We start from the raw sequence: 110,295 nt of genomic DNA on the forward strand, positions 1-110,295 counted from the left end.
AAATGATACAGGCTCTATTTAAAATATATTGAAATGAAACCATCATAAGCTTGCAGCTTACAAATAGCAATCAATAAATCTATGCTTTTACTAAGCTTAGCGCTGAAGCCATTTTCTGGCGTTCACAAATGCTGCAATCCAAGGTGTAACTTCGTCTTGACGGCCATCGGGATAATGAGCCCAGTTCCATTGGAAAATTGAACGTTCAATATGTGGCATCATCACCAGGTGCCTGCCGGTTGCATCACACATCATGGCTGTATTGTAATCAGAACCGTTAGGATTGGCAGGGTAACTCTCGTAACCATATTTCGCCACGATATTATATTTCTCTTCTGCATAAGGCAGTTGGAATTTCCCCTCACCATGTGAAATCCAAACCCCCAAAGTAGTACCTGCAAGGTCAGCAAGCATTACAGAATTGTTCTCCTGGATGGTTAAAGAAGTAAAGCCACTCTCATGTTTCTGACTATCGTTATGCAGCATTTTAGGTTTTTCTTCATGATCCTTATTGATCAGGCCTAACTCTACAAATAACTGGCAGCCATTACAAACACCAACTGAAAGTGTGTCTTCTCGTTCAAAGAAATTCTCTAAGGCGAGCTTCGCTTTTTCATTATAAAGGAAGGCACCAGCCCAGCCTTTTGCAGAACCTAAAACATCAGAATTGGAGAAACCACCAACAGCACCAATGAACTGAATATCTTCCAAAGTTTCCCTGCCGGAGATTAAATCTGTCATGTGCACATCCTTCACATCAAAACCAGCAAGGTACATCGCATTGGCCAGCTCTCTTTCAGAGTTACTGCCTTTTTCGCGAATAACAGCTGCTTTTGGTCTTGGCAGCGCAGCATCAATCACTGGTTTCTTACCATCAAAATCTGCCGGGAAGTTGTAATTTAATACATGGTTTTTATAATTATCAAAACGTTCCTTCGCTTTTACCGCGCCGCTTTGTTTCTGATCGAGCAGGTATGAAGTTTTAAACCATACATCTCTCAAATGATCAATATCAAAACTCCAGTTACCAGTTGCATCCTTAACCGTTAAGGTCCGGTTTTCTGTAACTTCCCCAATTTTGTTAAAGGTAATTCCATTCGCTTTCAGTACAGCTTCAGCCGTCTCTTCGGCCTGGAATACAACACCAATATTTTCGGCAAACAATTTGGAAATGATATCCTGATCACCCAAGGAAGATAAATCAATAGCAGCACCGAGATCCCTGTCCGCAAAGCATAATTCAAGCAAGGTGGTAATTAAACCGCCACTGCCAATATCATGACCAGCCTGAATATTTCCAGCTTTAATTAATTGCTGTAAAGTGTTGAATGTATTTTTAAACTGATCGGCGTTTAAAATATCCGGCGTTTCATCGCCAATCTTATTTAAGATCTGCGCAAATGAAGATCCGCCAAGTTTAAACTGGTCAGCAGACAAATTAATATAATAGATCGAGCCGCCTTTTTTGTTAAGTACAGGCTCTATCACTTTATTGATATCATCACAATGGCCTGCGGCAGATATAATCACCGTTCCGGGAGAGATCACCTCCTCATCTTTATATTTTTGTTTCATTGACAGGGAGTCTTTCCCTGTTGGAATATTAATACCCAAATGAATGGCAAAGTCTGAACAAGCTTTTACAGCTGCATATAAACGAGCATCTTCCCCTTCGTTTTTGCAGGCCCACATCCAGTTGGCAGAAAGAGAAACACTTTCTAATCCATCTTTTAACGGAGCCCATACCAGGTTGGACAATGACTCTGCAATTGCATTTCGACTGCCCGCAGCAGGATCAATCAAAGCCGATATCGGCGCATGGCCAATAGCCGTAGCGATACCATCTTTACCCTGGTAATCTAAAGCCATTACCCCGCAGTTGTTTAATGGTAACTGCAGCGGACCAGCACATTGCTGTTTTGCCACCTTTCCACCCACACAACGGTCAACTTTATTGGTCAGCCAATCTTTACTGGCTACAGCTTCTAATTGAAGAAGTTGCTCCAGGTAAGTATCAATTTTTGAAACATCATAAGTTACTGGTGTATATTTTCTTTCCACCGTACGATCATGCATTACCACCTTCGGAGAACTGCCAAACATGTCTTCCATTTTCATGTCCATCGGTTTAGCACCCGTCGTAGCAGATTCAAAAGTAAACCGGTGGTCGTTGGTAACTTCCCCAACTGTATACATGGGTGCCCGTTCTCTGTCGGCAATTTTTTGAAGTGTCGCCGCATCAGCCGCAGCAATCACCAGTCCCATACGTTCCTGTGATTCGTTACCGATAATTTCTTTCGCAGAAAGTGTAGGATCACCAACAGGAAGCTTGTCAAGATCAATCTTGCCGCCTGTTTCTTCAACCAATTCCGAAAGGCAGTTCAAGTGCCCGCCAGCCCCATGATCATGAATAGAAACGATGGAGTTGTGTTCACTCTCCACCATACCGCGAACGGCATTGGCCACTCTTTTTTGCATTTCAGGATTAGAACGCTGAATGGCATTCAGCTCAATGCCGGTACCCATGGCACCAGTATCAGCAGAAGAAACAGCAGCACCGCCCATCCCTATTCTATAGTTTTCACCGCCAAGTACTACAATTTTATCATTCAGCGCAGGTTTCGCTTTTTTGGCCTGGCTTGCTTTTCCGTAACCAACACCACCCGCCTGCATAATCACCTTATCATAGCCCAGTTTCCTGGACTCTTCTGTATGTTCAAAAGTAAGTACGGAACCGGTGATTAGTGGTTGTCCGAATTTGTTTCCAAAATCAGAAGCACCGTTAGATGCTTTGATTAAGATATCTACTGGCGTTTGGTAAAGCCAGCTTCTTTCGTCCATTGCTTTTTCCCATGGGCGGTCTTCTGCCAGGCGTGAGAATGAAGTCATATAAACTGCTGTTCCGGCAAGAGGCAAAGAGCCCTGACCACCAGCTAGCCTGTCTCTGATCTCCCCACCGGATCCTGTCGCCGCACCATTGAAGGGCTCTACCGTAGTCGGGAAGTTATGTGTCTCCGCTTTCAGCGTAATCACTGAATCGAAGTCTTTAATCTCGTAATAATCAGGCACATCTGCACGTTTAGGAGCAAATTGTTGCACTGTTGGACCTTTAACAAAGGCTACGTTATCTTTATAGGCAGAAACGATACCATTAGGATTTGTTTCTGAAGTTTTACGGATCAGTTTGAACAGTGATGATGGCTGTTCTACCCCGTCAATAACAAATTTGCCATTGAATATTTTGTGGCGGCAATGTTCTGAGTTAACCTGTGAGAAGCCAAACACCTCAGAATCCGTTAACTGCCGGCCTAATCTTTCGGATAGGTCATTTAAATAGGTTACCTCTTCCTCACTAAGCGATAAACCTTCCTGTTGATTAAAAGCCGCTATATCGTCGATAGCTAAAATTGCTTCCGGTTGCAGGCTAATGGTAAACAGTTCCTGATTCAGTTCGGGGTATTTTTGAGACAACATCGGGTCGAAGCCGGTATAATCAGCTTCGGTATTTTTAAATTCCTCGATTCTCACAATACCATGAAAGTCCATGTTTTGGGTAATCTCCACTGCATTTGTACTCCATGGGGTAACCATGGTTGCCCGCGGACCAATAAAGTAGCCTGTTAAGACAATGTCTTGTTTCAATCGGGCACCGCCAAATAGCCAGGTCAATTTAGAAATATCTGATGAAGTGAGCGTTCGTTCTAATTGTACAGCAAAAACAGTATCGCGTTCGTTGGAAAAGAAATAAATCATGGTTCTATTTTATGGCGCAAAGTTAATCAAAAACCTAAGCAGTCCCTAAAAAGGTGTGATAATTAGCGTGTATTCTTCCTTGACTTTAAAGTATGACATTAATTTGCATAAAGCAATTAAATCCTTTAACTTCAATTATTAAATAAAACACCATGAAGAAATTATTTGGCTTATCCATTGCGGTCTTATTAGGGCTGAATGTAAACGCACAACACAAGCTGGTTAAAATCTGGGAAACAGATAGCATCATCAATATGCCCGAATCAGTTTTGCACGACGCTAAGGCCAATGTGCTTTATGTAGCTATCATGGGCAATAGTGCTGATGCTAAAGACAGCATTGGCGGTATTGGCATATTTGAAACAAATGGTAAGGTAAAAAATATGGATTGGGTTACAGGACTTAATTCACCTAAAGGAATGGCCATTGTGGGCGACAAGTTGTACATCGCAGATATTAGTGATATTGTGGTTGTTGACATTCCGAAAGCCAAAGTTGAGCAAAGGATCCCTGTGGAAGGCGCTGTATTTTTAAATGATGTTACGGCATCGGATAAAGGGATCGTGTATGTTTCTGACTCGAGAACCAAACGGATACACCAGCTTGCTGACAATAAAGTAAGTGTTTACCTGGAGAATATTGACGGGGTAAATGGCTTAAAATCAGTTGGTGAGGTATTGTATATTGCGGGCGGTGGCAAAGGTATGCTTAAGGCTGATGCTAAAAAGAATTTAACTAAAATGGCTAACGTGCCTCAGGGTGGCGATGGCATAGAGCCTGTTGGTAACGGGGATTTTATTTATTCCAGCTGGCCTGGCTATGTTTATTATGTATATGCCGATGGGAGAAATGAGCTGTTGTTAGACACCCATCTGGAAAAAATTAACACGGCCGATATTGGTTATGATCCTGTGAAACGTATTGTTTATATCCCAACGTTTTTCAAGAAAAGTGTCATGGCTTACCAGCTTAAATGAGCTCAATAGTGAAACAGAAAACCCCTTATATCAGCGCTGACATAAGGGGTTTTTTAATGCTTTCAGTTTTAATAGCTCATCAAATTGCAATTGGTTTTGGTGAATATGATGGCCCTTTAAATTGTTTCTTTTAACCTGATCAGGGCTTCAATGTAATAATAGTCCGCATAGGAAATGGCAACATCCACTTCCGATTTTGCAGGTAAATGACCTACACTTTGTTTTAAAATAAAACCACCAAAGGTTCCCGGCTTGGCCTTGTATTGATCAGCATTCAAATTAAACAAGATTTCTTTTGCCGTTTGCAGGTATTTTTTTGAGGCTTCCGAGCTTGCATATTTCGCTAGTTCCAGCCATGCAGAAGCCATGATTGTTGCTGCTGATACATCCCTTGATGCATCCGGGATGTTTGGTGCATTAAAATCCCAGTAAGCGATTTTGTCTTCCGGGAAGTTCGGGTGGTTTAAGATATACTCAGAAATTCTATTGGCTTGGTCAAGGTATTTTTGATCCTTAGTTGCACGGTACATTACCGTATAGCCATATAAACCCCATGCCTGTCCCCTCGCCCATGCAGATCCATCAGCAAAACCCTGGGCAGTATGTTTTTTTTGAATAACGCCGGGTTGGTCCTTATGATAGTTGACAACATGATAGGAACTGTTGTCGGACCTGAAATGATGTTTAGTGGTGTTGTCGGCATGCGTCACTGCAATTTTATAATAGCTGGAATCACCGGTTACCTCGGTAGCCCAAAAAAGAAGCTCCAGGTTCATCATATTATCAATAATGACCAGGTAATCAGCAGGATTTTTTGAATTCCACGATTTAATAACACCCAGTTTAGGATCAAAGCGTGTACTCAGCGATTTCGCACTATTCAACAAAATTTGTTTGTACGAATCTTTAGGCTCCATGCGATTTGCATTTCCAAAGCTACAGAACATCATAAAACCCAGGTCATGTGTGTCTTTATTGAACTGCTCTTTCTCCAGCTCCTTCAGCATACGGTCGGCCTCAGTTTTAAGTGCGGGGTCTTTGGTCTGTTCATAGAGATACAATAAAGAACCGGGGTAAAAGCCACTGCACCACCATTCAGAATTACTGGTGGCAAGAGAATCATTTTTCGGAAAATAAGCTTTAGGAAATTCACCGGGTTTAAGCTGGGTCATCAATAACTGGTATTGTTTGGCGCCATCCCTCAATTCCTGGTTTACCATTTTTTTCAGGTCAGCATCCTTTAAAGTCTTTTGCTGTGCACAGGATAACAGGATCACTGGCAAGATGAGTAAAATGAGTTGTAGTTTAGGTTTGAACATCTTGTTGAAATTCTAAAAGGTGAATGATAAAAACCTCCTTTAAAAGTTTTTAAAGGAGGCTATACTATTTAATATGGTAAAACCCCTTAATAACCAGGATTTTGAGCCAGCTCAGCATTTATACCAATATGAAACTGCGGGATTGGATATAAATTATGGTGTTCCTTTACGTTAGGTGTTCCCTTGGCACTTAGAGTTGACACCAGTTTACCGGTACGTACCAGGTCAAACCACCTGCTGCCTTCAAATGCAAGTTCCAGTCGGCGTTCCTGTAAGATAGCCTCACGAAGTTGGTTTTGGTTTAAGTTTTCGAGAAGCGGAAGTCCGGCACGCTGCCTGATGCTGTTTACCGCATTATAGGCAGGGTTACCATTCACTGGCGCATTTACTTCATTATAAGCTTCAGCATAAGTAAGGACAACTTCTGCATAACGCATTAACGGAAAGTTGTTATCACTCTGGTTCTCTGTCGTTGCATCAGCATCGATCCATTTATTTACGTAGTATTTTTTGTCTGTCCCCAAGGTGAAAAACACGGATTTACGTTTATCAGCAGCCGTGTAACTGTCATAAACTTCCGGTGTAGGCTGGAAAGAACCAAAGCCCCTGCCCGCCACGCTATTGTTCTCCTGGGCCATGAAGGCAATCATGTTTCCGCCCTGGCCACCGGGACCACTTACAAACTGTGCATCAAAAATGGCTTCTTTTCCAAATTCGTTCTTAATGTCATACACATCCAGGTAGTTATCCCAGAGTCCATAACCAGCGCCAGCTAAATTCATGACCTCATTTGCTTTATCAGCAGCCAGTTTGTAGTCTTTTAAGGTCAGGTATACACTGGCCAGAAAAGATTTTGCAGCGCCACTGGTAGCCCTGCCACGATCAGCACCGGTATATGCGGGCGGCAAAATAGCTTCCGCATCTTCTAAGTCAGCAATGATTTGAATATAGACTTCGGCCTTAGGGTTACGTTTTGGAAATGTTAACTGATCCAAAGAGCTCACTTCCTCGGTAACAATAGGAAGGTCTCCAAACAACCTCACCAGGTGGAAATAATAAAATGCCCTTAGAAATTTAGCTTCTCCAACCAGCCTGCTTTTTAGTGCCTCATCCATGGTGATGTTAGGGATTTTGTTGATCGCCGTATTCGCTCTGGTGATACCGATATAAAAATTATCCCAGGTTTCGCGCACAATACCATTCAATGGTGTATGCACATACGTATCAAGTTCGATACGTGGGGCACTGTTATTCAATGGAAACATATTATCTGTGGTGATCTCCCCAAGGATGACATAATTTCGTGTAATAAACCCGTTTAAACGAACCGGTGAATAAGTGGCGCTAAGAGCAGCGATGGCATCGGCCCTGGTTTCATAAAAATTTACAGGTGATATGAAGGAATCAGGACTTTCATCAAGCTTTTTACAGGAAGTAACCCATAACAGATTCAGGAGCAATATATATTTTAATATTTTCATCGTTATTTAGTTTGTTTTTAATGGTGATGAAGCTATCATAAGCTTATTCATTGCTGTTTATAAGCTGCAATCTTATGATGGTTTCGTGTTTACAAATTTAAAGACCAATATTAAGACCGACCAGAAACATCTTTGCAGAAGGGTAACTGCCATAATCAGTACCCTGACTCAGGTTATCCTGCGCATAACGGCTAACTTCAGGATCATAACCAGAATAATCAGTCTTCGTTAGCAGATTCTGACCGCTGATATAGATTTTGGCATTCGTTAATTTCACCTTTCTCAAAAGCTCCGGACTAAAGTTATAACCCAGCTGAACATTCTTTAAGCGAATGTAAGATCCGTCTTCCACTTGTCTGCTGGTTACCTGGTAAGGTGCACCTGCAGAACTCGCCCGTGGAATGGTGTTGCTTGGATTAGTTGCACTCCACCTATCGAGTACGGCAGTAGATTGGTTATGGATGCCGGTAAGTGATTCGAGTTCAAATTTATTCAAATTAAGAATGCTGTTCCCTTCAACACCTTGTATAAACACGGCCAGGTCAAATCCTTTAAAGGAGAAATTATTGGTAAAACCAAAAGAATAATCAGGTTGCGCATGACCAAGGATTACACGGTCTGAGGAATTGATCACCCCATCACCGGTGATGTCCTGATACCTCCGTTCGCCCGGTTTAGCCGTTTTCTGAGCCGAAGCAGCAACTTCTGCAGCGTTTTGGAAAATACCATCCGTTACAAGCCCATAAAACACACCGATTGGCTGTCCTACCCGCAGGATACCAGAGTTCACTAACTGTAAGTGACCACTCGCCCCACCAGATGGAATATCACCAGTAACAGCACCTAAATCTAATATCTCGTTTCGGTTATAGGAAATATTAAAGTTGGTATTCCATTGAAAAGCGCCGTTTAAATTCACTGTATTAAGAGAAAATTCAATACCCTCATTTTTAACTTTTCCAATGTTTTGAAGAGAAGTAGAGAAGCCAGAGGTAATTGGCAAGGAAACATTGTATAACAAGTCCTTGGTTTTCTTTTGGTACCAATCAGCTGTGATCGAGATCCGGTTTTTCAATAAGCCCAGATCCAGACCAAGATTTACTTGTGCGGTGGTTTCCCATCTCAGATTAGGATTTGCTATACGGCTTGGTGCATAACCGATATTGATGACATTTCCAAAATTATAGGCTACAGTTGATAAAGCACCTAAGGACTGGTATTGGCCAATCTCCTGGTTACCTGTAACACCATAACTAGCTCTGATCTTTAAATCGCTGATGGATTTCACCTCACTTAAGAACTTTTCATTCGATAAACGCCATGCGAAAGATCCCGATGGAAAGAAGGAGAATTTGTTGTCTTCTCCGAATCGTGAAGAACCATCAAACCTACCAGATAAAGTAAATAAATACTTGTTACTCAAGTCATAATTGATACGACCTAAATAGGAACGTAAACTCCAGTCGTAAGATCCGGATCCACTAGTATTGGTTTGTTGGGCAGCACCTAAATCATTATACGTTAAAATATCACTGGCAAAATTCTGTCCACTGGCACTTACATTTTCATAATCAGCATTTTGAAAAGTATAACCTACCAATACATTGAAACTATGCTTATCTACCACTTTTTTATAATTCAGGGTATTCTCGTTCAACCATTCAAAATACCTTGAAGTAGATACCTCTGCCCGGCCATTATTTGCCATACCGGCATAAACTGTTCTTGGTAAATAGAAATTCAATTTGTTATAGGCCATGTTGGAACCAAACATGGTTTTAAAACTCAAACCTTCAATAATCTGATACTCACCAGATACATTTCCCAGCAAACGTGTCCTCATATCAATATTCGTACGTTCATTGGCCAGGGCCAGTGGGTTGCTGATTAAAATTGCACCCGGACGGTTGTTCATTGTATAGTCACCCTGATCATCATAAACAGGGATTGTTGGAGAAAACATTAGACCTGCATAAACGACACCAGCGCCACTGCCACCATCACCATCGGTAGCAACAGAATTAGCTTTGCTATTGGTGACGGTCAGGCTCGTGCTTAATTTAAACCGCTCAGAGATTTGCTGATCTAAGTTCAGGCGTACGGAACCACGGTTGAAACCGGAATTAGAGATGATACCAGCCTGGTCAAAATAATTCCCTGCTACCGCATACCTGGATTTATCAGTTCCTCCCGAGAAAGTCAACTGGTAGTTTTGAGTAGGTGCATCATTGTAGATTTCATCCTGCCAATCGGTGCCAGTGCCCAGCGCAGTTAGTTGTGCATCAGTATAGGTTAAAGCTCTTGGAAAGCCAGGTCTTCCAATATTGTCCTGATTGACATTGGAAATCCCTTCATTAATCAAGGTGGCTAATTGAGACGCATTTAAAAGATCCAGTTTTTTAAGCAGTGACTGCGTGCCATAATAACTTTCAAACAAGATGTTGTTGGTGCCGGCCTTACCCCTTTTTGTAGTGATGATAATTACACCATTTGCCCCTCTGGAACCATATATAGCCGTAGCAGATGCATCTTTCAGGATCTCCATGGTTTCGATATCATTAGGATTGATGCTGGGTCCATTTTCGTTGTAAAGAGGGTAACCATCAATAACATACAAGGGCTCGTTGCCACCCTGGATGGAATTACCACCACGGATCCTGATGTTCATGCCTCCACCGGGGGCGTTTGAAGATTGTGAAACCCTGACACCCGCAGCCCTTCCCTGTATGGCCTGGGAAAGTGAAGCAGCGGGGGTTGCTTTTATGTCTTTTGAACTGATGGATGAAACAGAACCTGTGACATCACTCTTACGAACAGAACCATAACCAATCACCACAATCTCATTTAATTCGGTATCCTCCGGGTTCAGGGTTACGTTGACGAGCTGGCGGTTGTTCACCGCTTCTTCTTTAGCTGAAAAACCAACACTCTGGAAAATCAAGGTTCCATTAGCAGGAATGGAGATGACGAACGCACCATTTGAAGTGGTGCTGGTACCTGTATTTGTACCCTTTAATTTCACAGATACACCTGGAATTGGTCCACCCTGGTTGTCTCTAACAATACCGTTTACCTGAATATTTTGTCCATATACGGCCATAAAATTCGTCAACAGGATCGCGATTAGTAATGTAATGTTTTTTTTCATACGCTTAAATTTGGTTTTTTCCTTTTCTGGTTAAAAAAGGTTAGTGTTTAGTTTTGAAAAGACACGAGAATGCATTCATATCTATATTGGCATTGTGTGAGGGGGCCCTCATCCAATAAAAGTAACAGGTTTATTATGGTGAATAATATTTGGTTATGCCAATATATTGATATGGATTGAATATTTCTTTAAAACAATATGTTTAATAGCGCAATCGTTTGCGCTAAAATTGTGGAAATAAATACCGCAAAACAATCAAGTCTAGATTCAACGTTTCATACGTAAAAACTTCATAGCGAGCCAGATGGCTTCCTCATGAAATAAATTGCACCAGCCAATCAAACAAAGTCTATCGTTGGGAGGTTTAGATAAGAGATTTATATATTAATTTAACTATCGGATATGCAAGATTGGCTTAGGACATTATTAGCGGGCGCTGCAGCCTGGAAGTGGGGCGGTGGTTGTTTTGGAACGATCTTAGTCTTTGTAATCGTTTACTTTGTTTTAGGACAAACAGGGTGTTAGTGTAGAATGAACAACAGGTTGATTAGGCAGTAGCAGGCTTTGATCAACCTGCACTGTCATAAGCGGTTTTTATCCATTTAAGCACTTCTTCGTCAATATCGTTAAGATCAGCGATTTTAATGATATGGGAACACATGGAATTGCTGGTGTTTACCGCTTCTAGTTTACCCGTTGCAGGCTGCCCTTTAAGGTTAATTCCTATTTCAAATCGGATTTTAGAGGCAGGTTGAAGTATGGCGAACTGCTTTTTCCGTCTCAAACTCACATAAGCATTTTTAGGGGCAATTTCGATATCACCACCAAACTGTTGAATTACAGCTAACAGGTGATCATAAACGGGCTTAAAATGCGCTTTGCCCTTGTACTGTTTTGCAATTAAGTCGTCCTGGTTTTCAGCAGAACCGGCATCAGTTCCTCTGGCCTTGAGTGCTATAAAATTAGCAAAGCCATGAGTCAGTAAATGTTGTTCTTTTAAGAACTTCATGATTTCACCATGTTTGGCAAATTGCTCCTCATTGACAATCGCAATCCATTCCTCCAATGTCTTCCCAGTGTTTTTTTGAAGGTTCTCGATCATAGTTTGTGTAGCCTTATCCATAGTTATAATTATCTAATGATATCCGTGTCAATTGGAATGTAACCTAAATGCCGGCTCATCGGCAAAATCTGGCCTTTATGATGAAATTCATGTGTAATCACATGAGTAAACAATTTAAAAGGTTCAATAGGTTCTTCAAGTCCGTTTATTTCAATAGCGATCTTCTGGAACAATGATTCTTGATATTGTTCCAGAAACTCAAATATATAGGAATTAACCCGATCAAAAAGTAGCTTGATTTCTTCCATAGTATTTATAGAATGGTAAAGAGTATAAGCAATATTCTTGTTCAATATTTTATTGATGATCCAAAACTCGTAGGTATTAGCGATATGAACAAATAGATTTCTAATGCTGCCACCTCTCCCAAAAGAATGATTTTCAAATAATAAGTCAGCAGAAGAAATGGTATTACAATATTCAATAAGCACATTTCTTGAATCCAATACCAAATGATACTGTGCCAACATTATTTGATTGTCCATATGATCAAACCCCTTTATTGTTAAGCTACAACACGAAGGTCGATTTTTATATTTGTAATTCCCTTCCGTATTAAGAGAATGGGGAAGAAAATTCAATTAAATTTGCTGCATGGGAAATGGCGGTTCTTCTGATACAATTTTTGATAAGGTTTTATCTTTTATAGATTATACCAATCAGCATATCTTTCTGACAGGGAAAGCTGGTACGGGGAAAACTACTTTGCTTAAAAGGGTGAAAGAAACCAGTTCAAAGAAAATGGTGGTGGTAGCTCCCACGGGTGTAGCGGCAATGAATGCGAAAGGAACCACTATCAATTCTTTTTTTCAGTTGCCGCCGGGTTCATTCTTTCCCGGAGACATCAGTTTTGAGAACCTGCAATCAGGCATTCTATCCATTCAATCTGTAGTTTCAAATTTAAGCTATAGCAAAGATAAGATAAACCTTTTTAATGAGTTGGAACTTCTTATCATTGACGAGGTATCCATGGTACGCTGCGATTTACTGGATGTGATAGACGCCATCCTTCGATCAGTAAGAAAAAATAATGCAGCATTTGGTGGTGTGCAGTTGTTACTTATAGGAGATCTTTATCAATTGCCCCCTGTAACTAAAAGAGAAGACTGGTCATTTCTAAATAAAGCCTATGCCTCCCCTTACTTCTTTGAAGCCTTTGTGGTCCGTAGAACCCCCGTACTACAGATAGAACTTACCACGGTATTCCGGCAAACGGAACCTGAATTCATTAATATATTAAATGATATCAGGAACAACCAGATCAATGAAGAAGGATTAGCCTTATTAAATCAAAGGTATGACCCCTTGTTCAGTGCATCAGCTGAATGGAATCCGATCATCATCACCTCGCATAATGCCGAAGCAAACACCGTCAATAAAGAAAAACTGGATGAGCTTTCAGGAACTGAATTTACTTTTGAAGCAGAAGTAAGCGGAGAATTCAAGGACCTCAGCATCCAGGCAGAGCAAAGCCTGAAACTGAAGGAAGGTGCCCAGGTGATGTTCATTAAGAACGATACCGGTGAGGACCGAAAATTCTATAACGGCAAAATAGGGATAGTAAAATCGATTGCAGCGGAAGGTATTTATATTTCCTTTCCACAGGAGGACGACTTGCTGCTGGAAAAAACTTCCTGGCAGTCATTTGAATACAAAACAGATCCTGAGCAGGAAATCGTGCAGCAACAGGTGGGTGAATTGTTTCAATATCCAATCAAACTAGCTTGGGCAGTAACCATCCATAAAAGTCAGGGCCTGACCTTTGATAAGGCTATAATTGATGCCGGCAAATCATTTGCCGCAGGGCAGGTGTATGTTGCTTTAAGTCGCGTGAGAACGCTTAATGGGTTAATATTAAAATCTAAAATTGGCACGGATAGTTTAAGGTCAAACCCTGAAGTGATCAACTTCATGAAGCCTGTAAAAGTGGATGAACTGGATGATATCCTGGTCACAGAACAGGAAAAGATGATTCTACGACTCGTGTTAGATAACTTTTCCTTCAGCCAATTCCTCATCGGACTAGAAACGGTCACATCAACACCTGAAGTGGTTAAAGCCGACCTCCCTGAATTTAAAACCTTAGTGGCTCAACTTCATAAATCAATTGACCAACTGATCACTTTGTCAGATCGTTTTCAGCTACAAGTGCAACAACTTCATCAAAAGATCGGGTTTAACGATCAGCAAGCATTACAGAACAGAATAGAATCGGCAGTAGCTTATTTCGGTAGAGAAATCACAGCTCAACTGATCAACCCTGTTAATAAAAACATCAGGGTGAAAGCAAAAAACAAGCTTCAGCAGCAAATCCAGCACTTGCTGCAAAAGTACAGACTGCAGATTGAAAACAGGATCGCCATGATGCATATGGCATCGGGGTTGTTAAAGGAGCCTGTGAAACAAGAAGATTATATCAATTGGATAAATAAACACAAGTCTCAGCTCATCACAAAGCCAGGCACCTCCTCAGGAACCCAACCTGTAGTTACGTTAGAATTATTTTAACCTTATGGTGGCTATCCGCCATCAGAGGTTGCTTTATTTTGTTTTTTGCCATCCATAAACTTTTCCAGTAGATCAGGAATTTTCTCAAATGCGGCACCCAAACCTTTGCTTGAGCCTGTGGGGATAAAGGAAATTTGATCGGCACGGGTAACAAGGAATCCAATAGGTGTTACCCCAAGGCCTCCTGCTCCGCCAATACCACCACCTTCTCCCTTGCCTTTAGGCTGCTCTCCATGGCCTTCGCCACCACCATAGCCCATTCCAATTCCAAATTTTATAACGGGAACACAAGTGAATTCTCCCAATTGAAATTGTTGTCCGATAACGGTTTCTGTTTTTGCTTCTTTTGTTAAAAAATCAGTAAGCTGTTTTACTGTTTCTTCATAATTCATTGCCATAACAATAGATTTTAAAATTAACAAATTTTCACCTGATCAACGCGTATATGATTTTCCATGGTGCATTCCTGACCGTTATGACCAGGTAATTATCATCCTTGAAATTAACGAATAAATGATTTCTAAAAGGTTGAATAAAGCTTAATGGATATAATAGGGCGTTTTTTATAACATCATCGCTGTCTATAGCGATTTGTAATTGTGTAATCCGGAAAGTCTTCAGCAGTTTTAGAAAGCTAATTCTATGAAAGTTCCACTGGGTAGATTTACGCCTGACGTTTGCTTTGGACTTTTTATTTCTTCCTTCAAAAATCATATGCCAAAGTGACCATTTCTTTTTAAAAATGAATACCCTGATCATTAACCACCATTCGCCATCTTCAAACACCACCGACGCTTTTCCAATGCTAATCAAACGGAAAGTAACTGATGGAATTCTTGTGTCAATATTCAGTTCCAGCGTTGAAAATAAAAACCAGGCAGTGATCAGTACAATCAATAAGAAGATAATGATCCATGCCATAGCTTAAATTATATTAAAGAACTAAACAACATTTTTCATAATTAAATGTTTTCGAAAGTATATAATTTGTATTTTAACAAGGATGAAGCTATCCTAACCGTTTGTGAGCTACAAGTTTACGATGTTATCATTGAGTAGGCACCAAAGAATTACCCCCCCAACAATATTAATCAAGTTATAATCATTTAAACAGCATTACCAGTTACAACAGGGCCGCTGCTGAATAAAATTAACCTCAAAATTATGTTTATAGGACATTTTGCATTCGGATTAGCTGCTAAAAAAGCAGCGCCAAGTTTATCGTTGGGCACTCTTTTCCTCTCGGTACAGTTGTTGGATTTATTGTGGCCGACATTTCTTCTTCTAGGAATGGAGAAAGTAGAAATATCCCCTGGAATAACCGCTGCTACACCGCTAAACTTTACCAGCTACCCAATTTCACACAGCCTTATCATGGCGCTGGTTTGGGGCATCCTTGCTGGCGGAATCTATTATCTTGTAAAGAGAAATTTGCAGGTTGCTGTGGTCATTTTCGCCTGTGTGATCAGTCATTGGTTCCTTGATCTTTTAATGCACAGGCCAGATTTACCCCTTGTACCCGGAAGTGCTGTAAAAGTTGGATTGGGCTTATGGAATTCCATTCCGGGAACTTTAATTCTGGAATTAACCCTGTTTTTCACAGGTATCTATCTCTATCTGACCACTACCAAAGCACTAAACAAAGCCGGAAACTACGCTTTCTGGTCATTAATCATCTTCCTGTTTATCATTTACATCAGCAATATATTTGGCCCCCCTCCACCATCTGTTCCGGCCCTGGCCTGGGTAGGCGAATCACAATGGTTGATCATCATCTGGGCTTATTGGGCCGACAAAAACAGATCCCCAATAAATTACGAATTAAAACCATCATAGGTTAATCAATCATATCTACCTGGGTGTAAATCATTTGAGTTGCTACCGGAGCATCTGCTGGGTAAGTGATGTAATTAAGTGATAATTTAGACCCCCTGACATCGAATGTTGCTTTATCGAAAAGCGTATAATTAACGGAGGTTTTCCCCTCCGTTTGTGCGTTTAATTTTTCAACCACTTCTGAAATATTTACAAAAAGACTGTCACCTTTAATAGAAAACTCTCCATTTTGCGTCATAGAATGATTCGAAGAATCAGCATAAGTGAGGATCATGGAAAATTTTTGACCGGGGCCAAACTTTAACCTACTTCCATAACCTTGATTCTGCGTAAGTTCCCATATCCCGTTAAGCGGATCAACATTTTTATCCTTTTTGCAGGATAAAAGTATAACAGACAGCAGCATCAACACTTTACCAAAACTAAAAATTTTCATAGTCATATAACTTGTTTTTAATGGTAATGAAGCGATCATTAGCTTATTCAATGTGGTTTGTAACAGCAAGCTAATGATGGTTTCGTCTTCCTAATATTAATATTTGTTTTTGATGGTATAAACTCCTTGCACAGTCTAAACGCTACAATAATTAAAATTAAGTTTATTTAACGCTATAATTAACCCCTAAACAACGGGTTTTTTAATGAATCCCGTAAAACAAGCTTTGCTAAAAAATGTTTAATTTTAATAGTTAAGTCTTTATACAGGCCCATGATTAGGTTAATCAAGCACATCCCAAACAGAAAAATCAGCCTTAAGAAGTACAGGCTAGAAGATTCAAGATCTAAATTAGCACAAGGAACAACCCGCTCAACATCACAAAATGCAAAACGGAATAAATTAAGGGCATGATTCGACTTATAGTTTTAACCTTTGTTATCGGAATGATATCAGTTGAGCGTTTATACGCTCAACGTGACGCACTAATTACTGGAACCGTTCTTGATTCAGCCAGCAAAAAGCCGCTCGAGTATGCGAGTGTGGTCCTGCTCGCCCAGGCAGATCAAAAACCTGTGGAGGGCATGAAAACTAACGATCAAGGACAATTCAATTTCAAAGCCATAGCTCCCGGTAAATACATATTAAGAATTGGTTACCTGGGTTACCGCACTTATGAACGGCAAAATATAGCGCTTAACAACGGTCAGCAGTTAAAACTCGGCAATATACCACTTCACGTTTCAGGGACAAAATTCTTAAAGGAAGTTGTGGTTACTGCGCCTAGACCCGGTATGGTCATTGGAATCGACCGAAAAGTGTTCAACGTGGAACAAAGCCTGATCAGTCAGGGCAGTTCGGTTACGGATCTACTATCAGACATCCCCTCGCTTTCCGTTGACGCAGATGGAAATGTAAGCTTAAGAGGCTCCAGTAATGTTAGAATCCTGATTGATGGCAAGCCCTCAGCAATGGCCGGAAGTGATGTTACACAGGTATTGTTATCGCTGCCAGCAAACTCGGTCCAACGCATAGAAGTAATTACCAACCCCTCCTCCAAGTATGATGCCGAAGGCCAGTCGGGTATCATTAACATTGTCTTAAAAAAAAACATCCGCACCGGACTTAATGGCCTTGTTTCGGCTTCTGGCGGTTCTTATCATAATTACAATTCCGGCATTTCTCTCAATTACAGGGACAGCACTTTCAATTATTATGGGAATTACGATTTTAGAAGGTTCAGGCGGGTTGGTGACGGGGAGAGTTTAACCAGGTATTTTGAAAACAATGGGCTGGTCAACAATAATACGGAAGGCGACCGGTCAGGCCTTGGTCATTCTGCAAAATTGGGTGTCGATTATTTCATTAACCAAACCACCACAATAGGCATCTCTGGTAATTTCAGTGTCCGGGATAACCAGCGAAATGAAGATATTTTTTACCGCTATCAAAACTTGCCTGAACTAAATGGCACAAGCAGCAGGTTTGCAAGGCAATCGGAAGATGATTTTGGTTATGACTTCAACCTGGACTTTAAAAAAGAATTTAAGCAGGCTGGCGAGGAACTGACTTTTAATGCAGCTTATGGCCGCAACAAGGAGGATGGGCTGCAGGAATTCAACCAAAGCTTCAGCAATACGGCCACTCCTGCCGACAGGAGGATAAATGATACCTATGAAAAAGGCGACAATATCAATATTCAACTCGACTATATCCTGCCTTTTAACGAAGAAAGTAAATTTGAAGCAGGTTACCGAAGTTCAATTGAAAATGAAGATGAGTCACAGCTATCCACCAGGTTTGATCAGCTAAGCAACAGTTTCTTGCCAGATTATAATGTGAGTAACAATTTTGAACTGAAAGAGGAAGTTCATGCCATCTATGCAAATTATCAAAATAAGCTGACAGACAAACTCGGTTTTCAGCTTGGTCTACGTGCAGAACAGTCTTACCTGAATACCACAACCATCGCATTTGACCCTGATATTCCAGCTGCAGAGAGAGAAATTCAAGGGCGGCTTGATTATTTTCGCCTCTACCCAAGCGCTTTTCTGACCCAGCAGTTTGCAGAGGACCAACAACTGCAAATTAGTTATTCGCGCAGGGTAAATCGCCCGAACGGCTGGCAAGTTAACCCCTTTATCAATATTTCTGACCCCCTGAACATCCGCCAAGGAAACCCAAATCTGCGGCCGGAAGATATCCATTCTTTCGAACTGGGTTACAGCAAGACCTGGGGCAAAACATCTTTAACCTCCTCTGTTTATCACCGCAGGGTCAATGATGTCATCCAGATCATTACCCAGCGTGCCGATAGTTCCAGCTCTGCAACCCTTTCACAATGGATGAATATCAGCAGAAACGAAGCAACAGGCTTTGAATTCATCTCTAAAACGGACTTTGGCAAGTCTCTTGACCTTACGGGGAATGTAAATGTGTATTATAACAAGTTTAAAGGCAGCAGTGACTTCAACCTCCCGGAAAGAGATGGTATCAACTGGGATGCTAATTTATCTTCCAACATCCGATTGACGGGAGCCCTTTCCGCGCAGGTTAGGGGGAATTACAATGCACCGAGAATTCTGGCACAGGGTAAATCAATAGGGACATTTGTAATGGATGCAGCATTGCGGCTAAACATTTTAAACAACAAGGGAAGTTTGCTCTTGAATGTTAGGGACGCCTTTAACCAGCGCCGATGGGGAGGATTTACACAAACCGGACAGTTCATCAGGAATTTCGAGGACAGGCGGTCTTTCCGCACTACCATGCTCACTTTTAGCTACCGCTTTGGAAATAATGAAAGACAGGATGATAAGGAAAAAGGAAAGGAGAAAATTGTGGAGGATGATAGTGGTGATAACTAATGGAGTACCGGTTTAAGGGTGCTCTTTAATAAAACCACCCGAACCAATTTATGCCTGGATTATACCCTGCTACCTGCAGTTTTAATCTTCAATATGAATAATTTAAAAAAAAGAATAATACTAAATCAAGTTCGTTTACTTTGTAAATGAAATGACGACAATTACTAATCATGGTAATTGCCAGTCCTATGAATTTGTAAGCTATTAATGGTAATAGACTAGCATAGTTTACAACAATTGTATTAGACATGACTTACGTAAAAACACGCTTGACTAACAACCTGTTTACTTTTCTTATTCTTTGTAGCTTAACCTTGTTTTCAAGTCAGGCTCAGGCACAGGACACTTCCACGGTAATTGACGATGCTAAAAATGCACTGTTAGACTCTACCCGTGTGTGGCCGCCAGATTCTCTTGGCAGACGTACCCCCCATGGCACCGTAGAAGGATATTTAAGGGCTGCAACTTCAGAAGATTACCAGACAGCTGTTTTATATTTTAAAGCTGACACCAAATTAAACAAGGAAACAGACCAGATAAAACTCGCGCAGGCTTTTCGAAAATTAATTGAAGAGCATGGCAGGATTTTACCCTATTCACGGCTCAGCGAAGAAATAGAAGGCCATAGAGATGACAACTTAAGTCCTGAACTGGAGCGGATTGGTGAAGCAACAGTTAACGATAAAACTTTTGATTTAATCCTGGAACATACGCGTGACAAAGATGGTGCACCCATCTGGCTTTTTTCTTCACAAACACTGCAAAATATACCGATAGACACCCTGCAGGCCCAGGAAGCCACATTGGTTGAAAAAGTATCCCCTGACACGCTATTGGAAACAAAATGGGGTGCTGTGCCGGTGGCCCATTGGCTGGCCATTTTGATACTCATCGTCCTGGCTTACTTTATTGCGGGTTTTATAACCAGGGCTATTGTTTATATTATTCCATTAGTGTGGCGTAAAGCCCGGGAAGAAGCTACAGCGGGTATTATCCAGTCATTCGTAAGACCTATACAAATTTATCTTGGTGTATGGTTTTTTGTGGTCGCCAGCCGGCAAATCGGAATATCCCTGCTCATTCGTCAGCGTTTAAGTGATTTAACCATCATTGTTGGCTTTATTGCGGTGTTGCTTTTATTCTGGCAGCTGGTAGATTTTCTTTCCAATTTAAGCGAGAAGCGTTTGCGGTTGAGAGGCAACCACTCGGGGGTTTCAGCTATACTTTTTCTTAAAAGAGCCGCTAAAGTTGCTCTGGTTATCCTCGGTATCCTCATTATATTGGATACTTTTGGTTTCAATGTAACCACCTGGTTAACAGCCCTGGGTATCGGTGGTATTGCGCTGGCATTAGGAACTCAAAAAACAGTTGAAAACCTGGTGGGCAGTGTCACCATTATAGCAGATCGTCCCCTTCGCGTAGGCGACTACTGTAAAGCAGGTGATGTTAGCGGAACAGTGGAGGAAATTGGGATGCGTACTACACAAATCCGCACAGGTGCCCGTACCATCGTGAGCATTCCCAACGGGGAATTATCATCTACGAAAATAGAAAACTTTGCGCCTAGAGATAAGTTCTTGTTTAGCCCCATTTTTGGACTTCGATATGAAACTACACCAGACCAAATCAGGTACCTGCTTGTGGAAATCCGTGAAGTATTGCGCTCACATCCAAAAATGGATCCCCACGTTGCGCGCGTCCGCTTCATCTCACTTGGTACTGATGCACTAAATATAGAAGTGTTCGCTTATATATTGACCAGAGATAATGATGAGTTTCTGGAAATACAGGAAGAGTTATTGTTGAAGATCATGGATGTGGTAGAAGCCAGCGGTACTGGTTTTGCGCTCCGTTCACAGACCGTGTATCTCACCCAGGACCCTGGTTTATCTGAAGAAAAGTCTAAAGCAGCTGGAGAGAAAGTAAAAAGCTGGAGAGATGATGAGCCATGTTAAAACAAGCTATCGGTTAGAAGTGTTTATTTTAAGATAGATGTTTTAATATGAAGATAGCGACCTATAATGTTAATGGTGTAAACGGACGGTTACCGGTTTTGCTTCGCTGGCTTGAGGAGACAACACCGGACATTGTTTGCCTGCAGGAACTTAAAGCACCGCAGGAGAAATTCCCGGAAAAGGCAATTCAGGATGCTGGTTACCAGGCCATATGGCACGGACAAAAGAGTTGGAATGGCGTGGCTATCCTTTCCCGCAACCTGGAAATCAAGGAAACTAAACGTGGACTTCCCGGTGAAGACGAAGATACGCACAGCCGTTATATTGAAGCTTTTGTTGGTGGCATCATCATCGGCTGCCTCTATTTACCTAACGGAAATCCGGCGCCGGGAGAGAAATTTGATTATAAACTCCGCTGGTTTGAACGTCTCCGATCTCATGCACAAGAACTTCTAAAATACGATCTGCCGGTGGTCCTCACTGGAGATTATAATGTGATGCCTACAGACCTGGATGTTTATAAGCCCGAGCGTTGGGTAAATGATGCTCTTTTCAGGCCTGAAGTTCGCCAGGCATTTAAAACCCTGGTAGATCAGGGCTGGACAGATGCCCTTCGAAAGCTTCACCCTGGAGAAAAGATTTACACCTTTTGGGATTACTTCCGCAATGCCTATAGCCGGGATGCAGGGTTAAGGATTGATCATTTCCTTTTGAGTCCGCAGGTTGATGGCAGGCTGCTTGCTGCAGGCGTTGACCGAAACGTTCGCGGCTGGGAAAAAAGCAGTGATCATGCCCCTGTATGGATTGAACTGGCTGATATTACACCTTTATAGCGACAATTACGCTTCCCGGGTGGAACCATTGTATCTTGAATTAAATTTTAGATATATTGTGGGTTTTAACCGCAAACATCGATGAACACCTATATCAATTATCTTCTCCTGCTGCTCACCTGGAGTTCTGCTGTCATGGCACAGCGAGCACCTGCATCTATTGCAATTGAGCCAGGGGTATCCCTCGAATTGGCAAGGCAACGAGGTGCAGCAATCAGTGAAATTCAATATCAGCTTCATTTTAACATTCCATCAGCAATAAACGTTGCTATTGAAGCAAATGAAGAATTGAGTTTCAACCTCAGCACTGTCCCTCCCATCTTACAGCTGGATTTTAAACAAAGTGCCGATCATGTGAAAAAGATCAGGGTCAACGGAACCAGTATAGCGGTGAATTTGCAAAATGAACACCTGTTGATTGATGCAGAATACCTGCGAACCGGGTCAAATCATATCGCCATACAATTTATTGCAGGGAACGAATCTCTCAACCGGAATCCGGATTACCTGTATGCTCTTTTTGTTCCGGCTCATGCGAGGACTGCCTTTCCCTGCTTTGACCAGCCTGATTTGAAGGCCAGTTTCAAGTTAAGTTTAACAGTGCCTGATGATTGGAAAGTACTGGCTAATGGCCAAAAAGTAGATTCACTTGTTAACAATAAGCGAAATACCTATCATTTTTCAAATACAGAAAAACTCCCTACTTATTTGTTTTCTTTCACCGCAGGGAAATTCAAGGAGTTAAAGCGGAGCATGGGCAGGCGGAGTATGGATTTCCTGCATCGTGAAACAGACAGCAACAAAATTAAATTGAGCATAGATTCTATATTTATTGCACACCACGAGGCTAACACGTTCCTTGAAAACTGGACAGGCATCCCCTATCCATTTCAAAAGGTAGGTTTTGTGGCAATTCCCGATTTCCAATTCGGCGGCATGGAACATCCGGGGGTGGTTCATTACAAATCATCCAGTCTTTTTCTGGGTGAAGGTAGCACCAAAGATCAGTTCATTTCCCGGGCTAATCTTATTTATCATGAAACAGCACATATGTGGTTTGGTGACCTGGTGACTATGAAATGGTTCAATGATGTGTGGATGAAGGAGGTTTTCGCAAATTTCATCGCAGATAAGGTGACAGAAGAATTGATGGGCAAACAAACCTTCAACCTGAAGTTTCTGCAAAATCACTATCCGGCAGCTTATGCCATAGACCGTACCCGTGGTGCCAATCCGATCCGTCAGCAGTTAGATAACCTGCAGCATGCAGGTTCCATGTATGGCAATATTATCTATCACAAAGCGCCAATTATGATGCGACAGTTGGAACAGCTAATGGGCACAGTAAACTTTCAAAAGGGCATACAGGAATACCTGCAGCAATACGCCTATAAAAATGCAACATGGCCTGACCTCATTGCGATTTTAAATAAACACAGCGAGGCCAATCTGAATGAATGGAATAAGATATGGGTAAATCAGCCAGGCAGGCCGGTATTCGACTATCAAATAAAATATAAAGGGAATAAAATCCATAAATTTAAAATCAGGCAGCAAGCTGAGATGGGTAACAAACGCATCTGGCCACAAAACTTCAGCATTCAACTTATTTATGCTAACCATACTAAAAACATTTCCGTTCATCTTCAAGAAGAAACATTGAACTTGAAGGGTATGAAGGGCCTTGAAAGACCGAACGCCATTTTGTTTAATGCAGATGGAATGGGTTATGGTCTGTTTCCGGTGGATCAAGCACTGATGAATGAGGTATTCAAACTTCAGGATCCCGTAGCACGTGCCGCTGTTTACATTAACGCCTTTGAAAATGTATTGGCGGGGCAGTCGTTCAAACCCGCAGAATTGCTGCAGTTATTTACACAAGGCTTACAGACGGAGCAAAACGAGATGAACCTGCGACTGCTGACAGATTACCTCACCAATCTTTACTGGACCTTTAGCACAACGGCGGAGCGGCTGGCGTTTAGCCCGGTTTTAGAGAAAGCATTATGGACTGCAATGGAACAGCAAAAACTTCCAAATCATAAAAAAATCCTTTTCAACGCTTATCAAAATAGCTATTTAAGTGAAGACGCAGCAAAAACCATTTACAGGATCTGGGAGAAAAAACAAGCACCTGAAGGTGTTAAATTGAATGAAGATGATTATACCGCGCTTGCCTTATTCATTGCCTTAAAAACAGACAGTGCCACTACTGTTTTGCAACAGGAAGCAGCACGCATCACCAATATCGACCGTAAAAACCGTCTTCTTTTTCTAATTCCTGCACTATCATCAAAGGTTGAGGAAAGAGATTCTTTTTTTAATAGCCTGAAGGATCGTAAAAACCGTGGAAAAGAATCATGGGTAAATGCGGGTTTAGCTTATCTGCATCATCCTTTAAGACAACACAGCTCCATCAACTACCTGCCGGAAAGCCTGGAACTTTTAGAAGAGATTCAAAAAACAGGTGATATCTTCTTTCCACAATCCTGGTTATCGGCGACATTTGGAAATTACCAATCGCAGGAAGCCTACCAGGTGGTTTCTGCTTTTTTAGAGGAACACCCAACTTATAATACTAACCTGAAGGATAAGATTTTGCAGGCCACAGATAATCTCTATAGGAGTCAAACTATATTAAAACAGGAGGTTAATTGATTGGCGATAAAGGTAATTCGTCGAAACTGCCCTTGAACGGCCCGGCCGATTCCATTTTCTTGCTGGCTAAAATAGCAGCAAAAGTGCCCGCCTGCAGTACATCAGCCCCTTTACTCCGCTTGTATAAATAACCTGCCATATAAGTATCCCCACAGCCTGTTGCATCGACAATGACTTTGGGAGGAAAGGCAGGTACCGGATAGAAAACATCCTTATAAAGGATCAATGAGCCATGGCTGCCATTAGTGATGACGACTTCTTTCACCCCCCACTCCGCCACCATCTTTGCAGCTTTTCTCACCTCAGTACAGCCCGTCAAGGCAGCCAATTCCCCTTCATCGGTTTTTAGAATATCCACATATTGCAAAGCTTCAATTTTTTCCGGCCAATCCCGGGGGTACACCTTTTGGTCGATCACCTCTCTGAGGTACCCTTGCACATCCAGGCTTATTTTACCTTTAGCTGCTAACAGCTTAATAAGTCCCACGGAGATATCATCGGGCAGTAAGGGCCCCAGGTGGAAGATTTTCGCTTCTACTGGCAATAAAAATTCCTCTGAAAAAGGATCAGCCAGTTGCAAGACATTCTGTGTCCGGTAATCTTGGTTTTCACTATAGATATTCTCAAAATTCACTGTATGGGCACTCTGTTGTACCACCACAGCGATCCCATGCATACGAAGATCAGTAACATAGTTTATTTCCTCAGCCGCAAGCGCCGTGACTAAAAGATAACTGACATCAAGTTTGGAAAAAGGATAAGAAAAATAATAGGCCGTGCCACCAGCCATGTACATCGTGGAATACGTGGTAACCACTTTATCAGAAGTAATGTGTCCTACACAACAGATATCAACCATTTTTCAAGTAAATTCTGCAAGATAATATTTTAGAATTTAATTATCGGGCAAAATAAGAGTTTTGTCAAGCATACAAAGAAAGAGCACAAGACAACGTAGCCGTAAGCCAGAAAGGTGATAGTCTGCCATTTAGCATTTCAATCGACAAAATTTACAGGTTTCAACTTTAAATACAAAAAAGCACATATCTTTGGCCACAAATTTACAATTATAATTATATGGCAAAGGCATCTGAAATTAAAACGGGAAATATCTTACGTTTTAACGGCGAACTGGTAACAGTTTCAGAAATCGTACATCGTACACCAGGCAAAGGCGGAGCTTTCTATTTAGGGAAATTTCGTAACATTAAAACCGGAAAAATTGTGGATGCTCGTTTAGGGACTGACGAGCAGGTTGAGATTTGCCGTGTTGAAACTAGTGATTACCAATACCTATATGAGGAAGGTGAATATTTTGTGGTAATGGACAATGTTACTTTTGATCAGTTCAATATCCCCAAAGCATTATTCGGTCCTTCGGCGAGATTTCTTAAAGAAGGAATGGATGTGATCGTTTCTTTTGAAAGTGAAGAGCCCATTATGGCACAGGCACCAAACTTCGTAGAACTGGAAATTACCTACAGCGAGCCAGCTGTTAAAGGAGACACCTCATCGGGTGCACAGAAATCTGTGACCACAGAAAATGGTGTAGAACTGAAGGTACCTTTGTTTGTAAACCAAGGTGATAGAGTAAAAGTAGATACCCGTACCGGCGAATATGTTGAACGTGTGAAATAAAGATAATTTGACCGTCATCTCCGGATGGCGGTCATTATTCTATAATTTCGCTTCAACAGGGGCTAAAAGTGAAGCTAAACCCTCACTTTCATCCGGTTCCAGCGCTAAGACTTCATTCAATATACCAAATACATTTCTACGTTCATTAGAGATGAGTAAGCGATCCAGGAACCTGATCAATGTCTTCTTCTGATCTATATTGAGACCACTAAACAACTTAGGCTCTGTTTCATATAAAGCCTTAATTACCGCTATAAGTTCCGGTTTCCTGAGCGTCATTTCCTGCGCTGTTTCATAGTTTGGAAAAATACCATCCTGCTCCAAATCATCCACTAATTTATTTGCGTACTCCTTTAAGAAAGGCTTTCTTTTGCCCTTTAAATATTCTGTTAGTTTGTTAATCAGATAGCGATATTCCGGCGAAGACCGGGCCGGACCGAACATACCTACTTGTCCCTCATTCAGGTTCCTAAAGTCAAGATCCCTAAAAAAAGTACTTTCAATATAAACACTATGAAAATAGTCGTCACTCTTTTTATTAAGCGTCGTAAAATCTTTATATACTTCCTCGCCATCCGTCAGAAAGTAGTACTTAGAAAGTTCTTTATGCAGTCCTTCCTGCCATTGCACATATTTTACCTTAAAGGTTACATCAGTCTCCTCGTATGCTAATTCAAATTCTTCCAGGCACTTTATATTGGAGCTAAAATCCAGGGCGATCCCATTCACTAAAATTTCATAAGCCTTCTGTTTATTCAATTCTATAAACCAACAAAATTCATTAATCAGGAACGGAATAATTGAAAATTCCAGATCCTCCTTAGCTATCTTCAGGTTGGTAAAGGAAACTTTGGTACCCGTGTTCCCCTCTCTGGTCGGTGCCCGGGAAAAATCATGTGTATAGCCGTTTAACTCGCCGGTATTGATGTGGATCTGTCCCTGATGATAGCCTTTATGAGTTTTAAAAGAGGTTGTCCAGGTGGCACTATGAGCGAAGGTGAAAAATGTTAAGCGTCCAACGCCATTCCGCCCGTGCATTTTTGAAGTATGTTTAGGCACGGTGATCTGGTTTGACTTCTCAGATTCAAAAAAGGGATCAAACTTTTGCTTCAGGTGGTCGAAATTAATGCCGTAGCCATTATCCGAAATTTCCAGACTGTCCAAACGTCCCAGTTCATTAAATGAATAGTTGATCTCCACTTTACTGGCCTGGGCATCAAAGCCATTCCAAACGTATTCTGCAACGGCTTGTTTTTCATTAAAGGTCTTTAAAACCTTTTGTATCCCCTTGGAAGTAATATTAACTTTTTCCGACATTTTACTAAAATAATTAGCGAATATAATATTAATCAAGGGTATTAAATAATGTTGTGGAAAGATTAAAGCAAGCGTATATTTATGCTTCTCATCAAAAACTATCATGACATTAACCAAAAAATGCGTTTTGCTCTTTAGCTGCATCATCATTATTTCCTGTAAAGGAGCGCCACTTGAAAAGGTCTCAAACACGGTATCAAACCCAATGATTGGAACCTGGAAACTTTTGATGACTACTACCGTTGAGAATGGTGATTCCACAGTGACCGATTACAACAAAAATGTAAGTTTTATCAAAATCATCAACCAAACTCATTTCGCTTTTTTACAGCATGATCTAAATAAAGGAAAAGACACGACTGCGCTTTTTGTCGCTGGTGGTGGTCGATATCAGTTAACAGGGACTACGTACAAGGAACAATTGGAATATTGCAGTGCCAGAGACTGGGAAGGGCATGATTTCACCTTTAATATCGAGTTAAAGAACGATACCCTGGTTCAAAGTGGTGAAGAAAAAGTCGAAGCTGCAGGTGTAAACAGGGTAACTATTGAAAAGTATGTCCGGCAGTTAGAATAGTGCAAATCTGTATGGTTAAGTATAATGCTCATTTCAGTCCTTAAAGCTACATCTTTAAAGTCTCAGGAATAATTATAGGTTATCAGGGCGTTATCAGGGCGTTGGTAGGGCATTGCTAGGGCCTTGATTGGGCTAATGGCCCTATGAAGGCCCTGGTAACGCCCTGATAACGCCTTATGAAAAGTAGCTAAACATGAAGGTGTCCTATACGAATATGAGTTTACAGTATGTAAAGCAGGCTTACTCCGATTCCGCGATTTCCTTCCTCAACATCCTCCTGATCGTTCTCATTTTGGGGTATAAAGTTTTAACAGGCAAGTATGGATATTTATAAAACAAGAACCCTATAAAACAGCCGATACTTAAGATCAGCAATAAACCATACACTTCCTTAAACGACACCATCAACACCTGATTTTGTAATAACGCAGCTAATTCTGGCGGCGTAATATTGGCGAGCTGATGATTTACCCGGTCAAAGTTTGCCGAGAGCAATTGAAAGTTCTTCGTGGCGATCCCGTTGAACAAGTGATGCAATAGGGCAGCACCAATTGCGCTTCCACAGGCAGCACTAACAAAGGCCTGTACGGATATAGCCTGGAAGAAATGATGGAAAGGCACCTTCAGCAAATTAGTAAGCAGTACAATGGCAATGACCACATATCCAAAGTTTCTAAAGAAAATCGGTGCGATCAGCATTTCTTTCGTTGTCTGGTAATCAATCAGGAAATACATGGTCAGCAAATACATCATAATACCGGAAAACCCGATCAGAAATGTCGATTTGTAAGAGTTCTTCTTCAAGGCGAAATAATAATAGGTAAATACTGCCCCTGCTACTACCCCTAACATACCCATCCAGTTGATATGGATCAGGTGCATCGCGTCATAGTGTAAAATCTTTTCAAAATAAATATGCTCCACCAGGTGTGCAGGCGCGAGAAAAACATCTACGATGATGTACAAGAAAAAAGGGACATATACCGCTTTATACTTAAAAGTATCCAACGAAATAAACGGATGCCGGATGAACGAGGCACGGTAAAGATTTAAGGCCAGCAGCACCACTAAAAATACAGTAGCAATTTTGATCTGATCTGCATAAAACCAGTCATAATGCTCGCCATATACGCAAATGAAATTCACACATAACAGGATCAATCCCCACATCAAAGCCCCTAGCCAATCGATACCAAATAAAGGGAATGGACGCATCATTTGTTTGTTGTTGAAGATCAGCAGTACCACAAGCATCACCATAAATAAGGCACCGATGATTAGCCAGTGCATATACTGCCAACTCGAGAACAGGGCAATATACATATTCGGGATACCGGAAAGCAATATGCTTCCCTGTACCAACAAGTAGATAAAGCAAAAGAAAATACTCAGATCACGTTTCGGCGTTAACCACAATTGTATAGTAGAATTACACTCAAAAGTCGCCCACATCCTGAAGATGCCTGCTATGAAACAGGTGACCACCAAAACGGCCACATGATGAGTATATAAACTAATGATGTTACATAAAATGAGTACGGTAATACAGGTTAAAAAGGAAAACTTCGAGGTAAAGCGCATTTTAAGACGCAGCATCACCGCAAAAACCAAGGCCATGCCAGCCAATGAAGCATAGCCCGCCATCAGGATATCCTCTTGCATCAAGGCAGTGCCCCCTACCATTTGACTGGCTGTTGCCAGGTAAACACCACCCGTAAACTGGAATACGATCACAAAAAGAATGATGATCCAGGGCTTAATTTTTTCCGGTATAAAATTATTGATTGCCGGTATGGCAAAAGGTCCGTTATGGTGCATATAATTAGTATTTTACTGTACTTTCTACATTCATACCTGCTCTTATCTGCTGTAGGTATTTTGCATCAGTGTCTGCGGCAAATTCAATGCGCACAGGAATCCGCTGTTCTACTTTCACGAAGTTTCCAGCAGAATTATCTTGTGGAATAACAGAAAAACTAGCACCTGTAGCAGTAGCCATTGATTTAACCACGCCTTTTAGAACCACATTGGGCAAGGCATCTATTGCTAATTCTACTTCTTGTCCGTCTTTAATGTAATGCGTTTGCGTTTCTTTATAGTTGGCAATCACCCATTTTTCGTTTTGATCTACAATGTCGACAATGGTTTGTCCGGGTTGGATCAACTGGCCTTCCTGCAAGTTCTTTCTGCCGGTAAAGCCATCTGTAGGCGCTACGATGACCGTATAAGTCAGATTCAAATTCGCTAAATCCAGCGCTCCCTTTGCCAGTTGTATGCCAGCATCATTTTGTGTCAAACGAACATTTTGTTCATTTTTCACTAATACAGTCGACTTTTTCTGGCGTTGTAATGCTTCGTATTTCGCTTTCAGGGAAACATATTTAGTGTATACGCCATCATATTCCTGTTGGGTTACAGATTCCTGGGCCAATAAATTCTTATAGCGCTGGTGTTCTTTCGCGGCATGTTGTACCAGGGCGTTCACTTCTGCCAGACCTGCATCAGAAACAGCAATATTATTCTGCGCAGTATTTACAGAGGAATTGGCCACTTGTTTGCCAGCTAAAGCATTTTGATAGTCGGCTTCGGCTTGTGCCAGGCGGAAGCGGAATTCTGCATCTTCTATGATGGCCAGGGTATCCCCTTTTTTCACTGCCTGGTATTCGTCGAAACGGATTTCTTTCACAAAGCCCGATACCCTGGAGTTGACAGGAACGATCAGTTGTTTTACCTGGGCATTGTCGGTATATTCAACGTCACCTAAATGAATGAATTTTGAGCTTACATAGATAATGCCTGCACCAACGATGGCAACTGCTACGATATTATAGATGAGTTTTTTATTCTTGTGTGTCATAATGGATTTAAATATTGGTTAGAGCGTTCCTGCTAATTTTCTTAATTGGTAGTCGTGGTATAAAATGTTGATCTGCGCATTGGCTGCTTTCATCTCTGCATCAATCTTTGAGTTTTCTGCGTCGAGCATTTCTGTAATTAATACAAGACTGTTCACATAGCGATTGCGGATGACATTGTAATTCTCAGTCGCTAATTGCACACCTTTTAATTGAGTTTTGTAAATGTCCTGCGCCTCCTGATAGCGGATCAAAGCGGTCTCAATGTCTGTAGCCAATTGATCCTGCACCATTTCATTGTTTTCCATCGCCCTTTGAGTGGCAATTTTAGACGAGTTGATTTTTGATTTCGATTTATAGAGGGAAGCGATGTTATATTTTACCCCTAGCCCTACGTACCAATAGTTGAAATTCTTATCGATCGCTGGAATTTCAATCGTAATCGGCCCTTCTAATTTATCTCCTGCAAAGGCAAACAACTGTGGTAGCTGATCTGCTTTTGCCAGTTTTTCGCCATGTTTCGCTTGTTGTAAATACAATTCCATTTGCTTCAACACAGGCGCGTTGTTGAGGGCCAATTCCTGCCACTGCACTGAAGCCTGTTGCGTCGCAGATGAAGGGGCAACGGAAGGGCTGATCGCTAATTGGGTGCCTTTAGGTAATTGCAGTGTTTTCACCAGTTCCTTATTGATGATCTTTTCGCCATTCTCTAATTTCAGCAAGGCCAGTTCTAACGATTGCTTTTGTAATTCATAACGGGTAACTGCGTTCTTCAAAGCTGTACCTTCTTTGAATTTATTATTGATTTGCACCAGCAATTTATCGGTTTGATCGATGTTATGCTCCATGATCTGTTTCTGATTCTGAAGTTTTTGCAATTCAAGATAATAGCCTGTAATTAAGAAACGGATGTCTTGTTTGTTTTTTTCCTTATCTAACTGGGCCACCATTAAATCAAGTTTTGCTACTTCAATAGCAGTTTTAATTGCGCCGCCGGCATAAATAGCTTGCGTGGCCTCCAAAGCGAAATTGTTGCCGTAGCCAGGAATAGGTACGCTCATCCCATTGGAGAAATCCCGGTCTGAAATCCAGCCGTCGCCGTTGTAAGAAAAAGAAAGGGTTGCGTCCAGGGAAGGCAGTAATTTGTTTTTCTGTTCCTGAACCTCCTCCGCTGCTAATTGCTCATTGTACGCCGATATTTTCAGTGTACGACTGTTCTCGTCGGCCATTTTAAACAGCTCCTCCAGTGTTACCGGAAGTTTTTGAGACTCTTGTGCAGCTAAAGGTTGAATACTCACAAAAACTGAGAGTGTAAAAAGTAGATAGATCACCTTATGCATAAAAATTTGAGTTATAAAATCAACTGCAAAAGTCCGGCATTTTAGCGAAAACACATTCTTCCAAAAAATTAGTAAATTGGTTAATTATGAAACTATAACACTAATATTGTCCTATATTTGCAGCATTACTCCTTCCATATGAAAGCAGACGCAGCGATAAAGACCGACAAAGAATTGTTCAAAAAAGTGGATGAGCCTATTGAAAATGTAGCCAAAATCAATATCCTACATTTAACGCCGGCACACTTGCACCAGCACCTCGACACCAATATTTACTTACAGTCATCTATGTTTATTTTGGTTCTAAGTGGAACATCACATATCGAGATCAACTTCAGGAAGTATGGAATTTCCAAGGGCGAGATCATCTTGCTTTCCTTTGGGCACTTTTTTAAAATCCAGGAATTCAGCAAAGATTTTCGATGCGTGGTGTTGTACGTGGGGAAAGATTATATAGACGAGATGTTTTCGACCGATATGATTTACAAACGTGTTAAATATGGGGTTAAAATGTATAAAACACCGCTTCTAAAGCTCAGCGAAACCGAAAGCAACTTACTATTGCAGCGTCTGGAATTTGTAAGGAAGATTTTGTTAAATGAGCAACACCGTTATCACCAGGAAATGATCCTGAGCGCCTTGCTGATCTTCTTCCTTGATTTAAGTCATATCATTGAAAAGGAGGTCCACGAGGATGGCGCAGGCAAACAAAGTCGCGATGAACTCTATTTTGAACAGTTTTTAGAATTGCTGGTCCTGAATTATAAATCTGAGCATTATGTAGAGTTCTATGCAGATAAACTACATATCACAACACATTACCTGACCATGATCTTAAAGCGGCTTAGCGGACAAACAGTCTCCGACCTGATCTTTCAATTGCTGTTTAGTGAGGCGAAAGTATTGCTGCAGCAACCAAAACTTACTATTCAGCAAATTGCAGAGGAATTTCATTTTTCGGATCAATCTGCTTTCGGGAAATTCTTTAAGCGAAAAAGCGGACTGTCCCCTAAAGAATTCAGACAGAAAATGAACGCATAACCATGATTATTTTTTAGAGAGGAGCACCATCAGTCCCGCCGTGAACAGTAATAACCCCCCGGCAATGTACTTCCGATGAGCTCTTGGCCTGCCGGGCACCCCCCATCCGCCATATATGGCATTGCCATAATCAACAGGTGTGAAAAGATTGCCGTCCGTTTTATCGATAGCAGGGGCATGGTTGAGGTATTCATGGATCACCTTTCCCGAAATTCTCCTGGTGATGCCGGGAAATAAGGCATAACAGTAACGCAAGAATACGGATGCGCTGCCCACCATGACTTCCGACTTTGGATAGTCGGCCAGCTTCACGATCGCCATCGCGAGCCGGTTAGGATCATAAACTGGTGGAGCGGGCCTAAGCTGTTTGCCTGTATAATTAGCGGCATGCTGAATCCCCGGCGAATCAATAAAAGCCGGATAAGCATCGCAAACATGAATATCTGGGAAACCGACAAGCTCGCCTTTTAATGCGGCAGAAAAACCGCGAATGCCAAACTTACTCGCTGAATAGCCTGTACCATAAGGAACCGGTAAAAATCCGCCGATAGAGATGTTATTGATAAGAATTCCCCGGCCTTGTTTTTTGAAATAGGGCATTACCGCATGAGCCCCATGAATATAACCCATTAAGTTGGTACGGATCACCTGATCAAGGACCTCCATTGGCGTTTCATCGAATGCGCCAACAGCGAGCACGCCAGCATTGTTCACCCAGACATCAATCTGACCTCCAAAATCATCGGCTGCAGCGGCCAGGTTAATCATCGCCCCAGGGTCAGTGACGTCAGTTTGAACTAACCGCACAATTGCCCCGAATGCTTCACATTCGATGGCAACATTTTTAAGTTCTTCAAAGTTCCGGGAGGCCAAAACCAGCTGGTCTTGTTTTTCAGCAAAAGCGAGGGCTATAGCTCGCCCCGCTCCGCTTGATGCTCCTGTAATAACAATCGTTCTAGGCATAAGCTGTATTGAATACTTATAACAGCCGGTAGCAGGATTAGTTTAATAAAGTTATTACTGCGCTTCTGAATGGAATTGTATTCCCGCCCATCCATGCACCATAAACTGCCTGATATTTTGATGATCAGCTGCATCCGGATTCGCCAATACGGCCTGGTAATGTTCTGCAAATAAATAAAGGGTATCTGCCTCACTCAGCTGTTGGCGTTGCGCAAAGGCAAATACCTTTGCACTCCCTTGATTTTGTGTGGCCTCATTGTCTACTTCACCATTTTTAAATGCTGTAGGCTGGTGGTTATATTGACTTTCTATGAATGAGATTACCTCATTAAAGGTAATCGTTTTGGCTTTTAAGCCAGTAATTAAAGTTTTTAACTGATCAATCATTGTACATTGGAAATTGTTAGACCGTAAAATTACACCTATTACCTTAGTTTTTTCTTAAACAAATCAATTGTTCTTCCCCAGGCAAGTTTAGCTGCAGCTTCATTGTAACGGGTTGGTGAGGTATTATTATTAAATGCATGGTTAACACCTTCGTATATAAAAAGCTGATAATCAATCTTATGCTGCTTTAATGCTGACTCATACGCAGGGATTCCTGCATTGATCCTTTCATCCAGGCCAGCATAGTGCAATAGCAATGATGCCTTGATTTTCGGTACCTCAGCAACTTCTGCCGCGGAACCATAATAAGCCACTGCCGCCTGTAATTTTGGATCATTCACGGCTAACAGGTTAGCCATTCGCCCACCCCAGCAGAAGCCAACACAACCAACTTTACCATTTCCATCTTTATGTTTCCGCAGATAGTCTAAACCAAGCAGGAAGTTCTGCAGGTTATCTGCTGGATTTAGCTTTCCGATTTCTTCTCTCGCTTTATCCTCATCGGCTGGCGTACCACCTGTCACTGATAAAGCATCCACTCCTAATGCCAGGAAACCTGCCGCTGCAACTTGCTTTGTCACATCCATGGTATGAGGATTCAGACCTCTGTTTTCGTGGATCACCAATACACTGCCTAAGTTTTTACCGTTTTTAGGTTTTGCCAGCAAACCTTTCATTTCTCCATTAACCCCCTTGTAAGTAATCATTTCTGTGCTCAACTCCTCTTCATTCACTAAAGTTCCAGCGGCTGCATAATTGTTCTCTAACAGGGGCAGAATGGTTAATGCCATGGCGGTGCCCCCAGCTAATACCGATAGTTTTTTAATGAATTCTTTTCTGCTCAGCTGGCTGTGGGTGTACGAATCGTACAGATTGATTATTTTCTGATCCATAATACTATAGTTTAAGGTTGATTTTAAGGATAGCCGTTTATAGGATAACATTGGTACAACAGCTTGGCAGCATTTGTAAATGTTTTATACCTACTAAAATAACATTAAAAATGATTTGTTAAAGAAGCTGATATGATTAAATTCGTTGATGGAGCTTAAAAAACAAATTATAGAATTGGAAGAGTCATTAATAACAGCTATCAAAAAAAGTGACATTGACCGCTTACAACAATTGCTTCATGATCAGCTAACATTTACCAATCATGCAGGTATCTTACTCGACAAGGAATCCGATTTAATCTCCCATCGTAACGGAGATCTTGTGATCTCCGATATTGAAATTAGTGAACAAAGCATCAGGATCTTTGATGATGTTGCCGTCGTAGTAGTTAAAAAACACATCACAGGCACTTATTATACAGAGCCCTTTGAAAGCAGGGTCAGGTTCACAAGAATCTGGAAAAAATTCAATGCCGAATGGAAAGTAATATCAGCTTGCAGCGTTCCGGTTTAATATCAAAAAATCTTTGCTATGAATCATATGAAGACCTTCAGTATTATAGATCTTTCTTCTTAAATCTTCGCAACGAAAGCCAGACTGGCCAAACAACCCAGAAAAACAAGCCTATAAAAGATATCGTGATGCCGGTTGTTGTGCCAAAAAACTCACGAAAAACAGCTCCTGTATATCCCATAAGTGCAGATATATCCATTTGAAGTAATATCTGGACGCGGCCAAGGTCAATTGGGTTCAGGAAACTCATAAATACCATTACCCTTTCCAAGGGGTAATCCTGAAACTGGAACAATAAAAACAAAACCAGCGCATCAAAGATTAACGAGAAGAATAACCACAATAAGATCGACAATCCAATTCCTTTAGCCTTATCACGCGTGCTTCCGGCGGCAAGCATGGCAACACTCACAAATACCAGCGTCAGAAATAGCCCTGTAGCGATCATCATTATTCCTGTGGAATCTGCATGATAAAGCAAGATGGGAATCCCCGCTCCTATAAAAAAAGCCAGAGATAGTGAAGATGATAAACCGGAAAAGATACTCATCCAGATTGTCCTTCTTTTTACCGGCTGACTTACCAGTAATTCGATAAACTCGGAGCTGTTATAAATGTAAATTGTGGAAAAAGTAATGCAAATAAGCGGAACGATGATAAGGATAATATTCAGTAAGCTGAGCAAGCCTTTAGCAGAATTATTTTCAAGGTTAAACAAACTAAGCGATATCACCAGGAGCAAAAAAGTGTAGACCAAGACGATTTTATTCTGAACAATATCGACGATTACATATTTTAAGATTTTATTCATGGTTTTGTAAATTCATTATTGTAGTAATTGCGGCGGATAATTTTCTTTCTCCGGTCTCTTCTTTCAGCGCCGAAAGCGTTTTGTGAAATACCAAAGAACCCTCTTGCATATAGGCAACCTGGGTAACCAGGTCGTCAAGCTCACTTAACACGTGAGAAGTGATGATCACAAGTTTACCGTTTTTCTTTTCTTTTAAAATTTTCTGTTTGAGAATCTCTGATGACAGCGGATCAAGCCCGGCAGTAGGTTCATCTAAAATGAGCACTGCAGGGTTAAACAAAAAGGCCAGACAGGCACTTACTTTTTGGGTAGTACCGCCAGACAGCGTCCTCATTTTTTTATGCAACATGTTATTTAACCCGAATCTTTCAATTAATTCCTGGTCAAGGTGTTTGTTCGGGCTCTTCCGCAAGTCCTTCATCATATTCATCACATTGGCAATGGTCATATTTTCAGGATAGCGACCAATTTGCGGCATATATCCTATTTGTTCACGATATAACCATTTCCCTTCAATGTTTTCTCCATTAAAGTGCAGTGTACCACTATCGGGAACAACCATCCCCAGGATGGATTTAATCAAGGTTGTTTTCCCACTTCCATTTGGCCCAAGTAAGGCGATACATTCTCCCTTTGAAAACCGCAGTGAAACGCCATAAAGCGCCTTTAAACTTCCAAATCTTTTAATAATATCTGTAGCAACAATCATAGTTTTATGGCCCTCATTAAAGGTTTATTGTCTTTTAAATTTTCAGGTGTGATGCCCGGCAAGACTTTTTCACTCTTATCTAACAGCGTCACGATTAAACTTCTAAAAAGCATGAGGGCAGCAGGGTTATTTTCGATGATCATCGAATACATGCTTACCGGATGATAAGGTACATCCCCAGTACGGTCACGATCCAGATCATAGCCTTCATATTTGTCCCAATAATTCCCGTTGAATGTATTTAATACGAGCGACCCATTTGTTCCAATATCAAAGGTGTTGCCAGTAAAATTGTTTTTAGTAAAATCGTTATCATCACAACTTGCCTGGATTTTTACGCCCCAGCCATTATTAGAAAAACTATTCTTATAGAGATTAATGCGGTTGCAACCCTCCATATGTAAAGCGACAGTATTTTCTATAAAGTGGTTTCCTGAAATGTCGCTGTCACTGATGTCTTTCAGTAAAATGCCATAGGCAGCATCGCCCCAGTTGTTAATGAAAACATTATTGTACATTCGGATATGGCTAGTGTACATGACCGCCACCCCTGATTCGTTTTCTTCAAAAACATTAGCGATGTAGGTGTCATGATGCGAAAACATGAAGTGTATGCCATATCTTATGTTGTTTTTGCTGATGTTCCTCCACACCAGGGAATTGGTCACAAACTCAAAATAAATTCCATCGCGATGCCCTTTTATTTTGTTACCAATAACGAGTAAACTATCACTTTTCCAACAGCTGATGCCGTTGCCGCTTTGAACTTCGTTCTTCCCATAAGACGTAATCGTGTTGTCTTTTACTGTACAACTTTTGCTGTTTTGTACATAAATACCGAAATTGGTATCATCTAACACATTATTGAGTGCAGATACCTTATAGCTATCAGTAATGGCAATTCCCGCGATATCGCTCATTTCAGATCTACCGCTATGCTGTATCCGGAATCCTTCAATGGTCGCATGGCTGGCTTTGATAGAAACGATCTCATATTTATTCTCACCATCAAGGACTGGAAAATCGATGCCTTTCAGTGTAATAGATTTATGCATCCTGATCGTTTTTTCTTTATAGATCCCTGGATCTACCAGTACTGTATCACCTGCTTTGGCAGCATTGATTGCACCCTGTATAGTTTTGAACGCTCTTAATTTACCTGCATAAATCGTATCTGCATGGGTGGCTGATGTGCTTAGAATTAAGAGTAAAAAAAGAAAATAGGCTATAACATTTCTCATTTCGTTATCCCTTCCAATGTCACTTGTTCGCCGGATAATTTACCGGAAGCAGCATTAAGCTGATCCTGACTGCTAAAAGCAGCAATATTACCCCCCATTGGAGAACGTAATTGTGTGCTTTTCATCAAGAAAGCCTGACCAGATTCTATAAGATCATGTGGCTCATTAAAGTCCACAAAATAAGTGTTTTTAATCTCTTTGTTGTCTATTGTATTCGCCTTCATGAAACCAGTAAGGCAATGTATATCATCAAATATATAAACTTTACCTTTTTTTGTAACGATCTCTGCGCCAAAGCGATTATCAGCAATACTCATTCTGCAAGAGCTACATACATCTACACCAATCTTAATCTTTTGAGGACCTACCGTACAGGATGTCAGGCTCAGGACTACAATCATAAAAATAGCTGCAATTGTGCTAATTAAGTTTTTCATATTTATTTCTTTTGAATTCCACTATGACGGCAATGACCAGCATTATACCCACGGCGATAAAAATCCATCCTCCAATATCAGGGATTGAATAAGCACCAAAATTCAACAACTGTTTATAGCCGATTAGTGGAGGTTGATAGGCCATGCCGGGAACAATTATCGCGGCATTGGGATCTAAGTTATGTCCATAATTGTATTCCCATCGCCAGAAATCTGCCATAGCAATGATTCCGAAGAGAATAAAGGAGATGAGCAGGACATTAAGCCATTTTCTTGTTTTATGAAGGACAAAGGCAACTAACAGGCTCATCAGCGCAAAAAAAACAACGATATAAGGAAGAATGGTAAATTCAATAAAGTCTTCAGTATGCAGTGTTTTCATTCCTATATAGTGATTAAGGCCATTGATAATGTCAACGTTACCTGCTATCTTATTTGGATACATTTTCAATTGTAGCCCTTCAGGATATTGAGGTGCATCCAACTCTATACGCCACAAGGGAACAAATAAAACAATAATAAGCAACAAGCCGCAAACAAAAGCAGTAACTCTTGTTGATATACTCAGTTTGGAAGAAAGATTTTTTGGTTTCATTAGAGAAGCTTAAAAGTAAACGGACCAGTGACGGTCCGTTTACTTTGTAATTTATCTGGTCAATAGAGAATCCGGAACGTCCGAGTTCTTACCAAGGCTAAAAGATATTGGAACGGATGATCCTTTAGGAGAGACCCTGACATATCCTTGCATTTCCTGGTGTAAGGCACTACAGAAATCTGTACAATAGATAGGGTAAATACCCACTTTTTTCGGAACCCATTTTAAGGTACTTGTTTCCCCTGGCATGATCAATAATTCCGCATTTATAGCACCCTTAACAGCAAAGCCATGTGGAACATCCCAGTCCTGCTCAAGGTTGGTTACGTGGAAGTAAACTTCATCGCCCAATTTCACACCTTCAATATTATCAGGTGAAAAGTGAGAACGCATAGCAGTCATGTAGACATGAACTTTGTTTCCGTCCCTAACTACTTTGGAGTTCTTTTCTCCCATGGTAACATAAGGGTGTTTATTTTCTTCAATTTTGAAAATCTTCACTGAATTTTTGACAATTTTATCAGCGGGAATTGCCTGCGCATAGTGCGGCTCGCCAATCGATGGATAATCCAGCAACAATTTCATTTTATCCCCACTGATATCAAACAATTGGGCCGATTGTGATAGCTCAGGGCCAGTTGGAAGATACCTGTCCTTGGTGATTTTGTTATAGGCAACCATATATTTACCATATGGCTTTCTGGTATCGCCACCTGGAATACTTAGGTGCCCGGGAGAATAATAAGTTGGATGCCTGTCAAGGATTTTAAGGTCCTTAACATTCCACTTCACAATTTCAGAGGAAATAAAGAAAGTGGTATATGCATTTCCTTTTTCATCAAACTCTGTGTGCAATGGACCTAAACCAGGTTTTTTAACCTCGCCATATAAAGCAGCTTCGTATTTAAGCACCGGGATACCGCCATATTTTCCATCATAGTTCTTATCAGCGATTGCTTTTTTAATCTTTGTAAACGAAAATACCGGAATCAATGCTGCAAGTTTTCCACTACCTACTATGTACTCACCAGAAGGGTCAATATCAACACCATGTGGCGATTTAGGGCAAGGAATCATATAAACAATGTCTGGAAAGTCTTTTACATCAATTACAGTTACCTCTGATTTCATTGTGGAGGTTGCGGTATGAGTGGACTCATTGAATACATTATGTGCGTAATTTACCTTTTGCTTTTTACCTTTTCCTTGTTTTACATACTCTTCAGCTTTTTTCCAGTTAACGGCCAGAATATAATCTTTGTCGCGCTTAGATGCATTAACCTCAAGTAAGGTATGTGCCTGCTCAGAATTGTAAGTACTAAAGAAGAACCAACCACTGCTCGGACCTTTACCACTATGGCTTAAATCGAAGTTCATACCCGGAAGCAGGAGCTGGAAAGCAATTTTCATCTCTCCGTTTGTTGGTGCAACACTGACAAAACTAATGGTACCTTTGAAATTTTTCTTATAAGTATCGATGGGCACATCCCCATCTTCGTCATCCATGGGAACGCTGAACCGTGTTCCTGCGACAACATATTCCGAATTTTCGGTAATGAAGGGAGAAGAGTGATTTCCTGCACTATTCGGTATCTCTATGATCTCCGCAGTACGAAAAGTTTTGAGGTCAATACGTGCGATACGCGGTGTATTGTTTGCATTTGCAAATAACCATCGTCCATCGGTTTCACCATTAGTCTGCGACAGATCAAGGTGATGCTGATCATCCCATGGAACTTCTCCATGCGAGGTATTTAGCATTGGTTTTGTTTCCTCGCTATAACCCCAGCCTTTTTCCGGATCAACTGAAAACACCGGTATTACGCGCAACAAACGGCCGGAAGGAATCCCGTAAACGCTTACCTGACCACTGAAACCGCCTGAAACAAAGTTGTAAAGCTCATCATACTTTCCTGGTGCAACATACACTCTGGCAGCAGCATCACCTGTCATGGCATTGGCTGTGTTTTTGGGTTTACAGCCAGAGAAACTCAACAGCAAAAATGCTGCGAAAACCGACAATATAAATATATTTCTTTTCATGACTTAATTATTTAACTCCGTCGTTTTGACGCATAAATTCTAAAATTGCTCTGCTATCCTCATCACTCAGGTTCTGATTTGGCATACGGACCATACAAATCTCCAGCATGGCTTGAACTTTAGGATCCTTATCAATCATCACATCTGTATTCGTCATAAAGTTCATGATCCATTCAGGCGTATTACGCTTGGTAACATCCTTCCATCCTGGGCCAACTAACTTCTCGTCGGTAAGTTTGTGACAAGAAAGACATTTTAAATCGGAAATATTTTGTCCTTTCAATGCTAATGCTTTATCTAGCTGAGCATCTACTTTGACGTCTTTAAACTTTCCTTCTCCCCTATTAGGGTCATAATCTGAAATTGCAGGAGCCGATGCAGATTCTTCAGAAGACTGGTCGCTCGAATTGTCGGATTTAGGCGTATCACCTCCTGCACAAGCAGCCAGGAAGATTGTAACGCAGCATAATACGAGTAGTTTTTTCATAATAGTTGTTGTTAAATTAAATGTAAAATTAGGGGTTAATCTCTGGTTAAAATATGATGCAAGTCATTAATTATAGGTTTATTACCTGATAGAAATCATGATTTAATTAATATATATTGTATTAATTTCGGCTGTTAAATATTTAATTATGGATTCTCAACGTTTTGAACTTTATAAATGGATTAAGTGGGCTTTATTCAATTTACTTGTTGTTGCGATAGTAGGAATTATATTAAGGTACAAGATTAATTTTTCTTTCCCCTTAGTTGATCAAAAATTTCTTTTACATGGACATTCACATTTTGCCTTCACAGGTTGGATTACCCTAGCCTTAATGGCCTTAATGGTCAATTACCTGAACAATAACACTATAGGAGTTAATTTCAAAAAGTACGATAAAATGCTCATAGCAACCAATCTTGTTGCTTATGGTATGCTCTTTACATTTATCTATCAGGGTTATGCCTTTTTATCAATTACATTCTCGACGCTATCCATTTTAGTTTCTTATGTGTTCATTTATTTCTATTGGCGAGACCTGAACAAGATCAAACAAGAGCGTTCTATCACCATATGGTTTAAAGCAGCCCTGGTGTTGTGGTTTTTGTCATCCTTAGGTGTTTTTACACTTGCTTATCTAATGGCAACGGATACCCGTGTTCAAGAGTGGTATTTTGCATCTATTTATTTCTTCCTTCATTTCCAATATAACGGCTGGTTTCTTTTTGCAAGCTTTGGTCTGTTCTTTTCATTATTCATGAAAGACAACAGTGCGCTCAGCTTAAAAACAAATAAAATGCTATTTATCATTCTTGTGGTTACGGTTATACCAACTTATCTTCTATCAGTGCTTTGGTTAAATCTACCAGCTTACTTGCACTGGACTGGCGTGATTTTCGGAATTGTCCAACTGGCTGCTATCTATTATATGGTGAGCGTTTTAAGAATGGCAAAACAGCATTTATCTGTTCAATTATCACAGCAGACCAAATGGTTGTGGATGCTGGTTTGGCTGGCATTTGTACTCAAAATAGGCTTACAAACCCTTTCCATATTTCCTTACCTTGGAGAATTTGCTTTTAGCTTCAGGCCAATAGTGATCGGTTATCTGCATCTCTGTTTTCTTTGTATTCTATCTTTTTTCATTATCGGACTATTTAACTATCTTCTTGAAAAACAAGGCAAGCGGCTCAGCCTCCTGGGCGTTTCCCTTTTTGTATCAGGCGTGTTACTACAGGAATTTGTGTTAATGATTCAGGGACTGACGGCTTTCCAGATTTACCTCTTGCCTGCAGCAGGTATTATTTTATTCGCCATCGCCCTGCTCATTGGATCCAGTCTGGTGATCATCAACCTTCAAATTAGAAAAGATACCTAATCATTAGCATGTAATGTTTAAAAAATCCACTGCAGGGGTAGCAGTGGATCTTAAAAATGGAATTACATCAACCAACTATCTGCAATTCTTTTCTGCTAAAATCGCCTTAGGGAATAAGACATTATTTTCAAGGTGTACATGCCTGTGTAGGTCATCTTCATAGGCCGCAAGCATCTTATAAAGAATAGTGTAAGAAGAACATGCATCCTCAGGCAGTTTGAAGTTATCCGTCAGCAACCTGATTTGCTCCATAGCCTCTCCGGCTTGTTCATGCTCAGCCTCCATCATTTGGATGGGAACTGAAACATCGCCAAATGAACTTTCATGGATAACCCCGCCATTTTTTTGAACATTTGCCAGTTCTTTGATGAAAGGAAAAAGAACACGTTCTTCCTTCAGGATATGAAGCATTAAATCTTCGGCAACTCCCGTAAATATAGCGGCGACTTTTATCACTTCCGGGTGAGTGTCGCCATGTACTTTGGCTACTTTGTTAGCCAGTTCTTTGATGAAAGCCGTGTTGTCCCTGATATACTGATGGTGTGTATTGACAATGAAGTCTGCCAGGAAATCCATATTCCATTTCAAGTAATCATTTTCAGCAGCGGGGATATCACTGCTTATTGCGTTGAGCGCCTGGTTAACTTGTTCAGGGTTGATGCCTTTCGTATCGCAAACTTCTGTAATGGTTTTCTTTCCACCACAGCAGAAGTCAATGCCGAAATTTTTGAAAACCTGTGCCCGCCTATAATCTTTTGTAACCAGTTCACCAATGGTTTCTTCATCCTGGTCGAGCAGATTTTTAGTGATTTTCACCTTCCAAATTTCAGGTCCATTTTCCAGGTATTCCCATCGAAAGGTCTGCCCTCTTTCTGCCAGCATCTGGTAGTATAACGGTTTGGGATCATGGTCGTTATTAATAATGAATGCAGCGCCGGGTATTAAGCCATCAAACTCTTCAAAGATTCTGGGATGTTTTAAGCGAGGTTCTAATGCTGTAACGTTTAAAATATTGATCGTTTCCATATAAATTGTTTTTAAAGTGATTTTTTAAAGAATGTTTGTTTTATAGGTATGAAGCTATTCATCAACCTGGTTTTAATATGATTAATTACGTTTTAATCCCCCCAAAGTGCCTTCCGTCCTGCAGGTGTGATCGATTCAAAGTTCCATTCCGGATCCCAAACCAAGTCTACAGTGACACTATACTGGTCGAATAGACGTTCCAAACAATTAATTACTGCTGACACAATGCTCTCTCCCATTGGGCAAAATCTGGTAGAAAGTGTCATTTCTACGGCAATCAGCAGTTCTTTCTGGCTGACCGTTATGCCGTAGATCAAACCAAGGTCAACGATATTTACATGCAACTCAGGGTCAATAACGGTTCTTAAACCATTTTCGAGGGCGACATCCATGCCGGTTAAACATTCCGGAATATCAAATTCGATCATAATGCTGGGTTTTAGTCTGATGTAAGAGTAAATGAGCAATGTGAAGGCAATAACATAAGGCTGTGATCACCAGACAGCTGGCCCCGATGTATTTCATCATCCCGGATGAAAACACGAATCCGGAAATGAAGGTGATCAGGAAAAGCAGGAAAGCCATGCACTGAATTGCAAGAAGCAAATTACTATTTAAATCAGCAGGCATAGGTGTCTTTACTTTTCCGGTTAAATGTTCATAATGCTTTACCCATACGATGAAGGGAAGGGTTTTGAAAGTTTGCCCTATAATTAAAGCACTGATCCATCCTATAAATATTAAGATTCCATAAAGCACAGATAGATTTGTGGCTAAGGGATTTTGTTTTAAGTGGTAGTGGAATAAAAACGGAAGAACCCCAATGCTCGCTGCAAGCAAGACAAAAGAGAATAACGTTTGAACCATTGCAAGATCAACGTCTTTACGTATACGGGAAACAAAGCACCGGTAAACATAAACTAGATAAGTACAAAGCCCAGCCACTCCGATGAGAAGGATCAGGTTTGTTCTAAAATTGATACCAAAGAAATAACCGTCAATCAAGAACAATAACAAGGCTGCATTGATCAGGTAATAGGCAGCTGACAATAGTGCGGTTTGTTGATATTTAGACACCAGGAACATGGGAATCAGTTTGGCACTTACCCCGATAATCAACATTAAAAACCAACCTGCGATACCCATATGGGCATGCAGTCTTAAAAAAGCCAAGTGATCCTGAGGCAAAAAGGAAAACCTGAAATTAAAAACCAATAGCAGCCCTAAAACTGCTGTCAATGCCAGCCACATACAGGAGGTCACGATAAACTCTTGAAAAATAGTGGTTTGCTGTTTATTTTTTAAAGTAAGCAGGACATTTAAATTAAATAATAGAATGCCCGATAGTACAAGAATGCCTGCTACCTGCATCATCAAGCCTGGGTCAAAAAACCAAAAGGCGCAAATCAACAACATTATCCCCGGCACAAGGAGAAGGAAACTGCCCCAGCAAAGCCGAATACTATACAGTGGTGTTTCCAAAATGACGGGCAGCAGCTGATATAGTGCACCAAAAATGATCAGTGTGCCCCAACCCAAAGCAGCAGTATGTGTTAACGCCAGGATTTTGGGTTGAAAATAGTGCCCGGCGATTTCATTTATTGAAAACATAAACATAATCGTCAAAGCAAGAAAGAAGATAGCCGCAACAAGATAATGACTTACTACTATCCGGTATAAAGCGGGTTGATGTCTGATGGCGCTCATGATTGATAAATTAACATGTCCACCTCATCCGCTGATTTATGGTTCAGCAAAAATGTCATTCCTTTTTTATGAAGTTCAGGCAGTAGAAACACGGGCACTTTTTTATGATGGACAAAAAGAAGATGATCAGCGGGAAGTGTCTCCAAATTCTCCATGATGAGCATCATCGGCTGTGGCATTTGCAGTTCACGAACATCGACATACCTGACTTTAGCCAGGTCGAAACGCTGCAGGACCATGTTGAATAACTCCTGGTCTTTAACTGTCTGTGGAATTGGGGCATTTTCAGCGGTTACATTACCGTCATGCTGTTTCTCAAACCAGGTAATCACTGTGGCTACATCAATGTACTCCACAACATAACTAAATCCTTTATCAGTAAGCAGGCTTATCAATGGTACAGGTTCAAAAGTATTCGTGATTTTCAGGCGATCACCGACGTTTAGCTTATTTACCATCACAAGAATTTCTTTAAGAGGATCGTGATGATTTTTAAGGTAAGGACGTGCATCCAGTTCGACAACATGAGTATGGCGACTAAAGTCTATACCATGGTTTTGGGTTGATTTTTGCACTGCTGGTATCGCTGTTATCAATACAAATCCGATTCGGCTCATGCTTTTCAAAAAGTCATCAACCTTACAGTTGGCAATTTTACAAGCATCAGCAATTGTAACCCGACTAGCAAATACCCTGCGGAGGATAGGATTTTTAAGTTTAGAAAAATTAAGGTTAAGTTTTACCAGTTCATTGATTACACCCTGACTGTCCACATCAAGCAATGTTTTGATACGGGTACCTGCATGAATTTTAACTTGATTTGTCATTTTCATTACCTAAGATTCTAATGAGTTGATGAATTAGACCAAAGGTATGGCCAGACTCAACTGTAGTTTATGATTGAGATCATAAACACCACTATTTAAGGTAATGAATTAGCTTTATCTATAGACTTTTCGACTTTCTATGGTAAGTTCCCCTTTTTTTTCGAGAGATTTGATGGCCCTAATAACGGTTTCCACCCTTAAGCCAGTGAAATCCGCAATTTGCTGCCTCGTAATTTCAATTTTGTGTTTCGTCTCCGCAGGAACGTTATCTACTTTAATTTTGAAATAATCAATCAACTGCAAAACCCTGTGTTCTGGCTCCTGGGAAGAAATTTCAGATGCCATAATAGATTTAAAATAAAGTCTTTTTGCAAGAACAGTTGTCATTTGAAGATGCAATACAGGATTTGAAAGGACAAGATTTAAAAATTTTTCCTTTGTTAGCAAGTAAACCTCCGCCTTTGTGATCGCGACGGCATTAGATGGGTAATATTCATTGATTAGCAAAGGAGGTTCTCCGAAACTATCACCTTCTGCAAAAATACCCTGTACAAACTCCTTCCCGACATCATTAAAATTGTTCATTTTAACTGCACCTTTACGAACTTGAAAATAATACTTAGGCGTATCGCCTTTTTCAAACAAGATTTCACCCTTATCATAGTTTGCGATTTTACCAAATTGCATTAATAAAGCTTCATCTATCATATCGGGCGAAATAAGATTGTAGTGTCGCCAGTAAATATAAGGATGAAGACCATCATTACACTACCTTAATGACTACGTTACCAATTTTTCGTCCTGTTTCAACATATTGGTAAGCTTCAACAATCTGTTCTAATTGGTATTGCCTGTCCACTACTGGCTTAAATGCGTCGTTCTCTACCAGTTTTTTCAAAAAAATAACATCTTCCTTATTTATGGTTGGAATAGGAAACAATACTCTTTTACCACCCAGAATAGGTGTAATGAGCGCTAAAAATACGTTTTCAGCATTTTTACCAAGTTCTGTAGATTTGTATATGCCATTTTTCTTTAATAAGGGTTTACATTTTCCAAACGAACTTTTCCCTACAGCGTCATAAATAAAATCAAACTTCTTTTCAGTTTTTGCAAAGTCTACATTAAGGTAATCAATCACCACTTCTGCCCCTAATGATTTTACTAACGCGACATTTTTTGTATCGCAAACTGCCGTCACATTTGTCCCAAAGTATTTCAACAGTTGCACTGCTGCAGAACCAATTGCACCCGTAGCACCATTTACCAAAACATGCTGTCCGATTTTAACTTTTGCCGCTTTGATATCGCATAAAGCATAATGTCCCCCTTCGCAAATAGGTGCTGATTCAAGGTAAGTTAAATTCCCCGGCATGGTCGTCAGGGAATCAGACTCGCGCATTGTCATATATTCCGCATGTGCACCGAATGTGGTGTCATTATAACCAAACACCTTATCTCCAACCTTAAATAACGTTACGTCCTTAGCAATTGCTTCAATTTGTCCTGCAAATTCGTTTCCAAGTATCTTATTTTTAGGCTCAAATAATCCACTAAAAAGCCTGTTAATAAAATACGAAGCACTCCTGAATGCACAATCGGTACGGTTTACAGTTGTAGCATACACTTTAATTAATACCTCGTTTGCTTGGGGAATGGGCTTATCAACCTCCGTTATTTCGGCAACCGCTGGTGGTCCATATTTTGAATATACGATCGCTCTCATTTTCTCAGGTTATTTGTCGATTTGTTTGTTGTTTATTAAGCAGTTTTTTAAAGAACCCCTTTAGCATTAAAGCTATCCATTTTTTATTTATAAAGTAAAAAATGAAAGGATTTATAACATGGGAGAATATCAGCAAATCGGGAAGAGTTAGCGAAGCTTAAATAAGATTGTATATTTGGATGTTCGCTCGAAAAACCGGCTTTAAAATCGGGAACGTTGTTTAATCACCTATTTTATTGACTCATGAAATACCTTTTATTTACAATTTTAACCTGCTTATCCTTTCACCTATCGGCTCAGCAATCTTATAAAATAACCTATTCCAAAAGTTATAACGACAAGGTAATGCCCAAACAAGATCCATTGCTGGTTTTTACCAATAAAGATCAAACGGTGATTACTTCTGAAAAGATTACACAAAATAAAGCAGTTAACCCTTTTGAAACCTTCTATATAGACCGTAAGCAGACTGATTTGTATCTCCGGGTTACCAATTTCAGTCCAGGTAGGGAAATGGCTACTATTGATTCCGCTATTTTAGGTAAGAATGTGTTAAAATTAACAGACGAAACACGTCAAATATTAGGATATACTTGTAAAAAGGCTACAACTTCCATCAATTCTAATGCTATCGAAATATGGTACACTACAGCTTTAGCTATAAAGGGGGCACCAAATGAAGTAGGGCAGAATTTAGGGCTGGTACTGGAATATAGCCGTAATGGAAACTCAAAAATTACAGCCACCAAAATAGAAAAGATCAAACGCATCCCTTCTCCTGTCGGACTGCGCGACTTTGGGAATATCGTAGATGGATTGACTTACCACGATGAAGTATGGAAAAGTCGTTTTGTACAGGTTCCAATATTTAAAGATGAGGTGATCAACTTCAGGGATAAACCTCAATCTGACAGCGTTTTGAGATTTGCAAGTGGCACTGTTATCCTAAAAAAAGTAAAGATTCCTGAAATCACAAATGGCAGTCAGGCCTTTGTTCAGTTGATACAAAAATCTAATGGAGATGCCTATGACCGGACTGGTTCTGTGTTTATGATTGCTGAAGACCAGAAGCAAACTTTTCTGGATGGAATGAAACATGGGATGAAAACCTTGCCACTTTATGAAAACGGGAATGGCAAGCAGTACCCAGGGATGATCCGCACTGCGGGATTCTCACCGGTTTATGAATTGATGAGATTTTTTACTCCATTTGGCGTCAATCACTTTAATAAACGCCTGACGTTAAAGAATAAAACCTGGCAGGATAGCGTGATTTACCGTCAGGATATTTCAGAATTTATTTCTGTAATGTCTGGGAAAGAGGTTTACATCGGAACTTATATTGGTAATTATGATAAAGGCGGCCATAAGGTAAGTTTAGAACTCACGATACATCCAGGCGGTGAATCAAAAATGGCTGCTCAAAAAGTGATGCCCATTTTTAATACAACAAATGTTATGGAAATGGGTGGACAAGATTATCCGACCTTCTTTAGCGAAGAGAAAGGGTTAGAAGTGACTTTTAATTTGCCTGAAGATGCCACAGATGTTCAACTCCGGTATGTCACGACAGGACATGGCGGCTGGGGAAATGGAGATGAATTTGTTCCTAAAGAAAACCGCATTTTCCTGAACGGGCAAATAGCCTTTAAATTCACCCCCTGGCGAACAGATTGTGGATCTTATCGTCTTTATAACCCTATTTCAGGGAACTTCAGCAATGGTTTATCGTCATCAGATTTAAGCCGTTCAAATTGGTGCCCGGGAACGGTAACAAATCCTAATTATATAAATCTGGGTGATTTGAAGGCCGGCCAACATATCATCAAAGTGCAAATCCCACAGGGTGCACCTGAAGGAACGAGTTTTAGCTTTTGGAATGTATCAGGATGCCTGATTTATAATTAGCAATCAGTAGATTGAAAATGTTGGCAAACAAGGTGAAAGATACCTTATGATAAAATGATGGAGGCTGTATCACAAAATACTTGTTTATGATACAGTCTCCATCAATCTGAATGTCAAATCTTAACACCTAGTTTCGCTGCAATATCTTTAAACATTTCGAGATCTATCCCATCTGCCCCAGGTGAGTTAAGCTGCGGTTCCTCTTCCAAATCCGGTGCCGGAGCGCCTTCGATAGCGCCAAAAACTACTTCTAATTCCGAACCGTCTTCAGGATGACTTCCATTCCAAATGATACCCGCTTGTCGGTAATCATCCTGACTAAAGGTATAAAGTTTTCTGTGCAAACCATTTTCTTCATATTTCCGTGTTTCTGGAAATGCTTTATTACTTAACTCAGGTATAGGAATTAATTTGGTTACATTGACACCAGTAAGCAATTCTATTGCCTTGGCATAAGCTACAACATGAAGTCCCCCTCTAACAAGTAAATAAGAGACCATTTCGCGCGCTGTAGGATCAGTAACCATTTCATATACACGCATCTTGTTAGCTCGTGCACCACATTCCAGGAAGAAATTATGTAAGAGATCCAATTTGAGATTACCCCCGCTAAAAACATGCTGCCCTGTCCACCAATCTCCCATTGAATCCATTGGAAGTGAAGCCTGTCCGCTTGCAATAAAGTGACGGGTATTTCGGGCATCAGTAATATTTTTTAGTGGCCCTGGCTCCGGATCGAAACCGCGCTTGGTAGTTCCTGTCAATAGCAAATTAATCGCATAGGATACCGCCTCTATGTGTCCATACTCTTCTCCTGCGATGCTACAAATCACATCATAAAATGGCCTTAATCTGTTTCGTCCCCTAAAATTAAAGGACTGAAAGGTGTAAGTCATTAAAGTGGTCATTTCACCGAATTTGCCGCCTAGTAATTCTTGTACAGCAGCTGCGTCGTTTGGCGACGGATTGTTTGGCGTAGGCAGTTCCAAAGGAAGCCTGTCAATTTTTAATATCATAATTTAAAATTTAGGGTTATCAATCAATTAGCTAACAGCACTTTACCTAAATAGTTTAATTATTTATTAAATAATTCGGCATCGTTAAACAAGCTTTTTAGGCGCTTCCCCGTAAATTGACACGCTGTACATTTAGGAATCAACTGTCATTAAATTAAATTTTCATATCTCTTGTAGTTGCCAAATAAATTATTTTACTTTGCTGTACAAAGTACTTTTAAATGAAAGAAGCAGACGTCTATTCGGAACTATCCTCTATAAGATCACTCATGGAGCGGTCGTCAAAGTTCATCTCGCTAAGCGGATTGTCCGGCGTAATGGCTGGTATCTATGCTTTGGCTGGCGCTTTTTTCGGATGGCGGATTGTTTACAAAGAGGCCGGTGGATTAGTCATCAACAATTATGATGTCATTGATCCTCGCGTATGGTCACAACTAGTGGTGATTGCGTTAGTTGTATTGGTACTTTCTTTAACGACAGTCATTGTTTTAACTTATCGTCAATCAAAGAAAAAAGAACAGCAGTTTTGGGGGCCGGGAAGCAAACGTTTATTATCCAGCCTGGCTTTGCCATTAGTCACTGGCGGCATCTTAATTATTATATTATTGTATAGAGGTGAGTATAGTATGGTTGCACCAGCTTGTCTGCTGTTTTATGGTTTGTCACTTGTATCGGGAAGTCATTATACATTTTCTGATGTCAAATGGCTTGGCATCTGCCAAATCACGTTAGGGCTACTTTGTGCTTTAATGCCAGGTTACGGACTCATTTTTTGGACTATTGGATTTGGTATACTTCATATTCTTTATGGTTCCATTATGCATTTTAAATACAAGCAGTGAACATATCCCTAGAACAATTCGATAAAGCTTTTGAAAATCGATTACGCCTTCAGATTATGAGTGTATTGGTTGCTAATGAAAATTATGATTTTAATTCGTTAAAGGAGCTATTGAATGCAACCGATGGAAATCTTGCCTCCCATTTAAAGGCATTAGAGAAAGAGGATTATATTACTGTATATAAAACCTTTGTGGGCCGTAAACCCAATACCCAATATGCTGCTTCAAATACAGGACGCCAAGCTTTTGTGAAGCACCTGGATGCGCTTGAAAATTTAATTAAACAACAGAAGAAATAATTTTTTTTACCCATCTACTTTGAAATTCAAAGTACTTTAATCTTTATGAAAATGGATCAACAAACAAAAAACAATGGAATTATTAGCTGGATCGAGGATTCAGTTTTATTCAAATTAGGGATCATCGGATTTTTCACCCTACTGCTGCTCATTCCCTCAGAATGGATTCAATCTATAATCCAGGAACGGCAAAACAGGCAGCAAGATGTGATCAAAGAGATTTCAGACAAATGGTCCGGGAGCCAACTCGTACAAGGACCAGTAATGATATTGCCATACAAAACACTGATCCAGCAAAAAGATAATACTGGTCAGGTTATTTATGAGGAAGCCATATCAAACATCTATATTCTTCCTGAAGCATTAAATATCACCAGCACAGCAGATCCTGAAGTATTACATCGTGGAATTTTCGATGCAGTGGTCTACAATGCTAAAATTAAGGTAAACGGCAAGTTCAGTATGCTTGAACTACAGAAATCAGGCATAGATCCAGATAAAATTCTATGGAATAAAGCTAAGGTAGCTATCGGACTTAGTGATTTAAAAGGACTTAAAAACAACCCTTCTATTAAACTGGCAAACCAGCAGTACGCGGTTGAACCTGATTTTACTTCCCTGAAACTATTTAATAATAACCTGATCATTCTTCCGGATCTGGGTAAAGATAGAAATACAGCTTTGCCTTTCAGTTTTGACCTCGACCTTAGGGGAAGCAGTGAGCTTAATTTTCTGCACCTGGGGAAAACTACAACGGTTAAGTTAGCGGGAAAATGGAATAACCCGAGTTTCACCGGACGTTACCTTCCTGAGGATCGTCAGATCACAGCGACCGGATTTAGTGCCAGCTGGAAAATGCCTTTCTTTAACCGCCCCTATCCTCAACAATGGGTAGCTGAAAATACGATTTTGAATACGAAGGTTCAGGATTCGGCCATTGCCACAACTACGGCCCTAGCATCAACAAACCCAAATTATGATGCTTATTTCGGCGTGAATTTTCTATTACCAATAGATCAATATCAAAAGATCATGCGGACAGCTAAGTATTCAGTCTTAATTATTCTATTGACATTCATCTCGCTTTTCTTCACCGAACTACTGAATAAAAAGAAGGTACATCTTTTGCAATATGTGCTGATCGGTGCGGCAATGACCATCTATTACACCCTATTGCTCGCCTTTAGTGAACAGATTGGCTTCAATGCAGCTTATCTGATCGCTTCCGTCTCTACAGTGACATTGGTCAGTATTTTTATCGCCACACTTTTACGGGATAAAAAGCCTGCTTACATATTTGCAAGCATCCTGACCATCTTTTACACCTTCATCTTTGTGATCATACAATTGCAGGATCTGGCCTTAATTTTTGGTAGTGTAGGTTTATTCATTACTGTAGCTATATTGATGTACCTGTCTACAAGAATAGACTGGAACAGAAGAACGTTACACGAAATGGCAACCTAAAAAAATGCAGCGGTTGTATCATGATGCGACGTCAATGACGACACATTATGATACAACCGCTGCATTCAGATTTATACCCGATACTAAAAAATTATCATGGCATAAGTGATGAATGTTAATAGTAATTAGTTCTACTCAATTCCGTTTCCTCAATTTCCACTTCATCCAAATATTTCTCTAGAGAATCATCAAGTTCCTTCATCCAGGGCGTATGATGTTGTTCAGCTTCCGTGTTATCCATTACCGAAGTGTATGTTTTATCACGATAATTTAAAATATTTTCTTCTTTATCTTTAAGCCAGCTTTTTAACATCGCTGCTACTTTATCGAGATTAAAGCCAGGGTAGTCGGTATAACTTACCAGGTCTTTAATGTATTCGGTTTGGAAATCGACATGATCATCTCCAGTTCTAGTAAAAGCTTCCCCATCTATCCATTTTTTAATATCTGCATCACGTTCTTCCTTATCAATTAAAGGTATTTTTCCCAGCATATAATCCCTTGCAAACCATGCCTGGGCATCGAACATATTAAAAGTATAATATTGATCCTGCATCCCTAAGAATAACAGCCTTTCATTTTCATTAAAAATAATCCCCTTATAAAGATTGTCTGGATACAGGCAATTTTTGGTTTTAAGACGTAAGTTATCAGGGAGGAATGGGAATTTGTGTTGATAACCTGTACATAGGATCACTGCATCATATTCTTGAGAACTACCGTCTTTAAAAAACGCCTTGTTATTTTCGAAGTGAGTCAGCAATGCCTTTTCTTTGATTCCATCGGGCCATTTAGCGCCAATTGGGTTAGAGCGATACGAGATGGTAACGGATTTGCTTCCATGTTTATAACATTGAACAGCAATATCTTCCGCAGAATAACTACTTCCAATGAGTAACAATTTTTGATCTTTAAAACGATCTGCACCTCTGAAATCATGTGCATGCATTACCGCACCTGGAAAATTCTCTATCCCTTTAAAATAAGGCATATTAGGCGTTGAGAAGTGACCTGTACCTACAACCAGGAAATCAAAATACTCTTCAAAAGTTTCATTCTTTACAAGATCATCGAATATGACGCGAAACTTTTCCTGATCCTCGAGATAGTCAACCCACCTGGCAACTGTATTAAATTGTATGAACTTCCTTGAATTACTTTTTTTGATCCGCCCCTGTATGTAATCAAATAATACTTCCCGGGGAGGATAGGAAGAAATAGGTTGGCCGAAATGTTCTAAAAATGTGTAATCAGCAAATTCTAAACATTCCTTAGGTCCGTTAGACCATAAATATTTATACATACTGCCATGAAGCGGTTCCCCATATTTACCTACTCCTGTTCGCCAGGTGTAATTCCACATGCCTCCCCAATCATCCTGCTTTTCATAACATTTAATTTCTGGGATAGGATTACCTTTTATATGTTCCGACTCAAATGCCCGAAGCATAGCCAGACCACTCGGTCCTGCTCCAATAATTCCAACTTTAAAATTTGTCATTTAATATAAATTTTGCTTCAACCCTAAAGGGTCGAAACGGTGAAAATTCATGTAATATGTTTGCTAAAAATTGCTTACGAATATTTTAACAGCTTACAAAAAGAAGAGAATAAACCTCTACTGAAGATGCTTTCATCACAAAAGAACTTTTGGGATGAAATGCTTTTTTTTGCAAATTACGAATTATAATTTAAATATTAAATAATAATTGATTTACGAAGGATCATATTTTACTAATAAGACAAAAAAAGGGTTTACTGAGAACTGCGGATTCTATTAATCTTGGTCAGGTTAACTCCTCCCATTAAGGTATTAAATCCCGCAGTGGCATCGCAAATTTTCGCCACATGCAGTACTGTTAAAATTGATCTGTTTTAAATGGTATAATGTGTAAATTACATTAGATCGGATAAGCATCTACCATGGATTCAGCGTACCTTTATGATAGCTACATCAGCTAAAAAAAAAACAAATAAGATAAGGTAAGATTGCTCATCTGTAAATCAATGAATATTAAACATGCTCGCAGTATTAATAGGTATCATCACGGGGATAATCATCATTTTCTCCATCGGCATTTTTAAACAACTTCATAAACTGGCCGTTTATAGTTTGGTCCTTGCTGGTATAGGATTTTTATATCCGGGATTCACATGGTCGGATTCCCAAGCATTTCTAATCAATTCAATTCAGGCGGTCTTCTTCCTCCTGTTGGCCTACTATGGAATTCAAAAAGGCCTGCATATTTTAGCTATTGGCTATTTCCTGCATGGCATCTGGGATTTATTGTATCATTTATTCGCTGATTCAAGTATCATACCTCCCCAATATGCTCAATTTTGCTCTTCTCTGGACTTTATCATAGGCTTCTATTTGCTTTATCTCAGGTACTTTAAATTTTAAAAATCCGGTTTGTTTGCTACAAGCAACAAGCTAGTAAACCACTCAGGAAATAGCCTATAAAGATTCCTGGGTAATCAGGTACAAAACCAACCATACAAAACAGGTAAAGAATAATAAATCACTGATCAGTAAACCTTTAATCCCCTTACTTGTTTTCATCCCACCATCTAAGATCGCTCGATATTCGTTTAATTAAAAACTTAATAAAATGAAAAAGATTAGAATGATTTCAATGTCTCTACTCTTAGGATTATTTCTGATCCTTAGTGCCAATGTGCGAGCACAAGACCCGGTTACAGTCGCTCCAAATGTTTATAAGAAAATTCTACTGGAAAATGATAACATCCGGGTAGTGGAGCTTGAACTAGCTCCGCAGGAAACTGTGCCGTGGCATAGTCATCCCGATCATTTCGTTTATGCTCTAACAGATGGAAAGTTGGAGCTTACCGATAAAGGGAAGCCAGCAGTGGTTACCGAAATTAAAGCAGGAGAAGCTATTTATATCATTGCCACAACCCACATGGCGAAAAACATAGGAGAAACACCAATAAAATTCATTGTGACTGATCTGAAAACAATCATCACAAAGAAATGATCAGGGTTCCTAAAACTTTAAATAGATGACAAAATAAGTTTGTTTATTGGGGCTCATTGTATAGTAATGTAAAGTGATACAATGAGTTCCCAATTTCGATCAGCACTGCTTTTTATTGTCGTTAATGCCGTCATTAAATCACTAGTCAACTTATCATCATCGACTTTAAAATGCAACAATATGAAAAGCATACTCGTACTATCCGTTTTTATAATTTTTTCAGCACAACTATTTGCCCAAAAAGCTTTATACGACCGCGTCTTGGAAGAACATATTAAAACACTGGATCTTGCTCACGCGCAGGCAATATTAAAGGGTGATGCGGCTGGACTAGACACCTTAATGGATGATGATGTGGCCGTTAACCATCCCACGAATAAAATTATAAAGGAGAAAAAAGAACTGATGCAAAGGATCAGACAGGGCGTGATCCGTTATACGGCTTTTGAACGCTATCCAGAAAAATTTATCTTCTTCAAAGATATGGTTGTAGTGATGGGCAGTGAGATAGTGGTTCCATCCACCGGTGCTCCAAATGCTGGAAAGAACCTGCAACGCCGATATACTAATGTGTGGATGAAGTTGGACGGGAAATGGAAACTGACCGTTCGACATGCAAATAATGTACTTTAATATAAATGGATATTTCTCAGAACTTGGTTTTATTCCTCCATTTACACTCCACCGCTAAAGGATATATTTAAGAGCACGCTTTTCCCTATGGTAAACTTAGCAGAAGGTATCATATCATATCAAGATTAAATGAAGTATTCACTTCTATAACTTACAACCTTAATCTTACTGGAACCACCGGGTTGCTTTTCAAGTTGAATCTGTGTCCCGATCCGTTCTTTTAACGCTTCCACGTGAGAGATGATTCCAATGGTTTTGCCTTTAGCCTGCAGATTTTCCAGCGCAGCGATGGCCAGATCTAAAGTATCAGCATCCAATGTACCAAAGCCCTCATCGATAAACAAAGAATTAATCTGCACTTTTCGGCTAGCCAAATCAGATAGTCCTAAAGCTAATGCCAGGCTAACCAGGAAGCTTTCACCGCCAGATAAAGTGGCCATAGGTCTGACCACATCAGCTTGATAACTATCCACAATGAGCAGTTCGAGGTTATTAGCGTTGCTTTTTAAGATCTGGTAGCGGTCACTTAATTTTGACAAATGACGATTTGCCAAAACAGTTAGACGCGCTAAAGTCAAACCCTGGGCAAAACGTTTAAATTTTTGACCATCGGAAGAGCCAATCAAGCCACAAATCTTGTCCCATTTAATGAATTCCTTATTTTGCACCGCTATCTGGGTAGTTAGTTCCGCATATCTTAGTTTCAATCTCTTATCCTGGTCCAGTTTACTTTTTAAACTGCCGATATCCTGGTTAAGTTGGGAGATGGCATCATCAAAAAATTGCAACCTTGATGTCAGCTCCTCAGGTAATTCGTCAGTCAGGCTTTTCTTCTTTTCAGTAGTTAAATCTTTGTTTAAACTATTTAACCATTGTTGCAGACCTATCAATTCCGCACTGATCTTTTTTTCCAGAGCAATGAAGTGTTGCGCCTGATCATCCGGCATAAACAACTGGTTCAAGTTGTTGATGGTAAGGATCTCTGCTTGAACCAGTTTTTCAGTTAACAGCGCTTCTAAAGCAACCTGCTTTGAACTCAATAAGTTCAAATCTTCCGTAAAGCGCTGAAGTTTCGCCTCAGCTGACCTCATTAATTCCAGCTGCTCCTGCGTTTTTAAAACCTGGTTATCTTTTTGAGACTCAGCACTCGAAATAGCTGCATTCAACTCATTTCGGTATTGAATAGGATCATTACCTCCAAAAATTGCAAAACGCTCGTTTTTAACCTTTCCAAGGGTGTCATTTTCCAAATTACCATCCCTTTCAAGAACAGTTAATTCTTTAACTCTGCTCACCAATGCCTCCTCCAAACCCTGATAGGCCGTAGTCCATTGGGTAAAATCAATCTTCCATTCCTGCAAGTTACGCTGAGCTGCTGAGTATTTAATCCACCTGTCTTTTAGCAAACCTTCAATTTCAGGAATATCATGCAGACCTGCATTAATTCCATAAGGCTCCAGGAGTTGTGTGATTTTTGCAGTCAAGACGGCCTGTTTTCCCTTTTCAGCAGCCATCACAACTAAATTTCTAACCTGCCTTTCTTCAGCACTTTCCTTTTTTTGTGCAGACAGGACATGTCTAGCTTTCATTTCAGCCAAAGCTTCTTTTAAACCGTTAATCCCAGTTTGTGTATCATCTATTTGTTTTTTAAACTGTCTTAGTTTTTGTAAAGAAAGTTCAAGCTTTTTCTGTTCAACGGTCCTGGTTTCCAGCTGTAAAAGGATGTCCGCAGCATGATCTATCAACATATTTTCCGGCAAAAGTTCATTTAAAGCCTCAAACTGGCTAACTAAACGCTTCTGACTGGAAATTAACTTGATAAGCTCTTGTCCTTTGGTAGTGATGACATTATTCAGTGTGTGTAGTTGGATATTTTGATTACTATACAGCTGATTTAATAGCTCGAGTCTGGTATGTTGATCGTTTCTTTTTCTCTCTGTTAAACTTAGTTGACTATGATAATTATTTTCAACAAAAGGATGTTGTTTTGAGCCACACAGTGGACAAGGCATGTCAGGTGCTAAGGTTAACCTGGCTTCCTCATAATTCTGGATTTGCTTTTCCAGCTCAACAACAGCCTGGAGGTTCTTTAAATGTGACCCTGTCTCATTTTTCTCAGTTTCAAGCGTTTGAAGTTCAAATCCAAGCTTTTCAACTGCCGCCTCTGCCACTGAAATTTCAGTTTCAAGTGCCAGCTTGTCTTCTTGAGAAGCCTTTAACTCATTGGCATATTTATATTGCTGCTCATATTTATTGATTAACGAAGGAAGCTGCATCAGGCGAGACTCCAGCGCTTCCATGTCCTTCCATTTAAAATCGTCTAAACCATCATTAAGGTCTTGTAGCCTATCTTTTTCAGCGATAATCACTTTCTTATGGTGTTCAATTTTCCCCGTAAGTTCTATTAAGCGATTGTTTTGTTCTTCCAGCTGGTGCTGGCAAAAAAGGTGTTCTTTTTCTGCTTCCTTGATTTTAGCCAGGGATTCCAGCGTTTCTTTTTGGAGTTGATTAAAAACTATCAGTTGTTTTTCTAGCTCCTGATCAGAGCCGTTATCCCGCAACCATTTTTCTGTGTCTTGAATCTTTTGAGAGAGGAGGCTGATGGCTTCTGTTTTTTTATTCTTTGACTCCAGCAGGTCATTCGTTTCCTTCTTCGTCAGCTCAAGCTTTTCGTTACTCTTTGTAAGCTGTTCACGTACAGTAGCAATTTTTGCATCCAGTATAATCGCCTGTTCTAAAGAGGGAGTGATATCGGCCAGGTCTTTCTTCGCTTTTTCGTAAATCAGTTTAAACGCTTCCTGTTTGGCCGACTCGGTTGTAGCTTTGGCCAGAAAAACAGGGAGTTGCAAATCTAGTTTCTCTTTTGCCAGCTGAATATCGGCTATCTGCTTTTTCAATCCATTTATTTCAACCAGATCAGGCTTAAAATTTACCGCCTTCAAGTGCAGTTTCAATCTTTCGAATTCAGGAAGCTGAGCATCATACTTTTCCTGCTCGGTCTTCATCGCCAATAATGCCTCTTCCCTTTTAGCCTCTAATTTAACCAAGGTATTCAGCCATTGTACTTTTTGGTAAACAATGCCGTGCTGTGCCTTTAATTCCAAATTCTTAAGGCCTAAGTCCGCCAATTGATCTGTGTGTTCTTTTAATATTTCCTCAGAAAGAATGTCAACCCCAGACAGCTGTAATTTAAAGGTCTCCAATACATCCTTCTCCTTTCTTTGCTTTTCAAAAACGAACTTAGAAATCTCTGCATAAATACCCGTATCCGTAATTTTTTCCAACAGATCACTTCGTTCATTATCGTTGGCGTGTAAAAACCTGGCGAAGTCCCCTTGAGATAATATTACAGATCTTAAAAACTGATTATAATCTAGTCCGCACAAATCTATAATCGCATTTTTTGTCTGGGTAACGGTATGTCCACCAATAAATTTCCCAGATTCCCTTTCTGCCAATTCCATCTTTTCCGACTGAATGTTGCCATCAGCTCTTTGTCTGGCCCTGGCCACCGACCATTTTGCCCGATAGGCTTTTTCATTCACCTCAAATTCAACTTCCGCATAACACTGACCGGTATGTCTGGACATGATCTCATTCACATCTTTTCCATGGCGATGAACCTTGCCATACAGCGCCACGGTAATCGCATCCAGAATGGTCGTTTTACCAGCACCTGTGGGCCCGGTAATGGCAAATAAACCACTTTCCGAAAAAGGCGCTTCATCAAAACGTATCTGGTGTTCCCCTTTCAAGGAATTTATGTTTAGAAACTTTACACTTAATATCCGCATCTTACCTTTCTATTTGGGTCATTTGTTCTATTACTTCATCAAAACTCTCTACCAGGTCAGCAAAATCCTGATCACCATATTCCGCCTCACAGCGTTTTATGAACACAGCTTTTGGGTCAAGGTCATTTAAGGCCAGAGCCTCATCTGCCAGCTGGTCAAGGTTTTGATACGGTTTCAAAATGGTCTGCTTAAAACAGAGCTTATCGATGAAGGGCTTGGTCGCCTTTAATAAATTCAACTGTTCTTCTAAATATGGAATGTGTGCATCAGTTTCAATCTGAACTTCTACCCAGGTAGGATATTTCAGCTGGGGGTCTTCGAGGAGCAAGATTTTACTTTTAACCCTATCCAGCGGACCTTTTATGCGGATCAGTTTTCTGTTGCAAGGCACCTCATGCGTTTCGATGGCTAACATTTTATCCTCGTCAAAATTCAGAATAAGCACTTGTTTTTTATCCTCATTTTCCGAGAAGCTTAATGGAATAGGCGAACCGGAATAACGAATATGAGCCTTCTGATTGACCAGCTGGGGCCGATGAATATGTCCCAGAGCTACATAATCAAATTGCACAGGGAAATGATCAGCACCTACCTGTCCGAGGTTGCCCACGTGAATCTCCTTCTCACTGTCAGAAGTACTTGCACCAGCCGCAAAAAGGTGACCTGTAGCAATTACAGGGATGCCCTGCGATTTGTAATCGGCGATATGTTCTATAAAACCATGGTAATGATCTCTAATTCCCCCTGTAATGCGTTCCAGTCTTTCCTCCGTTGTTTCACCAGAAATAGAAAGACGAATATCTCTGTCCCTTAAAAAAGGCACTGCGCAAACCACCAGTTCCAGGTTGCCTGCTAAATCTTTTATAGGAATGATTTGATCAGTAAACACTTCAGGTACACCACCGACTACATGCACCTTAAAAAACCGAAGTAATTCTTTCGGCGCATCCAGTGTACTCATCGAGTCATGGTTTCCACCGATGATGATCACTTCCTTGCAGCAAGTATTCCGCACATTACTTAAGAAACTATAATACTGCTGCAAAGCTGTATTGGAAGGCGATCCGGTATCAAAAATATCTCCCGCCACAATTAAGATATCAATATTTTCCTCGTTTAACTTATCTATAAGCCAATTCAGGAAATCCTGATGTTCATCTGTACGTTCAGCATGATCAAGCTTTTTACCCAGGTGCCAGTCGGCTGTGTGAAGTATCCTCATCTTATCTAATTAATTCTTAAATTCTAATTGAGTGTTGCTCCAATTAAAATCATCCGCATTATCCATCTTGAATACCTGCCCAGCTACATCTATGAAGGCAATCCCATCCTGTATCCGATGAGTCGGCTGTCTGGTATGGCCAACCACCTGGTGATAACCGTCTATTTTATCTGCAAGTAAAGCCTTGGGCCTTACCCATATTGGCGATTGGCGTTGATCACTTCCATCAAAATCATTAATGCCGTAGACAAATCCGAAAGCAGCTTTATCTTCCATAAATTTATTATTGATACTGATTTGCAGGTTATTTAGGTCTATATTGTGATTTTTAGCCCAGGTTTTTGTAATGCCGGCATGGTTAAAAACAATATGGTCATACACATAACACATTTGCATCACATCCAAAGCCTCCATTAAAACAACATTTATATCTCCTGCAGCAGCATCCTGATATCGACTGTATTGTTCATCGACACCATTTAAATAATGGTAATCATGATTTCCTATTAAAAGCGTCACCAAATCCGGATTTTCTCTCTTGAGAATGACAACCTGTTTAAAGTTTTCTATTTCCTGTTGAGCTGTAAATTCTTCTCCATAAGAATCAAAATAATCACCTATAAAAACGAGCTGATCCATTGGCTCGTGTATGATATCCTTCCAAAAGTTCCGCCCATGAATGTCCCCTATTGCAATAATTTTCATATAAATTTATTAGTTTTTAATGTGGTGATGAAGCTACCATGAGCAATCTATTTATCATTCATTTACAACGTAGTGACGCAAAGCTTATTCTAGAGATTAAGGGTAAAAAAATCTTTAATTACATCAAACTTACTGATTTGCCTTGCCAAAAGGTGACAGCTTAAAAAAAATCAATGATATAGTCATAAATCTATTTAATACAAACATAGCAGATAAGTGTGCTGTGGTTTATCGCCTACTATTACCTACTTTTGCCGCATCCAAAAGCGCATTATGCATTCAGGATAAAACTCAATGCATTCTTAGATCAAATGACAGTCAACAATCCTTTTCCCATAGCAATCCGCAGTACGATCACTTTATTAGCGGTCTTGTGCCTTTCCATTTCTACTTTTGCACAGAAAAATAAGCCAGTGGATACCGGTCAGGACATTGCTATCCTTTCTGACTCTGCGACCCTGACCAAGGGCGATTACTTGTTCCATCTCCAAAAAGTATTCGAGACAGTAAACAAAGTTCCCGTTACAGTAGGGTCTTTTACTAAACTGAAACCGATAGCAGCACATTTAACACAAGATGAGACCGCCCTATCCTTACTTAAGAGCAGGCTTACACAAAGTGAAAGGACACCGAACCTGCAAAATCTTCAAATGGATCGGACCTTACTGGAAGAGCTTCAGAGCAACAACAAAGATTGCCTATCGGATCTTGATGAGTATGAAAAAGAGTTAAGAGCGCTAAAAACGGAAATTCTTAATCTACGGAAGGACACAGTGCTAATTAAAGTTTTTACGCTGCCGGCGATGCACGTGATGTTTAAAGACCAGTTTACTGAATTGAAGAAAAAAGGCCTGATCACGGATAGTCTGCTAAAGACAACGACCTCATCGATTAATGACTTGCAGGCCCGGACTTCAGCAAACCTGATCAATATCAGAGAACTCATTTACCTTACAGATGGACACTTAGATGCTGTAGGCATAAAAGCCTTCGGCAAAGAGCGGCGCTACCTTTGGGAACCAGCAAAAGCCAGGAACAGAGGTGTTGGCTTCCGTAAGTTTATCAATAGCGAAAAGGAAATATCCGGTTATTATTTTGTGTACACCCGCAGCAGCCGCGCACTCCTGCTCTTTACCTGCCTTACTTTCTTTCTCTGGGTATTTTTTAATTTCAGGAGCATGAAACAGCGCGACCGCCTGGAACCACTTGACGATTTTTCGTTACTTAGTCCCCATCCCTATCTAATTACCTTTATGATGTTGTTTACCCTGGCGCCGATCTTCGACCTCAAGGCCCCGGCACTTTATATCGAATCGGTACAGATCTTACTTGCCATTACACTAACTGCATTTCTACGAAAAAGATTACCTACAAAACTATTTTACTATTGGTGCATCTTTGGACTACTCCTACTAGCCCCGGTCTTTTTCCGTCTTTGGGGAACGCCACCAGGGTATCAGCGCTGGCTTCTTCTCTTCCTCAGTCTCAGTTCCAGTATCTACGGGATTATTATTTTGAAGAAGCTGGATGAGCAAGCTAAAAGATATAAAATGATACTGGTTACGGGATTTATCTTCACTATTTTCGCTGTGATTGCGACCTTTTGTAACCTCTTCGGCCGCTTCACACTTACCCAAATTTTTTATTCAACAGGGGTAAACTCCTTGTTAAACGCGATCTCCTTAACCATCCTGGCAAAAGTACTGGTAGAGGCATTCTTGCTTCAAATGAAAAGCAGCAGAATCCGTAAAGGTTATCCAGAATATTTTGACTGGCGTCCGGTAAGCACTGGTCTTAAAAGACTCACTGGCATTGGCGCTACCATTATTTGGTTTGTGATATTCACAACGAACCTGAATATTTTTAATGGCCTGTATGAATCTTTAATGGAGATCCTTCAGGAAAAAAGAGTTGTAGGAAACTTTACTTTTACGTTTGGCGGCATCGTCCTCTTCTTAGGCATCATCTGGACCGCCAACTTTTTACAGAAATACATTGCCTATTTCTTTGGTGATACCGGGGACGATGGCATTGAAGACAATAAAGGGGAGCGCTCGAAATTACTCATTACGCGATTGGTACTCCTCATTGGCGGTTTTTTGATGGCTGTCGCAGCATCTGGACTTCCAATTGACAAAATCACCGTAATCCTTGGTGCCCTTGGTGTAGGTATCGGTCTGGGCCTACAGAATATCGTAAGCAATTTCGTTTCTGGGATTATCCTTATTTTTGATAAAACGATCCGCATCGGAGATGTTGTCGAGCTCAGCAATAAAAAAGGACGAGTGAAAGAGATCGGTGTCCGCGCCAGTACATTGCTTACTGATGAAGGTGCAGAGATCATCATTCCCAACGGATCCATTTTATCAAATAATATTATCAATTGGACCCTTAGCAATAACCAAATGCGCATAGACATCTCTTTAACTATCGCTAAACCTTTCAATTCAGCTGAAGTAGTGAGCCAGATCAGGGATATTATCACTAATAACGACAACGTCTTTGTCAACAAAGAACCCGTGATAATGATAAGTCCTGTAAGTAAACTAAGCAGCAATATTCAAATATACCTCTGGTGCAAAAATATTTCCAATGCAGATCTTACCAGAAGTATCATCATTGCACAGATATTTGAGGTGTTTGAAGAGAAAGAAATAGAGATTGTATAGTTGTTTAAGTAAAAAATACATTATGTTGGCGCCATGAGCACAAAAACACTGACTATTGTAGGATGCGGTAAATTGGCCACCCTGGTTACCGACGCCTTACTTGCGGGTTTACTACCGGATTATCATTTGATCGGTGCGTATTCCCGCACCATCGAAAAAGCGCAGGCAATCACGGAAAAAGTAAATGGTTCAAACCCGGGCTATGCTTGCAGGACATGTGAAGACATCGACCAACTACTGTCGCTTAAACCCGACTATATCCTGGAAATGGCTTCGCCCGATTCAATGCGGTCACTGGCATTGCCTGCCTTAAAAAACGGCTCCTCCATTATTACCCTTTCTATCGGTGCCTTTGCCGATACGGAATTTTACGAAGAAGTTAAAAAAACAGCGGCTGAGCACAACACACGGGTGCACTTGGTCTCGGGAGCGATCGGCGGTTTCGATGTGTTGCGTACGGTTTCCCTAATGGGCGATTGCAGCGCATCTTTTGCTACCGAAAAAGGGCCACATTCGTTGCGGAAGTCGTCGGTTTATGATGATGCTTTGCAAACCGAGCAACGGAAAGTATTTGAAGGCAACGCACAAGAAGCTATTGCACTCTTCCCCACCAGCGTAAATGTCGCTGTGGCGGCTTCGCTAGCCTCCGTTGGCCCGATGAACATGAAGGTATCAGTCACCTCTACCCCCGGTTTTGTGGGTGATGATCACCGCATCGAGATCAAAAGCGATCAGGTTCATGCGGTGATCGATGTGTACAGCAAAACAGCAGAAATTGCGGGCTGGAGTGTGGTCAACACCCTGCGTAACATTACTTCGCCGATTGCATTTTAAGGTAGGATTTTATATTAGCCAGTACTTTCTCGCTCAGGCGATCAAAGGCCTGGCGCGTGCGGCCCACAGAGATTTCCATACAATGTACATGTGGATGGCCTAAAAAGTGCTGGCCGCCCAAAGCGCCGATCGTATCGCAATAGCAACGGTTATCCTCGCTTATCCATTTAGCAAAAGGCGCTTCATCCCAGGCTGGCGACAGTCCTGTATTGAAAAGTATCTTGCGATTGCCGAGCTGCGCGAATTCTTCCGCATGTAACAGGATGGTGTTTTTATTCAAACAGGTAATCACGACTTCACTTTGAGAAAGCAGGTCCTTCAGGGGCAAGAAGCGGTATCCTTTTTCAATCGCTTCCGGTTTTTCTGAACGAGAGAAATAAGTGATGTCGGCACCAAAAAACTTTAACGCGTCGGCAACCATTCCGCCCGATACACCGAGCCCTACAATACCCACCTGCAGTCCGGTGATCTCCCGGGGTACCCCATCCCAAGGTGCAACCGGATTCCCCTGCGCATCGCGCCCAAAACCATGCAGGCAGCGAACCAGCTCACTGATTACGTATTCCACCACACCTTCATCTCCATAATCCCGGATGCCCGTCACGGTGATTCCACGTGAGTTGGCATAATGGATATCGACGTTGGCGCTTTCCGGCGAATACAAGGAGCAACACATGCCAATATATTTGACATTGGGGCATTTATCGAGCGCTTCCTGACCGAGCGTGGAGGTATAACTTAACAGCACAGCATCTGCATCACCAATACGCAAGGCCATTTCCTCCGCATCGGCCGGAATGTCGTGATAGATAACTACTTCTTTTGCAAAGGCATACAAATCTTTTTCTGCCGTCGGAATTAAATTCAACGGTTCTACGGCCACTAATTTTGTAAACATCGTTTCTTGTCTTGTTGATATAAGGATGATGATAACACATTTATACTGAAATTGCAACCCTTAGCCATTTAAACTTGGTTTTACCATCTACGTACTTGAAATGCTAAGCTATCGGAATAAATGGGTAGCCAAGATGAAAGAGGTTAATATGGAAGGTTTAAACGCTAACAGGTATCTCTTTCCTACTGCTCGTTATTGTTTTTAGGTTAGCCAAAACAATGGAAACGAAAATGACCACGACGCCTAACCATTGGGTAACAGATACCTGCTCCCCTAAAATCAATTGTGCTGACATGATCGATACCGGGATCTCTATCGAAATAAGAATACTTGCCAGACCTAATCCGATATAGGGAATACCCTTAGTGAAAAGTAAGGGTGGCAATATGGTACCAAACAGGGCTAACACGACACCACTGATCAGGATGTTTAGGCTATTAAAGTTACTGGTGATATCGGTATTCCAAAAAAGAACAACGGCAATCATTCCGCCGATAACCAGGTATTTACTTCTCACATAGTTATGCACCTCTTTTTCTACATTACTAGATGCATATAAAGACACGGTGTAAGACGCAGCAGCAGCGAGGCCCCACATGATTCCGGTCCAACTGATTTGCGTCTTCTGGAACAACACGTCAGACGCCAGTACCGTTCCAAAGATCGTAACCAATGCGGCTACTATTTTGACGGTGGATATTGGTTTCCCGGTGAAAAGGAATTCGACAATCACACCCATCCAGATGGATTGCATCAGTAACACAATCCCTACCGAAACGGGAACATACTGCAGCGCTACGTAATATAAACAACTGGTTAAGCCTACCGAAGTACCAAAGAGCATCAGTTTTAATTTAGATGCCGAACTTGGTTTTGGGTCAAATGCCTTTTTTTGCCTGACGCCCGCGAGCAGGCTCAGTGCAAGAGCCCCGATCAGGTATTGCAAAAAAACAAGGACGCCGGTGTGCATGCCCAGGCCATTTGAATATTTAACAATCGTAGCCAGAATTCCATAACTGATGGCACCAGACAAGACAAGTAAAACACCTTTAGCAGTATGGTTCATATGATCTGTTATAGGGTTCCGGGTGTGAAAATTGCATAACGTATCGCTCTTTTTAAATTATGCCGCAAAGTTGCACAAGCAAAACCAGAAAAAGAACGACATATGTTGAACTAATCACATATTCCCATTATAGCCTCCCGAATTGCATCTTTTCGGGGTCAAAAGAATGATTTAAAGGGCCATGACCTTTTCCTGTTTTTACATTCTTTCCATATAAAATAGCTTTATGTACATATTGCCTGGCTTTTTCTATAGCAGTTAATAAATCCAAACCCCTGGCCATATAAGCGGCTATTGCGGAAGAAAGCGTACAGCCTGTTCCATGCGTATTGTTGGTATCTATCCATGTTGTACTGAAAATATGCTGTTCTCCCTGGTGGTCGAGGTATAAGTCAAATAGTTCAGTTCCTTTTAAATGGCCACCTTTAATTAAGACCGCTTTGCAACCTTCTTCAATTAAACTCCAGGCGGCATTTTCCATATCCCTTAAAGAGCAAATTTCCATTGAGGTCAATACTGATGCTTCATCTAAATTGGGTGTAACTAAAGCGCACAGCGGAAACAGGACTTTTTTAAGTGAGTCCACAGCATCCGCTTCCAATAAAAGGTCACCACTGGTGGCTACCATGACCGGATCAAATATAATCGGCACCTTGTACTCTTTTAAGGTCGGGGCTATTGTTTCGGTGAGCCTTCGGTTATGTATCATCCCGATTTTAATAGCTGCACATTGAATGTCATCCATCACCGCAATGATTTGGTCTTTTACCAATTCCGGTGGCAGCTTGTGCAATTTTTGCACTCCTACTGTATTTTGAACGGTTATTGCAGTTATGGCACTGGTGCCATAGCAACCCAGGGCAGCGAAAGTTTTTAGGTCGGCCTGTATGCCTGCACCACCACTGCAGTCAGAACCTGCTATCGTTAACACGGAGGGGTATTTAGATCCCATTCTTCAGATGAAATAAAGCGTTTTTAAATACAGGTTTTAAGAGATTAACCGCAATTTTACTTCGTTGACCTGTCTGACAACAAATAACCAGTTTTTTATCTTTTGGAAGCTCCTTTAAGCGGTCCTTTAATTCATAAAGGGGAATATTTAATCCACCGATGTTATGGTCGTCATATTCATAAGTTTCTCTGACATCTATCAGGCAAATTTCGCCGGGTAGCCGTTCCTGCCATTCCTTTAACTGTTCGAGGCTAAGCTCTCCTCTTTGTTCCTGGCTCAGCTCCTCCTCGATTTTTAAATGCTTAACTTTTTCTGCGAGATTAATCCATATTTCTTCTTGTGCTGATGGTAGGTTGACTGATTTTGTGACGGTAAAAATATCCAACCGATTGTCCAATGCATTATAAGTCATTAATTTTCCAGCAAGTGTTTCACCAAATTCACAACAGATTTTTATAGCTTCATTGGCCATGTACAAACCAATGATCCCTGGCAGGATTCCGATTACGCCAATTTGTGAACAATTCAGCGCCTCTGGTTCTTCAACGTTTTCTGGAAAAATGTCCCTGTAATTTGGCCCGTTGCGATAATTAAAAACAGAAACCTGTCCTTCAAACTTAAAAACGGAGCCGAACACCAAGGGTTTATTCAGGGCTAGGCAGGTGTCATTAGTAAGGTAACGTGTTAAAAAATTGTCTGATCCATCAATAATAAGATCGTATTTTTCAATTATAGCAGCCGCATTTGACCTAGTTAAGCGATGGGGATAGGCGGTGATGTGAATATAAGGGTTTAGTGACGACAATTTAATTTTTGCTGTTTCTGCTTTAGATTTCCCTACATCAGCAGTGCTATACAAAATTTGTCTGTGCAGGTTACTTTGGTCAACCACATCGTCATCAACAATTCCTATGGTGCCAACTCCAGCAGCAACGAGGTATTGTAAAACCGGACAACCCAAACCTCCAGCGCCTACCATCAGGATTTTTGCACCTTTAAGCTTTTGCTGTCCCTCCAGGCCAAGTTCTGGCAAAATAATTTGTCGCTGGTATTGTTTAAGTTCTTCTTTCTCTAACCTATTCATTTTCCTGTGCTTTAAATCTTAAAATTTGATGCGTCAAACAGTTGTCCCAGTCTTTCCAAACAGGTTCATAACCTTGTGCAATAATTACTTTAGCCATTTCAGCAGGACTGCGTTCATCCGAGATTTCAAACTGTTCTAAACTTTCCGTCGCTATTGCATACCCACCCGGGTTAGTTTTTGAACCTGCGCTCATGGATGTGATTCCTATTTTAACAATATTATTTCTGAAATCAGGTGATTCACGTGTGGAAATGGATAGCTCCACCTCTTCATTAAACAAACGATAGGCACAGATCAGCTGGACTAATTCTTTATCACTCATGACCACTTTGGGCTCTAAACCACCACTAAAAGGCCTTAAGCGAGGAAAAGAAAGACTGTACTTACTTTGCCAATAGGTTTTTTCCAGGTACTGAAGGTGTAGTGCCGTGAAAAAAGAATCGCTACGCCAGTCTTCCAGTCCAATCAGTACCCCCAAACCCATTTTATGAATTCCTGCCCTACCTAACCTGTCGGGCGTTTCCAGTCTGTATTGGAAATTTGATTTTTTCCCTTTAGGGTGATGTTTTTTATAATCCTCCTGGTGATAGGTTTCCTGGTAAACCAATACGGTATTTAAACCATAAGGCTTTAATTCTTCATAGTCTTCCAGGTCTAAAGGCTGAACTTCCATGGAAATATGCGCAAAATGAGGACGAATTAAATCCAAAACCATTTTAAAGTAGGGCACATTTACCGTGAGGTTGGCTTCACCAGTTACTAAAAGCACATGTTCATAGCCCATGGCCTTGATCACGGCCACTTCTTGCATGATCTCCATCGGCGATAGTGTTTTTCGTCTGACTTTATTGTCGTAACTAAAACCACAGTAGGTGCAAATGTTATTGCATTCATTAGACAAGTAGAGTGGCACATACATTTGAATCACTTTTCCAAAGCGCTTAAGGGTTAAAGCCTGACTAAGTTGTGCCATTTGTTCCAGATACGGCGCTGCCGCGGGAGAAATGAGGGCTTTAAAATCTTCCAGGGTGCGATGTCGAGTATGCAATGCCTTCTCTACATCAACACTGGTTTTAGCGTAAATACTTTCTTTTGTCTGCTCCCAGTCAAAGGAGTTAAAAATGGTTGTAAAATTATTCATCTAAAAAGGAAGTTAAAGGACTGCTGGCTACAGCATACGCCACAGGTAAAGCGAGTTGAGCTTTAAAAGCCATTCTTCCGGCTTCAACAGCCATTTTAAAAGCAAGAGCCATTTGAACAGGGTTACTCGAAACTGCGATAGCCGTGTTTACCAGTACGGCATCTGCACCTATTTCTAAAGCTGTAGCAGCATCAGAAGGTGAGCCTATGCCCGCGTCAATAATTACCGGCACCTTGCTCTGGCTGATAATAATCTCTAAAAAATCTATTGTTTTAAGGCCTTTGTTACTGCCAATGGGCGATCCTAAGGGCATCACAGCAGCAGTGCCTACATCTTCCAGCCGTTTACATAAAACGGGGTCGGCATGAATATAGGGCAAAACGATGAAACCCATCTTCACCAATTCCGCTGTCGCTTTTAAGGTCTCAATTGGATCAGGCATTAAGTATTTTGGATCGGGATGGATTTCAAGTTTAATCCAGTTCGTTTCCAGGGCCTCCCGAGCAAGTTGTGCGGCGAATATCGCTTCTTTTGCATTTCTAACACCCGAAGTGTTCGGTAATAGATTGATATAAGGGTGTTTAATGCGCGATAAAATATCGTCCTTTTCATTGTTCACAACATCAATCCGCTTTAAAGCAACAGTTACCAATTCTGATCCTGAAGCCATAATGGCTTCTTCCATAAGTTGGGATGAGCTAAATTTACCCGTGCCTGTAAACAAGCGGGAATGAAAGATTTTATCTGCAATTTTTAACATGGCTGTTTAATTTGGGGATCTAATAACCTATACATATTTTCAATCAGGTAAGGGGGATTTGTGGCCCTTGTTAAGGCGCCGGAAACGGCTACCCCGTAAAGGCCAGCTTCCATAAGAGATGGAATATCCTCCAGTGTAATTCCCCCGATGGCAATAATGGGCAGGGAGATGTTGGCTTGTCTAACTTTTTCCATCAACTTCCTGTAACCGGCATGGCTTAAAACCGGGCTCAGGTTTTTTTTAGTAGTTGTAAATTTCAGCGGCCCCAAACCAATATAATCTACACCTTCCGCAGCCCTTTGTAAAATATGCTCGAAAGTATTGGCCGTACCTCCTATGATCAAACGAGGACCCACTATGGAGCGGGCTTGTTGAATGGGCATGTCCTGTAATCCAAGATGGACACCATTTGCCCCTGTTTTAAGGGCGATTTCAGGATGGTCATTTACAATAAGCATAGCTTGGTGTTTTTCACAAAGCGCCTTTGCGGTTATTGCATAGCGTAAGACCATTTCTTTGGGCTCATCTTTTAAGCGGAGTTGGATCCATTTACAGCCTGCAGCCAAGGCGCGTTCTATCGCGGGCATTGGTGAGCCCAGTGCATCGGGTTGAGATATAAAATGTAGTTTATCAATCATAATTCAGCTGTTTAAATTTTTCAATAGCTTGTTCCGGTTTGTTCCAAATGGCACCTAATACGGCAGCACCATCAAAGTTCATCTCCTTAATTCGGGACAAATTTCCCAGCTTAATCCCACCTAATGCAACAACTTCAGGTGCTCCGGACCGGGGAGGCAGTCGGAATCCGGGGTCTAGTTTGCTGAGATAGCCTGGCTTCGACAAGCTGTTAAATACAGGACCATAAAATACATAGGCAAACCCCTTCAAGCTGGTCAGCATATCCATTTTGTGCGAGGAAGTGCTTAATGTAAGTCCTTCTTCATTTTGGCTTTTTAAAAGTGTGGGTTTTGTTTTCGCATAAGCCTGCTCTGTATAGTGCAGTCTGGTTATCCCAAATTCTTCCGCTATTTCATGGTGCTGATGTAAAGCAATACAAGGATGATAGCGATGATGAATGAGGTTTAATAATCCGCTCAGTTGCGTTGCACTGTAGCCCGGTTTTCTAAGGTGGAAGCAGCTGAGACCCGCAGCAAACAAGCCATTAATAATAGCTGCTTCCCCTATCACAGCATTAGGATTTGAAATGACCAGGAGTTTCATCAGTTTTATAAATAAAGTTCGCTCCCTTTTTTTGCAAATTCAGTTGATTTTTCTTCCATACCTTTCGTTAAGGCTTCTGTAGCGGTCAAGCCCCTTTCTTTGGCATAATCCCGTACGTCCTGGGTTATCTTCATCGAACAGAAGTTTGGTCCGCACATGGAACAAAAATGGGCGATTTTAGCACCTTCAGCGGGCAATGTTTCATCATGAAATTCTTTTGCAGTATCTGGATCCAATGATAAATTAAACTGGTCTTCCCATCTAAATTCAAACCTTGCTTTACTTAAAGCATTGTCCCGGTATTGTGCGCCCGGGTGCCCTTTGGCCAAATCTGCTGCATGGGCAGCTATTTTATACGTAATTACCCCATCTTTGACATCTTTTTTATTGGGTAAGCCCAGGTGTTCTTTCGGGGTAACATAGCATAACATTGCCGTACCAAACCAGCCAATCATCGCAGCGCCAATAGCAGACGTTATGTGATCATAACCTGGAGCGATATCCGTAGTTAAAGGACCCAATGTATAGAATGGTGCTTCTCCACAATGTGCTAATTGTTTTTCCATGTTCTCCTTAATCAGGTGCATGGGTATATGTCCTGGGCCTTCTATAATTGTCTGTATATCATGTTTCCAGGCAATCTTGGTCAATTCGCCTAAAGTTTCCAGTTCGCCGAATTGAGCCTCATCATTCGCATCTGCGATACAACCAGGTCTTAATCCGTCTCCAAGCGAAAAAGCTACATCATAAGCTTTCATGATTTCACATATTTCTTCAAAATGTGTATATAAGAAGTTCTCCTGGTGATGGGCCAGGCACCATTTTGCCATTATGGCGCCACCGCGGGAAACAATACCGGTGATACGTTTCGCCGTTAAAGGCACATACCTTAATAGAACCCCAGCATGGATCGTAAAATAATCTACCCCTTGTTCTGCCTGTTCAATTAAAGTGTCTTTGAAGATCTCCCAGGTTAAGTTTTCAGCCTTGCCATTTACCTTTTCCAGAGCCTGATAAATAGGTACGGTTCCGATTGGTACTGGTGAATTGCGAATGACCCACTCCCGGGTTTCATGAATATTTTTACCTGTGGAGAGGTCCATAATCGTATCGGCACCCCAGCGACAAGCCCATACTGATTTTTCAACCTCTTCTTCAATACTGGAGGTCACCGCAGAATTTCCAATATTAGCATTGATTTTTACGAGGAAATTACGACCGATAATCATGGGCTCACTTTCCGGGTGGTTAATGTTGGAAGGGATTACTGCACGGCCGGCTGCCACTTCCTGTCTCACAAATTCGGGTGTTATTAAACCCTCTGGGGTATTAGCGCCAAAGCTATGCCCCTGATGCTGGTGATTTAACGCTTCGTATGCTCCACTCAACTGTTCCTGTAACAAGTCGGACCGCTGGTTTTCCCTGATGGCTATATATTCCATTTCGGGCGTGATGATGCCTTTTCTTGCATAGTGCATTTGCGAAACATTCCTCCCGGGTTTTGCTTTATATGGCTTACTCAAGTTGTTAAAACGGAGGAAGTTAAGTTCAGGGTCATCCAGACGCTGTTTGCCGTAGGCAGAAGATATCTCTTCCAGCTGTTGCACATCGCCCCTATCAATTATCCATTGTTCACGCAAGCGAGGTAAGCCTTGCTTCACATCGATCTTAGCATTCCTATCCGTATAAGGTCCGCTGGTATCATAAATAGTTACGGGTGGATTTGGTTCCTTTAAAGAAACTTCACGCATGGCTACCTGGATAGGATGCAGCTTGCCTTGTACAAAAACTTTGTGCGATGCGGCAAATGGGGTCGTGGTGATCACCTGGTCGGTTGGAATTTGTTCTTTTTTCATAATGATTGGTGTAGGTTGTTATCCGCCGGGAGTGGCTTTTATAATGATGACCTGGTCTCCGGATTGGAGCAAATGATTTTCCCAGCTTATTTTTGGAATAATGGATTGATTGATGGCAACAGCTAAACCATTAGGAGGCTGACATAGCACCTCAGAAAGCAATAGCGTAATGCTACATGTTTCAGGAACGCGATGATTTTTTTTATTTACGGTAATTTCCATTCTGTTTAATTAAAAAAAACAATAGGAATGCCCGTATAGGAAGGAAAAAACAACACATAGAGTTGCTTTAACTTTTCCCTTCGGCGGTACTAACCGCATCAGGTTCAAAGGGTATATATCTCAGTCCGTAGTGGACACCCCTAAAGTTTGAGCGTAAGTTATAAAAATCTTTTGAAAAAACAAGGCTGTCCTTTTACACTTACCTCATAGACTTCATATTGTCGCCATCTTTAAAATGCAACCTTCTGAAAATGAATCCGGATAGGATGGTTAAAGTACCCACCACTAAAAATGTATACCTGAAAGCATTATGAATTTCATTATGTATCAGTTTCATATCGCCCTCAAACATCTTCAGCACAATTAGCCCAAAAGCAATTCCAAAACCAACAGCCAATTGCTGATTCACTGAAACTAACGAATTGCCGCTACTGGTATGATACTGGCGCAAATCAGCAATTGAAATCGTGTTCATTGAAGTGAACTGAATGGAGTTAAAGAACCCCAGTACCGCAATGAGGGGTATGTACCAATAAATAGATGCGGTGATTGCCGGGATAGCCATACAGCAAATTAAGAAGCCGATAATAAAGGTATTGGTCATTAATGTAGCCCGATAGCCGAACTTATTTAAGATCCGGATGACTACAGATTTACCGAATATGGCTGTTAATGCCATTGGCGCAACAATCCAACCGGAAGTTACCGCTGACCTGCCGTAGGCGATCTGGATCATCATGGGCAGCAGCAGCGGAATAGCACTGATCCCCAGGCGCGTCACCATATTACCAATAATGCCCACCCTAAAAGTTCTCACCTGAAACAAGTTCAAAGGAAATATCGGGTTGTTATCCGTTGTGGCGTGACGATAATAGAAATACAGCATTAAAAACCCTGCTAATAACACCAGTAAAACCGGCGTCATGTGGACCGTATTGCCGAATAGCTCTAAGCCAATGGAAAGCAGCAATGAGGCTGCAGCAAAAATGAGGAAGCCTTTCAAATCAAAATTTATAATCGGAGACTTATAATCGGGCATAAACTTTAAACTCAGCACAATACCAATCAAACCAATGGGTATATTAATGATAAAAATCCAGTGCCAGGATAAATAGTCTACCATGTAACCACCAACCAGTGGGCCCAATACAGGACCGATTAACGCAGGAATAATGGCGAAATTCATCGCTTTCAGTAATTCATTCCTGGGAAAAGTTCTGATCAAAGCCAGCTTTCCGACCGGGATCATTAAGCTGCCCCCTAGCCCCTGTATCATTCTTGAAATCACCAATTGTGTTAAACTTTGAGACATTGAACAAAACAGTGAGCCTGCACTAAATAATACTAGCGCAAAAATGAAAACTCTTTTGGTGCCAAATTTATCAGCAAGAAATCCGCTCACCGGCATAAACACTGCCAGGGTCAGGACATAGCTGATTATGGCACTCTGCATATTCAATGGCGATTCATTCAAATCTTTCGCAATTGCAGGCAAGGAGGTATTCAGGATCGTCGAATCCAGCATCTGCATAAAGATGGCGGTAGCCAAAATAATCGGAAGCAGTTTTTTAGTGGACTCGGGGGCTTGCGGTGATATCTTCAAATTGATAGTCTATTTTTTGTTGGTAAAAATAGAGTTAAATACTTACAGCAAAATTCTTACCCGAAAATGAATATTAATTCCAGCGTTGCAATGAGGTTATAAAACTAAGCTTTTATTGTATCCAAATGCCTTTTGCTAAGTTTCGAAAGTATCTCTTTTAAAGGTTTACTAAGGTCAGATCTGCCTCTATTTTCCAGCAGTTGGGCAACGTTTCCATAGGTAAAGAGTTTTTCTTCATTATGTACCTGGTCTGTACAATAAAGCATGTCGTAAGTTTCAAGATATTGTACTAATTCCGAATCTATGGTGTCTTTAGGGAAGGATCCGCAGCCTTTCAGTTTCCCTAAAGCTTCCAGCATTAATTGTGTCCTGATACATTTTTCACAGGTACCACAATTTGTGCCCCCGGTATTATCATTCTGACATACGCGAATATGATGATAACCCACTGGCCACCCGGTCAGCATCTCCACCTTCTTTAGCCTGGTCATTTCTGTTCCGATATGCTGAACATGGAAATGAGAGCTGCTGTAATAGGCATCTAACTGGGGATGCGAGCCCCAGGGCTTGTGCAAGAAGTTGGCATCGTAAGATGAAGCGATGAAGCCCCGATAAAAGCCACGATTAAAGAATGAAGCAGTGGTAATCAATTGAGATCCATATGATTTCTGCCCAAAAAAATAGCCGTCGGGATTAAGCCACCAGATATTGGTCAGTACAGGTATTGCTTTAACTTCTGCATCATCCAGTATCGGTTTTGTTGCTATAAGTCGTTTCTCTACTTTGCTTAAAAATTCAATAGCATCAGGAACTGGATTTCTCGCAAACTCTACAGAAAGTGCTGCCCTGATGTAATTAGGATGTCCTTTGGGATAAAAAAGCCGGTTCGATCTTAACAGGCAAACGGAATCTACGCCACCCGAAAAAAGAGAGACTGCCTGATCGCTGAATGGCAGTAATGGTTTATACTGGTCAAGGGCTTCGATCACCGGCTTCTCGGGGAAATCATGAGGATACCATTTTTTCAATAGTAGAAATACGCCCTCCAGGTTATGCACCAGTGCCGGACAGAGTGAAGCCTCAACGGCGATTCGTTTTTCCCCATAATGCCAGGCATTCAAAATTCCGGCTCTCAGAAATGAGTTCGGATCAGGGAATAAATAATCTTCAAATTCTTCACGAGTTTGAACAAACATTGTGAAAGAAGGCCTATCGTTATCTTCCCATACAAACTTTGCCTCGGCAATGATGGTACCTTCTTGTATAGTCATTGTAAGATCTGTCTTGTCGTATGTTTGAATTGATCTAATAATATGATTTGGTAGATTTGAAGAAAGCGTGATTAAGGCCGCTGTCTCGTTGGTAGTACGATACCGTTCAGGACGTTCCGTCACACGCTTTCTTTCATCTTAAAACTGGATAGTTCGATGGATCCTAGAATCCGCATTTGCGACGATAGTTCTAAAGATGTGATTGTAATTCTTAAATCTAAGTTATGAAATGTATTGGAATTGATGTAAGCAAGATCAATTTTACGGCTGCTTACCCGACAGGAAGTGCTTATCGTTTGCAAGTCTTTGACAACGATAGCAAAGGTATTAAAAAGTTCATCACATCAATCGGTGATGGCGATTACCATTGCGTTCTAGAAGCTACAGGCACTTATAGCGCGCTATTGGTGTACATGATCCAAGAAGCACAGATAGCCGTTTCTATGGTTAATCCTAAACAGATCAATCACTTTGCTAAGATGATGCTGAGTGTCACAAAAACAGATAATCTTGACGCTAAGTTAATTGCGATGTACGGTGAAAAAATGAAGCCGGCTATTTATAAGATTCCAAGTCTAACCATTCAAAAACTACGTCAGAAACGAACTTTGCTCCGGCAATTTAAAAAGCAGTTACGTATGCTTTTGAATATTCATGAATCGTTTTCAGTCCTACCCAAGGTCGATGAAAAAGTCAATAAGGCTTTAAAAAAGAGTATTTATTTTATTGAAAAACAAATACGTGAATTGAATCTTGATATGATTGCAGTTACACGGAATGAATTTTCAAGACAACTTGAGCATCTGACATCCATTAAGGGTATAGGGAATGGAGTTGCTACAGCGCTTATAATGGCGACCGGTGGTTTTACGTATTTTGATTCAGCTAAGAAATTTGCAAAATACATAGGTGTATGTCCAAGTTGCCAGCAATCAGGAACATCTATTAAAACCAAGGGGGTAATCACTCGTCATGGAGATCCAGAGCTTCGCTCGCTACTTTATCTCGCTTCCTGGTCAGCAATACGTTTTAATACGTCTTGTAAGGAATTGTACGAGCGATTAAAAAGTAAAGGAAAACCAAGTAAAGTAGCTTTAATGGCTGTCATAAATAAACTTTTAAGACAGGCCTTTGCAGTCATCATCTCCGACACAAGCTATCTTGATAATTATGCCCTTTCTGTAAGTGATTAAATTAAAAAAAGTTTGCAAATTAACATAGTTCGTCCTGAAAAAACCTTACAGATTTAAATATTAGTCCGGAGTCGGACATTACAACTATCATTCTTAGTCCTAAGAATATATTACAAGTATAGCGAACGGAATTTCTATTCGAAACAAATACGGATTTTGTGTGAGGGGACTACTAGATGGAAATTGTATTTATACGGGTAAAAAAGACCGATAATGATTCCACAACATAAATCTTTCATTAGCGGCTAACTCAGCTGGTAAAGCTGGCCTATTTCCATCATATACAAGCTGAACCCATTGTGCGATTGTATCATTGGGCTGTTTACTTGTCCAATCTCTTAAGAAGGCTGTGGCTTCTACTGACTTTCCTGCTTCCCGCATTGCCCACACACTGATCAGGTGATTAGGGGAAGATTTAATTACACCACTTTCCTTATCGTATAGCTTATAAGAAAGAATTTTATCTAATATTACTTTACTTTCTTCTTTTTTACCCATTCTTGAATAGCCTAGGAAAGCTAACCAATCCGCTAATCTTTCATCAATACGATCATCGAAGGGTTTGCCAACACCAAGATTTTCAGGCCATGTTTTAGACTCTTCAAGGTTCTTTATCGCTTGTACATATTTTTTACCTTGCATCAGTTTTAATGCATTTAAAAGAAGCGCATGACGGAATATGGTTTTTCCTTGACCAGACCCTTCGAAAGGTAAGATGGTTGTACTCCTTAACACCTTAAGGCTCTCTTCATACCTCCCATTGTTCATCAATTGTTTAGCATATAACATTTCAATAGAGAAATTACCTTTAAACTTTTTATTGGCTTTTATTGCAATGGCTAAGGCTTTCTTTGGATGATTAGCCATATCCTCATGCTCGATTAATTGATAACTGGTTCTCCAGTCTTCAGGAGACAATTGATAGGCTTTACTCAGATCTGCTAATACCTGGGCGGGATCATCATTCCATACCGCGGCTCTCGTGGAATAGAAGGGTCCATAATCGGGGCGCTGTCCAATTTGCTTTAATAATTCTTTCGACTCCTCCTGTCTTGCCACTGCCCAATAATTAAGCGCTAAATAATAGCTAAATTTCCAATTAATGTTTGCAGCAACTGCCCATTCCAATGCTGCGACCGTTTCCCTTCGATATGGAAAAACAAAGGCCGGTGATGAGTTCGCTACGGCATTAAGTAAGGAGGCATCTTGTTTCATGTAGGCAAGCCATATGGAAATCAATGGGTTTGCAGGCGCTTTTTGAAGCAATTCTATCGCTTCTGTCCGGGCTCCTATTTGCGAATAGAACAAACTCAATTCCAGGAAAGTCTGGAAGGGAAACTCATTCTTCATCCCTGAAGCGAACGAATCAAAGCTGGATGAAGAAGGATTCCATAAGTAAGCTTCATACGCTACAAAATGGTTTAAGGGGTAAATTTCTTTTAAGCCATTCAGAATTCCCAATGCTTTCTCTTTATTTCCGGTTTTTCGATAATTTACGGCCAACGCTTGTAAAGCACTCACATTAAACCTATTAAAATCTAAGGCTTGTTTTGCATAATACTCAGGGGTTTCCTTTTTATTCAAAAGCATTTCTATTTCCGCCATTTGTGAATAGGCAGCTGTTCGAAATTCAAGTGAACGTGCCGCCCAACCAAATGATTCCATCGCATCTATATAATCTTTGGTTGCCCGATATACATTTCCTGCCTGATAGTTAGCAGCAGGGTGATAAGTATCCACTAAAAGTGCTTTATTGATGTACACCAGTGCTGAATCATATTGAGCACTTTCAAAATAAATTTCCGCCAGGGCGGCCATTGCATTGATATGAAAAGGATCTATACGCAAGCATTCCTTAAAACTAACTTTAGCTTTTAAATTATCTCGAAAAGCCTTAAAATCTCTTCCTTCATCATATAACCAAGAGGGACTCGTTTTGTCTTTTGGGGTACTTTCAGTCGCGAAAGGTCTTTTAAGGCTATGGGTATTTTGCGATCTGAAATCCAAATCCATACCAACGACTTCTACTTCGTAAGAAGCAGTATTATTCCAAGGCACTTTTACGGAATGGACGTCCATCGGTTTAAAAGACAGCTTTGCTGTATGAATTACTTTACCATCTGCCTTCACGATCAGTTGGGTTTCGGCAAAAGCTAAGGCATTTATACCAATCTCTAAAGAACCCGGATTTTCCGTAACGTTCAAAACCCCCATTTTCGAGACCTCTTTCATCCCACCTATTTCTTTTACCGGAAACCAAATCTCTTTCCAGGTATCGGTTGCACCAGATTGAAAAGCATTTTGTCGAATAGGTCCGTTAAATGAATCCGGCGCATATTGATTAAATAATCTACCGGCTTGAAACTCGATATACTGACCATCCGAATCAGTTAACAGCTCCTCCCAAATGCCGCCTTCTCTTGCCAGTGACCATAAGAACAATTTCCGTCCGGGCATCTCCGTATTCAGTGCCCAATGTCCAAAACCAAATTTAGCATCCTGGTAATAACCGCCCATAAAATCTGTTGCTCCAGTGATATGGTAAGATTTGCTGGAACCGAAATTATTCCCCGAATATTTGGATAGGTTGTTACCTGATTTATCCTTAGGCCAAGGCTCAGCCTGTCCATTATGCTCCAGGTAAGTGTTTCCTGGAAAAAAGAATTCTAAATCCGGAGATGCTTTTACCGCTCCCGTCATCCAGTTATAATAGGACTGGGTAGTTGGGGTTGGATTATACCAATTTACATTCGTTTCAAAATAGGCTTTATCTTTAGGTAATCTTATTTCAACAGCCCATTGTGTACGGGAAGTTAGATCCAGGTTTCCGACGATACAGCTTACACTGCCATCTGCATTCTCTACGACTTTATAGTCTACCGGAGCAGCTGTAGAGGGCGTATGGCCAATGATTCCAAAGTTGAATTCTATCCCCCCTGATGTCCAGGGACCTCTTAAAGAGATGTCTCTAAATTTAACGACCTTATTCTTATAAAGAAACTCCTTCCCTGTTGATTTTTCAATTGCACCCCATACTTTTCCTCCAATTTGAGGAAGCACATAGACCTCGATATAATCGTTTTCTAATTTTACTACTTTCCATTTTTGCGTTACACTTTTTGTGGTATAGCCATCAAAGAGATGATAAGGGTATATTTTTGTCTTTCTCGCTTTCGTAAATGCCGGTACAGGGTTAGGGTCACTATAAGGATAAGTGGTTAATGTTCTCTCCTCCTCCGTGATGCGGGCTTCTTGTGCCAAAACCAGTTGAGGCAAGAACCAAATGGCCAATAACCCTAGCGTAATTTTCGAAGTGAAGTGTTTCATCGGTATGTAGTTTGGGTTTTAACTGTGATGAAGCTAATTATTTTCCAAGCAAATCAGTAATCTTTCCATCCACCTTATTATTACCTAAATCTACACCTATTACCCTTTCAAAAACAACTCTTTTTTTACTGCGATGGAATGCCGGATAGGCAGTATTGGTCGTGATCCTATTATTCCTAAATACGATTCCATTTACCGACTTGGCATAAAGTATAGGCTGATCAAAAGTGTCGAACTTGTTGTTTTCTATCCTTATACCAGCATGAAAGTAATTTTTCTGACCTTTAAGATCAGGTATTTCAGGATAAATAGAAATAATAGCACTGGTAAATTGATACATACTGGTTAAGGCATTGACAAACGTATTGTTGCGGATAGTAATATCTCTACAAGACCCCGTTTCGTACCAGCCGTTGCTGTCGCCACACAGCACTATGGCACTGCCCGAGGTATGATCAAATAAGTTATCCGCTACCAGTGTTGGTTTTGGGGTACTAAATAATGCACCCCTTGCTCTATTATTGCGTATGGTATTACCCGTAAAAACCACCGATGGTGTCCATGATAAATTTTCTATCCCAATATCCGTTTTTGATGGATCAATCTCTTCGGCCAAGGCTTTTGTAAATTCAATCTTAAACTCTTTAATTGGGTTAACGGCACTCGATTTTATGGGTGTAATCGCTGCAATGGTATTCTTCGTATCCCATAAATCCATTGTTTTAGATTGAATAAATTGAACAGTATCTTGTAAATTCCCCCAGTCAAAACCATAAGATTGTTCATGCATATACCTGGCAATCACTGTGCGATCATCTAACCGTTTTATCATTTTAAGATAGGTTCCATGAATATTAATCGCATCGTCCATCATCCCTTCATACAAACCGTTTTTAGAGATAATTACCCCTTTACAACCCGAAAAATGCGTGGCATCAGCTTGGGTCGTAAAATATCTCGGGTCATTTTTACCCCTCAAACTCACCCCAAAGCCGTCCATGTAAATATTTTCTGTGAGCTGGGCCAGTAGCCCCATTCCCTCCGCATAATGAACCTTTACATTTTCAAAATGGATATCCTTGCCTTTATGCACAAAAATACCGGGCGCAGGACGGTACCAGCTTCTCATCGCTATCACTGTTCCGGGAATCAGTTTTTTATTCATCCAATGATGCGCCTTTATTCTCCCAGGTGAAAGTTCACTTACCCCTTTAGTACCCACCGCGATATCTCCACTATTAAAAATGATGCGTTTAGTGGAATTTTCAAAGGCGATACCTGCGATCGGGTGCATCTCCCAGCCTTCACCCAAATTGTAAAAGGTACTGTCTTTTATTTTATAACTCACCCAAGGTGCAGTTTCAAAGATAATACTGCCTGCCAAGGTATCGTTGGTAACCACCTTTACCTGGGTTATTTGTGGTTTCTCAAAATCAATACTCAAGTTTTTGATTTTCACATTTGTACTTTCAATTAATGCTAAGGGCAACATCCGACCATGAAACATCAATTCAGCTCCATTTCCATTAAGCGTAATGTTTTTGAAATTTTCTATTTCAATCCCTACAATCTTTGGGTTATCCTGATCATGATTGGAGATATAGTATTCTCTTTTAAGGGCTCCTTCTGGATGAAAGTTATACTTCCCTTTTTGAAACTGAACAACAACTGCTTCATGAACAGTCGTTTTACTTCTAATTTCTTTTAGTAATTTCCCTAATAAGGGTGTGATGTTTTTCCCTGTGTTGGGTTTTATTCCATAAGCTGACAGCTTATATACTTTAGTACTTGTTTGCGCTGTTAGTGGAAATATTAAACTAAAGCTCAATAAAACCAATAAGGTAATTTTTTTCAAGGGATTAATTAAAGGAGGATACATGAATTTAAATAGGGTTCATCCAAAAGTAGTAATTCCTTGTATTCTAATTTCATGCTGGAAAGTAAATATTTTAGCCAAATTGGGCAAGCGTTATCATAGACACCTTTATTTTTTGAAAGCTTTTTCAAACAAAGATTCTGACCAGTTAATACATGGATTTGAACTCAGCTCCATAAAACTTAGTTCTTCCTTGTATTGTAAAATGAATGATGTCGACTTAGGTAATTTGCCGCAACGAGAAATATTACTCCAGCTATTTATCCAACTTTCTTCGTCTCATACCTATCCACTGCAATCTTTAACAATTCAGCATTCGCATAAATATCATCGACCGATTGAATTTCATATTTTACTTCTTTTTTGTTATCGTCCAAAACAGCAATAAACTTTCTGTTTCCCAGATATAATCTGCAGATTGTTTTCCTATTGTTATCATCCAACAAAACAGCAAAATACGATTGAGCATCTCTATAAGTTATTCTTTTAGAATCAATAAATTCCCTTAAAATTGATTTAACAATATAGAAGCCTTCCAATTCCTCTTCTGTAGTAATAATATTAGAACTCGATGCGTCCGGTGTCCCAGAATCTACTTGCACTGCTTCTTTAATTTCTTTTTGCTTCTCCTGATTAAGTGCCGATTTCAGTCGATCACTTATTGCATCATTAATTAATTGATTAAATGAACGCTTAATGATTGGAGTAAACTGATCCTTAACTTTTGCAGTAAGTACTCCTGGATAGATTTGTTTGGTAAAAAAAGTAACAAAGGGCTCTGAAGGTTGAGCGATCTCATTATTCAATAAAACCTTAAGTTCATTCAAATATTTAAGTTCACTAGCAGTGTTTGTAATATTATCAACATTGAAATAAGATTTGTGAAACTTTTTAAGCTCTAAGATTTCAGCTTCTTTAATCTCGGTCAACTTAAATTCAAAAAATGGTGTACTGTCCATTTTATTCTTTTCAACCAGATCAGTATAAAAGCGATAAACAAGCCCATTAGTTAATAAACCAAATTTTGCCTTTGTCGTGTGGAAATACCTAAACAATTGAGAATTATGCGGATCAAGATTTTCCAAGTGGTGTTTACACTCAATAAGTATACTTGGCTGTCCATCCATCATAATGGCGTAATCGACCTTTTCCCCCTTTTTGATTCCTAAATCGGCAACAAATTCAGGATTAACTTCAAATGGATTAAAAACATCATAACCCATAATCTGTATAAATGGCATAACAAGTGCATTTTTTGTAGCCTCTTCAGTTTGAATCTGAGGAATCATTTTATCTACTCGAGCAGCTAACTGCGCAATTTGGTCTTTGAAATCCATATGTTGGTTTTTATTTAAAATATGTTAATGAATACTGAAATTTGATAATACTGGTTTTAGAATGAGAAATTGCTAGTAAAATGACACGAAATTAACAGCGGTGCTTTTAGATGGATGATGCCTATGTAATATTTGATGAAATGCATAAGCATGCAAAGAGGGAAGATTATTCATGATTGAGAGTTAGTTAATTTGTCTTCTAATGCATTAGAGAAAACATATTATCTCAAATTTGGTAAAATTATTTAAAAAAACAAGATATTTCTGCAAAATAAAATAATAAAGAATTAATCTTGTCTCATAAATTCTAAAATCCAGTTTTGGCAACCACTTTATGAAATACAATCCATGAGAATTTCACCATTTCTTGCGTTGAAAAGTTGATATAATAAAAAAAGATATTAAACATTTTGTCTGCTGTGAAGAACCAATTGCCTCACCTTGCCCTATGTTTTCGTAAAGTCAACATGGTTCCTCATCTCGCGTTTTGCATTCCACCACCAATTGGCCCCCCTCATCCATTTTTAGGTCAATATTGTTGTGATGGACAATGGTATGCTTTTTCCGCCTGAGAAGAACTTGGCAGTTGGTTTTTTTAATCTGTAGCATTCTTACCGTTCATGCAAGTGAGTTCTAATTAAAACGAACTGATAATTATCTTGAATATTAATCTATTTTCAATCATTATTCCAGACTATCTACTAAAGTAGGTTCAACAACCTCCACCGAATCACTATAATCATTCTCTGGACTAACCACTTGATTGTCATTAGTGGTATATTCTTTTTCTTTTATCACCTTCAAAGACGGAATATCATAAAGAACATTATAACATTCGCAGGATCCTCCTTGACAAAAACAATTCTCCATTTCCAAAGTATACCCTAATTCCGATATTCCAAATTCTAGTTGTACAGGCTCACCCCATGCACCCATTGCCCCAACCCAGTTGATAATATGATTATCCAGCTGCCAAGTCCCGTTTTCATAAACAAAATTTGCAATGTCATAATTGGGAGAACATGCATGATACTTGTGCTTATATCCTACATCTTTATCAAATGGATAAGACACTAAAACAACAAAAACCTTTTGCTTTCCCAAGTTTTTATAATAAAAAACCCTATGAACAGAAGTATGAAAATAATTTGATGAAGGATTAACATTATTCATGATTCTAACTATCACTTTCTTCGAAAAACCGCCATGTTCATTAGTTGTAAATTTTCCATTTGGGTGTAAAGATGTCCAAATCTCCTGCTCTTTTATTGTAAAATCACTTAAAGTGTCCACTAAACTAGGGTCATAGTCATTTTGTTTAAAAGTTGGAGAAATTTCCACACTTTGTTCGTTTTTAACTGATTTGTTTCCATTTTTGATATAATACAGATAAAAATAAATTCCAGCTAAAAAGAAAAATAATAGAGACAAAGACACTGAATATATTAAATCATTCTTTTTCATTTTCAAAAGTTAATGATGTTAATTAGTATAAAAACTTGCGGTAGTGGCGCCATAGGTTGTACCGTAAGCGTTAGTTGCGTATGCCTTTACGTAATAAGTAGTGTATCGAGTTAAACCGCTAATACTTTTAGTTTGTGTGCCCACCGAAGTACCAGAGACCAAGGTTTTTGACGAATTATTTAAATTCGGATTACTGTAACTACTGCTATACACGAAACCTTTTTCAATGATGGTACTCCCCCCATTATCGCCTATATAACCATTTAATGTGGCATTTGTGCTTCCTACTGAAGACACCGAGTACGTAGTCACCCCTGTTGGTGCAGTAATTGCAATAGTCGTAAAGGTTACCACAGAGCCATAAGTAGTTCCGGCCTCATTAGTTGCATAACTTCTTACATAGTACGTAGCACCGCTTGTTAAATTTATTGGAGAGCCATTAAAGCTACCAACTCCAGTACCCGTCTTAATAATAGACCCATTAGTTAATGTTGGACTATAAATACTATTACTATATACAAAACCTCTATCAGAAATATTCCCTCCCCCTGGGTTTCCAATATATGCACTAAAATATGCTGATGTCGAATTTATATTACTTACACTATAGGTAGTCAAACTACTTGGTAAACTTGGCAAACTTGTTTTGAAAGAATACGCTGTTCCATAAGTTATTCCGGCTTCGTTTGTCGCAAAAGCTCTTACATAATAAGTTGTATTAAATTGCAAATTATTGAGACTAGCTGTAAAACCACCTAATCCAGTCCCACTATTAACGACTGATCCATTACTAATTGTCGGACTTGAAGTTGTATTACTATAAACTACGCCACGTGCAGTAATTGATCCACCACCATCAACAGTAACAGAACCTCCCGTAGAAGCGGAAGTCATCGTAATATTTGATGGAAAAGTAGTGCTCACATTACTTGGTAAGGCTGGTAAAGAGGTTCTAAAATTCATAACAGAACCATAAGCAGTTCCTGCGCCATTGGTTGCAAATGCACGAAAATAATAAGTCGTATTAATTTGCAGGTTTGAAACTGGTGCTGAATAAGTACCCGTACCATTTCCTATATTTATAGCAGTTGAATTACTAATTGTAGGCGTTGTATTAATACTACTATAACAAATTCCTCTAGTAATTATTGGCGAACCGTTATCTTCAGCAACAGAACCTCCAAGTGTCGCTGATGAAGGTAAAATTGAGCCAGCACTATTAGTTATAATTCCAGTAGCCAATACTGGTGATGCCGTTGTAAAAGTCAAAACTTGGCCATAAGAAGTTCCTAATTCACTGATTACAAAAGCACGGGCATAATATTTTGATCCAGCAATTAACTTTGTTAGTGAGGTTTTAAACTTATTGTCGACTAATTCTCCTATAACCTTATCATTATTGATTGTGGGTGTGTTATTTGTAGCACTATAGCAAATCCCTTGGTTTAGGATCTTATATCCACCATTATCGATAATGCCACCACTAACATCCGCTGATACTCTGGTGATATTAGATGATTCAAGCGTCTGTACCTGTGCTACATAGCCTCGTTCGGTATTGAAGCTTGTGATTTCACCATAGGCTGTACCATATTTATTTTTCGCAAAAGCGCGATAATAATAGTTGGTAGACGGTTTCAACCCTTTGACATCGAGTTGATAAGGGCCAGTCTCCAAAACTCCATACCATAAAACTATATCATCGGATGTAGTCGGATTATTATTGGTCGAATAGCAAAAACCAATTTCAGTTAAATCAGCATTATTTTTTGTGTTTACTTCACCTACAAAAGTGACTTCATTTTTTGTAATTAGCTGTGCTGCAGAAGTTGTTACAGCTACTTTATTATGTTGATTGAAATCAAACTCATCCTTTTCATCACAGCTAATAAAAAAACTTAGGCTGATGAAAATTAAACAAAGTATGGAGTTATTTTTTATGCTATTATACATGTTATTTAATGTTAAAGGTAATACCAACAGTGTATTCAGGTTTGGCCAATTTGCTATTTGAAATCTGCCTATCTATATCGATAAAAGACGCCCCTCCTATTAAATTAATGACATTTCCAGCGCGCAATGTAATCCCACCATACCCTGCGATATAACCTGTTTTATCAACACCTGATTCATTTGCATAATCATTTCGATACAAATGAGAATACATTCCATACCCCCCGCCAATATTAAAAAACAACCATTTGGTTAATTTAAAATTCGGCCCTAATAATATTTCAGTTTTGTTGGGTTGAGATTCTCCCGTATTAGAGTAATGCTCAACTAATTCACTATTCGTTTTCATACCATAACGGAAAGTGGCGAAAAAACCTACAGCACGCCCGCCCGTCTCAAAACGTAATCCATATGGAGCTAATTCTCCATATTCATAACCTATGCTTGTGAACATTTTTCTGTTTGCTTTACGAATAATGGCCTGACTTTCTTTCTCCTTCTTTTTCAGCATAGCATTATACGCTAATTGGGTTTTAGGATATTTGTTAAACAAGTCAGCCAATGCTGTTTTGATATCATTTGTATTTGAAAGATTTTGATCCGAATATTTTGTTAGATATCCTTGTAAAGCAGATTTAACATTAGTAATGTCAATGAAAGTATGTGCTTTATTAGTAACCAATCTTTTATAATGTGACATGGCTTGGTAATAAGTAACTTTCATTCTTTCTATTGACCCTTCTGAAAAATCATTAACAACACTAATTACCTGTGTATAATCAGACACTTTATAGTAGTTATCTATTGTATTAAATTTCTGTTGCACTTCCAACAATTTCAACTCAAATTGCCTGGCATCTTCCATTTTCTTGAATTCTTCAAGTGATTTTGGAAGCTTTGAGTAAATATTGAAAATTGCCTGCATCTCGGCTTCACTTAGTGTAGAATCAGAATTAATTCTTAAAGCTAATGACAAGTTTCTAAGCTCTTCAATATCCTTGTAATTTTGATGAGAAGCATGTTGTAGGTTATAATGCTTAATTAAAAAATCGTAATATAGGACCGAGAAACTATTATAGCCCATAGATCGCGCATTTTGAATAGACGTAAGCGTCTCGTTATAATTGCCGTTTTGATAGGAAAGCCTAATTACCTTTAATAAGTTTTCGTGTTTTACCTTTAGTAATCGTTGCTCCTCTTCCAATCGCCTCTTTTCATATTCAGAAAAGGTTTTGGGATAAGTGTTCATTTCCTTGGAGATTTCAAGTGCATCAGCTAACCATTTTGATTTAGGATAACGCTTCATAAAAATCCCGCTTCTATCTCTCAATTGGTTTATACTGGTAAAAGAAGGATAATCTTCTTCCGCTAATAGCTTATGGTAATTCATCAAAGTTAAACGATCAACGAGTTCTTTGGACTTGTCTTTTGCGTTAATTTGTTTCAGTAATCTTAAAGACTCTTGGAATTCTTCCTGATTATAAGCACTGTTTGCCTCTCTCAGCAAAATGTCAGTTTTGTTTTGAGAATAACCACAATGGATTATTCCCAACAATAGTAGGGTAAGTATAAATTTCATGGAGACGTTAATAGATGATATATTATAGAATAAATTATTTTTTAATACCGATGGGTAGTCTATGTTTACTTCAACATCTCCAGACTCCAATCCAAGTATCCATCGTGAAAATTTTGTAGTCTTTGTAATTCGGTGTTTTGGGTAATTAAGACTGCTCTTTTATTTCGAAACAGTGCAGTAAGATTAACCTTTCTTTCTAACTCAGCCTTTAGAACTTCGAATTGTTTATCATCAAATTCAGCAAAGCCCTGATTGATTAAGGAATTTACTTTTTGAGGTAAAGTCAGCGTATAATACCTCAGCGCTTTCAGATTCGACTTTATATCCTGATACTCTTTCTTATGGCCGAATGTGCCTTCCATGTGTGAAATTAAGTTGTCTAGCTCCCCTTGATCTATCGGATCTGCTTGAAGCATGGAATTTATTCGTCCCATGGCCAATTCCTTATACTTTACATTAAGCTGTTCAATCAACATATTTTTAATATCCTTGTTAAATAAACTTTGTGAGGCACCAGAATTAATCTCAATTAAAAGATTGTTATATTGCTTAGGACTAAAATTCGTTTTTGAAAATTCTTTTATTTTACTTTCCAAAGTCTGATGACCATTCGATTTTTGCTCAATAGGTGCATTTGTTGGTCCAGAGGTAAGTTCTGCCGCACTAAAGACCTTCATACCTCCAATTATTAATAGGCCAATTCCCAATGTAGCGCCTAAAAAATAGAGACCTCTATATTTCTGATTCATAGGTTTATTAAGGTTATTTAGTGGTATTCAATTTCGTAGTGTCAATTTCCTTAGCAGGTGTTTCCGACTTAGCTTTCGTCATTGGTTTCGTAGTCTTTTCTTTATCACCATTTTTATTTGGCGTTGGATTTTTTGCCCCTATCTTCTCAACTGCCGTATTTTTGGTTGAGATTGCGGAGGATGTTGAGGTACTTTTTTCATCCCTTAGCTCGTTTTTATCCTTTGATTTGCTGTGATTTTCTACCGGAATTGGAGTTGAAATAACATCTCGGAGTTCTTTTTTGAAGGCATCTATGAGTTGATCATCGTCTTTTAGCAATGAGTCAACATCTTTCAGTGTCAACTTCTTTATTGTTTTTTTATCCCTAGATATAAAGTAGTTCCAGTTTTTAGATTTACCATCATATTTAAAGACGTAATCGCTTAACTGTCGTTCCTTAGATATTAAATGAACGACATCTTTAAAGTTGGTATCTATTTGGATATTAAATTTATTCTGATCTCGAGCGTTAAAACCCTCAACATATTGGATCATAGGCACATTAACACCAATCACATCATCCATATAAGGTCTTCCAAAATAGCCTCCTGCAATTCCTAAAGCAATCCCTAAAACCCAGGGTAAGATTAAATTGTTTGAACGCTTATTATGTTGACCTGATTGATTACTTGTTTTAAAATTTTGAAGTGGAACCAGTGGCTTTTGAATCACAACTTCCTTTTCTGATGGGCCTACAGTAATTGATTGCCTTTCATGTGCAATTTTATACTTTACTTCATCCAAGGTTCTACACACGAGCACAAACTGCTCCGTACTTACTGAAAAGGGTTCAGTGTTGACATTTAAAATTAGATGTTGTCTATGCGGATTTGAAAATTGTATTTCTTTAATTTTATCCCAAAAAGTAGATAAAGGTTGAAATCCAAACTGTCTTGCTATTCCATCTGATTGAGCGGATTTATCATTCAAAAAATAAACCTTCTTGGCATAGCTTAACTTTAGGTTATTGAACAAAGCATTTTGACCCTCATTTAAATTAATAAATTGATAGTATACAACCTTTTCTAAGTCTATTTTTGGAGTGATCCAGTGTTTTTTCTTAACATCCTTTACAATTTCACTTAAAATCGCATCGTAATTTTGATTGTTGAAATTATTAGTGTTAACGTGGTTTACATATGGTCGGGCCACTTTACCTAAATTGACAAATACATTTTCAATAAATTCATTCTGGTTTACAATTAAACGAACTGCATAAAATCCATTTCTCTTTGCACTATCTTTATGACTTGTATTTATTATTGAATAAACCAAATAGCGTTCTGTCCGTTGTATTGAATAGCAAAATCCTTGATTAAACTGGCCAACTTCATTGGTTTCATCAAATGAAATATGAAGTTTTCCTAATTCTTGTTTATTTAATCCTGGAGAGATGTAATCATAATCTAATCCATTTGAAGTACGCTCGATAACGAGACTAATTTTATTGGTATATTGGGGATTTTCCATAGTGTCTTAAAATAATTTTTTCCAGAACGCACCACCTTTAATGACAAAACTGTCATCTAACATATTCTTCACTAGTTCTTTTGGATACGTTTCATCAACCTGCCTAACTATCTTTTCGTAGACAAGTCTTCCTATAGAAAAGGGCAATACTTTAATTTTAAATTTATTTCTAGACTGCTCGCGAGCCGATTTACAATTTTCCAAGAGTGATAAGAACTCTTGGTTCATATAATCGAAGGCCAGGTCACTTTCCGAGCGATCATCAAACTGATAGCGGGTTTCTTTTATATAATCAAATTTATTGACTACGAAATACACCGCATCGGTATTCTCCAGAACATTGGCATCTTTGAAAATGGATAGTATATTAGTATAAGCAATACTCTGGTCTAAAGCATTAAATAATTTTGCATCTTCAAACCGTTTGTCATGTGACATTGCATCGAGAATAAAAACAAGCAATTTCTTATTCCTACTTTTTATATAGTTAATAAACTGTGGTAGTTCAGAATTATCGAAACCTTGATTAAAAATCTTTTGATAATTTTCACCGGGTACCTCAACAATATTGAAAGGATGACTAGTCCCTTGTGGATCTTTCAAAGAGGTTGCAATATAATTGTAACTTCCCTCACCTGTACGAATGGGTAAAACGCCATAATCTAGGTTACGTTTCAGGGTTTCCAGATACCTGTTCCCATCAGGATTATAACTATCGTGCATTAAAACGCCGTGTTGATTTGCATATTTGATCAAACTTGCTAAAATCGTTGACTTACCAGAAAAGGGCATACCAACCATAAATACATCAGTCCGGCCACTTTCCATTGCAGGCAAATCTTCTATTTTCTTGAAGATCGTAATGGCCGATGCACTTGAGTAGAACTGTAGCGATTGTATAACCCGTTTCTCTACGCCTAAATTCTCTAAATCATCGAATGAAATTTGATTATCGTTGATAAGTTCTTTAATATCATCCGCTGAGATATCATTATTTTTAATTCGCTCTAAAACTGATTGCTCCGGCTTACCCTTACTCCGTGTCTCTAAAATTGGTAAGGATGGTAAACCTGGTATATTTGGTGGCAACAGGTTGTCATTTGCTAAATCAAGGCCTGGAATGTCAGGAGGCAGAACGATTCTCCCATTACGTTCATCATCCAGCAACTGCAACTCGTGTAGTTTATTGGCGCTTAATCCAAATTGATCAAATTCGTCAATATTAATGTATCCTTCAATAATAGCCTGATCTAAAGATGCAATGGGAACTAAATTGCAGTTTGATAAGATATTTTGTTTTTTATGTTTATCCATTTTTATAATTTAAATTTCTACTGTTCCACCATGATTAACTACTTCACCTTTACGACCATTATTTTGGCTTCTGCGATAAATAGGAACTCTATATGTCCAGAAAGGGATCAAGATGAATAAGTGCATGACAAGAATAATTATAAAGGGGATAACATAATTGGGCGTATACAACTTTGCCAACTTCACTGGGTTTTCCAATGGCAGTTCATTATCCTTTATTGATATGAGGAAGGGCTCATTATTAATTGGAAGTTCTTTAATTTTATCATTCACGAGAATGAGGCTCGTTTTGACAAAATTGTTCAAATCATTATAATTTGTGGACAAATTCAGCCTATCCCATTGGTTGAATGACTTGGTATAGTAATCGGCTTTTTTAAATATTAAACTGTCCAATAATATGTTGTTCTCACTGATTTTGATTCGATAGGCATTTAAAGTTGCATCGGTACTGGCAGTAACATCAATATTTTGGGAAGGACTATTTAAAATAGCATCTGGTAGGCTGAATGGAGCTTGACTTAATTCATTTCGTAAAATATTAGTCCTGTGTATTTTATAGGCTAGCAATTTATTCTTGAACTTTGCTTCAAAGGATTGCAAAGATTCATTTGCAACATTCTTATAATCTGTAGTCAGCTTCTTGACCAACGTCATTTTCTCTTCAGCCTCTTTTTGCAGCTTAACTTTGCAGTTTGTTTCAATATTAACCAGGTGGATCATAAAAAAATAGCTCACAAGTCCAAATACAATGAACACTGCGAAAAAGAATGTAGCCGGACTCTTCAGGTAGCCGACATTGAACATCCGTTCTTTGTTGCGTTTTAATAGTTGCAATACAAAATAGTAAAAGATCACCACCAACAAACTTCCTGCTAAACTGATTAGCATGTTACCTTCTGTCACATAAACAAGTCCCAAAAAATTGCACAAAAGTAAAATCAATAGAAAAATGGATGAAATCACATCCACGAATAGAAAATTTTCTTGTTTCATGTTTTTTAATTCAAAGTTTTATTCTTTAATACTTTATTACCATTCGCAATAGCTGTATTTGCGAGTAATTGCTGAAAGATCTCTTCATAAGTAGCGTTTGGGCTTTTCGCTTTAAGTAAACCGATGTAACCTGCTACTATAGGAGAGGCCATACTGGTGCCATCTAACATTTCGCTTTGATTACCTGGCTTGGCTCCTATGATATCCACACCTGGCGCAAACAAAGTCGTGTACTTGCCATAATTTGAAAATGATGCGACGTGACCATTTTTATCCAATGCACCTACTTTAATTGTAGATTCAGAGCGTTGGAATGGATCAAATCCGGTTAGCTGGTTACTGTTTCCTGCGGCAATAACGCACACCGTTTTATTTTTGCGCGCATAGGCAAATAACTCTTTCCAAAAGGCAGTTTCGTCTACAGCGCCATCCTTAATAAAAGCCTCCTGAACATCTAATGGAATTTTCTCATTTGTATTAAATGACAAGCCAAGTGATAGATTAATGACATCAGCATTATTTTTAATGGCATAAAGAATACCTCTGATGACATAAGATGAGCTCGTATATCCATTGGGATCTTCTACTTGAATAGGCATCAACTTACATGTTCCACAAACTCCTTTTACCTGACTAGAATTTCCCATTGCAATAGAAGCAACATGACTTCCATGATTTATGCTCGCCGGGGAAACATTTGTGCCACCATTAAAGGCGTTGTAGGGTGAAACTATTCTACCGGCTAAACTAGGGTGGTTTAAGTCAAACCCGTTGTCAATAACTGCTATTGTAACCCCTTTACCCAATTGTTGAAATTGATCAGGGTTTACATTGATCTCCTTAAGATGCCACTTATTATCAGTTACATTTCTATTCGCCTCACCCTCTGTCTCTAATCGACTGAAAAGCACCTCATCCCATACCAGTAAATCCATGTTAGGGATCGTTGTCTTTACCGATTTCTTGAATGCTTCTCTATCTGCTTCGGGTACAAAAACCTGCAGATAATTAATAGTCGAATCAGCATAAAGTAGTTTATACTTTGAGACATCAAATTTTGTATTGAAGGCATGGATAAATTCATCAACCCGTACTACACTATCCTTTATTGCAATATTAACTAGGTTTACAACTACCTGCCTTTGATCATCATCAATAATTATATCTTCCTCTGCTATAGGAAGTCGGTAGCTTCCATTAGCACCAATAATCATTGGCTGTTGACCTTCGTTTAAAGCTGCACTTTGTTCTGTGAAAGAAATCGAACTACTTTTTTTATCGATTAAATAAAACCAAAAAAGAACACTCAATACCATTGACAGCATTACAATCAAATAATAATAAAAGGGGTACCGATTCATTTTTCCGGATAAGTTGATTACAATGGACAGTTCACAATATATTCCCAAGCTGTATCTTCTGTAGGGGCAGACACCTCCACAACAAAATAATCGGGTTTGCCAGGTTCCGCTTTATATTCCCATGCTAATTGTCCAAAGCTTGAGACCAATCCGTTTGTAGATAATACCAACTGGCCATCATAGAATACATTTATTTCGTCAGGAATAGATTTAGTATCATATTCAAGTGCAACTTTCCCAGATTTTGCGCCTAACGTATGTTGTGTTCGTGTATTGCCTTGTCCTCCAGATTGCACCTTTGCATCACAATTCACCATATTACCATGGGTAGTATTAACGTTAGCAGTTGAACAATCAATTAATTGCTGTTTCAAAATTTGCATTCTATGGTTTGGATTCCATAAAACAGCATAGACTAACAAACCTATTAACAAGAAAAGCAAGGCATAGAACAACCACCAATTTCGGTGAAAGAATAAAGTTTCATTTTTATCCATAACTAACTGTATTTCAAAGTTTTGAAAAATAAAATAACACAAACAAGTATTAGTAATAGGATTAAAATCCACGCATACTTTGCAGCGAAATATTTCAGGAAGGCCAAAAACCCTTTCTTTTCAATCTCTTCAACAGCCTGATAATTATCGATTTCTTTAGGAGTTGATAAAAAGGCTTCCTCCAAGGGATCATCCAATGCGACATAGCTGTTTTCCAACACAAATTTTTCATCTTCCATGAAATCAGTTTCTTTTGGAGATTCGGCTATAAGTGGTGGTAAAAAATGATTTTCACCTGTCGTAGCACCTTGATTATCAAGATGATGATTCTGTAAAGAATCAGTTAAAATTGTAGGTTTTTGATTTTGATTATTCTCAAACTTCCATCCCCATATGATACTAATATCTTTTCCATTGGTAAAAATTAGATTGTTCTCAGGATTAAAAACTGTTTTAATAATTTCGACCCAATTTTTTACATTTTCATCATTAGTACGCGAGATATCTATTAATAGACGTTGAAGTTCTTCATAGAAAACCCAATATTGGAGTAGCCCAAAATCGTGACCATGAGAATCCTGGACCTGATGTAATTCCTTAAATGTCGAATACCATTCAATATCAAAGTTTGATTTAACTGGCTTTGCCAATAAATATTTAAACTTCTTGTCTATATTAAATACCAAGAAGTTATTTATTCGATCATATTGATCGAATAAATAAGCGTTATCGAAAGAAAGGGGAATGTATTTATCAGTGGCAATTGAATGGAATTTATTCATTCTAGTTTAATTGGAAAGGTGAATATTCGTGAAGCAAATTTTGTAACTCCCGATTGGCTTGTTCGTCGTAATTCACATAACCAGCGTTAACGAGTAAAGAAATTCTTAAAAACTCTATCCACTTATTATATTTCTGAAGAGAAATAGCTCGCACATCAATTTGTTCGTTATCAAACAATGCTGAAATAGCCGCATCGGATGTATCTAACTTTCTTTCATAGAATCGATTGGCATTAGTGGCCAAAATACTTCTGGCTTCAGCCTTTTCCTCATCTGTAAAATAGTTTATGTCAAAATTTATTACCATTTCATTGATAATTAAAGAGAAAGTTTCTGCTAAAAATGACTCATGGCCATGATTAATATCAATTTCAGAAACGATATTATTAAGCACCTTAACTAATTTTTCTTCAATCTTCCTTTTTTGAGTTAGTTCCTGCAGATAAGATAACACGAATGTTAAATTACTCTTACTTAACCCAAGTGCAATTAAATCACTATACTGGTCCAAATCGTTAATTTTTATTGCCCAATTATTAAGAACCAACTGTACATAATGTGCTGCTTTGCTCGAATGAGAATCTTCTTGAGTCAAAAGTTTATTTATACTTACACCGTTGCTTTTAAGGAAATCTTCTACCTCGGAATGTGACGGTAACCACAAATATCTTTTAAGAATATCCAAGGCCTCATCTTTACTACTTGCATCCTTTAATTCAGGGTATTGTTCAAGCATAATGGATACATTTGTTGTTTCATCCATCACTTTTTTGCTCGCATCTACAACCATATTTTCGTTCAACAGATGATAAACTATTTGTGAATGGAGAGATATACGATCTATTAAGGAATTGAAAAGTCCTATATCTTTGACCAAGGCATTATTAAATGAAAGTTGAAACTGATTTACATGGCGCATCTGTTGTTCTCTTAAGGCTACAACATCATCTTTATGGATATAGTGTTCCAGCTCATCCTGAACATTTTTAAGAATCGCATTCAGTTTTTGCAGATTGTGATTAATTTTAGTTCTATTAGTTGAAACTTTTATCAAAGCATCGATAATCGGTTTAGAGCCATCATGGTTTTTGGCAGCGACATTATCCCAAACCTTTTCAGACTCTGAAAAGTGTTTTTGGACAAAACTATGGTTAACAAATGATTCCTTAAGTACTTTTAGAAAATTTGCGCGTTCTAAGTTAACTTCTGTTTCAACACCCTCCTTTTCAAAACCTACAAATGAATCGTTCGAATATTTAAAATCTCGTAATAAGTAGAAATTCTTAAATAATTTGTCCTTAAGGGTCCACTTTGTATTCCAATTTCGAGACTTTGTTACTATTTCCTGTTCGAAAAATCGCTCAAATCGTGTGTTCCATTTATAATTTAACTTATCTGCAGACTCCAAATATTCATAATCATTTGTTGTATCAAATTTCATTTGATTATTGAAAAAAGTGAATATCACAAATAGTGGAGGTATATCTGATCCTTGCAAGGACTGCTCTCTCTCTTCTGCAGTTTCTCCTATATTATTCTGAATCCAATTATTTAATAGTGTAGGAATTTCATTAACATCTGATTGTTTATCATTTGTACAAAATAAGAGGTTATTGATATCAAAATCAGCCGAATATTTATTAAAGAGGTACGAGACCTTACCTCTAAGTAGCATGCCATCAATGTTTTTTGGAGAAATATCTTTTTGATCCAATGCCAAACGGCTCCTAGCGCCTGGAAAGTCAAGCAAATCATTAAAATTCAAGAATTCTTTTGATTTTACAAGATCTTTGGGGATAGAAAACACCAATTCCGAAATTAGCGCAGTAAGAGCAGGAATAGGTATATTAACCTCACTACCTTCAATAGTTTTAAATGTTGTTAAATTATCAAACGTATCAAGCTCAAGTTCTCCCAAACGTTTTACATCCAGAATAGCACCCTTATCTCGCAATACATTTTCAAATTTCACATACCCGTGTCTCGTGAAATTCAGCGTATGGAGCTTCCTAACAAGACTGATAAACAACTCAGTAAACAAAATTTCTTTGTTCCATAATATATTGAAAATATGGCTCCAGTCGTCATAAGAATAGTGTGATATAATTTTACCAATTCGCTCAAAAAATCGGCTTTCATACAATCCTTCAAATAGAATAGTGTATTGTGAAAGATTCCTTTCAAAATATTCTTTTATCTCCAGGATATCATATTCTGTCAAATGATTTTGGTTACCGTCTGGTATTTCTAGTTCTAATTTTTTAATATGACTCTCAAATTCACTTTTGGATGGAAAAGCAGTGATTTTTTTTAAATCAAGAAAAAAAGAGTCTAACAATACCAACAGGATATCTTTAGGTGCTAATAAGTTGACTTTTATTGGGAAATCCGGATAGGTAACATCCTGATCAATAGTAAACCTGGTCACTAATCCTGTACTTTCAGCCCCTGTACCAGGAGGATTTATTTCTTTTAAAAAGTCGAAATAAACGCCTGCATTTTCTATATGAAAAGGTTTACCCTCTTCACTAAGTAAGTTTTTTATCAGGTAAGATTTACCAACCTGACTTGCACCATAGACAGCAATTACTGGCTTCTTTCCAATATTGTTCTCTACTTTTTTAAGCGTATTTAAACTATTTTTCAATGTTAGAAGCACTTTATTACGGTCTTCAAACTTTAAATGTTTATCCACCCATTGGATTGATTTTCCTATCAATACAGACCTACCAGATATAAAATCCTGGATAAGCTTAATTTCGATTTCAGTGTAATTATTTAACATCGCATTACTATAAAACAAATTCACAAGTATCTAACCAAAAGCCCTGTACACTATCAAGGGTCTGATAGCTCAATTGAAAGAAATTAATTGGTTTTTCATTTCCATCTACATCTTCCACATACTCAATAGATAAAAGCTCTTTGCTTTCGTCAAAATCCCTAGAAACTGTAATCTTTAACGGCAAATGGCGCATTATTTCTCCAAGCTCCATGTTTATTTGATTTTCATAGAATAGAGTGTCTTTGCCAACATACCGACTTTTAACAACAGCTTCTATCTGCTTAGCATCTATACTTAATTGATATAAGCCGGAGTACGTATAATTTTTAGAAAGAAATTTCGAGTAACCAAATTCAAAAGGGAGATTTTTAACTAAAAATGTCTGTTCGTTAATTTTTGGGGTTAATATCACTTCCTTGACATTATGTGTTTTAAAGACAATATGATCAGCAGTAGAATTGAGGCTTTTTGCTAATTCTTTAGTATTTAACCTGAAATCTTGGATTCTATTTAATTTACCAGCCATTAAAGCTACTATAGCACCTACCCCTACAATGGTTTTCGGGTCATTCACAACCCCTGAATTGTCGGCAAAAGGGTACCACTTACCAACCCAATAATTATTAAGGTTTATAACATTGTTTGGTGAGATGGATAAAAACTTCTTGTATAGCGCTTCATAACTTAATAATGAAGCTGGTTTGCCGGAGAGTATCACATAGTCGCACTCATATTGATTGATGATCAGGCATATTTGTCTTATTAGACTTTCAAAAACTGCAGACACCACCGTATTGACAATTATTGGAACAATTGTCCATTTAACATCTAAAAAGTTAAATCCAAACACCTTTTCACAATATTTTATTAGCGCTTTATTGTCGAACCTTTTGCCAATTATTTCTTCAAAAGTTAGCGATGCAACATCCGTCTTATTGGCATATTCCAGGTATTTTAAAATAATGGGACATGCAACCTGGTGAATAAAAGATTTGCGCATCATTTTAGATAAATACCCCATGTTGTTAGAGTTTTCACCAAAAAAACCATTGATTTTATCTTGCATATCAATAATTCCTTTATCTCTACCGAACTTCGCTAACAGACCAATATTCTCGTTTCCAGTAGTACTCTTGATTATAATTTTTTGAATAAGTTCTTTCAAAAGATCATCTCCAGCTAATATAAAACTATCCCAAAACAGAGGAACCGGCGTTATATTCTGTACTGTATTGGTAGTCTTTAGCTCATATTGATTAATTACTACATCAGTGGTCCCTGCACCAATGTCAATCGATGCAATTTTCAGTTGACTTTTATTATTAAAAACATAATGCTCAATGACATAATTATTTGCTTTCAATTTCTTTGCAAATAAACTGTACACAAACACGAGTTGGCTGCAAGTGGCCTCATCATACATCCAATCCTTTTTATCTTCAACCTCGCTAAGCTTTCTAGTGAGATCTTGAATGGAAGGAACTATTTCTGGACTACTAAACCCATTTCTATTAGTCTCCTGATCAAAGTAAATCCGTTGGTATCCTTCCAGTAAATCACAAGCTTCTTTAGCTGCTTTTCGCAAAGCGATTTGTTCGTGCTGAATCATTCCTGTAGGGCACGATATAGTAATGCGCTTGATAACACGAGGAACAGTCATATCACCATGCTCTTCTCTAAACCTGTATGAATTAATTTGTACTTGAGCATGTATTAAGATCTCTAAAAAGACAAACTTCATTAAAGAAGCTCTTGAGAACAAGGACTTTGCTCCGAATACTCCTTTTGGTTTAATCAGAGAACCATCTAAATTCAACTGCTCAGAAATACCGTTCAGATACACTTTTTTTACACGATTTGTATGAATTGGCTGGAATTCCCACTCACGCTCGCTCAGTTTATCATCCCACAAATAGCGTTTAGGACTAGAGTTAAAGGTTTTAAGCTCATAACCTAAATCTAGATTCGTACTTGCACCATTGATCAATTTCTCAGCTTCAAATCCAGCTCTAACTAAACTAGGTACAATGAATTTATTATTGTGATAATTATCTTTGTTTATATTTCCAAAATTAGATTCACTAAACATAATATTCATCGGAAAAGATGCATCATATTCTTGATGTGGATCCGTATAATCTTGAATGATTAATTTTTTTACACTATCAAATTCAAAATTATCGTTATCTCTATTTTCAAATAATAAGGCGCATGTTGCTGAGTTTCCTATGTCTATTACTAAATCAACAGCCTTTTTTCTTACATCATCTGTAAATAACTGTATATCAGGAGATTCAACTTGGCCAGACAACCATTTAATTAATAATATATATTTAGCAACATATTTTTTAATTGGGTGGGTGTACCGTTCGTCATCGTTGTTTTTATAAAAAATATCACCTAAGTACTTTTCTATCCAGGAAATCGAACCATCACGAGTGAAAAGGAAATTGCTTAAATTAATTTCATCTGGCTGTAATCTAAAAACATTTTCATCTGGATTATTACTTAACTGAGGTCCTGTCTTATCGTCCTCATTTCTTGCCAATGAGGTATCAATCGCAAAAACAATCTTTGCGCGTTTAAATGACTCGTCGCAGCTAAAAAACACCCTAACCCAATCAGTTGGATATAGCAAATCTCTATTTATTGAATTTTCTTTAAAAAAGGGTAATGGCAACCACTTATTTTGATAATGTTTGAGTGCTAGCTTTAAGTTGCTTTCTTCAAAATAACCTTCTGTTATTTCCTTACATGTATTTAAGTCTACCTCGTCCTTCAATCGCTTATTATATATCAGATCTTTATCAATAAGTTCTTGAAGACGATAAAATTTCTCATTCCCATTACCCGTAATTTTCAATAGAGGATCAAGAATAAAATCGAAGACATTAGTGTCGAAAGGCTGGTGATAGTAAAATCTATTTTCCTTGCCAAAATCAAGATCAATATTAATTTCATATTTATAATATTGAATACTTGAATTAGCAATAAGAGAAATTCTTTTCATTGGTTGTTATATCGTCTAAAATTTTAGATTAGTAATTTTGTCCTTTAGGGTTCGGGCCATACTCGTTTCCAAAAGGATCTCCACCAGCAAATGCCATCCAAAGTCCATAAAATGGAATTATTTGAAACCAACCGGAATTTCCTCTATCATGGCATCGCTTAGCATTTTGGGCAATCATCAACCAAAAAGCAGGGATGAAAATTATAAAAATCAAAAGATTATTATCACCTGAAGATGAGCCTCCACCCATTGCCTCTACCACAAAAAACAATAAATTAACCGCTACGAATGTAAGCCAGTACTCTGTCCTTCGTATTCTCCCATTAAAACTAAATGGAGAAGCAAACATCCTCTGCTTTGGATTAGTTGGGATAGTTTCATTAAAATCATCAACGGGTGTATTTTGTTCATCAACTTGTGCAGAATCATCATATTCAGATTTTACCAATCTATTTTCATCCGATTGTTCTTGAATAAACTGTGGGACTGTTCTTCGTAGGTCTTCAGTTTTAGGAATTAAAAGATCATTATTCTTATTCACTTCAATTGAGGTTGAGTGACTCACAACTTGAACAATAAATAAATCTTCTAAATCAGGAATCTCAATAGCCGCTTTCCATTCCGTCAACCCATCAAACCAAACAAGAGTTTCTTTGGTTATATTCACTTTTTTAAGGTCCTCAATAGTAATAGGACCAAACCGTTGAGAATCTTTTACATAAAAGTACTTTTTCATAGATGTGGTTGATATAAAATTATCTTAGCTAAATAGGTTCGCCAAAGCTAAATCATAGAGGATTTTATTTTTTACGGAAAACCGTAAAAACCACTTTTTTATAAAATCTGATTGAATTAGAATAGTTTATACATCAATAATAAGAAATTTCGATTGAGGTAATTTCACTTTTTCAGAAATGCAGGTCATCATTAATAATTGACTTTAAATACTTTACACTAAATAATATTGTCAGTGCAATTATATGAAGAGGATACATTCCCCAAATGATTATAGTGGGCAACAACAAACTGATTGTAAGAATTTACAGCCAAAGCTTTCTATTTGAGTCCCTATTTGCGTGGTTTCCTCTTGCACGCCTATCGTATTCTAATTTCCTGCTGAGAAGTAACAAAAATTAGCTAATTTGCGAACTTTTTAAATCGACGCTCCGATTAAAGAATAAGTTTTGAATAAAAAGACAAGAGATATCATCACTATAGGCTTTGCCCTATTCGCCATGTTCTTCGGAGCAGGCAATTTATTACTTCCGCCCTATATTGGTATACAGATAGGAGACCATGTCTGGATCACCATCCTGGCATTCGGACTGAGCGGTATTTTATTACCCTTTCTCGGCATCCTTTCCGTCGTCAATGCTGGTGACAAATTCGAAGACCTGGGCGCTAAAATTCACCCGCTCTTGTCCCCCATTTTAGGAACCGTGATCATGCTCTGCGTTGGTCCGTTGATTGCAGTACCACGCACAGCGGCTACGACTTATGAAGTGGCTATTTTACCATCGTTTCCAACATCTGGTCCGGTCTTGACTTCTGTGATCTTTTTTATCGTGACCTGGCTTTTAACCATCCGACCATCACGCGTAGTCGATATTATTGGTAATATTCTCACCCCCTTACTCTTAGTCTTGCTGATTGTTTTAATAATGATCGGTATATTTTCACCCATTGACAGCTATACTGAATCAGCATTGAGCAGTGGTCAATCGTTCACCTTAGGTTTTGTTGATGGCTATCAAACATTAGATGTCTTAGCCTCCGTTATCTTCGCCGGGATTATAATTGCTGCAGCCAAAGCAAAAGGCTATGAAAATACCCGGTCAAAAATGCAGGTAGTCATTAGCGCTGGTGTAGTTTCCTCTACTTTCCTATTCATCATCTACGGCGGACTCATCTACCTCGGCGCTACTTCTGGTATATCAGACACTTCAATCACGCGTTCTGAGTTATTGTTGCGCATCTCCCACTCGATTTTAGGGCCATATGGAAATCTTGCGATTGCCATTGCCATTGCGCTTGCCTGTTTAACGACTTCGATTGCGCTGGTCGCGGCTTTTGGAACCTTCTTCTCGTCACTCAGCAAAGGAAAACTGGGCTATAAATTATTGGTTACCATTTGTTGTGTTGCCTCTTGTGTGCTCTCGATTACCGGAGTAGATAATATCATCACCTTCGCCTATCCGATTCTCAGTTTCGTTTATCCAATTGCGATCACCCTGGTTCTTTATTCGGTTTTCTTTGGCTCCATCGTCAAAAACCGTAAACCCTATATCAATGCTTTACTGGCTTCAACGGTCATTGCGCTGTTTTATTTACTTAAACAATTCTCGCTCCTTAGCGAAAGCAACCTTGAAACCTTGAACCATCTCCCGCTCTTTCAATATGAATTAGGTTGGGTTATACCTTCGGCTATTTGCTTCTTTGCAACCTGGGCAATCAGTGGCTCAGGAAACAAAGAAGAAGTTGAGATTCCTTCGACCTAATCGCTAAATTCTATATCGGTATGCTATTGGATTCCTAATTTCGAGTTAATTAGGCGTGAAAGCGTATTTGTTATTGTAAAAATCTTTGTGACAGAAATATTTCACCTCGTTTGCTGTTCCTTGCACTTAGGTTTTTCGGTCCATCCAATATATAATATGCAACACAATTTTTTACTTTAATGAAGTTAAGCCCCAATAAATCCTCCGTTTTTCTAACTTGATTCATAATTTTGAATTATTTTTTTAAACGTTCTAGAATAAATATCTGCATCGAACACTGGCAGGGTGTTGTTAATGTGTTAGTCGACAAGAATAGATAATAGCCTTCATCAATTTAACTATTAAAATGATTTTATGATATCAGACAGCTTCGATTTGAAGCTATTGGCCTCTTGGAGTAAGACCTTGTCTATTTTTGAAGAAGCCATATTGAAGGTGCAGATGATTTTGATGCTAAACGCATCAGAAAGCAAACCATCACAAAGGTTGAGAATTGAAGATACATCAGAACTCTGGCCAGTTTCACGGTCAAGCAACAGCTTTTCCGCATCCTCTATGACAAATACGGATTCCGCATTTTCGGTCAGGAATTGTGTGAAACTTGGTAAGGACAAACAGTAACCCATCGATGCGGAAAACATCTTCCTCTGTATGAATACTTACACGTTTATATTGTGCTTCGGGTTCATTTAAAACATTTATTATTTGATCGTGCATATAACCCTTTCCCTTCTGTTTCATCGCCAGGAAGCTGTCCTTACTTTCTAAAAAATAAATCTCTAGTAGTAAATGTTTAAAGCTAAGTCGCGCGTGTTTATCCGCCAATAGTAAGAACAACTCTTCAGCGAAATAGCCATAAGCACAGACTTCAGCTAATTTATTTACGGATTTGATATGCGCATTGATTTGACAGCCGGGATAAGCTTGTAAAAACCAAAACGGTGCTCCAGCTACTTTTTCACTTTGTAAATAATAAAAAGGTTGGGTAAAATCAGGCTGATGTAAGGTAGGAACTAACAGTTGCCAATTCTCTTTAAACATGCCGACGAGATCTGCATTTATTGGCACAGCATTTTTCACGATTAGCCCATTGTCTATCAATTCAATTATGCTTAACAATAACACAGGCTTATGAGGTGCCTTCCCATAAACTGTATTTGCTCTTTTCAATCTAGAAAAGGCATTCAAATATTTGTCTAGTAGATAATTCAAATTATTTGCGTTTTTAAATTACCCTATAGCTAATTTCCCACTTTCTTTCCATATATAGGCTGGCATTGGTTCCTGAAGTTTCCATTCCACATTCATCGGTTTAGCGCCACTTGATTTCATAAAGTCCGCCTCTCCTAAAAACACATAAGAAAGCGTATTGCCAAACTCATCCTTGTTTTGCTCACGAACAAAAATCAAAATCTTTCTACCCAACATATTTTGTTGGATATATACCTTCCCAGATTCATTTTCTGGTGAAGCTCTATTTTGACTTTGCCAATGAAATAGATAGTCACTAATGGCATAGTCATCATACAATGTGGTTGGCGAATATTCTTTTTCAGATTTCTTGAGTGTTACAAACAACGCTTCAGTATTCAAGTCCTTATTTAAGGCAATACCCTCCCTATTAGAAGATTTCTGTTCAAATTTATGTATCCTCAGCGCTGCTAAAATTTCATCCCTATTGTAACGACTATGCAATCTTAAAGGGAAAGCATAACCAAGGTTGATTTCCTTCTCCAGGAAATTGACTTTTTTAATTAAAATGGCAAGGACCTCTTGTAATTCACCCAGCATTACTGGATTACGCTGAAGGATTCCAATACTATCTGCTAGACTCTTGAAATCAAACGCTGGCCCATCATTCAGCCATAAATCATAATGAAACATCAATTGAAACAGCCGATGTTCTTCGTCATCCTGATTAAGTTTGAATTTATGTATAATCAAATGTTGGATAAATCTAAAATAGCTAATTGAATTACATTGCATTAGTCGCTGGATACAGCGAATGATTTCTTTTTCTTGGGGTTCATTAAATGCTGGTATTACCCCAGCTTCTGCACATAACCTTTTCCAACCATTCCTTTTATAGATCTGGGCAAGTTCAATTTGATAGAAATCGATGAAATTATTTAGGGTTAATGGTAATGTAGATTGATGTCCGAAATTGATGATTTTGGTGATGAGTTGCCTCCTGTT

Annotated in this window: 89 protein-coding genes and 1 riboswitch; of the genes, 24 read left to right on the forward strand and 65 right to left on the reverse strand. The window is 39.3% G+C overall.

Going from position 1 to position 110,295, the window contains the following annotated elements:
• Nucleotides 1-96: 96 nt before the first annotated feature.
• On the reverse strand, nt 97-3,753 hold the full coding sequence (gene purL, locus WG905_RS17970; RefSeq protein WP_339593143.1) for a phosphoribosylformylglycinamidine synthase: 3,657 nt from the start codon (nt 3,751-3,753) through the stop codon (nt 97-99).
• Between the two features lie 152 nt (nt 3,754-3,905).
• Here purL and WG905_RS17975 point away from each other — a divergent pair, with 152 nt between their 5' ends.
• On the forward strand, nt 3,906-4,730 hold the full coding sequence (locus WG905_RS17975) for an NHL repeat-containing protein (protein ID WP_339593144.1): 825 nt from the start codon (nt 3,906-3,908) through the stop codon (nt 4,728-4,730).
• Between the two features lie 116 nt (nt 4,731-4,846).
• Here the strand turns inward: WG905_RS17975 and WG905_RS17980 are convergent, their stop codons facing one another.
• The 3 genes from WG905_RS17980 to WG905_RS17990 all read right to left on the reverse strand — a co-directional run bounded on the left by WG905_RS17980 (nt 4,847) and on the right by WG905_RS17990 (nt 10,678).
• Nucleotides 4,847-6,049, reverse strand: coding sequence for a glycoside hydrolase family 88 protein (locus tag WG905_RS17980; protein WP_339593145.1), 1,203 nt, complete (start codon nt 6,047-6,049; stop codon nt 4,847-4,849).
• Between the two features lie 86 nt (nt 6,050-6,135).
• Nucleotides 6,136-7,530 (reverse strand): RagB/SusD family nutrient uptake outer membrane protein, encoded by a 1,395-nt coding sequence (locus WG905_RS17985; RefSeq protein WP_339593146.1) that lies wholly within the window; start codon nt 7,528-7,530, stop codon nt 6,136-6,138.
• A 97-nt stretch (nt 7,531-7,627) separates the two neighbouring features.
• Complete coding sequence (locus tag WG905_RS17990) at nt 7,628-10,678, reverse strand: SusC/RagA family TonB-linked outer membrane protein (RefSeq protein ID WP_339593147.1); 3,051 nt, start codon at nt 10,676-10,678, stop codon at nt 7,628-7,630.
• A gap of 402 nt (nt 10,679-11,080) precedes the next feature.
• Between WG905_RS17990 and WG905_RS17995 the strand changes: the two genes are divergently transcribed.
• Complete coding sequence (locus WG905_RS17995; protein WP_339593148.1) at nt 11,081-11,203, forward strand: hypothetical protein; 123 nt, start codon at nt 11,081-11,083, stop codon at nt 11,201-11,203.
• 43 nt (nt 11,204-11,246) lie between these two features.
• Here the strand turns inward: WG905_RS17995 and WG905_RS18000 are convergent, their stop codons facing one another.
• Both WG905_RS18000 and WG905_RS18005 read right to left on the reverse strand, forming a co-directional pair.
• On the reverse strand, nt 11,247-11,801 hold the full coding sequence (locus WG905_RS18000) for a DUF5655 domain-containing protein (protein ID WP_339593149.1): 555 nt from the start codon (nt 11,799-11,801) through the stop codon (nt 11,247-11,249).
• An 8-nt stretch (nt 11,802-11,809) separates the two neighbouring features.
• On the reverse strand, nt 11,810-12,286 hold the full coding sequence (locus tag WG905_RS18005) for a DinB family protein (RefSeq protein WP_339593150.1): 477 nt from the start codon (nt 12,284-12,286) through the stop codon (nt 11,810-11,812).
• Nucleotides 12,287-12,395: 109 nt separating this feature from the next.
• Between WG905_RS18005 and WG905_RS18010 the strand changes: the two genes are divergently transcribed.
• Entirely contained in the window at nt 12,396-14,309 is a 1,914-nt protein-coding gene (locus WG905_RS18010) for an ATP-dependent DNA helicase (protein ID WP_339593151.1), read from the forward strand.
• Nucleotides 14,310-14,320: 11 nt separating this feature from the next.
• On the opposite strand, the gene WG905_RS18015 is transcribed toward WG905_RS18010, so the two are convergent.
• Together WG905_RS18015 and WG905_RS18020 are read right to left on the reverse strand one after the other, a co-directional pair.
• Nucleotides 14,321-14,707 (reverse strand): GerW family sporulation protein, encoded by a 387-nt coding sequence (locus WG905_RS18015; protein WP_339593152.1) that lies wholly within the window; start codon nt 14,705-14,707, stop codon nt 14,321-14,323.
• A 28-nt stretch (nt 14,708-14,735) separates the two neighbouring features.
• Nucleotides 14,736-15,230: a hypothetical protein gene (locus tag WG905_RS18020; protein WP_339593153.1), complete on the reverse strand. Its 495-nt coding sequence runs from the start codon at nt 15,228-15,230 to the stop codon at nt 14,736-14,738.
• A 243-nt stretch (nt 15,231-15,473) separates the two neighbouring features.
• Here WG905_RS18020 and WG905_RS18025 point away from each other — a divergent pair, with 243 nt between their 5' ends.
• A complete protein-coding gene (locus WG905_RS18025) occupies nt 15,474-16,145 on the forward strand; it encodes a metal-dependent hydrolase (protein ID WP_339593154.1) in 672 nt (223 codons plus the stop codon).
• Nucleotide 16,146: 1 nt separating this feature from the next.
• Here WG905_RS18025 and WG905_RS18030 read toward each other — a convergent pair whose 3' ends face one another.
• Nucleotides 16,147-16,587 carry a hypothetical protein gene (locus tag WG905_RS18030; RefSeq protein ID WP_339593155.1) on the reverse strand — a complete coding sequence of 147 codons (441 nt, stop codon included), beginning with the start codon at nt 16,585-16,587 and terminating at the stop codon, nt 16,147-16,149.
• A gap of 404 nt (nt 16,588-16,991) precedes the next feature.
• Between WG905_RS18030 and WG905_RS18035 the strand changes: the two genes are divergently transcribed.
• The 4 genes from WG905_RS18035 (at nt 16,992) to WG905_RS18050 (ending at nt 24,894) form a co-directional block, all read left to right on the forward strand.
• Entirely contained in the window at nt 16,992-19,448 is a 2,457-nt protein-coding gene (locus WG905_RS18035) for a TonB-dependent receptor (protein ID WP_339593156.1), read from the forward strand.
• Nucleotides 19,449-19,696: 248 nt separating this feature from the next.
• The gene (locus WG905_RS18040; protein WP_339593157.1) at nt 19,697-21,403 is read left to right on the forward strand and encodes a mechanosensitive ion channel family protein; all 1,707 of its coding nucleotides are present in this window, start codon (nt 19,697-19,699) and stop codon (nt 21,401-21,403) included.
• A gap of 47 nt (nt 21,404-21,450) precedes the next feature.
• The gene (gene xth, locus WG905_RS18045; protein ID WP_339593158.1) at nt 21,451-22,236 is read left to right on the forward strand and encodes an exodeoxyribonuclease III; all 786 of its coding nucleotides are present in this window, start codon (nt 21,451-21,453) and stop codon (nt 22,234-22,236) included.
• Nucleotides 22,237-22,317: 81 nt separating this feature from the next.
• A complete protein-coding gene (locus tag WG905_RS18050; protein WP_339593159.1) occupies nt 22,318-24,894 on the forward strand; it encodes a M1 family metallopeptidase in 2,577 nt (858 codons plus the stop codon).
• On the opposite strand, the gene WG905_RS18055 is transcribed toward WG905_RS18050, so the two are convergent.
• A complete protein-coding gene (locus tag WG905_RS18055; RefSeq protein WP_339593160.1) occupies nt 24,887-25,753 on the reverse strand; it encodes a PfkB family carbohydrate kinase in 867 nt (288 codons plus the stop codon). The two genes, WG905_RS18050 and WG905_RS18055, sit on opposite strands and share 8 nt — an antisense overlap.
• A 218-nt stretch (nt 25,754-25,971) precedes the next feature.
• Here WG905_RS18055 and efp point away from each other — a divergent pair, with 218 nt between their 5' ends.
• Nucleotides 25,972-26,532, forward strand: a complete 561-nt coding sequence (gene efp, locus WG905_RS18060; RefSeq protein ID WP_339593161.1) for an elongation factor P — start codon at nt 25,972-25,974, stop codon at nt 26,530-26,532.
• Nucleotides 26,533-26,571: 39 nt separating this feature from the next.
• On the opposite strand, the gene WG905_RS18065 is transcribed toward efp, so the two are convergent.
• Nucleotides 26,572-27,849: an ATP-binding protein gene (locus WG905_RS18065; RefSeq protein ID WP_339593162.1), complete on the reverse strand. Its 1,278-nt coding sequence runs from the start codon at nt 27,847-27,849 to the stop codon at nt 26,572-26,574.
• Between the two features lie 103 nt (nt 27,850-27,952).
• Here WG905_RS18065 and WG905_RS18070 point away from each other — a divergent pair, with 103 nt between their 5' ends.
• On the forward strand, nt 27,953-28,426 hold the full coding sequence (locus tag WG905_RS18070) for a hypothetical protein (RefSeq protein WP_339593163.1): 474 nt from the start codon (nt 27,953-27,955) through the stop codon (nt 28,424-28,426).
• Between the two features lie 240 nt (nt 28,427-28,666).
• Here WG905_RS18070 and WG905_RS18075 read toward each other — a convergent pair whose 3' ends face one another.
• Genes WG905_RS18075 through WG905_RS18085 form a run of 3 tightly spaced genes read right to left on the reverse strand, consistent with a single transcriptional unit; the run spans nt 28,667 to nt 32,621 of the window.
• On the reverse strand, nt 28,667-30,244 hold the full coding sequence (locus tag WG905_RS18075; RefSeq protein ID WP_339593164.1) for an efflux MFS transporter permease: 1,578 nt from the start codon (nt 30,242-30,244) through the stop codon (nt 28,667-28,669).
• Between the two features lie 4 nt (nt 30,245-30,248).
• The gene (locus WG905_RS18080) at nt 30,249-31,283 is read right to left on the reverse strand and encodes an HlyD family secretion protein (RefSeq protein ID WP_339593165.1); all 1,035 of its coding nucleotides are present in this window, start codon (nt 31,281-31,283) and stop codon (nt 30,249-30,251) included.
• An 18-nt stretch (nt 31,284-31,301) separates the two neighbouring features.
• Nucleotides 31,302-32,621, reverse strand: coding sequence for a TolC family protein (locus WG905_RS18085; RefSeq protein WP_339593166.1), 1,320 nt, complete (start codon nt 32,619-32,621; stop codon nt 31,302-31,304).
• A 138-nt stretch (nt 32,622-32,759) separates the two neighbouring features.
• Here WG905_RS18085 and WG905_RS18090 point away from each other — a divergent pair, with 138 nt between their 5' ends.
• Nucleotides 32,760-33,662 (forward strand): helix-turn-helix domain-containing protein, encoded by a 903-nt coding sequence (locus WG905_RS18090; protein ID WP_339593167.1) that lies wholly within the window; start codon nt 32,760-32,762, stop codon nt 33,660-33,662.
• Nucleotides 33,663-33,668: 6 nt separating this feature from the next.
• Here WG905_RS18090 and WG905_RS18095 read toward each other — a convergent pair whose 3' ends face one another.
• Genes WG905_RS18095 through WG905_RS18105 form a run of 3 tightly spaced genes read right to left on the reverse strand, consistent with a single transcriptional unit; the run spans nt 33,669 to nt 35,905 of the window.
• Nucleotides 33,669-34,625 carry an SDR family oxidoreductase gene (locus tag WG905_RS18095; protein WP_339593168.1) on the reverse strand — a complete coding sequence of 319 codons (957 nt, stop codon included), beginning with the start codon at nt 34,623-34,625 and terminating at the stop codon, nt 33,669-33,671.
• A gap of 54 nt (nt 34,626-34,679) precedes the next feature.
• Nucleotides 34,680-35,012 (reverse strand): HopJ type III effector protein, encoded by a 333-nt coding sequence (locus tag WG905_RS18100; protein WP_339593169.1) that lies wholly within the window; start codon nt 35,010-35,012, stop codon nt 34,680-34,682.
• Between the two features lie 38 nt (nt 35,013-35,050).
• On the reverse strand, nt 35,051-35,905 hold the full coding sequence (locus WG905_RS18105; protein WP_339593170.1) for a dienelactone hydrolase family protein: 855 nt from the start codon (nt 35,903-35,905) through the stop codon (nt 35,051-35,053).
• Between the two features lie 148 nt (nt 35,906-36,053).
• On the opposite strand from WG905_RS18105, the gene WG905_RS18110 reads away from it, so the two are divergent.
• Nucleotides 36,054-36,419: a nuclear transport factor 2 family protein gene (locus WG905_RS18110; RefSeq protein ID WP_339593171.1), complete on the forward strand. Its 366-nt coding sequence runs from the start codon at nt 36,054-36,056 to the stop codon at nt 36,417-36,419.
• A gap of 43 nt (nt 36,420-36,462) precedes the next feature.
• Here the strand turns inward: WG905_RS18110 and WG905_RS18115 are convergent, their stop codons facing one another.
• Genes WG905_RS18115 through WG905_RS18145 form a run of 7 tightly spaced genes read right to left on the reverse strand, consistent with a single transcriptional unit; the run spans nt 36,463 to nt 42,742 of the window.
• Entirely contained in the window at nt 36,463-37,230 is a 768-nt protein-coding gene (locus WG905_RS18115; protein WP_339593172.1) for an ABC transporter permease subunit, read from the reverse strand.
• Nucleotides 37,223-37,939, reverse strand: coding sequence for an ABC transporter ATP-binding protein (locus WG905_RS18120; RefSeq protein WP_339593173.1), 717 nt, complete (start codon nt 37,937-37,939; stop codon nt 37,223-37,225). The genes WG905_RS18115 and WG905_RS18120 overlap by 8 nt, the downstream gene beginning before the upstream one ends.
• On the reverse strand, nt 37,936-39,180 hold the full coding sequence (locus WG905_RS18125) for a nitrous oxide reductase family maturation protein NosD (RefSeq protein ID WP_339593174.1): 1,245 nt from the start codon (nt 39,178-39,180) through the stop codon (nt 37,936-37,938). The genes WG905_RS18120 and WG905_RS18125 overlap by 4 nt, the downstream gene beginning before the upstream one ends.
• On the reverse strand, nt 39,177-39,617 hold the full coding sequence (locus WG905_RS18130; RefSeq protein ID WP_339593175.1) for a nitrous oxide reductase accessory protein NosL: 441 nt from the start codon (nt 39,615-39,617) through the stop codon (nt 39,177-39,179). The genes WG905_RS18125 and WG905_RS18130 overlap by 4 nt, the downstream gene beginning before the upstream one ends.
• The gene (locus WG905_RS18135; protein WP_339593176.1) at nt 39,601-40,212 is read right to left on the reverse strand and encodes a hypothetical protein; all 612 of its coding nucleotides are present in this window, start codon (nt 40,210-40,212) and stop codon (nt 39,601-39,603) included. Before WG905_RS18135 ends, WG905_RS18130 begins: the two co-directional genes overlap by 17 nt.
• A 51-nt stretch (nt 40,213-40,263) precedes the next feature.
• Entirely contained in the window at nt 40,264-42,255 is a 1,992-nt protein-coding gene (gene nosZ, locus WG905_RS18140) for a Sec-dependent nitrous-oxide reductase (protein ID WP_339593177.1), read from the reverse strand.
• A gap of 7 nt (nt 42,256-42,262) precedes the next feature.
• A complete protein-coding gene (locus WG905_RS18145) occupies nt 42,263-42,742 on the reverse strand; it encodes a c-type cytochrome (protein WP_339593178.1) in 480 nt (159 codons plus the stop codon).
• 148 nt (nt 42,743-42,890) lie between these two features.
• Between WG905_RS18145 and WG905_RS18150 the strand changes: the two genes are divergently transcribed.
• The gene (locus WG905_RS18150; RefSeq protein ID WP_339593179.1) at nt 42,891-44,120 is read left to right on the forward strand and encodes a hypothetical protein; all 1,230 of its coding nucleotides are present in this window, start codon (nt 42,891-42,893) and stop codon (nt 44,118-44,120) included.
• Nucleotides 44,121-44,195: 75 nt separating this feature from the next.
• Here the strand turns inward: WG905_RS18150 and ric are convergent, their stop codons facing one another.
• The 6 genes from ric to WG905_RS18180 form a co-directional block, all read right to left on the reverse strand.
• On the reverse strand, nt 44,196-45,146 hold the full coding sequence (ric, locus tag WG905_RS18155) for an iron-sulfur cluster repair di-iron protein (RefSeq protein ID WP_339593180.1): 951 nt from the start codon (nt 45,144-45,146) through the stop codon (nt 44,196-44,198).
• A 92-nt stretch (nt 45,147-45,238) separates the two neighbouring features.
• The gene (locus WG905_RS18160; protein ID WP_339593181.1) at nt 45,239-45,574 is read right to left on the reverse strand and encodes a metal-sulfur cluster assembly factor; all 336 of its coding nucleotides are present in this window, start codon (nt 45,572-45,574) and stop codon (nt 45,239-45,241) included.
• Nucleotides 45,561-46,853, reverse strand: coding sequence for a hypothetical protein (locus tag WG905_RS18165; RefSeq protein WP_339593182.1), 1,293 nt, complete (start codon nt 46,851-46,853; stop codon nt 45,561-45,563). The genes WG905_RS18160 and WG905_RS18165 overlap by 14 nt, the downstream gene beginning before the upstream one ends.
• Nucleotides 46,850-47,686 (reverse strand): DUF2249 domain-containing protein, encoded by an 837-nt coding sequence (locus WG905_RS18170; RefSeq protein ID WP_339593183.1) that lies wholly within the window; start codon nt 47,684-47,686, stop codon nt 46,850-46,852. The genes WG905_RS18165 and WG905_RS18170 overlap by 4 nt, the downstream gene beginning before the upstream one ends.
• Before the next feature lie 108 nt (nt 47,687-47,794).
• Nucleotides 47,795-48,388: a Crp/Fnr family transcriptional regulator gene (locus WG905_RS18175; protein WP_339593184.1), complete on the reverse strand. Its 594-nt coding sequence runs from the start codon at nt 48,386-48,388 to the stop codon at nt 47,795-47,797.
• 55 nt (nt 48,389-48,443) lie between these two features.
• Nucleotides 48,444-49,406, reverse strand: coding sequence for an NAD(P)-dependent alcohol dehydrogenase (locus tag WG905_RS18180; protein ID WP_339593185.1), 963 nt, complete (start codon nt 49,404-49,406; stop codon nt 48,444-48,446).
• A gap of 243 nt (nt 49,407-49,649) precedes the next feature.
• Between WG905_RS18180 and WG905_RS18185 the strand changes: the two genes are divergently transcribed.
• Complete coding sequence (locus WG905_RS18185; RefSeq protein ID WP_431844527.1) at nt 49,650-51,314, forward strand: PNGase F N-terminal domain-containing protein; 1,665 nt, start codon at nt 49,650-49,652, stop codon at nt 51,312-51,314.
• A gap of 113 nt (nt 51,315-51,427) precedes the next feature.
• On the opposite strand, the gene WG905_RS18190 is transcribed toward WG905_RS18185, so the two are convergent.
• Nucleotides 51,428-52,330, reverse strand: a complete 903-nt coding sequence (locus WG905_RS18190) for a manganese catalase family protein (RefSeq protein WP_339593187.1) — start codon at nt 52,328-52,330, stop codon at nt 51,428-51,430.
• A 221-nt stretch (nt 52,331-52,551) separates the two neighbouring features.
• On the opposite strand from WG905_RS18190, the gene WG905_RS18195 reads away from it, so the two are divergent.
• Genes WG905_RS18195 through creD form a run of 3 tightly spaced genes read left to right on the forward strand, consistent with a single transcriptional unit; the run spans nt 52,552 to nt 54,938 of the window.
• Entirely contained in the window at nt 52,552-53,172 is a 621-nt protein-coding gene (locus tag WG905_RS18195; protein ID WP_339593188.1) for a hypothetical protein, read from the forward strand.
• Nucleotides 53,169-53,471 carry a winged helix-turn-helix domain-containing protein gene (locus tag WG905_RS18200; RefSeq protein WP_339593189.1) on the forward strand — a complete coding sequence of 101 codons (303 nt, stop codon included), beginning with the start codon at nt 53,169-53,171 and terminating at the stop codon, nt 53,469-53,471. Before WG905_RS18195 ends, WG905_RS18200 begins: the two co-directional genes overlap by 4 nt.
• Before the next feature lie 51 nt (nt 53,472-53,522).
• Nucleotides 53,523-54,938, forward strand: a complete 1,416-nt coding sequence (gene creD, locus WG905_RS18205; RefSeq protein WP_339593190.1) for a cell envelope integrity protein CreD — start codon at nt 53,523-53,525, stop codon at nt 54,936-54,938.
• Nucleotides 54,939-55,053: 115 nt separating this feature from the next.
• Here creD and WG905_RS18210 read toward each other — a convergent pair whose 3' ends face one another.
• Nucleotides 55,054-56,439: a trimethylamine monooxygenase gene (locus tag WG905_RS18210; RefSeq protein WP_339593191.1), complete on the reverse strand. Its 1,386-nt coding sequence runs from the start codon at nt 56,437-56,439 to the stop codon at nt 55,054-55,056.
• Between the two features lie 519 nt (nt 56,440-56,958).
• Between WG905_RS18210 and WG905_RS18215 the strand changes: the two genes are divergently transcribed.
• The 3 genes from WG905_RS18215 (at nt 56,959) to WG905_RS18225 (ending at nt 58,570) form a co-directional block, all read left to right on the forward strand.
• On the forward strand, nt 56,959-57,342 hold the full coding sequence (locus WG905_RS18215) for a DUF6010 family protein (protein WP_339593192.1): 384 nt from the start codon (nt 56,959-56,961) through the stop codon (nt 57,340-57,342).
• A gap of 232 nt (nt 57,343-57,574) precedes the next feature.
• The gene (locus WG905_RS18220; RefSeq protein ID WP_339593193.1) at nt 57,575-57,937 is read left to right on the forward strand and encodes a cupin domain-containing protein; all 363 of its coding nucleotides are present in this window, start codon (nt 57,575-57,577) and stop codon (nt 57,935-57,937) included.
• A 180-nt stretch (nt 57,938-58,117) separates the two neighbouring features.
• On the forward strand, nt 58,118-58,570 hold the full coding sequence (locus WG905_RS18225; protein ID WP_339593194.1) for a nuclear transport factor 2 family protein: 453 nt from the start codon (nt 58,118-58,120) through the stop codon (nt 58,568-58,570).
• Between the two features lie 125 nt (nt 58,571-58,695).
• On the opposite strand, the gene WG905_RS18230 is transcribed toward WG905_RS18225, so the two are convergent.
• Genes WG905_RS18230 through WG905_RS18240 form a run of 3 tightly spaced genes read right to left on the reverse strand, consistent with a single transcriptional unit; the run spans nt 58,696 to nt 64,291 of the window.
• Nucleotides 58,696-62,364: an AAA family ATPase gene (locus tag WG905_RS18230; RefSeq protein ID WP_339593195.1), complete on the reverse strand. Its 3,669-nt coding sequence runs from the start codon at nt 62,362-62,364 to the stop codon at nt 58,696-58,698.
• Nucleotide 62,365: 1 nt separating this feature from the next.
• Nucleotides 62,366-63,586 carry an exonuclease SbcCD subunit D C-terminal domain-containing protein gene (locus WG905_RS18235; protein ID WP_339593196.1) on the reverse strand — a complete coding sequence of 407 codons (1,221 nt, stop codon included), beginning with the start codon at nt 63,584-63,586 and terminating at the stop codon, nt 62,366-62,368.
• Nucleotides 63,587-63,595: 9 nt separating this feature from the next.
• Nucleotides 63,596-64,291: a metallophosphoesterase gene (locus tag WG905_RS18240; RefSeq protein ID WP_339593197.1), complete on the reverse strand. Its 696-nt coding sequence runs from the start codon at nt 64,289-64,291 to the stop codon at nt 63,596-63,598.
• 311 nt (nt 64,292-64,602) lie between these two features.
• On the opposite strand from WG905_RS18240, the gene WG905_RS18245 reads away from it, so the two are divergent.
• Together WG905_RS18245 and WG905_RS18250 are read left to right on the forward strand one after the other, a co-directional pair.
• On the forward strand, nt 64,603-66,960 hold the full coding sequence (locus WG905_RS18245; RefSeq protein WP_339593198.1) for a mechanosensitive ion channel family protein: 2,358 nt from the start codon (nt 64,603-64,605) through the stop codon (nt 66,958-66,960).
• Between the two features lie 33 nt (nt 66,961-66,993).
• Complete coding sequence (locus tag WG905_RS18250; RefSeq protein WP_339593199.1) at nt 66,994-67,794, forward strand: aspartate dehydrogenase domain-containing protein; 801 nt, start codon at nt 66,994-66,996, stop codon at nt 67,792-67,794.
• Here the strand turns inward: WG905_RS18250 and WG905_RS18255 are convergent.
• From WG905_RS18255 to WG905_RS18310, 12 genes are all read right to left on the reverse strand, one after another.
• On the reverse strand, nt 67,772-68,692 hold the full coding sequence (locus tag WG905_RS18255) for an NAD(P)-dependent oxidoreductase (protein ID WP_339593200.1): 921 nt from the start codon (nt 68,690-68,692) through the stop codon (nt 67,772-67,774). The genes WG905_RS18250 and WG905_RS18255 overlap by 23 nt on opposite strands.
• Before the next feature lie 157 nt (nt 68,693-68,849).
• Complete coding sequence (locus WG905_RS18260) at nt 68,850-69,758, reverse strand: EamA family transporter (protein ID WP_339593201.1); 909 nt, start codon at nt 69,756-69,758, stop codon at nt 68,850-68,852.
• Nucleotides 69,759-69,885: 127 nt separating this feature from the next.
• On the reverse strand, nt 69,886-70,710 hold the full coding sequence (gene thiD, locus WG905_RS18265; protein WP_339593202.1) for a bifunctional hydroxymethylpyrimidine kinase/phosphomethylpyrimidine kinase: 825 nt from the start codon (nt 70,708-70,710) through the stop codon (nt 69,886-69,888).
• Complete coding sequence (gene moeB, locus WG905_RS18270) at nt 70,700-71,794, reverse strand: molybdopterin-synthase adenylyltransferase MoeB (RefSeq protein ID WP_339593203.1); 1,095 nt, start codon at nt 71,792-71,794, stop codon at nt 70,700-70,702. The genes thiD and moeB overlap by 11 nt, the downstream gene beginning before the upstream one ends.
• Complete coding sequence (gene thiH / locus WG905_RS18275; RefSeq protein WP_339593204.1) at nt 71,787-72,935, reverse strand: 2-iminoacetate synthase ThiH; 1,149 nt, start codon at nt 72,933-72,935, stop codon at nt 71,787-71,789. The genes moeB and thiH overlap by 8 nt, the downstream gene beginning before the upstream one ends.
• Nucleotides 72,928-73,695, reverse strand: a complete 768-nt coding sequence (locus tag WG905_RS18280; protein ID WP_339593205.1) for a thiazole synthase — start codon at nt 73,693-73,695, stop codon at nt 72,928-72,930. Before WG905_RS18280 ends, thiH begins: the two co-directional genes overlap by 8 nt.
• Nucleotides 73,689-74,333 carry a thiamine phosphate synthase gene (locus WG905_RS18285; protein ID WP_339593206.1) on the reverse strand — a complete coding sequence of 215 codons (645 nt, stop codon included), beginning with the start codon at nt 74,331-74,333 and terminating at the stop codon, nt 73,689-73,691. Before WG905_RS18285 ends, WG905_RS18280 begins: the two co-directional genes overlap by 7 nt.
• A complete protein-coding gene (locus tag WG905_RS18290) occupies nt 74,326-74,916 on the reverse strand; it encodes a thiamine phosphate synthase (protein WP_339593207.1) in 591 nt (196 codons plus the stop codon). Before WG905_RS18290 ends, WG905_RS18285 begins: the two co-directional genes overlap by 8 nt.
• 5 nt (nt 74,917-74,921) lie before the next feature.
• Nucleotides 74,922-76,772 carry a phosphomethylpyrimidine synthase ThiC gene (thiC, locus tag WG905_RS18295; RefSeq protein WP_339593208.1) on the reverse strand — a complete coding sequence of 617 codons (1,851 nt, stop codon included), beginning with the start codon at nt 76,770-76,772 and terminating at the stop codon, nt 74,922-74,924.
• 18 nt (nt 76,773-76,790) lie between these two features.
• The gene (gene thiS, locus WG905_RS18300; protein ID WP_339593209.1) at nt 76,791-76,994 is read right to left on the reverse strand and encodes a sulfur carrier protein ThiS; all 204 of its coding nucleotides are present in this window, start codon (nt 76,992-76,994) and stop codon (nt 76,791-76,793) included.
• A 58-nt stretch (nt 76,995-77,052) separates the two neighbouring features.
• A riboswitch (TPP riboswitch) is annotated at nt 77,053-77,146 on the reverse strand.
• Nucleotides 77,147-77,193: 47 nt separating this feature from the next.
• Nucleotides 77,194-78,597 carry an MFS transporter gene (locus WG905_RS18305; RefSeq protein ID WP_339593210.1) on the reverse strand — a complete coding sequence of 468 codons (1,404 nt, stop codon included), beginning with the start codon at nt 78,595-78,597 and terminating at the stop codon, nt 77,194-77,196.
• A 104-nt stretch (nt 78,598-78,701) separates the two neighbouring features.
• The gene (locus tag WG905_RS18310; protein ID WP_339593211.1) at nt 78,702-79,868 is read right to left on the reverse strand and encodes a hypothetical protein; all 1,167 of its coding nucleotides are present in this window, start codon (nt 79,866-79,868) and stop codon (nt 78,702-78,704) included.
• A gap of 224 nt (nt 79,869-80,092) precedes the next feature.
• Between WG905_RS18310 and WG905_RS18315 the strand changes: the two genes are divergently transcribed.
• Nucleotides 80,093-81,061, forward strand: a complete 969-nt coding sequence (locus WG905_RS18315) for an IS110 family RNA-guided transposase (RefSeq protein ID WP_339593212.1) — start codon at nt 80,093-80,095, stop codon at nt 81,059-81,061.
• 189 nt (nt 81,062-81,250) lie between these two features.
• Here the strand turns inward: WG905_RS18315 and WG905_RS18320 are convergent, their stop codons facing one another.
• The 16 genes from WG905_RS18320 to WG905_RS18395 form a co-directional block, all read right to left on the reverse strand.
• Complete coding sequence (locus WG905_RS18320) at nt 81,251-84,388, reverse strand: DUF5107 domain-containing protein (RefSeq protein WP_339593213.1); 3,138 nt, start codon at nt 84,386-84,388, stop codon at nt 81,251-81,253.
• 37 nt (nt 84,389-84,425) lie between these two features.
• Nucleotides 84,426-86,243: a right-handed parallel beta-helix repeat-containing protein gene (locus WG905_RS18325; RefSeq protein WP_339593214.1), complete on the reverse strand. Its 1,818-nt coding sequence runs from the start codon at nt 86,241-86,243 to the stop codon at nt 84,426-84,428.
• Nucleotides 86,244-86,524: 281 nt separating this feature from the next.
• Complete coding sequence (locus WG905_RS18330; RefSeq protein ID WP_339593215.1) at nt 86,525-87,601, reverse strand: type I restriction endonuclease; 1,077 nt, start codon at nt 87,599-87,601, stop codon at nt 86,525-86,527.
• Nucleotides 87,602-88,285: 684 nt separating this feature from the next.
• Nucleotides 88,286-89,065: a hypothetical protein gene (locus WG905_RS18335; RefSeq protein WP_339593216.1), complete on the reverse strand. Its 780-nt coding sequence runs from the start codon at nt 89,063-89,065 to the stop codon at nt 88,286-88,288.
• 18 nt (nt 89,066-89,083) lie between these two features.
• A complete protein-coding gene (locus WG905_RS18340) occupies nt 89,084-91,018 on the reverse strand; it encodes a hypothetical protein (protein ID WP_339593217.1) in 1,935 nt (644 codons plus the stop codon).
• 1 nt (nt 91,019) lies between these two features.
• A complete protein-coding gene (locus tag WG905_RS18345) occupies nt 91,020-92,597 on the reverse strand; it encodes a hypothetical protein (RefSeq protein WP_339593218.1) in 1,578 nt (525 codons plus the stop codon).
• A 65-nt stretch (nt 92,598-92,662) separates the two neighbouring features.
• Complete coding sequence (locus tag WG905_RS18350; RefSeq protein WP_339593219.1) at nt 92,663-93,346, reverse strand: hypothetical protein; 684 nt, start codon at nt 93,344-93,346, stop codon at nt 92,663-92,665.
• Nucleotides 93,347-93,359: 13 nt separating this feature from the next.
• Complete coding sequence (locus WG905_RS18355) at nt 93,360-94,856, reverse strand: hypothetical protein (RefSeq protein WP_339593220.1); 1,497 nt, start codon at nt 94,854-94,856, stop codon at nt 93,360-93,362.
• Nucleotides 94,857-94,862: 6 nt separating this feature from the next.
• Nucleotides 94,863-96,170, reverse strand: a complete 1,308-nt coding sequence (locus tag WG905_RS18360) for a TRAFAC clade GTPase domain-containing protein (RefSeq protein WP_339593221.1) — start codon at nt 96,168-96,170, stop codon at nt 94,863-94,865.
• Nucleotides 96,171-96,179: 9 nt separating this feature from the next.
• Nucleotides 96,180-97,166 carry a hypothetical protein gene (locus WG905_RS18365; protein ID WP_339593222.1) on the reverse strand — a complete coding sequence of 329 codons (987 nt, stop codon included), beginning with the start codon at nt 97,164-97,166 and terminating at the stop codon, nt 96,180-96,182.
• Between the two features lie 5 nt (nt 97,167-97,171).
• Nucleotides 97,172-98,482 carry a S8 family peptidase gene (locus tag WG905_RS18370; RefSeq protein WP_339593223.1) on the reverse strand — a complete coding sequence of 437 codons (1,311 nt, stop codon included), beginning with the start codon at nt 98,480-98,482 and terminating at the stop codon, nt 97,172-97,174.
• A 62-nt stretch (nt 98,483-98,544) separates the two neighbouring features.
• Nucleotides 98,545-99,024, reverse strand: coding sequence for a hypothetical protein (locus WG905_RS18375; protein WP_339593224.1), 480 nt, complete (start codon nt 99,022-99,024; stop codon nt 98,545-98,547).
• A 2-nt stretch (nt 99,025-99,026) separates the two neighbouring features.
• On the reverse strand, nt 99,027-99,806 hold the full coding sequence (locus tag WG905_RS18380) for a hypothetical protein (RefSeq protein WP_339593225.1): 780 nt from the start codon (nt 99,804-99,806) through the stop codon (nt 99,027-99,029).
• A gap of 1 nt (nt 99,807) precedes the next feature.
• Nucleotides 99,808-102,591 carry a virulence factor SrfC family protein gene (locus WG905_RS18385; protein WP_339593226.1) on the reverse strand — a complete coding sequence of 928 codons (2,784 nt, stop codon included), beginning with the start codon at nt 102,589-102,591 and terminating at the stop codon, nt 99,808-99,810.
• A gap of 7 nt (nt 102,592-102,598) precedes the next feature.
• Nucleotides 102,599-105,601, reverse strand: coding sequence for a virulence factor SrfB (locus tag WG905_RS18390; RefSeq protein ID WP_339593227.1), 3,003 nt, complete (start codon nt 105,599-105,601; stop codon nt 102,599-102,601).
• A 28-nt stretch (nt 105,602-105,629) separates the two neighbouring features.
• Nucleotides 105,630-106,337 carry a DUF805 domain-containing protein gene (locus tag WG905_RS18395; protein ID WP_339593228.1) on the reverse strand — a complete coding sequence of 236 codons (708 nt, stop codon included), beginning with the start codon at nt 106,335-106,337 and terminating at the stop codon, nt 105,630-105,632.
• Between the two features lie 448 nt (nt 106,338-106,785).
• On the opposite strand from WG905_RS18395, the gene brnQ reads away from it, so the two are divergent.
• On the forward strand, nt 106,786-108,099 hold the full coding sequence (gene brnQ, locus WG905_RS18400) for a branched-chain amino acid transport system II carrier protein (RefSeq protein WP_339593229.1): 1,314 nt from the start codon (nt 106,786-106,788) through the stop codon (nt 108,097-108,099).
• 528 nt (nt 108,100-108,627) lie between these two features.
• Here the strand turns inward: brnQ and WG905_RS18405 are convergent.
• Entirely contained in the window at nt 108,628-109,311 is a 684-nt protein-coding gene (locus WG905_RS18405) for a hypothetical protein (RefSeq protein ID WP_339593230.1), read from the reverse strand.
• An 18-nt stretch (nt 109,312-109,329) separates the two neighbouring features.
• Nucleotides 109,330-110,295 (reverse strand): DUF3427 domain-containing protein (locus WG905_RS18410; protein WP_339593231.1); only part of this gene is annotated, 966 nt, incomplete at its 5' end.

Origin of the sequence: Pedobacter immunditicola (assembly GCF_037482985.1) — a bacterium.
In the GTDB taxonomy this organism is placed as follows: Bacteria; Bacteroidota; Bacteroidia; order Sphingobacteriales; family Sphingobacteriaceae; genus Pedobacter; species Pedobacter immunditicola.

What these genes read in the sequence shown, in the direction of transcription:
- WG905_RS18010 (WP_339593151.1), top strand. Translation starts at nt 12,396, where the DNA reads ATGGGAAATGGCGGTTCTTCTGATACAATTTTTGATAAGGTTTTATCT.
- WG905_RS18025 (WP_339593154.1), top strand. Translation starts at nt 15,474, where the DNA reads ATGTTTATAGGACATTTTGCATTCGGATTAGCTGCTAAAAAAGCAGCG.
- WG905_RS18100 (WP_339593169.1), bottom strand. Translation starts at nt 35,012, where the DNA reads ATGATTGATCAGTTAAAAACTTTAATTACTGGCTTAAAAGCCAAAACG.
- WG905_RS18230 (WP_339593195.1), bottom strand. Translation starts at nt 62,364, where the DNA reads ATGCGGATATTAAGTGTAAAGTTTCTAAACATAAATTCCTTGAAAGGG.
- WG905_RS18190 (WP_339593187.1), bottom strand. Translation starts at nt 52,330, where the DNA reads ATGATATTAAAAATTGACAGGCTTCCTTTGGAACTGCCTACGCCAAAC.
- WG905_RS18110 (WP_339593171.1), top strand. Translation starts at nt 36,054, where the DNA reads ATGGAGCTTAAAAAACAAATTATAGAATTGGAAGAGTCATTAATAACA.
- WG905_RS18380 (WP_339593225.1), bottom strand. Translation starts at nt 99,806, where the DNA reads ATGAATAAATTCCATTCAATTGCCACTGATAAATACATTCCCCTTTCT.
- WG905_RS18160 (WP_339593181.1), bottom strand. Translation starts at nt 45,574, where the DNA reads ATGATCGAATTTGATATTCCGGAATGTTTAACCGGCATGGATGTCGCC.
- purL (WP_339593143.1), bottom strand. Translation starts at nt 3,753, where the DNA reads ATGATTTATTTCTTTTCCAACGAACGCGATACTGTTTTTGCTGTACAA.
- xth (WP_339593158.1), top strand. Translation starts at nt 21,451, where the DNA reads ATGAAGATAGCGACCTATAATGTTAATGGTGTAAACGGACGGTTACCG.
- WG905_RS18360 (WP_339593221.1), bottom strand. Translation starts at nt 96,170, where the DNA reads ATGGATAAACATAAAAAACAAAATATCTTATCAAACTGCAATTTAGTT.
- WG905_RS18280 (WP_339593205.1), bottom strand. Translation starts at nt 73,695, where the DNA reads ATGTTAAAAATTGCAGATAAAATCTTTCATTCCCGCTTGTTTACAGGC.
- WG905_RS17980 (WP_339593145.1), bottom strand. Translation starts at nt 6,049, where the DNA reads ATGTTCAAACCTAAACTACAACTCATTTTACTCATCTTGCCAGTGATC.
- WG905_RS18250 (WP_339593199.1), top strand. Translation starts at nt 66,994, where the DNA reads ATGAGCACAAAAACACTGACTATTGTAGGATGCGGTAAATTGGCCACC.
- WG905_RS18375 (WP_339593224.1), bottom strand. Translation starts at nt 99,024, where the DNA reads ATGGATAAAAATGAAACTTTATTCTTTCACCGAAATTGGTGGTTGTTC.
- WG905_RS18185 (WP_431844527.1), top strand. Translation starts at nt 49,650, where the DNA reads ATGAAATACCTTTTATTTACAATTTTAACCTGCTTATCCTTTCACCTA.
- WG905_RS18075 (WP_339593164.1), bottom strand. Translation starts at nt 30,244, where the DNA reads ATGCACCATAACGGACCTTTTGCCATACCGGCAATCAATAATTTTATA.
- WG905_RS18390 (WP_339593227.1), bottom strand. Translation starts at nt 105,601, where the DNA reads ATGAAAAGAATTTCTCTTATTGCTAATTCAAGTATTCAATATTATAAA.
- WG905_RS18370 (WP_339593223.1), bottom strand. Translation starts at nt 98,482, where the DNA reads ATGGTATTGAGTGTTCTTTTTTGGTTTTATTTAATCGATAAAAAAAGT.
- efp (WP_339593161.1), top strand. Translation starts at nt 25,972, where the DNA reads ATGGCAAAGGCATCTGAAATTAAAACGGGAAATATCTTACGTTTTAAC.
- ric (WP_339593180.1), bottom strand. Translation starts at nt 45,146, where the DNA reads ATGGAAACGATCAATATTTTAAACGTTACAGCATTAGAACCTCGCTTA.
- moeB (WP_339593203.1), bottom strand. Translation starts at nt 71,794, where the DNA reads ATGAATAGGTTAGAGAAAGAAGAACTTAAACAATACCAGCGACAAATT.
- WG905_RS17990 (WP_339593147.1), bottom strand. Translation starts at nt 10,678, where the DNA reads ATGAAAAAAAACATTACATTACTAATCGCGATCCTGTTGACGAATTTT.
- WG905_RS18215 (WP_339593192.1), top strand. Translation starts at nt 56,959, where the DNA reads ATGCTCGCAGTATTAATAGGTATCATCACGGGGATAATCATCATTTTC.
- WG905_RS18035 (WP_339593156.1), top strand. Translation starts at nt 16,992, where the DNA reads ATGATTCGACTTATAGTTTTAACCTTTGTTATCGGAATGATATCAGTT.
- WG905_RS18070 (WP_339593163.1), top strand. Translation starts at nt 27,953, where the DNA reads ATGACATTAACCAAAAAATGCGTTTTGCTCTTTAGCTGCATCATCATT.
- nosZ (WP_339593177.1), bottom strand. Translation starts at nt 42,255, where the DNA reads ATGAAAAGAAATATATTTATATTGTCGGTTTTCGCAGCATTTTTGCTG.
- WG905_RS18220 (WP_339593193.1), top strand. Translation starts at nt 57,575, where the DNA reads ATGTCTCTACTCTTAGGATTATTTCTGATCCTTAGTGCCAATGTGCGA.
- WG905_RS18120 (WP_339593173.1), bottom strand. Translation starts at nt 37,939, where the DNA reads ATGATTGTTGCTACAGATATTATTAAAAGATTTGGAAGTTTAAAGGCG.
- WG905_RS18055 (WP_339593160.1), bottom strand. Translation starts at nt 25,753, where the DNA reads ATGGTTGATATCTGTTGTGTAGGACACATTACTTCTGATAAAGTGGTT.
- WG905_RS18255 (WP_339593200.1), bottom strand. Translation starts at nt 68,692, where the DNA reads ATGTTTACAAAATTAGTGGCCGTAGAACCGTTGAATTTAATTCCGACG.
- WG905_RS18080 (WP_339593165.1), bottom strand. Translation starts at nt 31,283, where the DNA reads ATGACACACAAGAATAAAAAACTCATCTATAATATCGTAGCAGTTGCC.
- WG905_RS17975 (WP_339593144.1), top strand. Translation starts at nt 3,906, where the DNA reads ATGAAGAAATTATTTGGCTTATCCATTGCGGTCTTATTAGGGCTGAAT.
- WG905_RS18135 (WP_339593176.1), bottom strand. Translation starts at nt 40,212, where the DNA reads ATGAAACCAAAAAATCTTTCTTCCAAACTGAGTATATCAACAAGAGTT.
- WG905_RS18170 (WP_339593183.1), bottom strand. Translation starts at nt 47,686, where the DNA reads ATGAAAATGACAAATCAAGTTAAAATTCATGCAGGTACCCGTATCAAA.
- thiS (WP_339593209.1), bottom strand. Translation starts at nt 76,994, where the DNA reads ATGGAAATTACCGTAAATAAAAAAAATCATCGCGTTCCTGAAACATGT.
- WG905_RS18345 (WP_339593218.1), bottom strand. Translation starts at nt 92,597, where the DNA reads ATGAAATTTATACTTACCCTACTATTGTTGGGAATAATCCATTGTGGT.
- WG905_RS18225 (WP_339593194.1), top strand. Translation starts at nt 58,118, where the DNA reads ATGAAAAGCATACTCGTACTATCCGTTTTTATAATTTTTTCAGCACAA.
- WG905_RS18385 (WP_339593226.1), bottom strand. Translation starts at nt 102,591, where the DNA reads ATGTTAAATAATTACACTGAAATCGAAATTAAGCTTATCCAGGATTTT.
- WG905_RS18115 (WP_339593172.1), bottom strand. Translation starts at nt 37,230, where the DNA reads ATGAATAAAATCTTAAAATATGTAATCGTCGATATTGTTCAGAATAAA.
- WG905_RS18315 (WP_339593212.1), top strand. Translation starts at nt 80,093, where the DNA reads ATGAAATGTATTGGAATTGATGTAAGCAAGATCAATTTTACGGCTGCT.
- WG905_RS18260 (WP_339593201.1), bottom strand. Translation starts at nt 69,758, where the DNA reads ATGAACCATACTGCTAAAGGTGTTTTACTTGTCTTGTCTGGTGCCATC.
- WG905_RS18130 (WP_339593175.1), bottom strand. Translation starts at nt 39,617, where the DNA reads ATGAAAAACTTAATTAGCACAATTGCAGCTATTTTTATGATTGTAGTC.
- WG905_RS18310 (WP_339593211.1), bottom strand. Translation starts at nt 79,868, where the DNA reads ATGACTATACAAGAAGGTACCATCATTGCCGAGGCAAAGTTTGTATGG.
- WG905_RS18150 (WP_339593179.1), top strand. Translation starts at nt 42,891, where the DNA reads ATGGATTCTCAACGTTTTGAACTTTATAAATGGATTAAGTGGGCTTTA.
- thiD (WP_339593202.1), bottom strand. Translation starts at nt 70,710, where the DNA reads ATGGGATCTAAATACCCCTCCGTGTTAACGATAGCAGGTTCTGACTGC.
- WG905_RS18030 (WP_339593155.1), bottom strand. Translation starts at nt 16,587, where the DNA reads ATGACTATGAAAATTTTTAGTTTTGGTAAAGTGTTGATGCTGCTGTCT.
- WG905_RS18245 (WP_339593198.1), top strand. Translation starts at nt 64,603, where the DNA reads ATGACAGTCAACAATCCTTTTCCCATAGCAATCCGCAGTACGATCACT.
- WG905_RS18350 (WP_339593219.1), bottom strand. Translation starts at nt 93,346, where the DNA reads ATGAATCAGAAATATAGAGGTCTCTATTTTTTAGGCGCTACATTGGGA.
- WG905_RS18340 (WP_339593217.1), bottom strand. Translation starts at nt 91,018, where the DNA reads ATGTATAATAGCATAAAAAATAACTCCATACTTTGTTTAATTTTCATC.
- thiC (WP_339593208.1), bottom strand. Translation starts at nt 76,772, where the DNA reads ATGAAAAAAGAACAAATTCCAACCGACCAGGTGATCACCACGACCCCA.
- WG905_RS18285 (WP_339593206.1), bottom strand. Translation starts at nt 74,333, where the DNA reads ATGATTGATAAACTACATTTTATATCTCAACCCGATGCACTGGGCTCA.
- WG905_RS18320 (WP_339593213.1), bottom strand. Translation starts at nt 84,388, where the DNA reads ATGAAACACTTCACTTCGAAAATTACGCTAGGGTTATTGGCCATTTGG.
- WG905_RS17995 (WP_339593148.1), top strand. Translation starts at nt 11,081, where the DNA reads ATGCAAGATTGGCTTAGGACATTATTAGCGGGCGCTGCAGCCTGGAAG.
- WG905_RS18000 (WP_339593149.1), bottom strand. Translation starts at nt 11,801, where the DNA reads ATGGATAAGGCTACACAAACTATGATCGAGAACCTTCAAAAAAACACT.
- WG905_RS18210 (WP_339593191.1), bottom strand. Translation starts at nt 56,439, where the DNA reads ATGACAAATTTTAAAGTTGGAATTATTGGAGCAGGACCGAGTGGTCTG.
- WG905_RS18040 (WP_339593157.1), top strand. Translation starts at nt 19,697, where the DNA reads ATGACTTACGTAAAAACACGCTTGACTAACAACCTGTTTACTTTTCTT.
- WG905_RS18015 (WP_339593152.1), bottom strand. Translation starts at nt 14,707, where the DNA reads ATGGCAATGAATTATGAAGAAACAGTAAAACAGCTTACTGATTTTTTA.
- WG905_RS18335 (WP_339593216.1), bottom strand. Translation starts at nt 89,065, where the DNA reads ATGAAAAAGAATGATTTAATATATTCAGTGTCTTTGTCTCTATTATTT.
- WG905_RS18175 (WP_339593184.1), bottom strand. Translation starts at nt 48,388, where the DNA reads ATGATAGATGAAGCTTTATTAATGCAATTTGGTAAAATCGCAAACTAT.
- WG905_RS18145 (WP_339593178.1), bottom strand. Translation starts at nt 42,742, where the DNA reads ATGAAAAAACTACTCGTATTATGCTGCGTTACAATCTTCCTGGCTGCT.
- WG905_RS18105 (WP_339593170.1), bottom strand. Translation starts at nt 35,905, where the DNA reads ATGGATCAGAAAATAATCAATCTGTACGATTCGTACACCCACAGCCAG.
- WG905_RS18290 (WP_339593207.1), bottom strand. Translation starts at nt 74,916, where the DNA reads ATGAAACTCCTGGTCATTTCAAATCCTAATGCTGTGATAGGGGAAGCA.
- WG905_RS18020 (WP_339593153.1), bottom strand. Translation starts at nt 15,230, where the DNA reads ATGGCATGGATCATTATCTTCTTATTGATTGTACTGATCACTGCCTGG.
- WG905_RS18005 (WP_339593150.1), bottom strand. Translation starts at nt 12,286, where the DNA reads ATGGACAATCAAATAATGTTGGCACAGTATCATTTGGTATTGGATTCA.
- WG905_RS18125 (WP_339593174.1), bottom strand. Translation starts at nt 39,180, where the DNA reads ATGAGAAATGTTATAGCCTATTTTCTTTTTTTACTCTTAATTCTAAGC.
- WG905_RS18195 (WP_339593188.1), top strand. Translation starts at nt 52,552, where the DNA reads ATGAAAGAAGCAGACGTCTATTCGGAACTATCCTCTATAAGATCACTC.
- WG905_RS18085 (WP_339593166.1), bottom strand. Translation starts at nt 32,621, where the DNA reads ATGCATAAGGTGATCTATCTACTTTTTACACTCTCAGTTTTTGTGAGT.
- WG905_RS18165 (WP_339593182.1), bottom strand. Translation starts at nt 46,853, where the DNA reads ATGAGCGCCATCAGACATCAACCCGCTTTATACCGGATAGTAGTAAGT.
- WG905_RS18095 (WP_339593168.1), bottom strand. Translation starts at nt 34,625, where the DNA reads ATGCCTAGAACGATTGTTATTACAGGAGCATCAAGCGGAGCGGGGCGA.
- thiH (WP_339593204.1), bottom strand. Translation starts at nt 72,935, where the DNA reads ATGAATAATTTTACAACCATTTTTAACTCCTTTGACTGGGAGCAGACA.
- WG905_RS18330 (WP_339593215.1), bottom strand. Translation starts at nt 87,601, where the DNA reads ATGGATTTCAAAGACCAAATTGCGCAGTTAGCTGCTCGAGTAGATAAA.
- creD (WP_339593190.1), top strand. Translation starts at nt 53,523, where the DNA reads ATGGATCAACAAACAAAAAACAATGGAATTATTAGCTGGATCGAGGAT.
- WG905_RS18240 (WP_339593197.1), bottom strand. Translation starts at nt 64,291, where the DNA reads ATGAAAATTATTGCAATAGGGGACATTCATGGGCGGAACTTTTGGAAG.
- WG905_RS18365 (WP_339593222.1), bottom strand. Translation starts at nt 97,166, where the DNA reads ATGAAACAAGAAAATTTTCTATTCGTGGATGTGATTTCATCCATTTTT.
- WG905_RS18235 (WP_339593196.1), bottom strand. Translation starts at nt 63,586, where the DNA reads ATGAGGATACTTCACACAGCCGACTGGCACCTGGGTAAAAAGCTTGAT.
- WG905_RS17985 (WP_339593146.1), bottom strand. Translation starts at nt 7,530, where the DNA reads ATGAAAATATTAAAATATATATTGCTCCTGAATCTGTTATGGGTTACT.
- WG905_RS18065 (WP_339593162.1), bottom strand. Translation starts at nt 27,849, where the DNA reads ATGTCGGAAAAAGTTAATATTACTTCCAAGGGGATACAAAAGGTTTTA.
- WG905_RS18355 (WP_339593220.1), bottom strand. Translation starts at nt 94,856, where the DNA reads ATGGAAAATCCCCAATATACCAATAAAATTAGTCTCGTTATCGAGCGT.
- WG905_RS18050 (WP_339593159.1), top strand. Translation starts at nt 22,318, where the DNA reads ATGAACACCTATATCAATTATCTTCTCCTGCTGCTCACCTGGAGTTCT.
- WG905_RS18090 (WP_339593167.1), top strand. Translation starts at nt 32,760, where the DNA reads ATGAAAGCAGACGCAGCGATAAAGACCGACAAAGAATTGTTCAAAAAA.
- WG905_RS18180 (WP_339593185.1), bottom strand. Translation starts at nt 49,406, where the DNA reads ATGAGAGCGATCGTATATTCAAAATATGGACCACCAGCGGTTGCCGAA.
- WG905_RS18395 (WP_339593228.1), bottom strand. Translation starts at nt 106,337, where the DNA reads ATGAAAAAGTACTTTTATGTAAAAGATTCTCAACGGTTTGGTCCTATT.